At 43.5% G+C, this 115,343-nt stretch carries 101 protein-coding genes, 1 other RNA gene and 1 riboswitch (2 of these 103 only partly in view); of the genes, 37 read left to right on the top strand and 65 right to left on the bottom strand.

What is annotated here, in order from left to right; translation table 11 throughout:
* The 6 genes from rodA to lipA form a co-directional block, all read left to right on the top strand.
* Positions 1–640, top strand: partial view of a rod shape-determining protein RodA gene (gene rodA / locus Q5H80_RS03300; protein ID WP_009848472.1) — the 3' portion only. The gene continues 482 nt to the left of window position 1, outside the view; 640 of the gene's 1,122 nt are visible here — the last part of the coding sequence; its start codon lies beyond the left edge, outside the window; it ends in the stop codon at positions 638–640.
* 3 nt (positions 641–643) lie between these two features.
* Positions 644–1,483 (top strand): septal ring lytic transglycosylase RlpA family protein, encoded by an 840-nt coding sequence (locus Q5H80_RS03295; protein WP_304568731.1) that lies wholly within the window; start codon positions 644–646, stop codon positions 1,481–1,483.
* 93 nt (positions 1,484–1,576) lie between these two features.
* Positions 1,577–2,758: a serine hydrolase gene (locus Q5H80_RS03290; protein ID WP_017101910.1), complete on the top strand. Its 1,182-nt coding sequence runs from the start codon at positions 1,577–1,579 to the stop codon at positions 2,756–2,758.
* A 232-nt stretch (positions 2,759–2,990) separates the two neighbouring features.
* Positions 2,991–3,269 (top strand): DUF493 family protein YbeD, encoded by a 279-nt coding sequence (gene ybeD / locus Q5H80_RS03285; protein ID WP_029223108.1) that lies wholly within the window; start codon positions 2,991–2,993, stop codon positions 3,267–3,269.
* Positions 3,270–3,464: 195 nt separating this feature from the next.
* Entirely contained in the window at positions 3,465–4,124 is a 660-nt protein-coding gene (gene lipB / locus Q5H80_RS03280; protein WP_012603371.1) for a lipoyl(octanoyl) transferase LipB, read from the top strand.
* Between the two features lie 4 nt (positions 4,125–4,128).
* Positions 4,129–5,094, top strand: a complete 966-nt coding sequence (gene lipA, locus Q5H80_RS03275; protein WP_017096213.1) for a lipoyl synthase — start codon at positions 4,129–4,131, stop codon at positions 5,092–5,094.
* A 225-nt stretch (positions 5,095–5,319) separates the two neighbouring features.
* Here lipA and Q5H80_RS03270 read toward each other — a convergent pair whose 3' ends face one another.
* The 3 genes from Q5H80_RS03270 to Q5H80_RS03260 form a co-directional block, all read right to left on the bottom strand.
* Positions 5,320–6,681: a sodium-dependent transporter gene (locus tag Q5H80_RS03270; protein WP_304568720.1), complete on the bottom strand. Its 1,362-nt coding sequence runs from the start codon at positions 6,679–6,681 to the stop codon at positions 5,320–5,322.
* 306 nt (positions 6,682–6,987) lie between these two features.
* The gene (locus tag Q5H80_RS03265; RefSeq protein ID WP_304568719.1) at positions 6,988–7,782 is read right to left on the bottom strand and encodes a YggN family protein; all 795 of its coding nucleotides are present in this window, start codon (positions 7,780–7,782) and stop codon (positions 6,988–6,990) included.
* A gap of 86 nt (positions 7,783–7,868) precedes the next feature.
* The gene (locus Q5H80_RS03260) at positions 7,869–8,342 is read right to left on the bottom strand and encodes a GreA/GreB family elongation factor (RefSeq protein WP_304568717.1); all 474 of its coding nucleotides are present in this window, start codon (positions 8,340–8,342) and stop codon (positions 7,869–7,871) included.
* Between the two features lie 145 nt (positions 8,343–8,487).
* On the opposite strand from Q5H80_RS03260, the gene Q5H80_RS03255 reads away from it, so the two are divergent.
* Entirely contained in the window at positions 8,488–10,422 is a 1,935-nt protein-coding gene (locus tag Q5H80_RS03255) for an ATP-dependent DNA helicase RecQ (RefSeq protein ID WP_304568715.1), read from the top strand.
* 109 nt (positions 10,423–10,531) lie between these two features.
* Here the strand turns inward: Q5H80_RS03255 and dinB are convergent, their stop codons facing one another.
* Positions 10,532–11,608 carry a DNA polymerase IV gene (dinB, locus tag Q5H80_RS03250; RefSeq protein ID WP_304568713.1) on the bottom strand — a complete coding sequence of 359 codons (1,077 nt, stop codon included), beginning with the start codon at positions 11,606–11,608 and terminating at the stop codon, positions 10,532–10,534.
* A 163-nt stretch (positions 11,609–11,771) separates the two neighbouring features.
* Between dinB and Q5H80_RS03245 the strand changes: the two genes are divergently transcribed.
* Positions 11,772–13,010: a response regulator gene (locus Q5H80_RS03245; protein ID WP_304568711.1), complete on the top strand. Its 1,239-nt coding sequence runs from the start codon at positions 11,772–11,774 to the stop codon at positions 13,008–13,010.
* 132 nt (positions 13,011–13,142) lie between these two features.
* Here the strand turns inward: Q5H80_RS03245 and nqrM are convergent, their stop codons facing one another.
* From nqrM to bolA, 9 genes are all read right to left on the bottom strand, one after another.
* Positions 13,143–13,397 (bottom strand): (Na+)-NQR maturation NqrM, encoded by a 255-nt coding sequence (nqrM, locus tag Q5H80_RS03240; RefSeq protein WP_009848378.1) that lies wholly within the window; start codon positions 13,395–13,397, stop codon positions 13,143–13,145.
* A gap of 16 nt (positions 13,398–13,413) precedes the next feature.
* A complete protein-coding gene (locus Q5H80_RS03235) occupies positions 13,414–14,418 on the bottom strand; it encodes an FAD:protein FMN transferase (RefSeq protein WP_065678549.1) in 1,005 nt (334 codons plus the stop codon).
* A 174-nt stretch (positions 14,419–14,592) separates the two neighbouring features.
* On the bottom strand, positions 14,593–15,819 hold the full coding sequence (gene nqrF / locus Q5H80_RS03230; protein ID WP_017631923.1) for an NADH:ubiquinone reductase (Na(+)-transporting) subunit F: 1,227 nt from the start codon (positions 15,817–15,819) through the stop codon (positions 14,593–14,595).
* 29 nt (positions 15,820–15,848) lie between these two features.
* Positions 15,849–16,445 (bottom strand): NADH:ubiquinone reductase (Na(+)-transporting) subunit E, encoded by a 597-nt coding sequence (gene nqrE, locus Q5H80_RS03225; RefSeq protein WP_009848375.1) that lies wholly within the window; start codon positions 16,443–16,445, stop codon positions 15,849–15,851.
* 7 nt (positions 16,446–16,452) lie between these two features.
* On the bottom strand, positions 16,453–17,085 hold the full coding sequence (locus Q5H80_RS03220) for an NADH:ubiquinone reductase (Na(+)-transporting) subunit D (protein WP_004735210.1): 633 nt from the start codon (positions 17,083–17,085) through the stop codon (positions 16,453–16,455).
* Positions 17,085–17,852, bottom strand: coding sequence for a Na(+)-translocating NADH-quinone reductase subunit C (locus Q5H80_RS03215; RefSeq protein ID WP_304568691.1), 768 nt, complete (start codon positions 17,850–17,852; stop codon positions 17,085–17,087). Before Q5H80_RS03215 ends, Q5H80_RS03220 begins: the two co-directional genes overlap by 1 nt.
* On the bottom strand, positions 17,842–19,086 hold the full coding sequence (locus tag Q5H80_RS03210; RefSeq protein ID WP_304568690.1) for an NADH:ubiquinone reductase (Na(+)-transporting) subunit B: 1,245 nt from the start codon (positions 19,084–19,086) through the stop codon (positions 17,842–17,844). The genes Q5H80_RS03215 and Q5H80_RS03210 overlap by 11 nt, the downstream gene beginning before the upstream one ends.
* A 5-nt stretch (positions 19,087–19,091) precedes the next feature.
* Entirely contained in the window at positions 19,092–20,432 is a 1,341-nt protein-coding gene (locus tag Q5H80_RS03205) for a Na(+)-translocating NADH-quinone reductase subunit A (RefSeq protein WP_019823845.1), read from the bottom strand.
* 519 nt (positions 20,433–20,951) lie between these two features.
* Positions 20,952–21,260, bottom strand: coding sequence for a transcriptional regulator BolA (gene bolA / locus Q5H80_RS03200; RefSeq protein WP_009848370.1), 309 nt, complete (start codon positions 21,258–21,260; stop codon positions 20,952–20,954).
* 174 nt (positions 21,261–21,434) lie between these two features.
* Here bolA and Q5H80_RS03195 point away from each other — a divergent pair, with 174 nt between their 5' ends.
* The 7 genes from Q5H80_RS03195 (at position 21,435) to csdA (ending at position 28,841) form a co-directional block, all read left to right on the top strand.
* Complete coding sequence (locus Q5H80_RS03195) at positions 21,435–22,586, top strand: class I SAM-dependent methyltransferase (protein ID WP_012603366.1); 1,152 nt, start codon at positions 21,435–21,437, stop codon at positions 22,584–22,586.
* Positions 22,587–22,652: 66 nt separating this feature from the next.
* Complete coding sequence (locus tag Q5H80_RS03190) at positions 22,653–23,222, top strand: YajG family lipoprotein (RefSeq protein WP_009848368.1); 570 nt, start codon at positions 22,653–22,655, stop codon at positions 23,220–23,222.
* Complete coding sequence (locus Q5H80_RS03185; RefSeq protein WP_009848367.1) at positions 23,222–23,770, top strand: peptidylprolyl isomerase; 549 nt, start codon at positions 23,222–23,224, stop codon at positions 23,768–23,770. The genes Q5H80_RS03190 and Q5H80_RS03185 overlap by 1 nt, the downstream gene beginning before the upstream one ends.
* A gap of 51 nt (positions 23,771–23,821) precedes the next feature.
* Positions 23,822–25,180 carry an MFS transporter gene (locus Q5H80_RS03180; protein WP_304568683.1) on the top strand — a complete coding sequence of 453 codons (1,359 nt, stop codon included), beginning with the start codon at positions 23,822–23,824 and terminating at the stop codon, positions 25,178–25,180.
* Positions 25,181–25,755: 575 nt separating this feature from the next.
* Positions 25,756–26,538 (top strand): outer membrane protein OmpK, encoded by a 783-nt coding sequence (locus tag Q5H80_RS03175; RefSeq protein WP_304568681.1) that lies wholly within the window; start codon positions 25,756–25,758, stop codon positions 26,536–26,538.
* Between the two features lie 110 nt (positions 26,539–26,648).
* Positions 26,649–27,542 (top strand): 2-dehydropantoate 2-reductase, encoded by an 894-nt coding sequence (panE, locus tag Q5H80_RS03170; protein WP_304568679.1) that lies wholly within the window; start codon positions 26,649–26,651, stop codon positions 27,540–27,542.
* A gap of 87 nt (positions 27,543–27,629) precedes the next feature.
* Complete coding sequence (gene csdA / locus Q5H80_RS03165) at positions 27,630–28,841, top strand: cysteine desulfurase CsdA (RefSeq protein ID WP_304568678.1); 1,212 nt, start codon at positions 27,630–27,632, stop codon at positions 28,839–28,841.
* 66 nt (positions 28,842–28,907) lie between these two features.
* On the opposite strand, the gene csdE is transcribed toward csdA, so the two are convergent.
* The 4 genes from csdE to Q5H80_RS03145 all read right to left on the bottom strand — a co-directional run bounded on the left by csdE (position 28,908) and on the right by Q5H80_RS03145 (position 32,029).
* Positions 28,908–29,336 (bottom strand): cysteine desulfurase sulfur acceptor subunit CsdE, encoded by a 429-nt coding sequence (csdE, locus tag Q5H80_RS03160; RefSeq protein WP_304568676.1) that lies wholly within the window; start codon positions 29,334–29,336, stop codon positions 28,908–28,910.
* A 103-nt stretch (positions 29,337–29,439) separates the two neighbouring features.
* Positions 29,440–30,249: a tRNA cyclic N6-threonylcarbamoyladenosine(37) synthase TcdA gene (gene tcdA, locus Q5H80_RS03155; RefSeq protein WP_304568674.1), complete on the bottom strand. Its 810-nt coding sequence runs from the start codon at positions 30,247–30,249 to the stop codon at positions 29,440–29,442.
* Positions 30,250–30,361: 112 nt separating this feature from the next.
* Complete coding sequence (mltA, locus tag Q5H80_RS03150) at positions 30,362–31,474, bottom strand: murein transglycosylase A (protein WP_009848359.1); 1,113 nt, start codon at positions 31,472–31,474, stop codon at positions 30,362–30,364.
* Between the two features lie 81 nt (positions 31,475–31,555).
* Positions 31,556–32,029 carry a DUF2850 domain-containing protein gene (locus tag Q5H80_RS03145; RefSeq protein WP_009848358.1) on the bottom strand — a complete coding sequence of 158 codons (474 nt, stop codon included), beginning with the start codon at positions 32,027–32,029 and terminating at the stop codon, positions 31,556–31,558.
* A gap of 161 nt (positions 32,030–32,190) precedes the next feature.
* Here Q5H80_RS03145 and argA point away from each other — a divergent pair, with 161 nt between their 5' ends.
* Complete coding sequence (gene argA / locus Q5H80_RS03140) at positions 32,191–33,528, top strand: amino-acid N-acetyltransferase (protein ID WP_304568669.1); 1,338 nt, start codon at positions 32,191–32,193, stop codon at positions 33,526–33,528.
* A 278-nt stretch (positions 33,529–33,806) separates the two neighbouring features.
* Positions 33,807–33,998 (top strand): hypothetical protein, encoded by a 192-nt coding sequence (locus Q5H80_RS03135; RefSeq protein ID WP_304568668.1) that lies wholly within the window; start codon positions 33,807–33,809, stop codon positions 33,996–33,998.
* A gap of 101 nt (positions 33,999–34,099) precedes the next feature.
* On the opposite strand, the gene recD is transcribed toward Q5H80_RS03135, so the two are convergent.
* The 4 genes from recD to recC all read right to left on the bottom strand — a co-directional run bounded on the left by recD (position 34,100) and on the right by recC (position 43,858).
* A complete protein-coding gene (gene recD / locus Q5H80_RS03130; protein ID WP_369809706.1) occupies positions 34,100–36,298 on the bottom strand; it encodes an exodeoxyribonuclease V subunit alpha in 2,199 nt (732 codons plus the stop codon).
* Positions 36,298–39,972 carry an exodeoxyribonuclease V subunit beta gene (gene recB, locus Q5H80_RS03125; RefSeq protein ID WP_304568667.1) on the bottom strand — a complete coding sequence of 1,225 codons (3,675 nt, stop codon included), beginning with the start codon at positions 39,970–39,972 and terminating at the stop codon, positions 36,298–36,300. The genes recD and recB overlap by 1 nt, the downstream gene beginning before the upstream one ends.
* Before the next feature lie 241 nt (positions 39,973–40,213).
* On the bottom strand, positions 40,214–40,375 hold the full coding sequence (locus Q5H80_RS03120) for a hypothetical protein (RefSeq protein ID WP_304569427.1): 162 nt from the start codon (positions 40,373–40,375) through the stop codon (positions 40,214–40,216).
* A gap of 6 nt (positions 40,376–40,381) precedes the next feature.
* A complete protein-coding gene (recC, locus tag Q5H80_RS03115; protein ID WP_304568665.1) occupies positions 40,382–43,858 on the bottom strand; it encodes an exodeoxyribonuclease V subunit gamma in 3,477 nt (1,158 codons plus the stop codon).
* A gap of 354 nt (positions 43,859–44,212) precedes the next feature.
* On the opposite strand from recC, the gene Q5H80_RS03110 reads away from it, so the two are divergent.
* On the top strand, positions 44,213–45,199 hold the full coding sequence (locus Q5H80_RS03110; protein ID WP_304568663.1) for an HNH endonuclease: 987 nt from the start codon (positions 44,213–44,215) through the stop codon (positions 45,197–45,199).
* Positions 45,200–45,429: 230 nt separating this feature from the next.
* Here the strand turns inward: Q5H80_RS03110 and Q5H80_RS03105 are convergent, their stop codons facing one another.
* The 3 genes from Q5H80_RS03105 to Q5H80_RS03095 all read right to left on the bottom strand — a co-directional run bounded on the left by Q5H80_RS03105 (position 45,430) and on the right by Q5H80_RS03095 (position 48,908).
* Positions 45,430–46,638, bottom strand: a complete 1,209-nt coding sequence (locus Q5H80_RS03105) for a DNA cytosine methyltransferase (RefSeq protein ID WP_304568661.1) — start codon at positions 46,636–46,638, stop codon at positions 45,430–45,432.
* On the bottom strand, positions 46,638–47,696 hold the full coding sequence (locus Q5H80_RS03100; RefSeq protein WP_304568659.1) for a DNA cytosine methyltransferase: 1,059 nt from the start codon (positions 47,694–47,696) through the stop codon (positions 46,638–46,640). The genes Q5H80_RS03105 and Q5H80_RS03100 overlap by 1 nt, the downstream gene beginning before the upstream one ends.
* Positions 47,697–47,912: 216 nt before the next feature.
* The gene (locus Q5H80_RS03095; protein WP_304568658.1) at positions 47,913–48,908 is read right to left on the bottom strand and encodes a TDT family transporter; all 996 of its coding nucleotides are present in this window, start codon (positions 48,906–48,908) and stop codon (positions 47,913–47,915) included.
* Positions 48,909–49,069: 161 nt separating this feature from the next.
* Here Q5H80_RS03095 and Q5H80_RS03090 point away from each other — a divergent pair, with 161 nt between their 5' ends.
* Positions 49,070–49,966 carry a LysR family transcriptional regulator gene (locus Q5H80_RS03090; protein WP_304568656.1) on the top strand — a complete coding sequence of 299 codons (897 nt, stop codon included), beginning with the start codon at positions 49,070–49,072 and terminating at the stop codon, positions 49,964–49,966.
* 74 nt (positions 49,967–50,040) lie between these two features.
* Here the strand turns inward: Q5H80_RS03090 and Q5H80_RS03085 are convergent, their stop codons facing one another.
* From Q5H80_RS03085 to Q5H80_RS03020, 14 genes are all read right to left on the bottom strand, one after another.
* The gene (locus Q5H80_RS03085; protein WP_304568654.1) at positions 50,041–50,601 is read right to left on the bottom strand and encodes a hypothetical protein; all 561 of its coding nucleotides are present in this window, start codon (positions 50,599–50,601) and stop codon (positions 50,041–50,043) included.
* A gap of 844 nt (positions 50,602–51,445) precedes the next feature.
* Positions 51,446–51,676 carry a hypothetical protein gene (locus tag Q5H80_RS03080; RefSeq protein WP_304568652.1) on the bottom strand — a complete coding sequence of 77 codons (231 nt, stop codon included), beginning with the start codon at positions 51,674–51,676 and terminating at the stop codon, positions 51,446–51,448.
* 9 nt (positions 51,677–51,685) lie between these two features.
* Positions 51,686–53,578: a hypothetical protein gene (locus tag Q5H80_RS03075; RefSeq protein ID WP_304568650.1), complete on the bottom strand. Its 1,893-nt coding sequence runs from the start codon at positions 53,576–53,578 to the stop codon at positions 51,686–51,688.
* A 104-nt stretch (positions 53,579–53,682) separates the two neighbouring features.
* Positions 53,683–54,537, bottom strand: a complete 855-nt coding sequence (locus tag Q5H80_RS03070) for a phage major capsid protein (protein WP_304568648.1) — start codon at positions 54,535–54,537, stop codon at positions 53,683–53,685.
* Between the two features lie 10 nt (positions 54,538–54,547).
* Entirely contained in the window at positions 54,548–55,759 is a 1,212-nt protein-coding gene (locus Q5H80_RS03065; RefSeq protein ID WP_304568646.1) for a phage major capsid protein, read from the bottom strand.
* Positions 55,760–56,210: 451 nt separating this feature from the next.
* Positions 56,211–56,408, bottom strand: a complete 198-nt coding sequence (locus tag Q5H80_RS03060; protein WP_304568644.1) for a hypothetical protein — start codon at positions 56,406–56,408, stop codon at positions 56,211–56,213.
* Positions 56,401–56,730 carry a hypothetical protein gene (locus Q5H80_RS03055; protein ID WP_304568643.1) on the bottom strand — a complete coding sequence of 110 codons (330 nt, stop codon included), beginning with the start codon at positions 56,728–56,730 and terminating at the stop codon, positions 56,401–56,403. The genes Q5H80_RS03060 and Q5H80_RS03055 overlap by 8 nt, the downstream gene beginning before the upstream one ends.
* 322 nt (positions 56,731–57,052) lie before the next feature.
* Positions 57,053–57,361 (bottom strand): hypothetical protein, encoded by a 309-nt coding sequence (locus Q5H80_RS03050; RefSeq protein ID WP_304568641.1) that lies wholly within the window; start codon positions 57,359–57,361, stop codon positions 57,053–57,055.
* On the bottom strand, positions 57,358–57,558 hold the full coding sequence (locus Q5H80_RS03045; protein WP_304568639.1) for a hypothetical protein: 201 nt from the start codon (positions 57,556–57,558) through the stop codon (positions 57,358–57,360). The genes Q5H80_RS03050 and Q5H80_RS03045 overlap by 4 nt, the downstream gene beginning before the upstream one ends.
* Positions 57,559–57,632: 74 nt before the next feature.
* A complete protein-coding gene (locus tag Q5H80_RS03040) occupies positions 57,633–57,767 on the bottom strand; it encodes a hypothetical protein (protein WP_304568638.1) in 135 nt (44 codons plus the stop codon).
* 170 nt (positions 57,768–57,937) lie between these two features.
* On the bottom strand, positions 57,938–59,500 hold the full coding sequence (locus Q5H80_RS03035) for a hypothetical protein (protein ID WP_304568637.1): 1,563 nt from the start codon (positions 59,498–59,500) through the stop codon (positions 57,938–57,940).
* Complete coding sequence (locus Q5H80_RS03030) at positions 59,500–59,688, bottom strand: hypothetical protein (RefSeq protein ID WP_304568635.1); 189 nt, start codon at positions 59,686–59,688, stop codon at positions 59,500–59,502. Before Q5H80_RS03030 ends, Q5H80_RS03035 begins: the two co-directional genes overlap by 1 nt.
* 95 nt (positions 59,689–59,783) lie before the next feature.
* Positions 59,784–60,086, bottom strand: a complete 303-nt coding sequence (locus Q5H80_RS03025) for a hypothetical protein (protein ID WP_304568633.1) — start codon at positions 60,084–60,086, stop codon at positions 59,784–59,786.
* Positions 60,087–60,261: 175 nt separating this feature from the next.
* Complete coding sequence (locus Q5H80_RS03020; RefSeq protein WP_304568632.1) at positions 60,262–61,869, bottom strand: recombinase family protein; 1,608 nt, start codon at positions 61,867–61,869, stop codon at positions 60,262–60,264.
* Between the two features lie 56 nt (positions 61,870–61,925).
* Between Q5H80_RS03020 and Q5H80_RS03015 the strand changes: the two genes are divergently transcribed.
* The 5 genes from Q5H80_RS03015 to dapD all read left to right on the top strand — a co-directional run bounded on the left by Q5H80_RS03015 (position 61,926) and on the right by dapD (position 66,517).
* Positions 61,926–62,219: a YebG family protein gene (locus Q5H80_RS03015; protein ID WP_304568631.1), complete on the top strand. Its 294-nt coding sequence runs from the start codon at positions 61,926–61,928 to the stop codon at positions 62,217–62,219.
* A gap of 157 nt (positions 62,220–62,376) precedes the next feature.
* A riboswitch (Fluoride riboswitch) is annotated at positions 62,377–62,460 on the top strand.
* 195 nt (positions 62,461–62,655) lie between these two features.
* Positions 62,656–63,348 carry an iron-sulfur cluster assembly scaffold protein gene (locus Q5H80_RS03010; RefSeq protein ID WP_076654648.1) on the top strand — a complete coding sequence of 231 codons (693 nt, stop codon included), beginning with the start codon at positions 62,656–62,658 and terminating at the stop codon, positions 63,346–63,348.
* Positions 63,349–63,372: 24 nt separating this feature from the next.
* A complete protein-coding gene (locus Q5H80_RS03005; protein ID WP_304568625.1) occupies positions 63,373–64,362 on the top strand; it encodes a GGGtGRT protein in 990 nt (329 codons plus the stop codon).
* Positions 64,363–64,584: 222 nt separating this feature from the next.
* Positions 64,585–65,226 carry a MarC family protein gene (locus Q5H80_RS03000; protein WP_304568624.1) on the top strand — a complete coding sequence of 214 codons (642 nt, stop codon included), beginning with the start codon at positions 64,585–64,587 and terminating at the stop codon, positions 65,224–65,226.
* A gap of 259 nt (positions 65,227–65,485) precedes the next feature.
* Entirely contained in the window at positions 65,486–66,517 is a 1,032-nt protein-coding gene (gene dapD, locus Q5H80_RS02995; RefSeq protein WP_304568623.1) for a 2,3,4,5-tetrahydropyridine-2,6-dicarboxylate N-succinyltransferase, read from the top strand.
* A gap of 137 nt (positions 66,518–66,654) precedes the next feature.
* On the opposite strand, the gene Q5H80_RS02990 is transcribed toward dapD, so the two are convergent.
* Both Q5H80_RS02990 and purL read right to left on the bottom strand, forming a co-directional pair.
* Entirely contained in the window at positions 66,655–67,245 is a 591-nt protein-coding gene (locus Q5H80_RS02990; RefSeq protein ID WP_304568621.1) for an ester cyclase, read from the bottom strand.
* Between the two features lie 346 nt (positions 67,246–67,591).
* A complete protein-coding gene (gene purL / locus Q5H80_RS02985) occupies positions 67,592–71,506 on the bottom strand; it encodes a phosphoribosylformylglycinamidine synthase (RefSeq protein WP_304568620.1) in 3,915 nt (1,304 codons plus the stop codon).
* Between the two features lie 329 nt (positions 71,507–71,835).
* Between purL and mltF the strand changes: the two genes are divergently transcribed.
* Both mltF and Q5H80_RS02975 read left to right on the top strand, forming a co-directional pair.
* Entirely contained in the window at positions 71,836–73,404 is a 1,569-nt protein-coding gene (gene mltF, locus Q5H80_RS02980; RefSeq protein ID WP_304568618.1) for a membrane-bound lytic murein transglycosylase MltF, read from the top strand.
* Positions 73,405–73,696: 292 nt separating this feature from the next.
* Positions 73,697–73,831 carry a hypothetical protein gene (locus Q5H80_RS02975; RefSeq protein WP_010438952.1) on the top strand — a complete coding sequence of 45 codons (135 nt, stop codon included), beginning with the start codon at positions 73,697–73,699 and terminating at the stop codon, positions 73,829–73,831.
* A 61-nt stretch (positions 73,832–73,892) separates the two neighbouring features.
* Here Q5H80_RS02975 and tadA read toward each other — a convergent pair whose 3' ends face one another.
* The 7 genes from tadA to Q5H80_RS02940 all read right to left on the bottom strand — a co-directional run bounded on the left by tadA (position 73,893) and on the right by Q5H80_RS02940 (position 80,857).
* Positions 73,893–74,531: a tRNA adenosine(34) deaminase TadA gene (gene tadA / locus Q5H80_RS02970; RefSeq protein WP_304568615.1), complete on the bottom strand. Its 639-nt coding sequence runs from the start codon at positions 74,529–74,531 to the stop codon at positions 73,893–73,895.
* 76 nt (positions 74,532–74,607) lie between these two features.
* Entirely contained in the window at positions 74,608–75,897 is a 1,290-nt protein-coding gene (locus Q5H80_RS02965) for a hemolysin family protein (protein WP_304568614.1), read from the bottom strand.
* A 234-nt stretch (positions 75,898–76,131) separates the two neighbouring features.
* Complete coding sequence (locus Q5H80_RS02960; RefSeq protein ID WP_304568612.1) at positions 76,132–77,694, bottom strand: AbgT family transporter; 1,563 nt, start codon at positions 77,692–77,694, stop codon at positions 76,132–76,134.
* A 297-nt stretch (positions 77,695–77,991) separates the two neighbouring features.
* Positions 77,992–78,441, bottom strand: a complete 450-nt coding sequence (locus Q5H80_RS02955) for a prepilin-type N-terminal cleavage/methylation domain-containing protein (protein ID WP_304568610.1) — start codon at positions 78,439–78,441, stop codon at positions 77,992–77,994.
* Positions 78,431–79,741 carry a hypothetical protein gene (locus tag Q5H80_RS02950; RefSeq protein ID WP_304568608.1) on the bottom strand — a complete coding sequence of 437 codons (1,311 nt, stop codon included), beginning with the start codon at positions 79,739–79,741 and terminating at the stop codon, positions 78,431–78,433. Before Q5H80_RS02950 ends, Q5H80_RS02955 begins: the two co-directional genes overlap by 11 nt.
* A complete protein-coding gene (locus Q5H80_RS02945) occupies positions 79,738–80,370 on the bottom strand; it encodes a PilW family protein (RefSeq protein ID WP_304568606.1) in 633 nt (210 codons plus the stop codon). Before Q5H80_RS02945 ends, Q5H80_RS02950 begins: the two co-directional genes overlap by 4 nt.
* Positions 80,351–80,857, bottom strand: coding sequence for a GspH/FimT family pseudopilin (locus tag Q5H80_RS02940; protein ID WP_304568605.1), 507 nt, complete (start codon positions 80,855–80,857; stop codon positions 80,351–80,353). The genes Q5H80_RS02945 and Q5H80_RS02940 overlap by 20 nt, the downstream gene beginning before the upstream one ends.
* A 51-nt stretch (positions 80,858–80,908) precedes the next feature.
* Here Q5H80_RS02940 and Q5H80_RS02935 point away from each other — a divergent pair, with 51 nt between their 5' ends.
* Positions 80,909–81,391, top strand: a complete 483-nt coding sequence (locus tag Q5H80_RS02935; RefSeq protein ID WP_304568603.1) for a type IV pilin protein — start codon at positions 80,909–80,911, stop codon at positions 81,389–81,391.
* A gap of 144 nt (positions 81,392–81,535) precedes the next feature.
* On the opposite strand, the gene dnaJ is transcribed toward Q5H80_RS02935, so the two are convergent.
* The 4 genes from dnaJ to grpE all read right to left on the bottom strand — a co-directional run bounded on the left by dnaJ (position 81,536) and on the right by grpE (position 87,462).
* Positions 81,536–82,681, bottom strand: coding sequence for a molecular chaperone DnaJ (gene dnaJ, locus Q5H80_RS02930; protein ID WP_304568602.1), 1,146 nt, complete (start codon positions 82,679–82,681; stop codon positions 81,536–81,538).
* A 283-nt stretch (positions 82,682–82,964) separates the two neighbouring features.
* Entirely contained in the window at positions 82,965–84,878 is a 1,914-nt protein-coding gene (gene dnaK, locus Q5H80_RS02925) for a molecular chaperone DnaK (RefSeq protein ID WP_304568600.1), read from the bottom strand.
* Positions 84,879–85,217: 339 nt separating this feature from the next.
* Positions 85,218–86,492 carry a dicarboxylate/amino acid:cation symporter gene (locus Q5H80_RS02920; RefSeq protein WP_304568598.1) on the bottom strand — a complete coding sequence of 425 codons (1,275 nt, stop codon included), beginning with the start codon at positions 86,490–86,492 and terminating at the stop codon, positions 85,218–85,220.
* Positions 86,493–86,880: 388 nt separating this feature from the next.
* Positions 86,881–87,462, bottom strand: a complete 582-nt coding sequence (grpE, locus tag Q5H80_RS02915) for a nucleotide exchange factor GrpE (RefSeq protein WP_304568597.1) — start codon at positions 87,460–87,462, stop codon at positions 86,881–86,883.
* A gap of 143 nt (positions 87,463–87,605) precedes the next feature.
* Between grpE and nadK the strand changes: the two genes are divergently transcribed.
* The 3 genes from nadK to bamE all read left to right on the top strand — a co-directional run bounded on the left by nadK (position 87,606) and on the right by bamE (position 90,976).
* A complete protein-coding gene (gene nadK / locus Q5H80_RS02910; protein WP_009848328.1) occupies positions 87,606–88,490 on the top strand; it encodes an NAD(+) kinase in 885 nt (294 codons plus the stop codon).
* Between the two features lie 294 nt (positions 88,491–88,784).
* Positions 88,785–90,449 (top strand): DNA repair protein RecN, encoded by a 1,665-nt coding sequence (recN, locus tag Q5H80_RS02905; protein WP_304568594.1) that lies wholly within the window; start codon positions 88,785–88,787, stop codon positions 90,447–90,449.
* Positions 90,450–90,616: 167 nt separating this feature from the next.
* Positions 90,617–90,976, top strand: coding sequence for an outer membrane protein assembly factor BamE (gene bamE, locus Q5H80_RS02900; protein WP_009848326.1), 360 nt, complete (start codon positions 90,617–90,619; stop codon positions 90,974–90,976).
* A gap of 188 nt (positions 90,977–91,164) precedes the next feature.
* On the opposite strand, the gene Q5H80_RS02895 is transcribed toward bamE, so the two are convergent.
* Both Q5H80_RS02895 and Q5H80_RS02890 read right to left on the bottom strand, forming a co-directional pair.
* Positions 91,165–91,476, bottom strand: a complete 312-nt coding sequence (locus tag Q5H80_RS02895) for an RnfH family protein (RefSeq protein WP_304568592.1) — start codon at positions 91,474–91,476, stop codon at positions 91,165–91,167.
* A 3-nt stretch (positions 91,477–91,479) separates the two neighbouring features.
* Positions 91,480–91,908: an SRPBCC family protein gene (locus tag Q5H80_RS02890; RefSeq protein ID WP_017106599.1), complete on the bottom strand. Its 429-nt coding sequence runs from the start codon at positions 91,906–91,908 to the stop codon at positions 91,480–91,482.
* 119 nt (positions 91,909–92,027) lie between these two features.
* Between Q5H80_RS02890 and smpB the strand changes: the two genes are divergently transcribed.
* Both smpB and ssrA read left to right on the top strand, forming a co-directional pair.
* A complete protein-coding gene (smpB, locus tag Q5H80_RS02885; RefSeq protein ID WP_004735156.1) occupies positions 92,028–92,513 on the top strand; it encodes an SsrA-binding protein SmpB in 486 nt (161 codons plus the stop codon).
* A gap of 66 nt (positions 92,514–92,579) precedes the next feature.
* Positions 92,580–92,946, top strand: a transfer-messenger RNA (tmRNA) gene (ssrA, locus tag Q5H80_RS02880).
* Between the two features lie 195 nt (positions 92,947–93,141).
* Here ssrA and Q5H80_RS02875 read toward each other — a convergent pair.
* From Q5H80_RS02875 to Q5H80_RS02860, 4 genes are all read right to left on the bottom strand, one after another.
* Positions 93,142–95,022, bottom strand: a complete 1,881-nt coding sequence (locus tag Q5H80_RS02875; protein ID WP_304568576.1) for a RimK/LysX family protein — start codon at positions 95,020–95,022, stop codon at positions 93,142–93,144.
* A gap of 305 nt (positions 95,023–95,327) precedes the next feature.
* Positions 95,328–96,155, bottom strand: a complete 828-nt coding sequence (locus Q5H80_RS02870) for a M15 family metallopeptidase (RefSeq protein ID WP_304568574.1) — start codon at positions 96,153–96,155, stop codon at positions 95,328–95,330.
* A 99-nt stretch (positions 96,156–96,254) separates the two neighbouring features.
* Positions 96,255–96,983, bottom strand: a complete 729-nt coding sequence (locus Q5H80_RS02865) for a DUF429 domain-containing protein (protein WP_304568572.1) — start codon at positions 96,981–96,983, stop codon at positions 96,255–96,257.
* Positions 96,984–97,037: 54 nt separating this feature from the next.
* Positions 97,038–98,750: a bifunctional 2-polyprenyl-6-hydroxyphenol methylase/3-demethylubiquinol 3-O-methyltransferase UbiG gene (locus Q5H80_RS02860; protein ID WP_304568570.1), complete on the bottom strand. Its 1,713-nt coding sequence runs from the start codon at positions 98,748–98,750 to the stop codon at positions 97,038–97,040.
* A 270-nt stretch (positions 98,751–99,020) separates the two neighbouring features.
* Between Q5H80_RS02860 and Q5H80_RS02855 the strand changes: the two genes are divergently transcribed.
* The 4 genes from Q5H80_RS02855 (at position 99,021) to Q5H80_RS02840 (ending at position 104,474) form a co-directional block, all read left to right on the top strand.
* Positions 99,021–99,959 carry a hypothetical protein gene (locus tag Q5H80_RS02855; RefSeq protein ID WP_304568569.1) on the top strand — a complete coding sequence of 313 codons (939 nt, stop codon included), beginning with the start codon at positions 99,021–99,023 and terminating at the stop codon, positions 99,957–99,959.
* A gap of 197 nt (positions 99,960–100,156) precedes the next feature.
* Positions 100,157–100,924, top strand: a complete 768-nt coding sequence (locus Q5H80_RS02850) for a 1-acylglycerol-3-phosphate O-acyltransferase (protein WP_304568567.1) — start codon at positions 100,157–100,159, stop codon at positions 100,922–100,924.
* 178 nt (positions 100,925–101,102) lie between these two features.
* Positions 101,103–102,473 (top strand): MBL fold metallo-hydrolase, encoded by a 1,371-nt coding sequence (locus Q5H80_RS02845; protein WP_304568565.1) that lies wholly within the window; start codon positions 101,103–101,105, stop codon positions 102,471–102,473.
* A 453-nt stretch (positions 102,474–102,926) separates the two neighbouring features.
* Positions 102,927–104,474 carry a sodium:alanine symporter family protein gene (locus tag Q5H80_RS02840; protein ID WP_304568563.1) on the top strand — a complete coding sequence of 516 codons (1,548 nt, stop codon included), beginning with the start codon at positions 102,927–102,929 and terminating at the stop codon, positions 104,472–104,474.
* Between the two features lie 195 nt (positions 104,475–104,669).
* Here Q5H80_RS02840 and Q5H80_RS02835 read toward each other — a convergent pair whose 3' ends face one another.
* The 5 genes from Q5H80_RS02835 to guaB form a co-directional block, all read right to left on the bottom strand.
* Entirely contained in the window at positions 104,670–105,263 is a 594-nt protein-coding gene (locus Q5H80_RS02835; RefSeq protein ID WP_009848306.1) for a GPR1/FUN34/YaaH family transporter, read from the bottom strand.
* An 87-nt stretch (positions 105,264–105,350) separates the two neighbouring features.
* Positions 105,351–106,145: a hypothetical protein gene (locus Q5H80_RS02830; protein ID WP_304568560.1), complete on the bottom strand. Its 795-nt coding sequence runs from the start codon at positions 106,143–106,145 to the stop codon at positions 105,351–105,353.
* Between the two features lie 300 nt (positions 106,146–106,445).
* Positions 106,446–108,134: a chitinase gene (locus Q5H80_RS02825; RefSeq protein ID WP_304568558.1), complete on the bottom strand. Its 1,689-nt coding sequence runs from the start codon at positions 108,132–108,134 to the stop codon at positions 106,446–106,448.
* A gap of 449 nt (positions 108,135–108,583) precedes the next feature.
* The gene (gene guaA / locus Q5H80_RS02820) at positions 108,584–110,137 is read right to left on the bottom strand and encodes a glutamine-hydrolyzing GMP synthase (RefSeq protein WP_248384737.1); all 1,554 of its coding nucleotides are present in this window, start codon (positions 110,135–110,137) and stop codon (positions 108,584–108,586) included.
* A 365-nt stretch (positions 110,138–110,502) separates the two neighbouring features.
* Complete coding sequence (gene guaB, locus Q5H80_RS02815; protein ID WP_017062496.1) at positions 110,503–111,966, bottom strand: IMP dehydrogenase; 1,464 nt, start codon at positions 111,964–111,966, stop codon at positions 110,503–110,505.
* Positions 111,967–112,237: 271 nt separating this feature from the next.
* On the opposite strand from guaB, the gene xseA reads away from it, so the two are divergent.
* A complete protein-coding gene (gene xseA, locus Q5H80_RS02810; RefSeq protein ID WP_304568538.1) occupies positions 112,238–113,584 on the top strand; it encodes an exodeoxyribonuclease VII large subunit in 1,347 nt (448 codons plus the stop codon).
* A 96-nt stretch (positions 113,585–113,680) separates the two neighbouring features.
* On the opposite strand, the gene Q5H80_RS02805 is transcribed toward xseA, so the two are convergent.
* The 3 genes from Q5H80_RS02805 to Q5H80_RS02795 form a co-directional block, all read right to left on the bottom strand.
* A complete protein-coding gene (locus tag Q5H80_RS02805; protein WP_304568536.1) occupies positions 113,681–113,908 on the bottom strand; it encodes a zinc ribbon domain-containing protein in 228 nt (75 codons plus the stop codon).
* A 36-nt stretch (positions 113,909–113,944) separates the two neighbouring features.
* On the bottom strand, positions 113,945–114,946 hold the full coding sequence (locus Q5H80_RS02800; protein WP_304568535.1) for a sensor domain-containing diguanylate cyclase: 1,002 nt from the start codon (positions 114,944–114,946) through the stop codon (positions 113,945–113,947).
* A 290-nt stretch (positions 114,947–115,236) separates the two neighbouring features.
* Positions 115,237–115,343, bottom strand: partial view of an alanyl-tRNA editing protein gene (locus Q5H80_RS02795; protein ID WP_304568534.1) — the 3' portion only. It continues 814 nt past the right edge of the window; the window shows 107 of its 921 coding nt (coding positions 815–921); its start codon lies beyond the right edge, outside the window; it ends in the stop codon at positions 115,237–115,239.

The raw sequence follows: 115,343 nt of genomic DNA, 5'->3' as shown, positions 1-115,343 counted from the left end.
AGATTTAGGCACGTCGATACTCATCGCTGCATCAGGTATCTTTGTGATATTTCTGGCTGGTATTAGTTGGAAGATCATTGCCAGCGCCGCGATTGCACTGGGTGGGTTTATTCCAATTTTATGGTTCTTCTTAATGCGTGAATATCAAAAGGTTCGTGTCAGAACCCTTTTTGATCCTGAATCAGATCCATTAGGTGCGGGCTACCACATCATCCAAAGTAAAATTGCAATTGGCTCTGGTGGTATATCAGGAAAAGGGTGGCTTCAAGGTACCCAATCTCAACTAGAGTTCATTCCAGAGCGCCATACCGATTTTATTTTTGCAGTCATCGCCGAAGAATGGGGCATGATTGGTATTTTGTTTTTACTCGCTATCTACCTGTTCATTATTGGCCGCGGCTTAGTGCTTGCAAGCCAAGCTCAAACTGCCTTTGGTCGAATGATGGGCGGCAGTATCGTACTGAGTTTCTTCGTCTATATTTTTGTAAACATTGGTATGGTAAGTGGCATTCTACCTGTAGTTGGTGTCCCTCTACCTCTGGTCAGCTATGGTGGTACCTCTATGGTCACCCTTATGGCCGGTTTCGGTATTTTAATGTCAATCCATACACACAGAAAAGCATTCTCGAAGGCGACCTAATTGATGTCTGTTAAAGTATTTCCTGTAAAAACATCTTTGGTTAATGAGTTACCAATAAAAAAACTAATATCTATTGTGGGTCTAGCCGTTGCTATTAACGGTTGTTCTTCGACTGAACCAACAGGTCGCTACGATATTGATTCAGATATTGCACCGGATGCACCGATCTCGGTCGAGCATTTAGAGGACGCCCACCCTCAGTATGAGCCTTATAGCTTAGGTGGTAACAGTGACTACACCCTACGTGGTAAAGACTATCAAATTGTAAAACAGACAGAAGGATTTACCGAGAAAGGCAAGGCCTCTTGGTACGGTAAAAAATTTCATGGTCATTTAACGTCGAATGGCGAGATCTACGACATGTATTCGATGTCTGCGGCACACAAAACATTGCCGATTCCGAGCTATGTAAAAGTGACGAATACCGATAATGACAAAACGACGATTGTGCGCATCAATGACCGAGGCCCATTTCATGAAGGGCGAATCATTGACCTTAGTTATGCCGCGGCATACAAACTCGATGTATTGAGAACAGGCACGGCAAATGTTGAGATAGAAGTCATCACAGTGGCTATGCCAACCGACGCAAATAAAAAGGCGGCTTTACCTCAATTTATTATTCAAGTAGCCACTTCTCCACATGAAGATAGAACCGAGGAGTTAGCCAAAGATCTAGGCGAAAAGTTAGCTGTAGCAACGTTCTTGCAGCCAAATGATGATAACTACCGCCTGATGCTTGGCCCATTTCATGACTATGCTCTGACTCAAGAAAAATTAGAACAAGTTAAGCTAATGGGTTACCCGTCAGCTTATATAAAAAAACACACGCTAACTCGCTAATTTATCTAACAGTTACTTCTGGTAATCAGCGCTCTGGTGTGACAGAGTGATTCTGTTAATATATGAATAGTTCACCTAATAATTGCATTCAAAATGATTAAATCTAATAAACTTGTTAAATCGATTTTTGCTACTTCAGTTGCACTTTCTGCAACGATAGCTACATCGTCATTCGCCGCTCCTATTATTGTTCCTGATGCACCTCAAATCGCTGCTAAGGGTTTTGTTCTGATGGATTACCATTCAGGCAAAGTACTCGCAGAGAAAGAGATGAATACTCAACTTTCTCCAGCAAGTTTAACTAAGATGATGACAAGCTACGTGGTCGGCCAAGAGCTAGAACGTGGCAACATCAACCTAAATGATGATGTTGTTATCAGTGAAAATGCTTGGGCTAAAAACTTCCCTGATTCATCAAAGATGTTCATTGAAGTTGGCACAACCGTTAAGGTTGAAGAGCTGAACCGCGGTATCATTATTCAGTCAGGTAACGATGCTTGTGTTGCGATGGCAGAACATATTGCCGGCTCTGAAGATGCATTTGTTGACCTAATGAACGCATGGGCAAGCTCTATCGGAATGAAAGACACGCACTTTGCTAACGTGCACGGTCTAGACAACCCTAACCTGTACTCAACACCTTACGATATGGCGCTACTTGGTCAGGCGCTGATTCGCGACGTACCAGACGAGTACCGTATCTACTCACAAAAGAAATTCACTTACAACGGCATCACCCAGTACAACCGTAATGGTCTGTTATGGGATAAGAGCATGAACGTTGATGGCATCAAAACGGGCCACACAAGCAATGCAGGTTATAGCCTAGTAAGCTCAGCAACCGAAGGTAAAATGCGCCTAGTTGCTGTTGTTATGGGCACTAAAAATGCTAACGCTCGTAAAACAGAAAGTAAAAAACTGCTTAGCTACGGTTTCCGCTTCTTCGAAACAGTAGCACCACACACCGCTGGTGAAACCTTCGTAGAAGAAAAGATCTGGATGGGTAGCAAGGACACGGTTGCACTAGGTGTAGACGAAGATACGTTCGTTACTTTACCTCGTGGCCAAGCTAAGAACCTGAAGGCGAGCTTCGTACTTGAAAAAGAGCTAGAAGCACCAATCAGCAAAGGTGACGTTGTCGGTAAACTATTCTACCAAGTCGACGGTGAAGATGTTGCTGAATACCCACTACTTGCACTTGAAAATGTAGAGCAAGGCAGCCTATTTAGCCGTCTATGGGACTACCTAGTACTGCTGTTCAAAGGCTTATTCTAAACGAGTCAAAGGTTTGTTCTAAGCAATACATAAGCTCAGTACAAAGCTAACTCAATGAGTAAGTTCATAATTTACTCATTAGCGAAACAAAAGCCGCCATGTGCGGCTTTTGTTGATCTTGAGTTCGGTGATATTTACACGTAATATTCCGCCTTATTACTCGTGTCTGTTGACCGAACACGCTTTTTATCGACATTTCGCCAATTTGCGAGAGTCTAGCCTTTTGGAGCTAATCATGAACATCAATTCTGATGCAAAACTAAAAGACCTCTTAGAGTTCCCTTGTTCATTCACTTACAAAGTTATGGGCTACGCTAAGCCAGAACTTACTGAACTAGTGCTAGAAGTGATCCAGCGTCATGCTCCTGGTGACTACAGCCCAACTCTAAAACCGAGTGCGAAAGGTAACTACCACTCTGTTTCTATTAATATTACTGCGACTTCAATTGAGCAAGTAGAAACGTTATATAAAGAACTGGGCGAAATCGAAATCGTTCGTATGGTTCTGTAACTTTCGATTACGAATGAAAAACAGCGGCTTATTGCCGCTGTTTTTGTTTAAAACCCTCGCTTTCCTTCCAAAGCATTCAACTTAATTTTCAATAAATACAAAGAAAGTTGAAAAACCTTGCTGTCCGTCTGTAGTTAGAAACCTGTTTCGCGTTTATAATGCGCTCACTTTATTAATCCTTGAGGAAGTGCCGCTTTGCAAAATAAGCTAATCGTAAAAAAATTAGGTCGTCAGGATTACGAACCTGTATGGAAAGCCATGCATAAGTTCACAGACGAACGCACGGATGAAGACGTAGACCAAATTTGGTTGGTTGAACACAACCCTGTCTTCACTCAAGGACAAGCAGGTAAAGCTGAGCATGTATTAAATGCCGGTGATATCCCTGTGATACAAAGCGATCGCGGTGGCCAAGTAACGTATCACGGCCCAGGCCAATTAGTTGCTTACTTTCTGATTAACATCCGCCGCAAGAAATTCGGAGTGCGTGATTTGGTTACTCATATTGAGAACCTCGTAATCAATACTCTGAAAGCTTACAATATAGATTCAACTGCCCGACCTGACGCTCCTGGTGTTTATGTCGATGGCAAGAAAATCTGTTCACTCGGATTACGAATTCGACGCGGCTGCTCGTTCCACGGGCTAGCACTCAACGTCGATATGGACTTGTCTCCATTCCAACGTATTAACCCATGTGGTTACCAAGGGATGGAAATGGCACAGGTAAGCCAACTCGGCGGTCCAAGTGAACTAGAAAACGTTGAGCAACAGTTAATACAAGAGCTCGTAGAACTACTAGGCTATGACCAAGTAGACATTCAAGCCACCAGTAACATTACAGCAGAAGCATAAAATCATGAGCAAACCAATCCAAATGGAAAAAGGCGTTAAATATCGTGACGCTGACAAAATGGCATTAATTCCCGTAAAGAATATGCCTGCTGAACAGAAAGAAGTTTTACGTAAGCCTGCATGGATGAAGATTAAACTTCCTTCAGACAGCCATCGTATTCAAGAAATCAAATCTGCAATGCGCAAAAACAACCTGCACTCAGTTTGTGAAGAAGCGTCTTGCCCTAACCTAGCTGAGTGTTTTAACCACGGCACGGCAACGTTTATGATTCTTGGCGCTATCTGTACTCGTCGCTGCCCGTTCTGTGATGTTGCCCATGGTCGACCGAATGCTCCAGAAGCCGAAGAGCCGAAGAAACTGGCTAAGACGATTAAAGACATGAAACTGAAGTACGTTGTAATCACTTCAGTGGACCGTGATGACTTACGTGATGGCGGTGCTCAACACTTTGCTGATTGTAACCGTGAAATTCGCGAGCAAAACCCAAACATTCGTATCGAAACACTGGTTCCAGACTTCCGTGGTCGTATGGACGTTGCGCTTGAACTAATGAAAGACAACCCACCAGATGTATTCAACCACAACCTAGAGACAGCACCGCGCCTATACCGTAAAGCGCGTCCAGGTGCGAACTACAAATGGTCTCTTGATCTGTTAAGAAAATTCAAAGAGCAGCATCCAAGCATCCCAACCAAATCGGGTGTGATGATGGGCCTTGGTGAGACAAAAGAAGAGATCGTTCAAGTATTGAAAGATCTTCGAGAACATGGCGTAACAATGCTGACTCTAGGCCAATACCTAGCACCAAGCCGTCACCACTTGCCAGTTGAACGTTACGTGCCGCCTTCTGAGTTTGATGAGCTGAAAGAGATTGCTCTAGAGCTAGGCTTCACTCACGCAGCTTGTGGCCCATTTGTACGTTCTTCTTACCATGCAGACTTGCAAGCTCAAGGCATGGAAATTAAGTAATCACGATCGCTTAACGAACAATACAAAGGCGCTGAATATTATGTTCAGCGCCTTTTTTCTATCTTGTTCGTGCCGCTAAAGCTATATATTCCGTGCCACTAAGCTTTATATAAAAACAACAAAGCCACTCCTTATGAGTGGCTTTGTGCTTAACATTTCAAGTTCTGAGGGTTTGGTTTAGGTTCAGAGTGTTTAGGTTTCAGAGACTCCAGATAGGGATCAGCGTTAACCGAAAGATGCCCAGATAACCGTTGCGACCAAAATTGGGCACACAAACTTCACATATATTGGCCAAACCTTACCAAACCAACCCAATTGGAAATCAGGACAACCTTGCTCAAGCTCTTTCACTTTTGAAGCACGGCTCCATACCCAACCACCAAACACACAGAACATCAGTGCAGCGACTGGTTGAAGGTACTGAGTCGCAATCATCGCTACCATTCCAAACATCGCAGCAAAGTTGTAAACAATCACCACACTGAACAATGCGATAGCACCACCAATTACCCAACTTGTTGGCGTTCGTCTGGTCTTGAAACGCTCACTAACAAGAGCGACAGGGGCTTCCAACATGGAAATCGATGAAGTAAGTGCAGCAATCGTTAGCAATAAGAAGAACACAATTGCGAAGACCTGGCCCAGCATACCTAAGCTATCAAACATCAAAGGCAGAACCGTAAACACGAGGGTATCAGAGCTCAGTAATGAGCCATCTTCAGCATAGATTTGAACACCTTTTTGCATCGCAACAAACATAGCAGGCATCACGACTAAGCCCGCAATAAAAGCAACCGCGGTATCAACTAAGGTAACGTTCATTGCCATTTTGGGCAGGTTCTCTTTCTTACTTAAGTAAGAGCCATAAACCAACATAGAACAACCGCCAATAGTGAGCGAGAAGAAGCCCTGTCCCATTGCCGCCAGAATCAGTTTTCTATCCCACACTTTCTCAAAGTCTGGAACAAGGTAATGTTTTAGGCCTTCCATCGCGCCAGATTGCGTCATGATGTACACAAACAATAAGCCAAATAAAACAAATAGCGCAGGCATCAAACGGGTCGACCATTTCTCGATCCCCTGCTTAACACCGCCCTGCACAATCAAAATAGTCAATACATAAAATACGACGGTCCCAAAAACATTGCGCTCAACACTGAAGCCTTTAAACCAATCAGCAGCAGCCTCTAGACCAATCAGGTCAGCGACAGCACCAATTAGGAAGCAGATCAACCAACCACCGACAATGCTATAAAACGCTAGCACTGCACTTGGAACACTCAACCCAATCCAACCGACAAATTCACCGACTTTCTTGCCTAACGGGTTTGTAGTCAAAGAACGCATGCTATCGACAGGGTTTGCTTGGCCATGTCGACCAATAGCCATCTCAACCACCAGCATCGGGAAAGCGACCACGAAAATCATAATTAGGTAAACAAGCAGAAAAGCACCACCGCCGTTACTGGCGACTTGGGTTGGGAAACCCCAAATATTACCTAAGCCAACAGCAGCACCCGCCGCTGCTAAAATAAAACCCAAACGAGAGCTAAAGTGCTCTCTTGAAGAGGAAGATTGTTGGTCCATATTGCCCGCATCAAGAATCAGTGAACTAGTTTGGAAGTACAGTAATCAAAAGCAATGATAGGCACAACTAATAAATGAGCTATCCTCTACCTTTTACAATAAATACGACATTTAGAACCATTAAATTAACAAATAACTGGTCTTATCGTTTACTTTAAAGCAGTGAAGTAAGGTTAAGCACTAGAGGGACAATAGATTGAATTGAGATGAATACTCGTCGTATTGCTCAATTTATACGAACAAAAAGAGCACCAACTGGTGCTCTTGTTACTTATAGTTATAGTTATAGTTATAGTTAGATTCAGATTAGATCGTGAAGACTTGATAGTCTTTTAGGTTCGGAATGATTTCATGCAGCTGTTGCTCTTGTTCTGCCATCTCATCAAGAGAATCACAGAACTCATTCGCTTCTTCTTGAACTTGTTGAGAGTGTTCTTTCATGCGCTCTTCAACTTTAAGCTTTAATGCAGTCATGCTGTCAGCTAATTCAGTAAGGTTTAAGCCACCATCTTGTTTCATTTTTTCTGACATCGCATTAAAAGCGCTAGAGATAAATTCTTGGTTAAAGATCTCCTTAGCCTTCTCGAAATCTTCAGACCAACCATTGGCCATCGAATCAAAACTATCTGCTGGTAACACTAACTCGCCATCTTTGTAGTAACGAGCTTCCAGTTCAGCAAAGTAGGTTTTCATTGACTCTTTTACATTATCAAATGATTCCGGTGAATCTAGGCTAACGGCAATGTCATCAATAACGTCATTCGCTAACGCTAAACCATCGTTAGCCATTTGTTTCGCTCGTGGTAAGTACTCACTCATTTTTTCGCGGTATTTCTCAATCGCCGCTTGTTGGTCGGCATCTAGCTCAACCTTCTCACCATGGATATATAAGTCGTTGTTACCATCAAAAACGGCAGTATCACCATTCACTTGATGGATTTCGACTTTCTGGTCATCGATTCGCAATTCATTTTTCAAATCAACTCGACACTGAGCGGCAAAAGTTGGCAAGCTCACAACAGCGATTACCGCTGTTAACGATGCGATTAATACATTGTTTTTCATAAACATTTTGTTTTTCATAAATACATTGTTTTTCATAACATCCTCTCATCAATCTGACAGATTACTATACCCTTGGTATATGCTTCTTTGTCAGAGAAACGTTTTATATATCCGTTACTCAGTTAGTCGATAGATATTACTTCATAGCAAAACTGTTTATCTGCGACCTTAAACTCAATCTCATCACCGACTTCTTTCCCCATTAGAGCCTGACCAAAAGGTGCATTTTCCGTCACGATAGCAACTTCATTGTTATTCCACGTGACAGACAGTCCCCCGACTCTCGGCCCCATAAAAAAGTGTTTGTATTGATCATGTTCGTCAATGACCACAACATAACTGCTCACTGTAATCTTCTCACTATCACGCAGCACTAAGTTACGATAACACTGAATGTCATCTTCACACTCTTGCACTCTTACCGCTTGACCGTGGGCAAGGTACGAGGCTTCTAGAGCCAGAGTGTCGTACTTGTGTTCTGGCACTGTCTCTTCATCGGTTGCGGCATCAATGGCACGCTGTGTAGCGGACTGTGCGATACGTAATCGGGTTTCGAGTTGCTCTATGATTATTTGGCGAAGCTCAGACTTATTCATACTATTGGGGTGCTTTTCTATAGGAGCTACAGAATAGAATTAGGTACAATCAGGTGCAAGACATTTGATTCATCAAGCGACGCTATAATGAATACGCGCCCGCTTTAGCATCAATACAACACTTAATAACTCAGGTAGAGCATAAATGATTGAGCAGAAGCTAAAACAAGTATTCGGATTCGACTCACTGCGTAATGGGCAAAAGCAAGTCATTGATAACGTTCTATCTGGTCACTCGACTGCGGCCATATTCCCAACAGGCTCAGGTAAGTCGCTGTGCTATCAATTGCCAGCATTAGAGTTACCGCACCTAACCTTGGTGATATCACCACTGTTAGCCTTAATGAAAGACCAGCTTAGCTTCTTACACAGTAAGGGAATAAGCGCGGCTGCAATCGAATCAAGCCAGGATAGGCAAACGACACAACAGGTGATGCAATCCGTGCGTAACGGGGATACCAAAATCCTAATGATCTCAGTTGAGCGCTTGAAGAATGAACGCTTTCGTCAGTTTATCTCCCAAGTTCCCATATCTATGCTCGTAGTTGATGAAGCGCACTGTATATCAGAATGGGGACACAACTTCAGACCAGACTACCTGAAGCTTCCCCAATACCAAAAGCAGCTCAATATTCCACAAGTACTGCTACTGACAGCCACTGCGACGACATCGGTTATCCAAGATATGAAGTCGAAGTTTGAAATTGATGAGGAACGCGTTGTGGTTACGGGTTTCTATCGTCAAAACCTCGACCTGTCGATTCAACCTTGCGAACAAACCAGCAAACTAGAAACCTTGTGCAATGTCGTTAACCAAGCTTCTCTCGCTCCGACTATTGTTTATGTCACCCTTCAACAAACAGCAGAGATGGTGGCTCAGCAACTCCGTAATGCAGGCATTAATGCCGTGGCTTATCATGCGGGCCTTAAGCCTGAAAACAGAGATACTATTCAACATCAATTCATGAATGATGACGTGAACTGCATCGTGGCAACCATCGCGTTTGGTATGGGCGTGGATAAGTCCAACATTCGCCGAGTGATTCACTTTGACTTACCGAAATCGATCGAAAACTACTCGCAAGAGATAGGCAGAGCAGGCCGAGATGGGCAAGCGTCTGAATGTATTTTACTGGCTAACAAACATGGTTTGAGCACACTCGAGAACTTCGTTTTTGGCGATACGCCAGACAACATATCAATTCAAACGGTCTTAAAAGAAATATACGAAAACCAAAACATTGCAGCTTCTGGCGCAAACCAATGGGAAATCATGCTCAACCAACTATCGCGTGAGTCCAACATTCGTCAGTTGCCGCTAAAGACGCTACTGGTGTACCTCGAAATTGAAGGCGTGATTGAGCCAAAGTACAGCTACTTCGCTGACTACAAATTTAAGTTCATTCGTCCGAAACAGCAGATCACCGAACAGTTCCAAGGTGAACGTCGTCATTTTGTAGAAGCTATTTTTCAATGCTCTCCTCAAGCAAGAGTCTGGTGCCAAGTCGATTTCGATGCGCTTTGGACTCACTTCCAAACCGATCGTCAGCGTGTGATTGCGGCTATCGATTACTTCAATGAACAAGGTTGGATTGAACTGGAAAGTAAGCAGATCACAGATGTGTATGCGATCCACAACACCTCTGAAGACATGATGCAGTTATCGGAACGTCTAACTGAATTGTTTAAGGCAAAAGAGAATAGTGAGATCAACCGCCTTAACCAAATGCTGAGCTTCTTTGAGGCAGACACCTGCCTAAGCTCACGCCTAGCGAGCTACTTTGCCGATGATAAGGCGCCAGCAAACTGTGGTCATTGCTCGGTATGCCGTGGTGAGGTCGCAATATTACCAACCGTCGATGTTGACCCCGTTGACGACGAAACTGTAATGACATGGATTCATGAATTTGTATCTAAGAGTCAACAATTGATCACCGACGAAGCCATTACTCGTTTTCTATGCGGAATCGCAACTCCACTTTCAACCAAGCTTAAAGCTAGCAAAATGGTTGGTTACGGCAAGCTAGAGCAGCAACCATTCAGTGATACCTTAGCGCGAGTTAAACAACTTCCTAGATAAGGCATCTCACGTATTGATATAGAAACTGGCTAGGCTTTGAAGTCTAGTCGGTATTCAAACACCAATACTTCCAGCAACACCTCTAAATCTAAACTCTCAGCACTTTTCCCTAAAAGAAACTCAGCTGACGCATTTGGTCTTTGGGTTGTAGCATTACGCTTAAACCAAGCAGACGTATTTCTCGCCCCTGTTGTCTTTTCAGTATTTCACTTAGCAGTTCTTTGAAGTGCTCTCGATCAAGAGAGGCGTGTATGTGTTCAATCGTGGTTTGCTGGAAATCAGCGAACTTGAGCTTAATGCCCTGCTTGATGATAGATTTACTTGGGCTAGCTTTCTCTAGACGTGTTTCAAGCTCAGGAAAAAGCTTGTCTTCTATTACCTGCCAACATTCTGCGTAAGTAGAAATATTCTGAGTAAAAGTTCGCTCCACGCCTACCGATTTTCGTTCACGCTCAATAATAACTTCTCTGTCATCAATACCATGGCTGCGCTTCCAGAGTGATGCGCCTTGACGGCCAAACCTGAGCAATAGATCTCGATAGTCAGACTCCTTAATGTCCTTACAAGTAAAGAAGCCAGCTTGATGGAGCTTTTCAATACTGACCTTGCCAACGCCTGGGATTTTTTCGAGTGGAAGCTCGTCGATCACCGCTTGAACGTCTTGTGGAGGTATTACAAACTGACCATTGGGCTTATTCAGATCCGAGGCCACCTTCGCCAAAAATTTAATCGGCGCAATACCAGCAGAAGCGGTCAGATTAAGTTCACTCCAGATATCGCGACGAATTGATTCGGCAATAAGTGTTGCCGAACCACGACACAGCGTCGAATCCGTGACATCAAGAAAAGCTTCATCCAGAGAAAGAGGTTCAATGATGGATGTATATCGAGAAAAAATCTCGCGAATCTTTTTCGATATCTCGACGTAGACCGACATCCTCCCAGGAACAACCAACAGATTGGGACAAAGCTGTAGCGCCTTTCCGGTCGGCATTGCAGAACGAATACCAAACTTGCGAGCTTCGTAATTACAGGTACTCAAAACGCCACGCTGCTTTTCATGCCCCCCGACTGCGAGTGGTCGATTTCTATAAGATGGGTTATCTCGCATTTCTACAGCTGCGTAAAAACAATCCATATCAACATGGATTATTTTTCTAACTTTCTCTTCGCCCGAACTACACATTTAGGAATAACTCAATCTCACAACTGTATCTATAAACAGTATAATCAATTATTCTCAGATTTAAAATGATCTGGAGCCCAGCTAAATAGCTTTAACTTCATTAGTCACTTACTATTCTGATAGAATTGTTAGAGAGTATTTAACCTATAAGTAGGGATAACTTTTGAGTGATAAAATACTAGTAGTCGAAGATAGTCGTGCATTCAGAAACTACCTATACCAGCAATTAAAAAATGATGGCTATGAGGTTGCACTGGCTGAATCAGTGGCTGAAGCTAAAGCTATCTTAGAACAAGATACGGATTTCTTGTGCGCTGTGCTCGATTACTGCTTACCCGATGGTCAAGATGGCGAGATCATTGATTTGGTACTCGGCTATCAACAAAAAATCATAGTCCTAACCGGCATGTTCAACAACACACTTCGAGAACAAGTACTCGCGAAGGGTGTGATTGATTACATCCTCAAAGACAGCATGTCATCAGTCAGTTATTTGCTTCCTCTGGTTAATCGAATCTCAAATAACCGATATCATAAAGCCTTGGTTGTTGATGATTCTGCTGTGGTTCGTCGATATGTAGTGCAACTTCTTGAGCACCAATATATTCAAACGATTCAAGCGGAAGATGGCGAACAAGCACTAGAGCTTCTCCAAAACGACCCCGACATCACTTTCGTCGTTACCGATCATGACATGCCAAACAAAGATGGCATTTCGATGACCCGTGACATTCGAGTACACCATGATCGCAATCAACTCGCGATTCTTGGGCTATCTGGCAGTGACGACCGAACCATGACAGCTCGTTTCCTTAAGGCAGGCGCCAACGACTTCCTTTACAAGCCATTTAACCAAGAAGAGTTTTTCTGCCGTATTCATCAGCTACTCGATATGAAAGAAGCGACCAATGAACTATTTCGTCATGCAAATGAGGATGCTCTGACCGGACTTTGGAACCGTCGTTATCTATTCAACCAAGCATGTAAAGGCTGCGAACATCGCAGCATCGCCATGATGGATATCGACTTCTTTAAAAAGGTGAATGATACCTACGGTCATGATGGTGGCGATGCGGTACTCATTGAAGTCGGAAAGATCATCAAAAATCATTTTAAAGATGATGTAGCCGTTCGTTTCGGCGGTGAAGAGTTCTGCATTCAATCATGCAGACCATTTGAAGAATTTGTCGACACGCTAGAGTCAATGAGGATTGCGATACAAAACCAAGAAGTTATTCATGACTCACAACGGATTAAAGTTAGCATGAGTATCGGGTTGAGCGATTTAGTTGGCAGTTTGGATGAGCAAATAAAAGCCGCGGACGAGCTACTTTATACTGCAAAAGAACAAGGTAGGAACCAACTGGTCTTTGCGCGCAACAACATGCAAGTCGACCAATAGTAATTCGTTTTTGTTTCGGTTTTTGATCTGCCAAGATAAATAAGCCTCAAAACCAAAAAAGCTCAAGACGATAATCTTGAGCTTTTCATTTTAAGGGCATAGATAACTCTATCCCCCTATGACTGTCACCAATTAAGCGATACGGTCTTTACTCCAAGCCGCTTCTTTTTGTTGACGTTCTGCCAGTTTCTCTTCACGGTATGCTTCACGTGCTTCACGTTTTTTACGCGCATCACAAGGTTCAGGGCAGTTACATACTTTATCAATACCAACAGCACCTAAGCCACCACAGCTACCTTTCACAACTTTCTTTTGGATAATATAGCCAATTGACATCGCTGCGATTACTGCAAGAAAAACACCAAATGTAATCAGAAATGTATTCATAATTATCTCGCTTACCTTATTTACCTAAGTATGGCTTAAATGCTTCAGAAGCAATTTCTTTAAAGCCATCAGCTGTTTTTACCACCATGAACACTGGGATGTTATGTTGGTTTGCGACTTCCAGTCCTTTTTCTTCACCTAAGACCATAAGGCCAGTAGATAAACCGTCTGCAGTCATTGAAGACGGATTTAAAACGGTTACAGAAACCACTTTATGATGAAGCGGCTTGCCTGTTTCTGGGTTGATGATGTGTGAGTAACGAACACCATCACGCTCAAAATAGTTTCGGTAGTCGCCAGACGTTGCGATCGCCATATCACCAGGCTCGATGATCTCTTGAATATTGCGCTCGTCAACACTTGGCTTCTCGATGGCGATACGCCAACCCACACTTTCACGGTTTAAGCCCTTCAAACGGATTTCACCGCCCACTTCTACCATGTAATTGTGGATACCAATTGAATCGAGGTAGTCAGCAACGACATCCACGCCCCAACCTTTTGCAATGGTCGAAAGATCAACATACAAGTTAGGTAAATCTTTGCTTAGCTTATTACCTTCAACGCTTAAGTGGTGAATACCAACCTTAGCCTTACGAGCCGCAAGCTCTTCGTCTGATGGAACCACTTCAGGACGCGCTTCTGGGCCAAAACCCCACAAGTTAACTAATGGACCAACCGTCACATCCAACGCACCTTCAGTAAGACCGTTCAAACGAATCGCTTCTTTCACAACGATAGCGGTTTGTTCAGATACTTCGAATGCGTCCGCACCTTTGTGTTGGTTGAAACGGCTCAGCTCTGAATCTTCACGGTAAGTCGACATTTGATCATTCACTTCTTCAAGTAGACGATCGATCTCGGTATGAACTTCTTTAGACTCAGGAAATTCATCGCCATTGATGTACTTAATGTTATAACTGGTCCCCATTGTTGGGCCACTTAAATGTACTTGCTCTCTTGCCTGCTCACAGCCCGCAAGAAAAATCAAAGAAGTTAATGCAACAAGCCAAATTCTCACTTGCTTACTCCTGTCTAATGTTGAGGATTTATATAAGGAAAAATAAGAGTGAAAAATAGGTATCTTAAATGCCTTACTCTTTCTTATATAAGCCAGTTTGTTGTCACGAGTAGTCTTAGAAAAACAAATGGCTGACTCGTAAGAGTCAGCCATAATATCAATCACTTAAATGGATTAACCACCGAAGTCATCTAGTAGGATGTTTTCATCTTCTACACCAAGATCTTTCAGCATGCCGATCACAGCAGCGTTCATCATTGGTGGACCACACATGTAGTACTCACAGTCTTCAGGAGCTTCGTGATCCTTCAGGTAGTTTTCGTACAATACGTTGTGGATGAAACCAGTGTAACCGTCCCAGTTGTCCTCAGGTTGAGGATCAGACAGAGCACAATGCCACACGAAGTTTTCGTTCGCAGCCGCTAGGCCGTCGAAGTCTTCAATGTAGAACATCTCACGCTTAGAACGTGCACCGTACCAGTAAGACATCTTACGAGTAGAGTTAAGACGCTTAAGTTGGTCGAAGATATGTGAGCGCATTGGCGCCATACCTGCACCACCACCGATGAATACCATTTCATTGTCTGTGTCTTTAGCAAAGAACTCACCAAATGGACCAGAAATAGTACATTTGTCGCCTTCTTTAAGAGACCAGATGTATGAAGACATCACACCAGGAGCTACGTCAGGGTTGTTCGGCGGCGGAGTTGCGATACGCACGTTAAGCTTGATGATGCCTTTCTCTTCTGGGTATGACGCCATAGAGTAAGCACGGATCGAATGCTCTTTAACGATAGACTCGTAACGGAACAAGTTGAACTTATCCCAGTCACCACGGTATTCCTCTGGAATATCGTAATCTGCGTATTTCACGTGATGTGGTTCAGCTTCAATCTGAATGTAACCGCCCGCGCGGAACGGAACTTCTTCACCTTCAGGGATAGCTAGAGCCAATTCTTTGATGAAAGTAGCTTCGTTGTTATTCGAGATAACAGTACATTCCCACTTTTTAACACCAAAGATATCTTCGTCTAGTTCAATCTCCATGTCAGTTTTCATAGCAACTTGACATGCAAGACGTTCGCCTTCGCGAGCTTCACCTTTTGTGATGTGATCAAGTTCAGTTGGAAGGATGTCGCCACCACCAGACTTAACTTTTACACGACACTGACCACAAGAGCCACCGCCACCACAAGCAGAAGATACGAAGATACCAGCGCCAGCTAGGGCACCAAGTAGCTTGCTACCAGGCTGAGTAACGATCGCCTTTTCAGGGTCGCCGTTTACAGCAATAGTGATGTCACCTGATGGTACTAGCTTAGACTTAGCGAAAAGAATCACTAGTACTAGAGCCAATACAATAATGGTAAACATCGCTACGCCAAGAATAATGCTTTGCATTTGTTATTCCTTATTACTGGGTGCTTACCCTACAGTTGAACACCAGAGAAAGACATAAAGCCTAACGCCATCAGACCAACAGTAATGAACGTGATACCAAGGCCACGAAGACCTGGAGGTACGTCAGAGTACTTCATCTTCTCACGGATACCCGCAAGAGCAACGATAGCTAACATCCAACCCACACCAGAACCGAAGCCGTAAACAACAGATTCAGCAAAGTTGTAGTCACGAGTTACCATGAAAGATACACCACCAAAGATTGCACAGTTAACTGTGATCAGTGGAAGGAAGATACCTAGTGCGTTGTACAAAGGTGGGAAGAAACGGTCTAAAACCATCTCTAGGATTTGTACAAGTGCCGCGATAACACCGATGAATGCGATGAAGTTAAGGAAACTTAAATCGACACCTTCAACAAGCGCGTTTTCTTTCAGGATGTGTGTGTAAACAAGGTTGTTTACAGGAACAGCGATTGTAAGTACTACAACTACCGCAACACCAAGACCAAAAGAAGTTTTAACTTTCTTAGATACCGCTAGGAACGTACACATACCCAGGAAGAAAGAAAGCGCCATGTTTTCGATGAAAATCGATTTAACTAGCAGACTAATATAATGTTCCATGACTACCTTACCCCTTCGCTTCTACTTGTTCTGGTTTGAACACACGAATTGCCCAAATCAAGAAACCAATCAGGAAGAATGCTGAAGGTGCTAGAAGCATCAAGCCGTTTGGCTGATACCAACCACCGTTGCTCACTAGAGGTAGTACTTCCATACCAAATAGTTTGCCAGAGCCTAGAAGCTCACGGAAGAAACCAACAGTGATAAGAACGAAACCGTAACCAAGACCGTTACCAAGACCGTCGATAAACGATGGGATTGGAGCAGACTTCATTGCGAATGCTTCAGCACGACCCATTACAATACAGTTAGTAATGATTAGGCCAACGAATACAGATAACTGCTTAGAGATATCGTATAGGTATGCTTTAAGCACTTGGTCTACCACGATTACTAATGATGCGATAATTGCCATCTGAACGATGATACGCACACTGTTAGGAATGTGATTACGGATTAAAGAAACGAAGAAGTTAGACAGAGCAGTAACGAACATTACCGCGATAGTCATAACAAATGCAGTTTCTAGCTTAGTGGTTACCGCAAGAGCAGAACACACACCAAGAACCTGTAGCGCGATTGGGTTGTTATCCAACACAGGCGCTAAGATGCTCTTTTTAATTTCTTTTGCACTAGACATTAGTTCAGACCTCCGTCACGAACTTTTGCTAGGAACGGACCAAAGCCCATATCACCTAACCAGAAGTCAAATGTATGTTGAACACCAACGCTAGTAAGTGTTGCACCAGAAAGGCCATCTACACCGTGCTCAGAACCTTGAGGAGCGCCACCTTTAACAACCTGAATAGCAGGTTTGTGGTTTTCGTCGAATAATTTCTTACCAACGAATTGAGCGCGCCAAGTTGGGTTCTCAACTTCACCACCAAGTCCAGGAGTTTCACCTTGCTCGTAGTAAGTGATACCAGAAACTGTGTTGCCATCAGTTTCTACCGCAACGAATGCATACATCATTGACCATAGACCGTTACCGTGAACAGGGATGATAACTTTAGAAGTTTCAACGCCATCTTTCACTAGGTATACAGTACCCGTGTTAGCACGACGAATGATCTTAGCGATGTCATCTTCAGCTGAAAGCTTGATTGACTGAGCTGGATCTTTTGCCGCTTTACGTTGGTCGTATGCAGCAGCATCGCCGTCAACGAAATCGCCAGTAGCGAAATCAACTAGACGAGGTTCGATGTTCTCTGCGTAGAGTGCTGGGATATCACCTGCAAGCTCAATACCCGCAACTTCAAGGATCTTAGTTTGCTGATCCAGAACTGCGTTAGCTTGCTGCTTAGGTTTAAGAACAACTGCAGCTGTTGAAACGATGATTGAGCACACTAGGCTCAATGCGATAACAACAAACAGCGTCTTTTTAATGCTATCGTTATTACTTGCCATAGCGCGCTAGTCTCCGCTTAATGTTCTTCTCGATTACAACGTGGTCAAACAGAGGAGCAAATAGGTTTGCGAATAGAATCGCAAGCATCATGCCTTCTGGGTATGCAGGGTTAACTACACGAATCATTACACACATTGCGCCGATTAGGATGCCGTACCACCACTTACCTTTGTTGGTAAATGAAGCTGATACTGGGTCAGTCGCCATGAAGAACATACCGAATGCGAAGCCACCTAGAACTAGGTGCCAATGCCAAGGCATGCTAAACATTGCGTTAGTATCAGAACCGATCACGTTGAACAGCGTAGACACAGCAATCATACCGATCATTACACCAGCAATGATGCGCCATGAAGCGATACGCATGTAAACGATCATCGCAGCACCAATCATAAGCGCTAGAGTCGATACTTCACCGATAGAACCTGGGATGTTACCAATGAATGCGTCCATCCAAGTGATTGCTTCACCAGATGTTACGTTCATTAGTGCGCTACCGCCGCCTTGAGCCCATTGGCTAAGAGCAGTTGCACCAGAGAAACCATCTGCAGCAGTCCAAACTACATCACCTGAAATCTGTGCAGGGTATGCAAAGAAAAGGAACGCACGACCAGCAAGTGCAGGGTTAAGGAAGTTACGACCCGTACCACCGAAGATCTCTTTCGCAACAACAACACCGAAGGTAATACCTAGTGCTGCTTGCCATAGAGGAAGCGTTGGCGGAACGATAAGCGCAAATAAGATAGAAGTAACAAAGAAGCCTTCGTTTACTTCGTGCTTACGCACCATACAGAACAGAACTTCCCAGAAACCACCAACGATGAATACCGTTGCGTAGATAGGTAGGAAGTATGTCGCACCAAGTAGCATCTTGCTGCCAACACCTGCATCGGCTCCTAAGGAGGCTCCAAGCATTTCGGTTAGCCAGTAGTGCCAGTTACCACTGATAACAGATGCTAGTTCAGCGCCTGCGTACATATGGTTAAGTGCTGAGATAGCTTGGCCACCCGCGTTATACATACCCCAAAACATTGCTGGGAATACCGCGAACCAAACCATGATCATGATACGTTTTAAATCAACGCTATCACGAACGTGTGAGCTTTTCTTTGTGATAAGACCTGGCGTGTAAAACACTGTCGCTGCTGCTTCGTAAAGCGCAAACCACTTCTCGTGTTTACCACCTGGCTCAAAATGATGCTCGATGTCTTCAAGAAACTTTTTAAGGCCCATGAAAATTACCCTTCCTTCTCAATCGTATCTAGGCATTCACGAAGTAGTTGACCGTACTCGTACTTACCTGGACATACAAAGGTACACAATGCTACATCTTCTTCGTCTAGCTCTAGCGCACCAAGTGCTTGAGCACTATCAATGTCGCCTGCACATAGATCACGAAGCAGCAATGTAGGTTCCATATCTAGAGGCATTACGCGCTCGTAGTTACCAATTGGAACCATTGAGCGGTCACTACCGTTTGTCGTCGTTGTCATGTTGAACAACTGACCTTTAAACAGGTGACCAAGGAATGAACGAGTAACAGAGAACTTGTTCTTACCAGGCATAGCCCAGCCGAATAGCTCTTTATCACGACCTTCACGTAGAACAGAAACTTGCTGATGGTAACGACCAAGGAAAGCATGTGGACCTGTTGCTTCAGTACCCGTAAGTACAGAACCAGAAATCACACGAACTTCGCCTGGCATTAACTCGCTGTCTGTCAACTCTTCAAGGCTAGCACCAATTTGAGTACGAACTAGACGTGGGTTATTCACCACTGGACCAGCCAAAGAAACAACACGCTCAGAGTAAATCTCACCAGTAAGGAAAAGCTTACCGAATGCGATAACATCTTGGTAGTTAATGCTCCACGCTACATTTTGTGCATTTACCGGATATAGGTAATGCATATGCGTGCCTGCAAGACCTGCAGGGTGTGGGCCATCAAAAACATGTTCTTCAACGTTAGACTGAGCTGAACGAGGTAAGCTAGTACCTTTTTTACAAACGTACACTTTACCGTTAGTCAGAGTTGAAAGAAGATCTAAACCAGCAACGAAAGCATCAGACTGCTCGTTAATGATTAATTCTGGCTCAGCTGCTAGCGGATTAGTATCCATAGCAGTAACGAAAATAGCCTGAGTTTCAGAATCAACTGCTGGAACCTTGCTGAACGGACGAGTTCGCAAAGCGGTCCATGCGCCAGACTCAACTAACTGAGCTTTAACCGTTTCACGGTCAAGGCCTACTAGTTGGTTAGCTTCATAGCTATTGAACGTGATTTGCTCATTGCCTGCTACTTCAATCACTACTGATTGAAGAACACGCTTAGCACCACGGTTCACTTCAATAACTTTACCGCTTGCTGGAGAAGTAAATACAACACCTGGGTTCTTTTTATCTGCAAAAAGAACTTGGCCTTTCTTCACTTCATCACCAACGCGAGCATGCATCGTAGGACGCATACCAACGTACTCTTCGCCAAGCAAGGCGACTTTAGTGATGGACTTACCATCATTAATCACCTGGGATGGAGTTCCTGCGATAGGAAGATCCAAACCCTTCTTTATTGTAATCATACGCACTTGCACTACTTTATCGGGAAAAAGATTCTTTTAATTGCGTAAATTCGGGACGTTTTAAAATCGCCCTTAGACACGACATTACAGTGTCCGGTTTTGGTAAATTTGAGATACCAAAATCGCAACATTACATTAATAAACTCATCACAAAGATTATGTGAGATTTATCAGGTGCCGTATTCTAGCATTTTTTGACAACTTGATGCCATGACCAATAACTTGAATACGGCCTTAATTTGGTGAGATTTGAAGCATATGGACTCTCAAATATGTATAAATTTGACGAGCCGCACAGATAAAATGGCTTTTGAATCGTGTTTTAAACAAGAGATTAATACTCTGTCACAAACTAATATTTTACGAGTTATGTTGAAACACTGTTAATAAAAACATTACTCATTGTAGGTATTTAAAGACGCCTAATTTGACATCAATTTGAGTGATATAAACCCTAAAAACAGATCAGCCTGGCGATAAAAAAGGCAGCATCGCCACCTCTTCTATCAGTTAGTTTTATTACTTACCACCGCCCATACACATAGGGCTGTCTGGCACGTTATCGAGTTGCTTCATCCATTCATCTTTTGTATAAGTGTGAATAGATAGTGCGTGAATATTATTCGCTAGCTCTTCTGAAAGTGCTTTATTTACCGCTCGATGACGACCAATAAGGCGCAAACCTTCAAACGCATCGCTGACAACAATCACTTTAAAATGACTCTCAGAACCAGCCGGAACATTGTGCATGTAGCTCTCATTGACCACGTTTAAATGACTCGGTGAAAACTCATTGTGCAATTTTGTTTCGATAACTTCTTGGATCATTATGATTCCTTAATAACGTATTGGCATTATCTGTGGGGGAAGTATAAACCCTAACTGGTCGACTGTCTGAGTATTTCATAACGAACGACTTAGGTTTGGTTGAGTTTTTTCTATCTTGTTCAGGCTGCATTTGAGACAATATCGTTGTTATTTCTTACATAAGTATCTCAAGCTATGAAAACCGAACTTACTCTTCTCGATAGAACTTTGACCTTACATCGTTTCCCCAACCGTTCAAATGAAACCCTTCAAGCTTGGGATGCGGGCGACGAATACATTATTAGTCACGTTGAAGAGATGAATCTTGAACCTGGCAAACACATCCTGATCATGAACGATAGCTTTGGTGCCCTGTCGGCATGGTTCTCTAAAGATCATGATGTCACCATGATGAGCGACTCGTTTATCTCTCATCGCGGTGCGCTAAAAAACTTGCAGCGCAATCAAAGTAACCGTGTGAACTTCCTGAATACGATGGATGATATCCCACACGGTATCGATCTTGTGATCATGCAACTACCGAAAACAAACCGTCATCTAGTATGGCAATTGAGCCAACTACGCCAAGCGTTGCCAGAAGGCTGCCAAGTCATCGGTGTCAACAAAGTAAAAGATATCCACACATCTACACTTAATATTTTCGAAAAGTACCTAGGTGAAACCAAAACTTCTCTAGCGAAGAAGAAACATCGCTTGGTTTTCTCTTCACCAAATTGTCAGCCGATTCAAACGGTCGAACCTTTTGTTGAATGGGATGTAGACGGTGAAGATATTCGCCTGAAAAATTTACCGAACGTTTACTCAGGCGAGGCACTCGATCAAGGCGCTCGCTATATGCTAGAGCACATCCCTCAAGATCCTGAACTGCGTCATATTATCGACCTAGGTTGTGGCAACGGTGTATTGAGTGTAAAAGCTGGGCAATTAAACCCACAAGCGCGTATCACCTGTGTTGATGAAAGCTTTATGGCAGTGGAATCAGCGCGCCAAAATATTAAAGATAACCTTGGCGAAGAAGGTAATTTCCAGTTCATCGCCAATAACTGTTTAGATGGTTTTAAGAAAAACAGCACTTACTTAGTTATGTGTAACCCTCCATTCCACCAACAACAAGCGATTACAGATCACATTGCATGGCAAATGTTCTGTGATGCAAAGCATGTTCTTAGCAACGGAGGCAAATTAATTGTTATTGGTAACCGACACCTCGGATACGATGTCAAACTAGCAAGACTATTTGGTGAAGCAAACGTTGAAACGCTTGAACTAAACCAGAAATTTGAGATATTACAAGCAACAAGAGAACCTGCGAATTTTAATAAATAAGCAGAAACGACGTCACAAGAATTTAAGATACCGAGCTCCTGGTGTGAATTTAGAAAGGATAAAGGAATGAAAAAACTGATTTTGGCTGCTTCTATTTTGGCTTTGACAGCATGTTCAGCCCCTCAGCAAGAACAGATCAACGTAATGCCAGAAGCTTCACTAAGCTCAAGCAACCTTGTACAAGGCAAAACATACACACTAACCAGTAAAGATGTTCGCGCCGCTCAATATGTTGCATTGGTTGATAGTGGCCGTTCAAACATTCAGCCAATTCACGCTAAGCAAAACATGCGTATTTCTCTAGAAAACGCTATTGCTCAACAATTGGAGTCTCAAGGTTTTCGTGCAAGCGTAAACAGTGAAAACTCAATTGTTTTAGAGATTCAAGAAGCTCTCGTTACCGTCAAGCACACCATCATGGAAAACCAAATGGATGGTAAAGTAACACTTGAAGTAACCGCTGAAACGCCTGAAGGCAAGCTAGTTAAGACATTCAATGGTACAGCAACTCGCACAGGTGCATTAAGTGCATCAAATGACGATATCGCAATGGTACTAAACGATGTTATCGACTTAGTTCTTAAAGAGATTGCCAATGACCAAGAGCTGCAAACTTACATGAAGGAACGTTTCTAATGGGACGCATTCTATCTTCTATTGCATTGATGCTGGTGAGCGTGAGCGTTTGGGCTGGTCCTAAAGTGAACGTAGAAACGACATTAGGCGGCTTCACTATCGAGCTAAACCAAGAGCAAGCTCCGGTTAGTGTTGATAACTTTCTGAAATATGTTGCTGACGGTAGCTACGAAGGCACTCAGTTTCACCGTGTGATCCCGGGCTTTATGGCTCAGGGTGGTGGCTTCGATCAAGATATGAAGCAATTAGCAACTTATGCGCCTATCAAAAATGAAGGCAGCAATGGCCTTAAGAATGATACTGCAACGATCGCAATGGCTCGCACCAATGCACCAGATTCTGCAACTCGCCAGTTCTTCATTAACTTTGCAGACAACGATTTCTTAAACGCGAAAGGCGGTAATCCTGGTTACGCTGTGTTTGGTAAAGTAACAGATGGTTTTGACGTTGTTCAGAAGATGGCAACAATTCCAACCAAACGAATGGGCCGCATGTCAGACATTCCTGTCGACCCAATCGTCATCACTAAAGTGACCCTTCTTAAGTAATCCAATGTAACGCCCTTATTCTTAAGGGCGTTTTCTATACAAGGACGCCCCATGTCATCAGGCACCCCCTCTCTTTCTTGGATGCAAACTTTCCGCAGCTACCTAGATAAACGTCTACTTTGGGTGTTTATGCTCGGTTGTTCGAGTGGCTTCCCATGGGTTCTAATTGGATCCAACATGTCTGGTTGGCTAAAAGATGCCGGTTTAACTCGTGCTGCGATCGGTTATTTCGGCAGTGTGTTTGCTGTCTATGCTATTAACTTTCTATGGGCACCGTTGGTAGACCGAGTCAAACTGCCAGTTTTACACGCGATATTAGGCCAACGACGCAGTTGGATATTCTTGTGCCAAAGCTTGGTATTGATCTGTACCCTGTTCATTGCTGGAGTAAACCCAGCCAATGACTTGATGTTCACCTCTATGCTTGCTCTCGGAATAGCTATCGCCTCTGCAACTCAAGATGTCGCCATTGATGCCTTCCGTATTGATTCATTTCCAAAATCGGAAGCATCAAAGTTGCCACAAGCATCCGCAATGGCCGTGATGGGATGGTGGACGGGCTATTCTCTTCCAGGTTATCTCGCTTTTATCAATGCTGACTCAATCGGTTGGAATGGTGTGTATTACGGCATGGCTGGTGTGGTTATCGTGTTAATGCTGTTTACTCTTTTTGTCGGAGAACCCAATACACAACGTGAAGCATTACAAGAGCAAGCACAACAACGTCACAACAGAGTTGTGGGTTCAAAAGTCGTCGCTTGGTTCAGCGTTACAGTGCTAGAACCGTTTTATGATTTCTTCAAACGAAACGGAGTTCAAGTTGCCATCACCCTTCTACTGTTTGTGTTCCTATTTAAGATAGGTGAAGCCTTCTTAGGTAGAATGTCTATCACCTTCTATAAAGAGATAGGCTTTAGCAATGAACAGATTGGCCACTACTCTAAGTTAATCGGTTGGGGCGCGACGATATTCTTCACCTTGCTAGGCAGTGTCTTCAATGTGAAATTCGGTATAGTTCGCGGACTGATGATTGGCGGCATAGCGATGGCAGCCAGCAACCTAATGTTTGCGTGGATAGCTCAGGCTGGCCCTAGTGAAACTCTGTTCTTGGCAACTATCATTGTCGACAACTTCACAACCGCCTTTTCGACGGTAGCATTTGTCTCTTTCTTAACCTTACTGACTGGTCAGGCTTTCTCAGCGACGCAATATGCCTTATTAGCATCCTTAGGTAATTTCGGTAGAACAACACTGGCTTCATTCAGTGGCGAGCTCGTCGATTACCTCAATGATTGGTCAACCTTCTTTATACTGACGTCATTAATGGTGATTCCGAGTTTGATTATGCTCTATTCGCTACGCCACTTTTTCACTGATTTATTAGAAAAAGCGAAAAACAACCACGAATAAAAAAGAAAGCAAAACAGAAGAGGGTAGCACTGAGCTACCCTCTTTTACTTTAGGCCTCAAAATGTAATAGAACGAGTCGGTTACACCACTCACAATTAAGTTCAAGTTATTCCCCTCCGTGCGACAAAAACCATCCACACAATCTTTAAGTTTCAGACTATAGTCATTCATTAATAGATTCCAACATCAGTACGAAGTCGGCCTAAAGTGGATCAAAGACAGGATTGAATGAGTCATTTTTTGCGAGAAAATGCTTAGAAAGAAATACTGTTGATTTTGATATACATATCACAATTTTTGGTGGAATCGTTTGCTTAGAGCGGTATTTCACCAATTTATACACAAAATAATCGAATTTCACAAAATCAATAGAAGTGGGGATTCATCAAGATGCATAGCAACTTTAAAGTTCCATCATTTAGAACGTTAGTGTGATCGCACTCACCATAATAATCATAGTTTTCACTCTGTCTCACTTTTATTTGAGAACAAAATCGCTATTATGCTCGGCATTCGGACATCATAAACACGCACGGATTAGCGGGTTACTTATTTCAAACATAGAGAGTTCCATTATGCGTAAATCACTTTTAACTCTTGGCCTACTTGCAGCAGTATCTGCTCCTGTAATGGCAGCTGATTATTCTGACGGCGACATCCATAAGAACGATTACAAATGGATGCAATTCAACCTTATGGGTGCTATTGACGAACTTCCGGGCGAATCAACTCATGATTACCTAGAGATGGAATTTGGCGGTCGCTCTGGAATCTTCGATCTTTACGGTTACGTTGACGTATTCAACCTAACGTCAGACTCAAGCAGCGATAAAGCAAAGTCTGAAAAGATGTTCATGAAATTTGCGCCTCGCATGTCTATTGATGGACTAACAGGTAAAGATCTTTCTTTTGGTCCAGTTCAAGAGCTTTACGTATCTACACTTATGGAATGGGGTGGTAACTCTGGCGTTAACACTCAAAAAGTTGGTTTGGGTTCTGACGTAATGGTTCCGTGGTTAGGCAAAATTGGCCTAAACCTTTACGGTACATACGATTCAAACAAGAAAGATTGGAACGGTTACCAAGTTTCTGCAAACTGGTTTAAACCTTTCTACTTCTTCGAAAACGGTTCATTCATCTCTTACCAAGGTTACATCGATTACCAATTTGGTCTGGAAGACAAGTACTCTTCTGCAAGTAACGGTGGTGCAATGTACAATGGTATCTACTGGCACTCAGATCGTTTCGCTGTTGGTTATGGCCTAAAAGGTTACAAAGACATCTACGGTATTAAAGATACTGATGGATTCAAATCAACAGGCTTTGGTCACTACGTTGCAGTAACTTACAAGTTCTAATTGAACCTCTAAGAAAGTTTCCAAAATGGCACCCTCGGGTGCCATTTTTTATTGCTTTCATTTAATGCCTCGCTATCCTTGCAGCATCACTTTCTCATCTCGGTATTGCTGTGAACATCACGATTGTTGGGCCTGGGGCTATCGGCTCTTTATGGGCAATAAAACTACTTCAAGCTGGTCATAATGTCTCTTTGTGGAGTCGCTCCTCTGACAACTCGAGAGACCTATCACTTGATGAGCAAACCTCCCTTTCCTTCAGTAACAATAATATCGAAAAGCTATCAGCGAGTGACTTAGTGATCTTCACAGTCAAAGCTTGGCAAGTAGAAGAAGCTACCACTCCGTTACTTCAATATATCGACTCTGATACCATTCTCATGTTCATGCATAACGGAATGGGCGCAGTTGATCAGATAGCGGCTCAAATTAATGATCAGCCGGTAGTACTAGCCACCACCACCCAAGCCGCATTCAAGCCCGACAAGAATAACGTTTGTCACACAGGGTTAGGACAAACTCAATTGGGTGCTTTTAACCTCAAGGGTCAACAGTGCACTTTTTTAGTTGATGTGTTGGAACATGCCTTACCTGCCGTGAGTTGGAATCCTGAAATAAAAACGGCGCTATGGACTAAACTCGCCATCAATTGTGCGATCAACCCGCTAACCGGGCTAGAACAAATCAAGAATGGCGAGCTTGCAGATAAAAGGTTTGAGGATATTTTGAGTTCTATAGTTAAAGAGCTCAGGCAGGTTATGCAAGCCGAAGGGATCGCTTGTTCATACGATGAATTGGAAGCAAGCGTAAAACACGTTATCCAAGCCACGGCGCAGAACAACTCATCCATGAAGCAAGATATGTTTTACCAACGTAAGACAGAGATCGACTTCATAACAGGACACCTAATAAACACAGCACTCAAGCATAAGATAGAAGTTCCTGTTAACCAAAAGCTGTTTACGCAGGTTAAAGAACGAGAAAATAGCTGGAATCATCAAGATTAGTCAGCAACGATTAACAAGTCGCGATAAAATAACGATACCGCTCAGCATAACGCTAGCAACAATTTCCAAGATTTTAGGTAAGAATAGATGCTTGATATCAATCACATCCGAGAGCAGTTTCCTGCGCTATCACAAACCATCAATCAACAACCGTTGATTTATTTAGACAGCGCGGCAACGACACAAAAACCTCAGGTGGTTATTGATGCCATTAGCCAGTACTACTCCAAACAAAATGCCAATGTTCACCGTGGTAGTCATAGCTTAACAGCGAACGCGACCAGTCAATTTGAAGCCGCAAGAGATAAGGTCGCTCAGTTTATCGGCGCAAGTTCTTCAAAAGAGATCATTTGGACTCGCGGTGCCACTGAAGCACTCAACCTGATCGCTCAAACCTACGCAAGAAGCATCCTCCAGCCTGGCGATGAGATATTAGTCAGCGAAATGGAGCATCACGCTAATATTGTTCCTTGGCAAATTGTTGCAGAACAAACCGGAGCGAAAGTCGTAAAAGTACCGATGACGTCAGATTGCGAATTTGATCTTACTGCCTTTGACGCTCTTTTAAATGATCGAACCAAGATTGTTGCTCTGGCTCAGATAACTAATGTGACTGGTTCTCGTCAGCCCATTGAAGAAGTGATCGAGAAAGCGCACAAGATGAATGCGATTGTTGTGGTAGATGGAGCGCAAGGTATTGTGCATGAACCCGTTGATGTTGCGGCTTTAGGTGCGGATTTCTACGTTTTCTCAGGACACAAGCTTTACGCCCCTGCTGGCATTGGGGTGCTTTACGGCAAACTTGAATTGCTCGAAGCGATGCCCCCTTGGCATGGCGGTGGTAAAATGGTTGAGCGCGTCTCTTTCTCTGGCACCACATTTTCTGAACTTCCGGGGAAATTTGAAGCTGGCACGCCAAACGTGGCGGGAGCGATAGCATTAAGTACCGCAATTAAATGGTTAAGTGGTTTTGCACAGCAAGATGTCGAAAATCACATCCATCAGCTACAGCACGAGACCTACCTTGCACTCAGTCAACTGGATGATATTCAGGTTTTGGGGTATCAACCCAACGCAAGTGTGATAACTTTTGTGATGGACGGTGTTCACCATCAAGATATTGCAACTCTATTAGATCAACAAGGTATTGCAGTTCGCGCTGGCCACCATTGTGCGCACCCATTAATGGATGCACTCAATGTAAAAGGGACTGTACGGATCTCATTTGGTATTTACAACAACATGGATGATGTTGAAAAGCTCATAACTGCAATAGAAAAAGCCGTTGATATGCTTTAGGGTGTGACGAAATTATTTAGGGTTGGCGTTTAGCGTCAACCCTTTTTTCTGTGTACCTAAGAGATGTTAAGCACTTAGATCTTGGATTTGAGCAACAATCGCTTTTAATCCATTCCCACGAGATGGGCTAAGGTGGGTAATTAAACCGATTTGTTCAAAGTAACCATCAATATCGAACGCTTGAACCTGCTCTGATGTTTTTCCATCATACGCAGCCATCACTAATGCGATTAGACCGCGAACGATACGCGCATCAGAATCAGCACAAAAATGCCAAACACCATCGATATTCTGAGAAACTAACCACACTTGGCTTTCACAACCAGACACTACAACCTGCTCACTTTTCAGTTCATCAGGCATGTTAGGTAGTTTTTTTCCCCACTGAATCACCTGGCGATAACGGTCTTCCCAGCCGCTGAATGTCTGCATCTTCGCGACAATCTCATCACTGGTAATTTCTTTGCCGAATGGAGAGCTTGGGAATGTGGTCATTTTAGTATCCAGTAGGTTGTTAGGTGTAAATCGGTTGCTGTTTGGTCTCTAATAACTAATTATTTCGCTACTAATAAGCTGCTATTTCGCCACTAATAAGCGGCTATTTAGAATGCTTTTGAATCAGCTTTTCTACGATACGCGAAACAGCCACAAAACCAAAAGTCGCGGTTACCACTGTCGCGGCACCAAAACCCGTCGCACAATCCATACGTTTTGGACCTTCCGCTGTCGCTTTCGCAGCACATACACTGCCATCAGCTTGTGGGTACTTAAGTTGCTCAGTCGAGAACACACAATCGATACCAAACTTACGCGCAGGGTTCTTAGGGAAGTTATGATGACGACGAAGGGTATCTTTTAGCTTCTTTGCTAGCGGATCTTGAATCGTCTTGGTCAGATCGGCTACTTTGATTTGCGTCGGATCGATTTGACCACCCGCGCCACCAGTGGTGATTACTTTGATTTTGTTACTACGGCAATACGCCAACAAAGAAGCCTTAGCTTTCATGCTATCGATCGCATCCAGAACAAAATCGAACTCTTTCGACAGGTATTCAGCTTGGTTGTCAGGACCGATGAAATCGTCAATCAGGTTAACTTTACACTCAGGGTTAATCAGCTTAACGCGCTCAGCCATCACTTCGATTTTACTCTTACCGACAGTTCCTGACATTGCGTGGATCTGACGGTTAATGTTTGTTACGCACACGTCATCCATATCGATCAACGTCAGCTCACCTAAACCAGTACGAGCAAGCGCTTCAACAGCCCATGAACCGACACCGCCAATACCGATCACACACACGTGTGCAGCTCTAAGTATGTCGACTTCACTATTGCCATATAGGCGACGAGTGCCACCAAATCGTTGGTCATAGTTATCTGAAGCTGGAGTGGTCAATTCACGCATTGTTGCCGCCAATTTATTTCTGAGAAAAAGAAAAGAGTGCGTTTTATACGCACTCTTGAATTAAAAGTCTAGGGGATTAGCGATTCGCTTTCAATGCCCCATTTATTGTTGTTTACTCGACCTTTTCAGGAGGCAAAGCCCAAGGCGCTTCGGTTGCGCTGCCATCTAGACCCAGCTTCCACACCCGACCAAAATGCTTGTAATGACCCGCTTCAGTTCCTGCTCGTGGGCCCATACCATGGTAGAGGTCCAAATGGTTTTGCTTAACCGCACCACCGGTATCTAAAACCAATAGTAGTCTTAGTTGGTGCGCGCCGCTCCAAGTACCATCAGCATTCAGTAACGGAACCTCAGCCAAGATAGGTGTTCCCATTGGTAAGATAGAGCGATCGCCCGCTACCGCTGCCATCGGTAATAGAGGAATGCCAGCGCTACCCATTACGGATAGATCATCTCTCGCGCTAAAGAAGACGAAAGATGGGTTTTGCTCAAGCAGCTCTTTTACCACTTCAGGATCGTTCGCCAAGACCCACTCTTTGATTGCTTTCAATGACATTTTTTCGCGTGGCACTAAACCTCGCTCGATCAAAACACGGCCGATACTCACGTAAGCTTTGTTGTTCTTACCCGCGTATGCAAAATATTGCAGCGTGTCATCATCTCCGAAATGCACAAAGCCACTGCCCTGTACTTCCATCATAAATGGGTCGATACGGTTTGCTGAATAACCTAACTCAAGACCTTGGCCTTCTAATGCACCGTTGTAGATCTCTTCGCGTGTTGGGCACTCTTTATCACACTCTGGAAGCCCATAAACAGGGAATCGATATTCTTCGTTTGCTTCATGTCGCAACTCCATTACAGGAGAAAAATAGCCCGTGAACAAAACATTGCCTTGCTTATCGCCGCCACCTAATTGAGCAGTTTGAACGCCAAAATTCGCTAGCTCGCTTGGCTCTCCACTCAGCACCGCCCATTCATTGAGTTGCTGATAAAGCGGCTCATAGATTTTAGCCATCGAAGGGGATTTAGAAACCACCATCTCAGCTTGCTCTGCAAATGCGGTGAAGTCTCTTGGTTTATTAGATTCAACCAAATCGACCTTATTTAAGGTTCGGGGAAATTCACCATCAAGGTGTTGTTGGGCAAGATCAGTGGGTTGAGCACAGCCAAATAAGAAAGAGGCAGCAACAAGGGGAAGCCATTTTTTAATCACAAGAGTCATCCTAAATATTCTATGCATCGAGGATGACAAAAACGATCAGATAACACAATCTTAGTTTGTAAGAGTTTACAAGAAGATAACCTATCGAACTGAGTTATCAATATAACCTTTAAGGCGAAAGACTGGATTATAGTGATTATCCGATACAAGCATCATTTCTGTTTTATCAGAATTCGTTAGGCGAAAGTGATACGTTTTATTACCTGCCTTATATTCGAAGTACTTGCCATCAAAATCAAAATGAGTCGACACAACAGAGCCTCGCACTGACACACCATTTTCACTCAGTACAAACTCGTCCGCAGCATAACGAGCGACATCTTGCTCGACCCAAGTTCCATATATTTGACTATTAGGTGTTATCGCATCTTGCACTCTATAAAACACATCGGCGAACAAGGAAGCGACGGCAAACGAACCCACCAAAGCTAAAACCATTAAACTGCGTTCAATGAGCTTACGTCTCAATTTAGGTTTGTTGCGTTGCTCTGCTCCACTGTAGAGACCTTTTGCGATCTCATCAATCTTACTTTTTCTTACTGGATTTTTTTGCATTCGTTTACGACTCATAAGGATGCTGTACGCATTGTACACTGAGACAGTTTATAAAACGAAGCCTAGATGAGAATAGTTTGCGCTTCATTCCAAAAAGTTGTTGTTCAGATTTGAATTTAAATGCTAAATTATCGAATAAATAAACAAGGAAGGCTTATTCTGTGAAATTAAGAAGCACGGCGCTAGTCAAAGGCTTTAGGCAATCGACCCCTTATGTAAATGCTCACCGTGGTAAAACCATGGTGATTATGTTGGGAGGTGAAGCCGTTGCCGATAGAAACTTTGGCAACATTATCAGTGATATAGCCCTGCTTCATAGCCTTGGGGTTAAGATTGTTCTCGTTCATGGGGCAAGACCACAGATCAACCAACTGTTAGAGAAACAAGACTGCCATACGCCTTACCATAAAAATATTAGAGTCACAGATGAATATTCTTTAGGTGTTGCAATGCAGGCGGCTGGACAACTGCAACTTGCGATCACCGCTCGCCTTTCAATGAGTTTGAACAACACCCCAATGGCAGGAACTCAACTCAATGTGATGAGTGGTAACTTCATTACCGCTCAACCCTTAGGCGTCGATGATGGTACGGATTACTGCCACAGCGGACGTATTCGTCGAATAGACATCGAAGGGATCAATCGCACCCTTGACCAAGGTTCCATCGTCCTTCTTGGGCCTATTGCCAGTTCAGTCACTGGCGAAAGCTTTAACCTGCTTTCGGAAGAGGTCGCGACACAAGTTGCTATCCGTTTAAAAGCCGACAAACTGATTGGCTTTTGTTCTGAGCAAGGGGTGACTGACGAAAGCGGAAATGTACTCGCCGAACTCTTCCCTAAAGACGCCAAGCAAATTCTTGAACGCTTAACGGAGTCCCAGAACCCCGCCGAAGACATGAGCACCGGAACACTGCGCTTCTTGAAAGGAGCGATCTCCGCTTGCCGAGCAGGCGTGCCTCGTTGTCACTTAATCAGCTACAAAGTCGATGGCGCATTGATCCAAGAATTGTTCTCTTTTGATGGTATTGGAACCCAAGTGGTCATGGCGAGTGCCGAACAAGTCAGACAAGCTCAGATTGATGACATCGGTGGTATCTTTGACCTAATTCGCCCTCTTGAAGAACAAGGTATTCTCGTTCGTCGCTCAAGAGAGCAGTTAGAGCAAGAAGTCCATCGTTTTACCATCATCGAAAAAGACGGTCTGATCATTGGTTGCGCTGCGCTATACGCTTATCCAGAAGATCACATGGCAGAGATGGCCTGCGTGGCAATTCACCCAGACTACCGAGATGGAAACCGTGGGCAATTACTGCTGGATTACATGCGTCATCAGTCCAAATCTCGTGATATCGACCAGATCTTTGTTCTTACCACACACAGCCTTCATTGGTTCCGTGAACAGGGTTTTTATGAGATTGCTGTTGATGAATTACCAATGGAAAAGCAAGGTCTGTACAACTATCAAAGGAATTCCAAGATCTTAGCGTTAAATGTGTAAATTAAATTTGGAGTAAAATCTCACTTTAATAAGGGATCTGTTGCAAATGTAATCGTTTCTCATGTGAGATTTATTAAATATGCACTTTCATTCACAGCCATAATTGTATAGAATTTGTACGCTTTATTAATATCGACAAGCGTTTTTATTGGAATGCCGCCGAATGTTTAATCGATGACATTCAGGTGGTCACTGCACGGATTGCTATACCCGTTAACGATCAGCATGCTAGTAGTCAGTCTGCTCGTTAATATAAACAGCAAAAGAGCAACATTGATATGAGAACCATTGTTTGTAACTCGCTGCAAAGTTTTTGGGATATGGCTGATAACCAATTCTTAGAAGGGTTAGACGTACACTGCGTGTTCCCTGTGAGCGAAAATCTAAAAGAGTTTATTTTGAATTGCCAACAAAAATACAAGATAAACCATATATCGTTTACTCGAGCGTTTTTGGGGACTGGTTCCTGATAGCGTTCAGAGCAACCACGGATGGTTGCTTTGTGTATACGATTTACCCTGCTATTTCGTCGTTTTACTTCCAGCAACACCGCCACTAAAACCACTGACTGTCAGTTGGTCAATCGACTTCCTAAACCACTCACTCGCTCTGTTTTCACCTTAATCCCACGCTTCAACACATTGGTATCGCTGAACATCATCAGTCGTTTCTTAGCACGTGTAATACCCGTATAGATAAGTTCTCGCGTTAGAATCGGGCTGAAATCTGGCGGTAAGATCATTAAGGTCAGATCAAATTCACTACCTTGAGATTTGTGTATCGTCATCGCATAAGCGGTCTCATGATCGGGTACTCGGCTTGGTAGTACGGCTTTCACACTGCCATCGGGCAACTCAAAATACACCTTAAGTCGAGGTGCGGAAGTCGCACTATTTGACTCTAAAGTCGTTGAATCGGCTTCGAGCATACAGATACCAATATCACCGTTGTATAAACCTAAGCCATGATCATTGCGCGTTACCATTACTGGTCGCCCGTGATACCACAATTCATCATTGTGCGGATTCACCAAGCGTCTTGCGGCAAGTGCCCTTTCGATTCTGTGGTTGAGGCCTTTAACACCAAAGTCACCTTCACGAATAGAACACAACAGTCGGCATCGGCTGAACAGATCGAGCACCGATTTGGCTCTCGCGTCTTGAGTTTCTAATTCTTCTAACGGTACATTCATTCGATTGAGATACGCACCATACTCATTGACTAGCGTACGCAGCATCAAATTATAGCTGTCACTCGACAGAGGATGGTTTTCGATATCGCCAAAACCTTTGGTAAACACTTGGTCTACTTGATTCGCAGAGCCGTTGTTGATCGCTTTTGCCAACTGCCCGATACCTGAACGTGCATCGAAACGATAGCTTTTCTGCAGCATACACAAACTATCTCCAATCGCCGGCGGATTAATACCCCCAGCTTTTGCTTGTTGTGCATTAGCGATCGCATCAAAACCAGTCATTTCTGCAATCAAGTTACCTTGGGGTGTGCTGTAGCCTGTTGAGTTAAACGAGCAGATATCACCCAGCACAGCACCTGCCTCTACTGAAGCGAGCTGATCTTTATCCCCAAGCAGAATCAGCCTTGCGTGTTCAGGGAGTGCATCCACCAGCTTATACATCATGGATAAGTCAACCATCGATGCTTCATCCACCACCAAGATATCAAGGTGAAGTGGATTACGTCGGTTGTGTCTAAACTCAGCTCGATTAGGAATAGCGCCGAGCAGTCTGTGCAAGGTGCTCGATTCAGTTGGTATGTTGGCTTTTACTTCAGGTGCTAATGGCAGTTGTTCAATCGCTTTACCAATCGACTCAGTTAAACGCGCCGCCGCTTTACCTGTCGGAGCCACCAGCTTGATCGTCGGTGTTTTACCTTGGCTAAGTGATTGCTCGACCATAGCCGACAGCAACTTAGTTACCGTGGTTGTTTTACCGGTACCCGGTCCACCAGAAATCACTGCAAAACGACGACTCAGCGCCACCGCTGCCGCCACTTTTTGCCAGTTCAAACATGCTGATAACGGTATGAGACTATCCAGTACATCTAAATCAGTCACTTGCTTGGCTTGAACAATCGCTTGGTCGATTGCCCCCCAATTCAAAGATTGTTCATCGACGATATCAAGATGATCACACACCAGCTGTTGGCGTAATACCTGAGACGTTTGTTGGTTTGCTTCAGCCTTCGCTAAAGCGTTAAACAGAAAGTGATAGCTGCGTGCGAAGAGCTGATTGAGTGTTCCCGTCAGCGCCTTTTTCTGCTCAATATTGAACTCTACCGGCTTACTTAAACGGTTCAACGTGTCTGCCAGGACAACCTCGTAGTTCCAATAGCGCTGTAAGTAGACACGCTGCCCATCAAACATCAACGGCTTAACACAGTCATTGGTTGTACCTACTAGGTTTGACGATTGAAGTACCGTCGCCCAATCAATACCTAACAATTTTTGGTTCAGTTGCAGTGCCGTCTCACCATACAAACCAAGTAACTGAGCAAGATCTGTCGCTTGAACAAGCTGAGTACAGATATGCCCTTTGCCTAATTCATGACTCACCACCCCAGCAAGAAAACCGATCTCTTGAGAGTGACTAGTGGCTTGCTGGGCAATAAAACGGGCGAATTGATAATCCAGCTGACGAATTGAACCCTTATCCGCAAGAAACTTGAGTACATCCATAAGTTGCTCAGGAATAAGTGAAACTGGCTTTACTGTGTTCGCAGCTTCTATGCTGGTATTAGTGGTCGTTGTCATTATAAAAGCCCCATCTGTCCAGTTTCATCGTCATTCAATTGTGCTGAACGTCTGTCTATCACTTTACCGTCAATCAATTGATCCATTTCATCAAGTAACGCCAGTGTTGGTTTCGCCGAGAAAATACCTTGTTGAGATTGGCCGTCCATTCCTCGTAAGAACAAGTAATAAACACCACCAAAATGTTGCTCATAGCTGTAATCTGCTACGCGACTGCGTAAGAAACGGTGCAGTGCCAATGCATAGATTTGATATTGCAGATCGTAGCGGTGGTCTGCCATCGCCGATTTCAATGCTTCACCATGGTAGACGGCAACATCATCACCTAGGTGGTTCGATTTCCAGTCAAGCACATAGTATTTACCTTGATGCTCAAATACTAAATCGATAAAGCCTTTCAGCATGCCTTGCACGGTTTGAAAGCCAAGGTCACCGGCTTTTGCTGATAGCGGATCATGGTACTGAATGGTTTGATTCAATTCAGATGCCGCTAACACTTCGATCGGCAACAAGAACTCCATCTCAACCAATCGTTGCGTTGAGTCTTTCTCGCTTAACTTTAAGTTCTTACCATCCAACGCGGTGTTCAGCACCGTATCGACCAATTGTTGAAGCACAGGTAGCCACTCTAGTTCGTATTGCTCTGACTCTAATAAGTGAGTAATTACTTGCGTGTTATGTTCGTTGGTTGCTGGCTCAGTAAATTCAACATCCTCAAACAAGGTGTGCAAGAAAGTACCCGGGCGAGCACCACGAGGGAACGTAAAGATAGAGCGTTCAGGTTCAATTAACTCAGACTCATCCTGCTCATCAGCCGAGTCAATATCAAAGCCAGACACCTCAATGGTCGCATCATGACTAGCACCGTGACTGCCTTGCTTTACAAGCCCCGAGTAACTGGTGATTCGCCAAGCTCGATCAATTGAAGCCTTGAGTTCGTTAGCATGTAAGTCTTCACTCACTTGCTCTGTTTGCACAAACACTTGCTCATGCGCGGTTGGTGTTTCGGCTAACAACACACTGGAGTTCTTGCCCTCAATGGTTGCAAGAGCCTGATGCAATTCAGCAATACCTTGCTCTTGACCGTTTTGAACCAAATAACCCATCGCACTCAAATGCACGCCGGTCGGTTCTTTGGTTGAACGCCCTTTACGCAGTGGCGCCATGCCAATGAAACAGCCATAAACCGCACGAGTCAGCGCTACGTAAATCAAACGTAGATCTTCTGCTAATCGCTCCTTATCGGCCTGTGCCAATGCGCTATCGCTACCGGTAATATCAAGCACTGTGGTATCTGACTCGTGATCGTAGAACTTGCCTTCACTCGCTTCTCGGTAACTCGCGACAAACGGCAGGAATACTAAGTCATATTCCAAACCTTTCGACTTATGAATGGTAACGATTTGAACCAAGTTTCTTTCTGATTCAAGGCGTTGAATGTCGTCGTCACTACCGCCTAAACCATTTTGTGCATCTGATATCGCTTCTGCCAACCAACGTAACAAGCCATAGTCGCTGTCGAGATCCTGCCTAGCTTGTTGCAACAGTTCGCCAATGTGCATCAAATCTGTGAGTGAGCGCTCACCATTTTCTTCTTCTAATAAGCGTTCCGCGAGATGGCGTTTGCTAATAACGCTACGCAGCATTGGTAATACGCCACGTTGCAGCCACAACTTACGATATTCTCGGAATTCGTTAACGACGTTTTCCCAAACCACTTCATCGTTGTTGAGTTCATCCAATGATGCGGCATCCAAAGCAAACAACTCTGAGGCTAAACTAGCGCGCAACGCACGGTCGTTTTCAGGCGTCAACACCGCTTGCAGTAAGCGTTGAATATCTTGGGCGATCAAGCTGGTGAACACACTGTCTCGGTTCGACAAATACACACTGGCGATACCTTGTTCAGAGAGCGCGTTCTTAATCAAACGACCTTCACTGCCGGTTCTAACCAAGACAGCAATATCACCCGCATTCACGGCATGTTGCTTTTTGCCGTTATCAAAATAGGCTTGTTGATTTTGAGAAGCGGTCAGAATGGTTTGAATTTGACTCGCGGTCGCCTCAGCCATTGCCTTATGATATTCGCCTTTCGGTAATGGCTTGTCTTCAGCAGCTTGTAGCCAAAAAGTCAGTGCGTGTTGAGTTTCACCGTTCATCACCCATTGCCGTTTGTCAGCCGATGGGCTAGCAGCAACGGGTAAGAATGGAATGTCTTGATCGTAGATAAACGGACTATCCGAATTCATAAACACTTGGTTTACTGCACTGACCATATCGGCACTTGAACGCCAGTTGGTACCCAAAGTGTAGTGAGCACTAACTTGGTTTCTCGCCTTGATATAGGTAAAGATATCTGCGCCACGGAAGCCGTAAATAGCCTGCTTCGGGTCACCGATCATAAACAAGCCGCACTGCGGGTTATCGAGGTAGATTCGGCTAAAAATACTGTATTGCAGCGGATCAGTATCTTGGAATTCATCGATCATCGCCACTGGGTATAAGGTTCGAATTCTCTCCACCAGCAGTGATTGCTCATCGACATCAATCGACGCAGATAACTGAGTCAGCAAGTCATCAAACGATAACCACTGTTTCTGCTGTTTAGCTTTGGCTAACATGGTTCGACAATGGGTAATGGCATGTGCCAGTAATGGAGCTTTTAGATCTGCTGGAGAGTTTAAGAAGTTCTCAATCGCTTCAAACACCGCGTGCTGAGGTGCAGTGCCTTTCGGTGTTTTTTCAATCAGAGTAGCTTGAGAGAACTTCTCTAATTTATCTGGGAACTGGTAATCATGGGTGTCGCTCTGCGCCCATGCTGTTACCGCTTCTAACCAAGTCGGCAAAGACTTCTTGGTGTAGCTGCGCTTATTCACATCCGAGCCAGAGATCAAAGCCAAAAAGTCCGCTTCAGATTCACACCACAGCGCTTTAAGTTGCTTCACTTTATCTAGGTTTTGATTATGCAGTGTTTGTAAGTCACCCGACATTGCTTCCACGGTTAGCTTTAGCGGAGATCCTGTCAGGTAACGATTGACGTCAGCCAATAATGAAGCGGGAGAACCCCAAATATTTCGCACTTCGCCCGCGAGTTGAATTGGCAGCGGGTAGAACTGTTTACGCCAATAGTCAGCAACCACTTGTGCTTTTAGGTGGCTTTCATCAGTCACAAATTCATTATCAAAACGGCTTCCAGACTCAAAAGCATTTTGGGTCAACATTCGCTGACAGAAACCATGAATGGTGTAGACCGCAGCCTCATCCATTTGTCTTTCGGCATTAAGTAGGGTTTGAGCCGCGCCAGCATGATCATCGATGGCTTGTAACAGAGGAGCAATCACTGGATCGTCACTTTGCCCACGTGCAAACGCAATCCGTGCATCATGGATTCGAGCACGAATACGATCACGTAGCTCTGCCGTTGCCGCTTCAGTAAAGGTCACCACCAAGATTTGGTCTACGGTTAGCGGCTCATGGTGTCGAGTGGCTTCAGTCAGATCACCTTGTGGAGCGGCCGTGCCGTGCCCGAGCAGTAGACGCAAGTACAAGCCAGCAATGGTGAATGTTTTACCAGTACCCGCTGATGCTTCAATTAAACGCGCGCCATGAAGTGGAAACGTCATGGTATCGAGTGTCTGTGGAGCGATTACCTGAACACTGCTTGTGGTCGTCATGCCTTACTGCCTTCTGATAAATGTGTTGTTACAAATGTGACCTAGCGTGGAAAACGTCATTCAATTTACGTCCTACGCTAATTTGTTAATAGTTAGTGCGATCTCTCTCACGGATCAATTCAGATCGCCTCGCTACTATGCGCCCACGAGTTCAGGAGCGCGTACAAGTTTTGTACTTTACGGCGTTACTTTGAACCACAGAATAATGGTCCCTCTGACCTGTGGCCGTACAGCGAACGCCCTACACTAATAATGATTTACTGGCGGCCACTTTATTTCCTGTACCTTGCTTCTCTTCATCTTGATTCCCTTCACCTTGAAAGCAAGCGTCCCAAATGTTTACCAGCCACTCTCTTTGGTCTTTCATTAATTCAGCGCATCCACTATTGATCTTATCGCTCACAGCCACTTACTCCTGCTCTTCCAGATCGGCAGCCGCTAACCTTGCAGCCTGTAACACAAGTGTTGAATACATACGCGACTCAGCAGCCAGCTCATCATCCCATTTGGGCCAAATGCGCGAGATGTAGGTATCTCTCCCCTCTCCCGTAAAAGCGAAGCTGTCATTAAAAGTATCGGTCATTTTCTTGAGCGACTTCTCTTCATCATCGACCCACTTTCCACGGCTAAAGCCCGCTTCAACGCCAGCCAATGCGGTTTTCGGGAAGTAAGGCAGTGGTGCTGTCATGCCTTGATAAAACAGTCGTACTAACTCAGCCAGTAAACTCTTCGCCTGCTGCGCATCGCCTATAGGCTGTAGCATTTGGTGAACAACGCCCTCTTTTCTGTCATAACCAATAATATGGGTCGTCTTTCCGTGTCCCATCACTGCACAACATAGATGATCAATCCACGCTGCCAAATAATCTTGAGAGCGTATTTTACCGCTACGGAAACGAACTAGACCCGATTGATAGTTTTGAGTTAACCAGCCCATCAAGCGAACAGGTTTGCCTTCGCCTAACACATCAAATTCGATATTAACTTCAAGATCTTGTTGCGGTGATCCGCTCACAAATCGAATCTCTTTAGCTAAGTCTTCCGCTTGAACACGGTTGGTTTCAAATTCGATATCACCAAAGGCTCCGACCGGTAAACGACCTTGTGCTTTTTGCTCAGAGACAAACAAGCGAACCGCTTCGTCTTCGCCTTCAGGGTGGTCTAGCAACACTTGCAGCAGAGCATCCTTAAGCTGGAAACTCTCTAAACCATTAAGTACGAACGGCTCATCGTCTTCCATCACAGGAAGCGGTGGCTCAAACACCACTTTTAAACGGCGATTAAAGAAGTATTGCACCGGCAAGCGCCAGAAACGTTGCAGCTCAACCAGATCCAATTCCAACGGATACGTTGCACCCAACAAATAGTCATCCAATGCACGGTTAAATTCACCACTGCGCTCACCGGAACGGTTAGCCGCAGGTAGCCACTCTTTGGCGTAACTCAATACATGGCTTGCGTCACCTTGTGTAAAGGCTGCGGGACTGAACGGCGTCATGGTGTGCTCAAAGCTGATCGCTTGAGTCAGCTTGATACCAGAATCATCACTGGGTAGTGATTGGTCTTCACTTAAGCAATAGTTCTGCTGGCAGTACTCTATTAACTCTGAAACGAGTACCGATGGCACTCGCTCGGTATTATCTTGAATTGAACGGCCGACATAGCTGATGTACAAACACTCTTGCGCCGACAACATAGCCTCTAAGAATAGGTAGCGACTATCTTCTCTCCTAGATCTATCTCCGGGACGAGCTCTTCTCTCTAACAAGTTAAAGCTCTCGACAGGGTTTGATGGCGGATAAACCCCATCATTCATACCCAACAAACAAACCGTTTTGAACGGAATAGAACGCATCGGCATCAAGGTACAAAAGTTAACTTGGCCAGCTAAGAAACGCTGGCTAATACGCGCGCCAGATAACTTATTATTGAGGTACTGGTAGATGATGCTTGGCGATAACTCTTGTTCGTACAAGGCATCATCAAGCTGCTCATTCAGTTGAGAAAGCGCGTCGCGAATCGACTTAAGTACCACCTCGCCTTCTAGCTCAACCGCAAAGAAATCATCAATCATTGTCAGCAAGATTTCACGCCACATATCGATAGATTGTGTTTCAGTTAAGCGTTGACGGTAATGGGCAATACGATCGATAAAGTGAGCTAACTTACCTGCAAGTTCGGCGTTAATGCCTTGAACTTCGTTATAAGCGGCAATCGGAGAATGCTCGGTTTCAAACAACCCCGCAGAATCCGACATCGCATAGCCCAACAACATGCGCTGAATGCCGAATAGCCAAGTATTTTGCTCGGTCGCAGGTAGATCAAATTCTGTCGCTGTTGAAGCATCAACACCCCAACGGATACCCGCTTCTTCAACCCACTGCTTGGCTTGCTCGAATTGAAAATCGTCAATACCAAAGCGTGCCATCATCGCAGGAATTTCTAATAACTCTAGCAACTCAGAGGCTAAACAGCGCGTGTTCGGTAGCGCGACCAACTGCATGAAGGCGGTCAGAATTGGGCTTTCTTGGTCTGCGGTTCTATCAGAGATCGAGTAAGGGATATAACGCTCACCCGGAGCATTACCAAATACCGCCTGAATCGCAGGGCTATAAGCATTAATGTCAGATACCATTACGATGATATCGCGTGGTTTTAGTGTCGGATCGGCATCAAACATCGCCAGTAGCTGATCATGAAGGACTTCAACCTCACGCATTGGGCTGTGACAAGCGTGCACGGTCAGAGAGCGATCGCCAAGCTCAACCACCTGTTTATGGTGGCTGGAATCCAAGATGTGGTCGTCTTGGTGCTCTTCTAACTGGAGAATATCGGCTTGCAGTTGATGAAGTAGGTTATTCCTCTCAACATCAATAAAGAACTCATGCTCTTCGCTGTCTGATTGAGATAGTAAAAACAGGTTATCTCTGCCCAGCTTACCCATAGACGCAAGTAAACTATTACCCACGGCTTGGCTGGTGTGCAGTTCATCTTCAACGTTGGCTTCAATGCCATCTTTCAATGGTGATACTTCGCCTTCTAGTTGAGGTAAACCATCAACCAACGCAAACTGCTTACGACGCTGGGCTTCAACTCTTGCCAAATATTTACGGTCGCGAATATCGCCCCAGTAATGTTGGCAAGGATTGGTAAACATCAGATGAACATCAATCTGTTCGCCCAGCGCTTTCAACGCATCCATGTAACGAGGAGGCAACGAAGAAATACCAAACACAAATAAGCGTTTAGGCAGATGCTGCAATTGACCTTGTTGACTGGCTAGCGCTTCAATGAAGTCGTGATACAAGTTGCCACGGTGGTATTTTGATTGGCCTTGAGACAGGGTTTGCTCATAGAGTGCGTGCCACAAAATCGGTTGCCAAGGGTGCTCTTGCTGCCCTTCATCATCGACCAATTCAGCAACGGGCTCTCCCGCTTCCCACATCGCCATCCATTCAGGTCGATACACCAAGTAACCATCGAAGATATCGGCAATTTTCTCTGCCAATTGATACAGCTTCGAATCATCTTCGTCGTTTTCAAGATAGCGCTGTAAAGGAAGAAAATCAGGGTGGTCAAGCTTAGCGGGTAGCAAACTCATCAGCTTCCACGTCATCGCTTCTTTGTTAAAAGCACTACGTTTAGGTACATCAGGAAGCACTTGGGTAAACATATCCCAAATGAAGGTTGCAGGAAGAGGAAAGTCTATATTTGCTGCTACACCAAACTCTTTGGCGAGTTCCATCTTAAGCCATTGAGACATACCTGGGCTCTGAACCAAGATCTGCTCTTTTTCGAAAGGATTGGCTAAAGGATCACTTTTGATTAAGTGAACGAGGAGAATTTTTAAAGTATCAACTTTATTGGAATGGTAAACAGTAAACACAACGCATCCTAACTACCCTGATTACATTATTTTAAGAATATCATAAACACCTGTATTTTCAGACTAAAAAACTACGTAAATGACGTCTCCCACCAAGAAGTACCAGATCAATAACATCAAAGGTTATTAAAACTATCCTCAACTCTACTTCCTTAAAAAGTCATTTTAAAAAGTCATTACAAACACAATAAATTTTGATGCATAAATATCCCGCCACTTGAATAACATCCTTATTATATAAATGATTCACAGTTATCTTTCTACCTAGTTTTATTAAAAAACCTTACCAAAATAAATTGTATATGAAAATTTAAAACTATATGCTATGTGACGTATTTAAATTGAGTGGAAATTATGAACATATTTATAAAAAAACTGGGAAGCCAAGAGTCAGGCTATTCAGGAAACAAACCCGACCAACGAGGAAAATACATTCTTATTCCTACCAAAAGTTGGGAAGTATTTCCTCACTTATCCGAGACTCAACTCAACCATACTAAAATAATAAAACTATACACAAAAGAACAACACTCAATTGCGTTAAACATTGTCTTTCACAATGCTAAGTTTTTTCCTCACTTGGGGCTTACTCGCGCTCATAATGAAATTAGAATTTATAGAAACAACAGTATTGATGATGCATTATCGCTAGATCGAAATATTATTATTGTAATGATTAGACTAAGCAATGATGAGTATTATATTGATTCAATTCAAGAGAGTGACAATGACTACCAAGACTTTGAAGCACTACTCAAAGAATGCATAAAAAATGGAAAATTAGATGTAGAAAAGCTCAAAAATACAGAGAGATTCTTCGATTTATCTGATATAAAAAAATCAGATAAAGAGATTGAAAATATTGGTGAAATAATCAATAGCACTTCGAAATATGTAAAGAGTGGTAGTGCAGCAAGAAAACAACAAGAGCACCACCCTGATGATCCTAGTGGGATATTTAGTACACTAATTAAATCTCAAAGCGAATTTGCAAGCTTTGTTCGTGAAATATATGGCAACAAATGTGCAATTAGAGGAACATCGCTAATAGATAACCACCATACAGGTTTAGAGGCTGCCCATATTAAGGCTGCTCAACATGGAGGGCCACTATTACCGTCAAATGGGATTTTAATGTCAAGTGACTTACACAAGTGTTTTGACCAAGGTTTTTTCAGCCTCAATGATGACAATGAGATAATTATTAGCTCGAAGGTCCCTAACAAGTCTGAACTGTATCAATTCAAAGGAATTAAAATAGCGCCAAATAACCTAATTTGTTCTCCATTTCATGAATATAACAAACATCATAGAGATGAACATGAAATATCCGACAATTAATATCAGGGTTAAATAGATAATATGTTAATATAAAAACACTTTTAGAAGATTCCCCCGGGCATGCCCGGGGAACTTACCGTGACAACGCTAAAGCGTTAACCAAATTTACAAACAGCTTACGCTGTAATTTTGGAATTAGCATTCATCCACGGGTAAATCCGTATTTTTGCATTCACAGAATAAATTTCATTAATTTTAAGCCAACCATTTTTTACTATGTATTATCTTTGTCAATCTATCAATATTTTTGAAAGAGATAATGCAACATACTTCGCAAATAACGGTGGAACAGCATTTCCAATCATCTTGTAATTCGCACCTTGAGCTGCACAAAACTCAAAGTCATCAGCAAAAGTTTGTAGTCTTGCAGCCTCACGGACCGTGATACTTCTCGATTGTTCAGGGTCTGGATGAATATGTCTTAGACCATCTTTATATAAATGTGCAGGTATCGTATTACTCGGTAAATTAGGTCGTAGTACATGGTATTTATGTACAGAAGAAGATTTTCCTGTTTTTTCTGTATACAGTTTTTTAAGTGCATCACTGTGAACATACTCATTTTTCCCACTTCGTATGTCTTCAGCTAAAAGGGAAAATATTTCTATGTCACGTACGTTATGGAAACGAGGTTCATGATTTAATACCTTTTGTTTAGAATATTCCATTTTATGTGATGTTCGAGCTACTGCATTTTCTATTGGAAATATCTGAGGTAAATCACCTATAGCTTCATCAACTGTCGCTTTAATATCAACTTTATATGAGTTTAGCTTTTTATAGAATTGTTTAACTTTGTTCTCACAATCAGAAAAGGCATCTTTTCTTAGAGCTACAATAATCACACGCAACCTTTTTTGAGGGACTCCAAATTCAGAAGTATCAAATAGAGCATCACGCTTCAAGTTAGTTGAAATATAGTAACCCGCATCATTGAAAGCTTTTGTTACTCGCTCAACAATTGAAACACCGCCAGGAGCTGCACTCAACATTCCTTGAACATTCTCAAAAATACAAACTTGTGGTTTAAAATGAGAAACTACCTTCATATAGGATTCAAAGAGAAAATTTCGGTAGTCATCGTGCATACCATTTTCATCGCGAATACGACCCGCAATTGAGTATGCTTGGCATGGTGGACCACCAATAACAGCATCAACGTTGTTACTGCCAACTAGCTTATTTAACCCTGTTGAGTTTCCGTACTCTGGATCGTTGTCATAGCCAAAGAGCAACTCATCTGTTCTTTGGATATCAAAATGGAGCATTGAAGAGTTCGCTTCACTATAGTTCCAACGTGTAGATAGGCGTTGGCGTAAAGTATGGACTGCATGTTTATCCCACTCAACTCCTGCCAATAGCTTAAACTCCCCAGATTGTTTAAAGCCATCAGTTAAACCACCACAACCTGCAAACAGGTCTATAGAATTTAGCATCATTATTTTTCCAACTTAAGAATTTGATTACCGATCGCTAGGCCTAGTAACGGTGGGACCGCATTACCAATTTGTTTGTATTGCTGTGTCTTTGGACCAACAAACTGAAAATCATCAGGGAAAGATTGAAGGCGAGCATTTTCACGCGCACTTGGTACACGATCCCACTTATAGTGAAAGTGGTTACGATGGCCAGTATCGATGGTCTTAGAAGGTTTTTGGCTATGATAACGAGTCCAAGCTTCATTGAATTTACGAGAGTCACCGACACCCGGCGGTAAGTCTTTGTGATTACCACCTTCTGGTACTTGACGAATTACAGAAACAACAAGTTCCGTATGACGAGTTCCGACATGATTAAACAATTGAGTTGCATTCTTGCGCATCAGTGATTGATACTCACTTTGCGGAGCCATAATGTAATCAGACACTTCTTTGCCAAGTTCTGATTCTAAAGTAGGTAAATCTCCAATTGCCTGCTCACATGTAACATAGTTTTCTTGAGTGTGGCTAGGCTTAGGGAACTCAAAACGCTCACCGTTCAAGATCCCTACAAAAAACATACGTTTCCGAATTTGCGGAATGCCATAATCTGGTGCATACATGAGTTTTTCTGAATTAGAGTACCCAAGGCGAGCAAATTCAGCCAAGATTGCAGTTCGTGCTCTCCCTTCATACAAATTAGCTATTCCCGGCACGTTCTCGATCACAATATATTTAGGCTTGATACGTTCTGCCAACTGAAATACCGAATAGAATAGCTTGTTGCGCTTATCATCCTCATTACGAGTTCCGGTTAATGAAAAGCCCTGACACGGTGGGCCCGCAACAATAACCTCCACTTCACGACCATTTAGCTCTTCAACTATAGAGTCAATACTTTCAGGTGCGGATAAGTCTAACTGCATAGGCTTGGCGTGAGGGTGATTGTGCGCAAATGTTTTTAAAGCTGGAGCATCTATATCAACACCAATCACGCATTCAAAACCAGACTGTTCAAAGCCATGAGATATTCCTCCGCATCCGGAGAATAAGTCGACTAATAATCGTTGTTTTGACAAGGTAGAGCTCCAATTGAAAATAAAAAACACTGGATATTAGCACAGTTATAAGTTCAATTGAAATGCTTCAAATCAGCATTCTGGTCCGGTCTATTTCAGGTATATTGATGGGCTAAGTGATTTCAAAATTAAGGTAAGTGCCGAGTTTGGATTAGCAATATAAGCTGATGAAATACTGAAAACTTAAGGCCCGTTTATCTTTTGAACTATTGCTTCTTACAATCTACTGCCTACCGCACTTAGAACACGGTGAGGTTTGTAATTCATGTAATAACGAACCGCCACATAACCCACCACAAACGTTGCCACAATCAATTCTAGATACGCTAGGTTGAAGACTTGATCCACATAGTGAGTTTCCACACCAACAGTTTGCATCCAAGCTGCCAATTTGAATAGCGCCGTTGCACCAATCACGATTGGGAATGTAAACGCCGCATAGCCTGGGCTGAAAGGCAGACGAAGTAGTTTGAAAAACGCGATGTAGATAATAAACGTCATCAACACTGCAATACCAAAGAGTAACCCAATGATCACTGGCGAAGGATTTGCCGTCACCGTTAGGTAGCCTGCTAAAGATAAACTGGCTGGTGCCGCCATAATCGCAATGGTTGGTTTTGCTGCGTCTGGCACTTCATGAGAGAAGATCAAACGGTAGATCATGAGAGGTAACATTACGGCATAAACCAATAAGCCAAAGACTAAAGTCGCATGAGCTACGGGTTCTAAGATCGGGTTACCTGAAAAAGAAACGTCTGCCACGATAATACCGATTGGTGGCACAAACCAACTTGGCACCATGTGGTGAATCTCAAAGTTTTTAGCTCTGTGGTATAAGAAGCTCACCAAGAACACGACATGTAACGCTACCGAAGCGAGCCACATAGCTTCTTGTAAAAATTGAGAGATTGGAGCCAACGAAGCAGACACCACCATGCACCCCATCGCAAATGTAGGTACAACACTGCCGACAACAGGGTGAGCAAGATCTTCACGTAATAAGTGGCCGTGAATCAAAAATTTCACAGCTAAAACAAGAAGCAATATCGCCGCTATACCAGCACTGATCCACTGCACCAAACCCGGTGTGTGCAAAATACCTTGTGCGACTAAAACACCATCCCAACACCAGCCTAAACTTGCAATTGCGAGTGCTAACCCTGCCATGGGTGTTGGAGCTCCTGTTAATCTATATTTAATACGTTGAATCATGTCAGCCTCTCTTAAACTTAATTCACTAAACTTGTGAACTCATCAGCTTGTTGAAGCCATAATACGCTTGCGCTTCGTTAAACAATATCCAATTATATATAACAAGCGTTCATTAATGCTGAACGACACCTTTCCACTAGCAACGCAAAACCAGGAACCTGATGGCTAATATTTCAATCAAACAACTCAAAGTGTTTGTCACTATTACCCAGCACTCGACGCTTACGACTGCATCAGAAGCGCTATTTCTGTCTAAAGCAGCTGTCAGCATGGCGCTAGGAGAAATGGAGAAACAGTTAGGTCACTCTCTATTTGACCGGGTCAACAACCGATTAATTCTCAATCAAGAAGGTCAAAAATTACTTCCTTTGGCTGACGAGATTCTTCATAGAGCCGCAGGTATCGATGTTTTGTTCCGCGACGACCAACCGTTAAGTGGTAATCTAAAGGTTGGCGCGAGTGACACGATTGGTAATCAGGTCGCACCGTTTATTCTGTCTGGCTTTCGCGAGCTAACTCAACATCAAGATCAGAGCTTATTCATTTCAAACAGTGCGCTGATCTGCCAAAAGTTGGTTGATTATGAACTGGATATCGCGTTAATTGAAGGAAAAACACTCCATCCGGAGTTGATCTCTAGCCAGTTCAGTAGCGATGAAATGTGTATTATCGTTAGTAATCAACACCCTCTCAATTCAAAAGAAAAAGTGATTTTAAGCGATTTAGAAGATAGTCATTGGATTTTACGTGAGTCGGGGTCTGGCACTCGCGAGTTTTTTCTTCGTGCCGTCGCACCACGCATCGAACATTGGTATGAATCCTTTGAGCTCAACACGACTGAGGCGATCATCAATTCTGTTTCTGCCAATCTTGGATTCGCGTGTTTATCACGGTTAGCAGCGCAACGAGCAATTGACTCTGGCCGAGTGAAAGCACTCGATGTCCCACTCGACATGAAACGTCGATTCTGGATGCTGGTCCATAAAGACAAATATCAAAGCCCGCTGCTGAAATCTTTCATGAGTTATTGTGAAGACTGGGCTACACATCAAGATTGAGGCCGCATTGTTAGGGCTCCAACTGGACTTTTAACATCAGAAACTGTATAAAAAGCCAGTAAAATTTATCAAACTTAGAGGATTAACCATGGCTGTAACGGTAAACCGTTATTCCCCTCGTTCATTGCTCTCTGATAATCTAAAATTTCATCTAACAATTTCAATTGGTTATATGACTCTTCGTGCTCAAAATACGATTCATCGAACGTATTAACGCAATAACTAGTGAAGTCTTTCGCTTGTTCAGGTTCGCTTAAATCTGTCTTACCTTTGAGCACTGAGTCAGTAATAAACCTATGGAATACGTTCTTAACTTTCTCGCTTGCGTTCGTACATTCATCTAGTGATTTTTTCTTTAGTTCTTCTAGTTTTTCTAGATGTACGTAGAACAGATTAGCACCCTTGAAACCCATTTGATAAGCGACCGAAATAAGCCCGATATCTTCTAGTTTCTTGATTGCGCGTTGAATGGTTCGCTTGCAGTAACCTGCATTACCTGTTTTGTTGAAGTGTCTTTCTATTTGGCCGTTTGACTGTGAGAAACAGTCTAGGTTGTGTTTGGTCTTGAAGTGCGTATCTAGATAGCAAATTTGGTCTAGAACTTCGTTCTGTGCGGTAGTTAGTGCGGTTATCATGGCTGTATAGTCCCATAACGAAGAAAGGCACTACTAGGGGTATCTCAAAACGGGTTCTATACAAAACCCTGACCAGTCTCACGATACTGGCTCTCACCCTAGAATAGTGCCTTTCAGTAATTCAACTCTGTTGGATTGTTTAAGCCCAACAAAATAAGATTACTAGTTGTGTGCGCTAATGGTTGTTTAGTCCACTAGTGCGTGTATAGATTTGCTTGATGTGAAGTCTATCAAATGTGATCGTCATTACAACAAGTTTTTACCCTTAGAAAATCAAATGATCAAAAAATGATCTGTTACTATTAATAGTTATAGTTTGTACCTAATTTACTGTTTTTATTTGAATTTTCTTTAAGGGGTGACATTCAGTGACTACTTGTGATTTTACGTGATTTCATGTGAAGCACTAAGAAAGACTAACAGCAAACTAAGTGAGTTATACACGCCTGTGATTAATTTAACTGTGAGTAAGTTTTCGAAGTGAAAGCTCAGATAAAACAAAACCCGCCACAAGGACGGGTTTCTAGTTACATAAAGTGCTTAACGATGTCTAACATGGTAAGCACTAACTGTAACTGTACCAGTGTAAGAACTAGCGGACTTTGCATCCGTTATTCCTTTTACTGCGTAGCCTAGTAATGTTTTAAGTTGGCTACTATGTTGATGATTATACTGTAGGGCGAACCTATCAAAGTATGGTTTAGACATAAATGCCAAGTCCACCTGATTAAAAATCAGGTCATCATCATCACTCTTTCTCATCACTATTGAAGCAATGCTTCTATACAACATATAGTATCACTGTGATTATTATGGCGCAATATACGCACTGTTTTTATGAACATTATTCTGCTAGGTGCTCTTGTAGCTTCATAAGTGAATCACAACCCTGATAGAAACCATCCTGTAAGATTGCTTTCTGAATCACTTGCATAGCGTCTTGGTGCGTAACTCGTAGATGTTTAGCCAATAACGGTAACACTCTGTTAATCGCTTCAGGACTGTTAACACTATGAATCTTGTTTCCTACCTTGATGCTAACAAACACATTATCACTTTCAATTATGTAATCCATATCAATTCCTTACCTGCGCTTCTTGGTAGGTCTTTCACGTTCAGCTTTCTGTTGAGCCGCTAAGATTGTATTGCGTTGGTCAATAAGCATCTTGTTAAATGCTTTAGGATCAATGATTGCACCTGACGGGATATTCAAAGGGGCATTGATAACTGTCTGTTTTGGCATACCTGATTTGTTGCTATCTAAGAACTGAGATAAGTCCTTGTTGATATCGCTTTGTACAATTCGCTCGCCTCTGTGAGCCATAATCAAGCCGTCATCCTGTAGGTATTCAGTACCTACCTCGAATGATGCAACACCACCTAAACTAGTTGCTGCAATACCTGCTAATGAAGTGCCTAACGTAGTTGCCGCTTGTGCTTGTGCTACACCAAAATAGGCCGCACCACCAACACCAAGTGTTACAGCATCAATACTAGCTTTCGCCTGTGAAATGCTTGCTAGAGTCGCGTAGTAGCTAATTGTTGCTGTAGCTGCCGCGCTTGCCTGTTCAAGTAAGAATGCTTTCTTAATTGCGTCTGCTTCTTCATCAGTTGCGCCTTTAAGGTCATTTGCTACTTGTGAATAACCCGCTGCTGCTTGGTTTCCTAGTTGCGCGATTGCTTGGTAGTAAGCTTGTTGTTGCTCAAATGAAGTAATTGTATTTGCTAGTTCTGCCTGTTGTCGTTGTTGGTCATACTTTGCGTTAATAGCTGCTTCTTTCGTTCTGAATGCTTCTGTTTGCTGTAGCTTTTCATCGTACTGACTCTGTAGGTTAAGTAGGTCAAAGTTACGCTGCGCTTCAATACGTGATTTGTCTTCAGCAACATAACCAAGTGCAACGGCTTGTAAGTCTTGCTGTGCTGATTGCTCTAGTTGCTTTACTGCTGCATTAAACTGTTTTTGCTCTCCTAGGTACTTTTTACGCTCTGAAGCAATCAAAGCATTCTCTGCTTTAATTTCAGCTTCTGAAATACCTAAGCCTAAGCTATCAGATCCATATGTTACGCTTTCCAGTGCTGCTTTCTGGTCGTAGTAAGCATCGATTAGCGTACGTGTTGCTTGTATCTGTGCTTCTGTTGCGCCAATACCTAAGCGTTGCGTTGCTTCGTACTTTGATAGCTCTCTGTCATTCAAACCAAGTGTATTAATCTGGTCTGCGTACTGTTGGTTAAGTTCTGCGAATGCATCCCTTGAATTTGTAGTGTTACCGCTTAAATCATCGTAACTAGCTTGTAGTTTTTTAAGGTCTGCTTCTAGGTTTGCAACTAGGCGTTGATTCTCTAGTAAATCATCACTAGTAGCGTTTGTTGCTGCGTGAAACTTTTCAACTGCGTAAGATGTATTGAGCCATTGATTTTCAGCACGTTTTACTGCTTGTTCAGTACCTTTAATCTCGTTCTTGATTTTGGTCTGTTCTATATTAGCGTCTGCTAATTGTTCAGTGTAATCCTTGATTTTCTTCTCAATATCTAGCTTAGTGATTCTTTGCTGTTCATTGCTTAGATCACGCCATGCTGAAATATTAGATTCTATCTCATCTGTGCTTTGTGCTGTTGCTGTTGCTACTGAACCAACTGCTGCACCTACTGCGATTAACGCACCAATGATTGCACCACCTGCACCAAAAGCACCCGCGATTTGTGAGCCTTGCTGACCAAATACAACCCATGCATTTGTCCCTTGTTGCAGTTGTACCGCTACATCCTGCATTTGGTAGCCCATTTGCCCCGCCATATATCGAACGTTCTTAACTACACCTTTTGATTGCTGCTCTGTTGTTTTACCGAACTTAACAAAATCACCCTCTGCTTTTCCTAAGCTTTCTCTAGCTTGTTTTTCTATCTCTTTCATGCCTTTTCTAAAGTCTTCGTCTGACACTCCAAAAAATACATTTACATTACCTGCGTATGCCGCCATATTATTTCCCTATATACAAAAAAAGCCCCGCCCAAATAAGGGAAGGGCTTATATTATTTTTTAAACTTGCGTTTCTGTGTTCGCTTGCGTAACCAGAAATACATTTATAGTTCTGCTGTCATAGCAACTAGTGCAAAAGTATCTTTCTCTGTGAAGGCAAACTTATTAGTTTCTGTAATCTTCAAAACATCAGGTTTTGTAACTTCATCAATAGTCTGATTACCTGTCATTGCTACAACATCAAATGCATTCATCATTGAACCGAAATACATTGTGTTGTCGTCCAACTGATCACAGATAACAACCTCATAGCGACCTAGAAGTAGACCGTTTTGAATAAGCCAAACTTGCTCACCCTCTGCTGTAATAGAACTAGCAAAATCAACAAAGTTACTCTTATTACAAAACAGTTTGCTATCTGCGTCATATGCATCAGGAATCTGTTTTACTGCACTTGCTAGAAATTCATAAACTGTTCTAACATCACTACCCCATTCACCAACAAAACCTGATTTTAAGCGTAATACTTCTTCTGTTTGCGTTAGTGGTGTACGTGCATCTACAAAACGAGTTGCAATATTAGCTACTGCTTTGTTAGCAATTTCATTTGATAATACAGTTCCTACTAGCATTGCTGTGTTTGATTCAATATCAAACTTAGAAAACGATAGCACTTCATTAGTTAATTCTACGCTTGAAGCTACTTTTACAAAGTCAGCAACTGTTGTTGAATAACTCTGTACTGTAGAAGGTGGAATAACCGCACCTTCTGTAGCGTCCATAATAGAAGGATGTGTAACATATACATTTCGATAATTCGGATTATCTGTGTAATGTTGCCCCATGTTTGTAATTAGAGAACTAGTATTAAATGCTTGTTCTGTAATTGCTGCACTTAGTTCTGGTGCTGTTAATTTAGGGTCATAATTAAAAGCCTTAAGTGATTGTAATGTTTTCATATACAACCCCTTATGCTTGAACTACTAGTACAGCTAGTGCTTCGTGGTCAGCTACAATAGAACCAAATAGGGAATCCATATAGAAACCAACTGTATCAGGGATAGTAAACTGGTCTTGAATAAAGTGTGTTGCACCTGAATTTGGTTGTAATAGTTCATATGCTTCTGAGAAGTCACCAAATACAACGGGTGCGTTATTTGCTGCGATTACATCCATTGTTTCATTTAGAATGATTGGTGCGCCAAATAGAGATAGACGACGAACCCAAACACCATTAGATTGAATGTTATTAATCTTAATCAGTGAATGACCATCATTACCTTTTAGCGTTTGCATAAGGAATGAAAGTGTATCTGGATGCATTGCAAAGCTTGAGCTTGCTTGGCTGCGTTCTGGAACTGTAAGCATTAACTTATAAAGGTTTGCTTCTAGTTTTGCCGCGTCTGTACCAATATCTGAAGCTGCACCGCTTGCCACTGCTGCAAATACATCACGTGCGCGTGTTGCTGCGGGTTTAAGTGCTTCTGCATATGAATTAGCACGATCAATAGCCGCGTTTGTAATACCGCGTAACTGTTGCGGGTCTGCCTTTGTACCTGTGCCTGTACCGTCACCATGTAGTACTTGATCTTGCATTGTAATTTCAAACTGTTCAGCTAGTAGCTTAATAAGGTTTGATTCCACTTGTACGTCTGACTGTTCCATTACTTCATTAGTAAGGCGAGGGAACGAATACATTTTCGTGTACAGACCTGACAAAACATCATAGTCCTGTGCCGCTGTTTCTGCTACAGCTACAAACCCCGTGTTTTCTGCTGTTAGTTGTACTTCAGGGCGAACAGTCAAAACTGTACGGCGGTAATCTAAGTTATCTGTAGAACGTTTACCAACTGCTGATAGAATCGCGCTGTTTTGAATTGCTTGCTCAATAACGTTTGTATTAAGTTCTGATTCATATAGAGCTGTATTACCATCTAGCGGTAGACCTTTCTCACTTGCAAATTCAGTGTATGTAGGTGTGCCTGATTTAATGAACTGCTTAAGCTTTAGCTTATTAGTCTTTTTATGCTCTTTACCTGCTGCTGTTGCAACACGTACTTTATTCTTTGTATTTGCGTCTGAAGCAACACTAAGTGCTTCTTGTACTTCTTCATTGATATCATTTAGTACTGCTTTAATACCCGCTACTGATTGGATATTTTCAATTCGTTTGGAATCCATATTCTTTCCCTTAATAAATTAGGTTGTTTTTGAGGTGCGCTTAATTGCGCGTACAACTTATTTATCAGTTGGGAAAGTGGGGTATTTCAAAATACTAAATATATATAGTTATTGATCGATTGTTATAACAAAATTCTTTTTTATATATAAACCACCTATAGGTTTTTATGCTTGCTAGGCAAATACGGATTGAATCGTTTACCTGCAATTTCATCAGTAACTATTATTATTAAATGCATAGGCTATTTGGTTTACCTAATTAGTATCGATTTAGCAACGGGATGTTGTCAGATATGAAAAGTTAATAATAAATGTGCGACTTTTCCGATAGAGAGTTTCACAATAAACTAATTAAAATCCTGTATGTTAATCTGTCTCCACAAGTAACGTGACACATACAGGCATAAAAAAAGCCCCATACTTAATTGTATGGGGCTTTTTCGTATCTGTATTATTTGGTTTTGTTGAGGTCGTCTGGTGCAATATCATATGATTTACATAAAGCTTCAAAGTTGTAATCTTCCTGACAGAACTTAATAATAAAAGCTCTCACCTTTTCTGATTCATCTGTTTTCTTTTCTTTCGCTGCTAAATTATCAAGCTGTGCTTTCTGTTCTGCTGCTTGTTTAAGTGCTTCCTGTCTATTCATCTCGGTTTTCCTCATATACACGCGCAAAGTATTGTTTCTCTTTTGATAACTGGTATTTGTTCCACTTATCTAGATTACTTGTAAGTGTTGCCTGTGTGCGTTGTAGCGTTTCTAATAGGCCGTGTTTCTTTACAAGTGTATTTCCTTGCGGGTCTTCCTTCGTATATGTAAGGCCGTCTTTCTGTACCTGTTGCTTTAATATATCAACTTGAGCTGTCAGTATTGCAAGCTGTTCCATTTGCGCAATGTCACCCGTAGTAACATCTATTGCATCATTTAAAAGCTCTTTGTATACCTTGCGTTCCTTCGCTGTTAACTTCATTTCTTGTTCCTTATTTTATGCACTCTTTATGCACTATTTGAATAAAAACCTCTCACTAACTGGTCTGACCTGTTCACTTTCGTCACTAGCACAGGGCAGTGAACCACACGCGGTCTATGGTCGATATAGCCCCGCACCCTTGAAAACTCGTTGCAAAACAAGCACTTACTAGTCATCTAAAAATATATCAAGAGGGTGTACTATCTAGTGAGTACATAATGATTATGCTTATGATATTCACACGCATTGCATATCTATGCATGTTAGTGTGTGCTAATGCTGTATAGGTGGGGTGTATATGAGGGATGTATATGAGGGTGTGCTATAGGGCAACACCTGCAATTAGGTAATTCATTTCGTTTAGATGTTCCTGCATTACTTCTTGTTTCTTGCTCTCTGTATATAAGGGGTGCTCATTAGCTAAATCAATCAATTTATCTAATACATCTAACCTATCTGTAGTGCGTTGGTGTTCTTTGCGTAGTCCTTGCAACTCCATAATGTCATACTCATCTAGGTCGCGTGATAACTGCATTAGCTTGGTAAAGTCACACATAACACTATCTGAATAACCTAGGCTCTCTAGGCGTTTCTTAATGAATGGTAACGGTACATATAGTTCTTTTTTCATGGTTTGTTCCTTGTGAGTATTCCCATACTCTCTAATTCTTCTATGTTGTTATTGAAGCTATTAAATGCCTCATCTAGTGATAAGCTGTTCTTTCTTAATGCATGGCTGTTAGTGCCGTACCAGTTTGTTGAATTAAACAGGCAATCAATAATAACCGCGTGTAGTGCTTCTTCGTAATCAATTATTTCAAAATCCATTCGATAAACCTTATATAAATAGTTATGACATTTCAAAGTCACTTTCTTGGTTTACGAATTAGCCCTTTCTATTATTAGTTAGGGCTTTTTTGTGTCTGTAGGTTTTGTACTGCTTTCTGTAGTGCTAATACGTATTGCTCTTGTTGCTCTTTATTAAAGCACTGCTTGCTGATTAGCTCTGTAATATCTTTGGTTGCTTTGGCTTTCATTGTCATTTCTATATATTAAAATTGAGGTGAGTTTTTCCCCTATACCTATTTAATCGATAAGTGGGGATTCGCTTGGGCGTGATAAAACGAGGGGATTCGGGGAGGGGAAAAAGTTCCCCTTTCCTTATATATATATAAGAGAAGGGGAAGAAATTCCCACTTGAAACAAATCACTTACTTGGCATTACGTAATACTTGACCTTTCGGTTGATTACTTCCTTAATCCCAAATGTATCAATTTTAGCTATTACTTGACTGACTAGAGAATCATCCTTGATTTGCTTATCACTAACGCCTAGCTCTTTTAGGTGTGCTTTGATTAGGTCGCGTGTATCTTTTCCTTTTCTCTCCACATCCCACCCAACCAATCCAATCCAATCACCGACTACAGACATTGCGCACTTACTAACAATGTTAGCTGAACCTTTATATAGCTCCCCGCACAAGTCCTTGATAAAGCCGTCAGGTAAATCCTTGATGTAATCCTTACCATTACACAAGTGAAGCTCTCCAACCGTGTCTAGTTCTAGCAACCCTTTATCATAGATGTCTTTATTAACCACTAGAACGTGTTTCGCACCTTTACTGCGATATCCAGTATTTCGACCAATGGCTTGATTTACCTCATCACTAATAACGGTTTTCATTGCTTCAAACTCTGTACAGTTTGTTGCTGTCATGACTGGGGCGATTTTATACGGGTGTGGATGAGTAACAATTGTAAGGATATCTTTATCCATTAAATCATTACTTCCTTTTGCAGCTTCAAAGCTCATCGTTGCTTTATCGTTACCATCTGCAATAACCATGTACCCGTGTTTGGTCGCGTACTCGGCAATAGTTTCACCAAATGTATTACGTGTTGAACGCGTTACTAATACCTGTAGAGAATCATCAATAATAACAATCCCCTCACCTACGTTGTCACTTTTAACAACTGGCATATGTTGAGACTCAAAGGCGCGTAGTAGAGACTTTTCAGCACTGAATAACACAAACTTAGTGTTTGAATCCCAATTATCAAAGCTTTCGCTGAGGTGCTTCATATTGCTAGCAAACTGTTGGATTCGTTCATCTGCTGATACTTGAACATCCACACCATAAGCTTTTGCTTTACCCTCAACTGATAAAATGCGGTCTAAGCGCATTTCATCCATGAGAATATAGCGACCTTTGAACATGCGAACCAGTTTACCTACCTGAACCTTTGCAATAGTCATACTGATAAACGTAGAGTTTCGCATACGGTCGTAGTTATCACGACACTCTGCTTTGATATCGTATAGCTCACTCGCTGTAATGTAACCTTGATTAAACATGGTGGTAAGTGCTGTACCATACTGGTCTGGTTCTAGGTCTTTATATAACTCGTTCAAGGCCATTGATGCGCCTTTTCCTGCAACCTCTTCTACAATCTCGCCTGTACCTTTGATAACCACAAATTCAGGGTTATTCTTTGCGAACTCATCGCGGTTGTATCGGGTATTGGTACAAAATACAACCGGCGTTGATAGTGCGCTTGTGGGGAACTCATTCTGTAGATAACTAGCGATAGCACCCGCAACACGTGACTTACCATCACCCGCATTAGCTACGTATAACACCGCGTGATTGCAGTGTAACTTGTTCACAATCTCACTTGCTTTTTGGTCGTATTCATCCCAACTCTTACCCACTTCTTGCACTTGCTTCTGAACAACGTGCTCATTAATCAAATCTTTCCAACTCTTCATTACTTACTGTCCTTGTATCGCTTCAATGCGTTTTGTAAACCTCTTTCACTAAATCCAGTAGCTTCAGCTATCGAAGCCCACGTATAGTTTTCACGTAGGCAAATGACCTTATTAACTACGTCATCAGTGATTTCTCTTGGTCGGTGCGCTTTGTGTAGCGACTTATCTTTAAGCTTTTTAGTGTCCATTACTTTTCCTTGGTTTTTGCGGTACTTTGTGCGGTATGAAGCTATGAAAAAGGCGAGTTTGAAACTCGCCTTATCTCTTATTATAACATTTTTTACTAGTTCGTTTCTTGGCTAGAACTCGCTGAAACCTTCTTAAACTTATCGCGTACCGACTCCAATTTAACATCCAAATGATTACCCGCTAAACCTTGCTTATATAGGTTCACCACTTGGTCTTCGTTTAACGCGTCCGTAGTCGTGCTATGAACTAACTTGTTGCGTAACTTCACCGAAACTTTCACGCCTTGCTTAACTTGTTTGGTCGTAACTTTAGCTAAAGCTCTTAGTTCGTTGATGTTCATCTCAGTGACTTTGTTTGTCTTCTTCTCAAACTTCGCTAACTCTTCGAATAAATCCATGGTATTTCCTTTTCTTTAGGCAATAAAAAACCCGCACTGTTTAGGCGCGGGTATGTTCATTTTGCTATAACACTAGATTTCGGAGTTATTGCAGAATTGACGAAAACAGAGCTCAAAAGCGTGACTCAAATCACAAACAACCCTTAAGCAAGTTTAATAAGTATTCGACATTCACTTATTTCTCTAAAGAATGGTCTAGGTTCGACAAGTGCCAACCGTCCGTATGTTGGTTAGATAGGTACATTCTCCTAGCTCCATTCTTCAATTGAATCAGTATCATGTTGCTCTCACGTCCACTCTTAAACAGTTCTATTCTAGATACTAGTGAACCTAAAAGTGCGTTCATTCTCTGTCTTGATTCGGTGTTATCGTAGATTAAAGATTCATGCTTCAACCGTTCAACTTCTTCAAAATCCTGCTCTCGAACTTCAACAACGTTTAGCGATTTAAGCTTATCTATCTGTTCGTTCAGTTCCTTAGATACAAAACCCTTAGCTTTCAACCATTCGATGTTAGTACCGTCCGTTTCCAGTAACGTATCAAACTCTGATAGATTCGTTTCCAGAACACTTATACGCGAACGAATAACGTTTTCTTGGGTATCATCCCGCTCAACTTTGAAGTCTTCAATGCTCAACTTGTCAGAAATAAGTTCTAGTAGTGCGGGTTCGTACATTTTCCCCGTCATGTTGCTGTTCGTACATGGGTTATCTGAAGCCGCTAGACGGTTCTTACTAGCGCAACGAATGCGAATTTCGTGCATTACACCGTTCTTCTTTCTGATATCCGTATACATCTTGCTACCGCATTCAAAACAGTATGAAAGACCATCAAATATTGACGTTATCTTTCTAGTTCTCTGTCTCTTAGTTACCGTTCTAGTGCCAGTAACGCTCAAAACTTGGTTGAATAAGGTTTCACTTACTATTGGTGGATACAGCAACAAGGGCTTATCTAGGTTTGATGATGTCATATAACCCATTACACGGTTATCTTTGTACAGGTTAACCACTCGTGAACGACTCCATAGCTCTGTGCTCTCACTGATAACACCATCTATGCGTTTCTTGCTCGGTGTTGGGTATCCTTTCTCGTTCAACTTTGCCGCTACGTACTTTGGTGTTAAACCACTAGCTACTAGCTCAAGCGCATCAATAACAATATCAACCCACTTTTGCACAACCGTATACTGTTCTTTGGTTCTACTAAGCCAGAACGGATATGAACCAGACATATAAGGGGTTTTGTTAGTTACTGCGTTTGTAAGTGAGCGTTTACTGGCATCACCTATGCGCTTACTTAATTTCTTACTGTAGTCATGCGCCCCATACACTTTAAGTATTAGCAGTATCTTAGATCCAATATCTGAACCGTTACCCTTGCGTGAAAACACCTGATAACTCGTACCATTAGGTTCAACAACACATACATCAACATAACGCATAAGACGTAGTAAAAGTTCTTCACCATCATCTGGTTCTAGTCGTGTAAGTCGGTCAACTTCTTCAACTACTAGAAGCGGCAATGGTGCTTTATGTAGAACAAGTTCACCCTGCTCAAGCTTATAGATAAAGTTACCTAACGCTCCGTTCTCTAGCACGTTTTTACCTGTAAAAGCTGACTTACCTTTATCGTCCATAGCTAGGTCACGCCTAGGGTTAACACCCGTTGCAACTATGAACGACTCGAACACATCACCCTGCCTTTCTAGGCTCGAACCATCACTTTGTTGATCTGAGCTAAATCTTGCGTAAGGGATTGCATCCCTACCTGTAAATTCCATAAAATAAACCTTATACTGACCTTAGATAACCTTACCACTTAGGGGAATAAACTACGATGACTGTTATCGTCAAGTACGTGGTCGAACGCAACGGAGAAGAGAAAATGACTTTTACCTCTAAAGCCGAAGCTGACGCATACGACAAAATGCTGGATATGGCTGATGAGCTTTTTGAACTGTTAAGCAAAAGCGATTTAGTTGAAGATGAAGGCAAGCAAGAAGAGCTTGCAATGTACCTAGCGAAGAACAAAGAAGAAGTTCTTTACGCATTAGGTGCTAAGCGTAAACCAGCTCCGAAAAAAGAAAAGAAGCTTGAAGCTGTTGAAGACGCAGAAGAAGATGCCGCTTAATTAGCTTGATTTTTTTCTAAAAAACGTCAATTACTCTCTATAGACAGAGGTCGTAATTGGCGTTTTTTTATACTTGTCGAAATATAATGAACTCTGTTTATAGTCGAAATCGCTCTAAACATTCGCTTGCACAAAAGTGTGATAAAGATCTAACCTATAGCCATCAGGTGATGGGGTTCCACCTAAGCTTTCGCTTCAACCGCCCGTTCTTTTGAACCGTGCTAATGACTCCTACAGAATCGAAAACAGGTAATACTGTTGGATGTATCGCTATTCCTCCATTTTGAAATGGACTTAGTCTATCCAGACCGAGCTTCATGACACCTTTGGATTATCGATACTCAAGATCTGTAGTGAATTAGCCGCACCTCTTCCAACACGTCCTGTTTTCTCAACGCCCTAGGTCTTAAATGGCTCTAATAAGTGAGAAAACAATATGCACTACTCTTCAGAAATTCAATCAATGTGCCCTATTCAAAGGGGTGATCTTCACAATTCAGCTCCAATTCCAGTTGAAGGCGCAATGGTTAGCCCAAAAGATGTCATCGCTATTTCTGGTTTAAGCCATGGCGTGGGCACTTGTGCACCACAACAAGGTGCCGCAAAACTAACACTGAACGTAAAAAGCGGCATCATCGAAGAAGCGCTAATCGAGACTATCGGCTGCTCTGGCATGACGCAATCTGCCGCGATGGCTGCTGAAATCCTCACTGGAAAAACCATTCTCGAAGCACTCAATACAGACTTGGTCTGCGATGCGATCAACGTAGCCATGCGCGAAATCTTCCTGCAGTTTGTTTACGGTCGAACTCAATCCGCATTCTCTGAAGGCGGCCTAGAAATTGGCGCCGCATTAGAAGACCTAGGTCAAACACAACGTAGCCAAGTGGGTACCAGCTACTCAACCGCAGCGAAAGGCGTTCGTTACCTTGAGCTAGCCGAAGGTTACGTGACCAAGCTTGCACTTGATGACCACAGCGAAGTGATTGGTTACGAGTATCTCAACCTCGGAAAAATGATGAAAGCGATTAATCAAGGTGTGCCAGCCAATGAAGCGGCCGACCTTGCTACAGGGACTTATGGTCGCTTCGATGAAGCCGTTACCACCATTAACCCACGCCAACAATAATTTTTGCCAATTTAGAGGAAAGATATGATGAACACTCAATTTAATGAATCAGTAACTCGCGTATTGGCAGAAATGAACTTCGACTCTTTAGAGCAAGCGAACCAATACTGCAAAGCCCACAACGTTGATCCAAAAGCCTTGGTGATGGACACCCAACCAATCGCTTTTGAAAGTGCTGCCGACGCTTATATCCTTGGCTCAGCACTAGCAATATTTCGTAAAGCCACCAGCGCAGAACAAGCAGCGAATATCATTGGTGAAGGCCTTCAAGCATTTACTAAACCCGGCAGTGTTGCCGAACAACGCCAAGTCGGTATTGGCCATGGCGCGCTAGCTGCTCGTCTTCTCAATGAAGAAAGCCATTGTTTTGCTTTCCTTGCGGGCCATGAATCTTTTGCTGCTGCAGAAGGTGCAATAAAAATCGCACTCAACGTCAACAAATCACGTCACAACCCATTGAAGGTAATACTAAATGGTCTAGGTAAAGATGCGGCTTACTTAATTTCTCGCATCAATGGTTTTACCTATGTTCGTACTCAATACGATTACCAAACGGGTGAGCTTGTTGAAACAGAACGTCGCCGTTTCTCACAAGGCCCTCGCGGCGACATCTTGTGTTACGGCGCCGATGATGTTCGTGAAGGTGTCGCGATCATGCACCGAGAAGAGGTAGACGTAAGTATCACGGGGAACTCAACCAACCCAACACGCTTCCAACACCCAGTTGCGGGTATCTACAAAGCAGAGCGTACTCGTCAAGGCTTGCCATACTTTTCAGTTGCTTCAGGCGGTGGTACAGGTCGAACTTTACACCCAGATAACGTGGCAGCAGGCCCAGCGTCTTACGGCATGACAGATACCATGGGCAGAATGCACGCTGATGCTCAGTTCGCAGGTAGCTCTTCTGTCCCTGCTCACGTAGCAATGATGGGCTTCATCGGCATGGGTAACAACCCAATGGTCGGTGCGACGGTTGCATTGGCTGTGGCAGTGAGCGAATTTCAAAATGCATAAAGTTGAGCAGCACAATCTACCCATGGAATAGAGTCCGTAAACTGAGAAACAAGTAATAACGGACGACCAAAACTCTACACCTATCACTAAAACCAAACAGCCAGCCTTATGCTGGCTGTTTTTTATCCATACTTGCTCTACTATCTATTCCTAATAATTATTTGTATCTAAGATTAAATACACAACCATTTGTATTTAACCGTATCTTTTCAAAGGAATAATATGAAAGAGCTCATCATTCATACCATTACCGTGTTCATGGGCTTTTTTGCCATTATGAACCCTATCGCTAATACGCCAATTTTTCTTGGATTAACCGGTGACAATGACAGGGAAACAGTCAAATCGATCGCTTTCCGCTCGGTATTCATCGCCTTCATAATCGTCAGTACTTTTGCTGTGTCGGGTAAACTCATCTTCGACCTATTTGGTATCACACTTTACGCACTTCGCATCACTGGCGGGATCCTAGTGTTCTTGATTGGCTTCCACATGCTGCAAGGTGATTCAACACATGCCAAAGCAAAAGAGAAAGTGAACTCAGACGCCCAGAAAGACGCTGCGCTAAGTATCGCCGTCTCACCGCTGGCAATGCCAATTCTCGCAGGCCCCGGCACCATTGCCACTGCAATGAACTTTGCCAGTACCGAGGGGGTCTATGAAACCATCATAACCATCGTCGCTTTCGGCCTGCTATGTACCTTAACCTATATCTTGTTTGTATTCGGCGAGCGATTTGTTAAAGCTGTCGGACCAAGTGCATTAAACGTGATAACCCGAATGATGGGTTTGATACTCGCAGTCATCGGTATGCAGATGCTGATTGAAGGGATTGAACAGGCTTATAAGGCGCTGTTTGTTTAGAGAAGACGATTCAAACGAGAGTATTGATTAAATTACAAGCCAACTGGTGTTGATCTACAACACTTTCTCATTGCAGAAAACTATCTCCAGAAAGACAAGCAATATCATTTTACAGACTTTATCCTAATGCGCCCTTTCATAACGAGGGCGCTCTCTTTATGATGAACGGAATTAAATTAACTTTGCTAACGGCAGCGCTTGTTATTCGAGTCGCTCTTATGGAATAGCAAAATCAAGACTCAACACATGGAGATTCAACATGGCTTACTTTTCACTAGCCTTCGGTACGGCAACCAAAAACCGCGACAATAAAATCATTGAAGCGTTCTTCCCTAACCCACTTCTAAACCCAAGCGACGCTCTTGTTGCGGCTGTTGGTGAAGTTGCAGGTTACACTGAAGGTAATCAAGCTATCGAAATCTCTGCTGCACAAAGCGCAGAACTAGCGAAAGCATTCGCAGCAAACGACGATGCTGCAAACGCATCTTTCGCAGAAAAAGCAGCAGCATCTGAGCAGCCACTTGTTCTTGTTGTTCTTGCAACTGACGAGAAGCCAGCATCTGTTTCTGAAGGCTTCCTAAAGCTACAACTTATCTCTAACCGCCTAGTACAACCACACGGTACGGTACTAGACGGCATCTTCGGTCTACTGCACAACATCGCATGGACAAACGAAGGCCCTATCGATCTTCCAGAGCTAGCTGAGCGTCAAATCGAAGCTCGCCTTGCTGGTCGCGCTCTGTCTGTAGATTGCGTAGACAAGTTCCCTAAAATGGTGGATTACGTGGTACCAACAGGTATTCGTATTGCTGACACTTCTCGTGTTCGTCTTGGTGCACATGTGGGTGAAGGTACAACAGTAATGCACGAAGGTTTCATCAACTTCAATGCAGGTACTACCGGTGTGAGCATGGTTGAAGGTCGTATCTCTGCGGGTGTTGTTGTAGGTAACGGTTCTGATATCGGCGGCGGCGCTTCTATCATGGGTACGCTATCTGGTGGCGGTACTATGGTTATCTCTATCGGCGAAAACTGCCTACTAGGCGCAAACGCTGGTCTTGGTTTCCCAATGGGCGACCGTTGTACGGTTGAGTCTGGCCTTTACGTGACTGCGGGTACTAAGGTTCGCATGCTAGATAAAGAAGGCAACGAAGTAGAAATCATTAAAGCTCGCGACCTAGCTGGCGTTTCTGATCTTCTGTTCCGTCGCAACTCGATCACTGGTCAAATCGAATGTCTAGCGAACAAGTCCGCTGTTGAACTGAACAGCGAGCTACACAGCAACAACTAATTTCCGTTTAGCTAAAACATTAAACCGCCGAAGTAAACTTCGGCGGTTTTGTATGAAAACAGTAGTTTTTGACAGCTAAATCATATCACTGACTAGCGTTCTTGTTTAAAGCTCCTGCTAATCCGTAATGAACCTTATTATTTACCAATAATAGCTTCAAGTGCACCGATTTGTCCGTACCAATCCATGTTGTCCCACATAAGGTATTCTTCAGCAATCTGACCATCTTCCCAACGAACTAATGTAACGATATGTGTACTGAACGCTTTGCCGGTTGGCTTGAGTACTCGGCCATCTATCAATGGCATAGGTGTATCCCAAGTCCCCTTAATAACACTCATGCCAGCTGTCCAGTCACCGGATCCAAACTTGATCGGGTGCTCAGTGATCTTGACATCAGAATAAGTGCTAAAAAGCCATTCCATTTCCGCTTTATGATTATGTTCCCATCCTGAAGTAAGAGAACCATCAGGATTAATAACTTTGACATCAGCAGCATGAAGGTCACCTATCATATCCAGATCATGATTTGTAAAAGCGACTAAATCCATTTTGTCGTACCGAGCTACATTGGCCGCTTCGAGCGTCTTTTCAGCTTCATACATTGCGACCTTTTCTTCTAGCTGGTTAATCTTTGCTTTTAATACCTTAACATCATCATTTCCAGCAAAAGCAGATGCACTGCTTAAAGAGATAAGTAGAGTAAGTGGGAGTAAGAAATTTTTCATTGGATCTTCCTAGTATTGTAAGTATTTGCTTGACGAAAATCATTCTAATTCCATTACATTTAAAGAAAAACCATCACACTAAGAAATGATTATTCTCCATTTAAGAATAATCGTGAGACTTATGATTCGATAACTCAATTATCATGAACTTACAGAGCAAAGAATATAAATTGGTTAATGACTGACTAAATGAGTAATCATTCCGGCGAATCCCCTACAAATGAATTCGAACTTAACAGCTCCTATCATCTCGAAATAACGACTCTCACCACTAAACAAAAAAAAGCGCAAACCTTTCGGTCTGCGCTTTCGTTAGCTTTTAAAACGATTCGTTTAATGAATCAAATTAACCCACATTCTTACGTGCGTTTTGGAACATACGCATCCAAGCACCATTCTCGCCCCAACCTTCTGGAGACCAAGAGTTAGCAACCGTACGGAATACACGCTCTGGGTGAGGCATCATGATAGTCACACGGCCATCGGTCGTTGTTAGGCCAGTAATAGCATTTGGCGAACCATTCGGGTTGTTCGGGTATTGTTGCGTTTGGTTACCGTTGTTATCAACGTAACGTAGAGCAACCGTACCTGAATTTTCAATCGCGTTTAGGTGGTCGTTGTCACGCACTTCTACGCGGCCTTCACCGTGAGAAACTGCGATTGGCATACGAGAACCTTCCATACCGTTGAAGAACACAGAATCAGACTTCTGAACTTCAACTAGGCTGAAACGAGCTTCAAAACGCTCTGATTCGTTACGAACGAAACGTGGCCAGTACTCTGCACCCGGAATCAGTTCACGCAGGTTAGACAACATCTGACAACCGTTACACACACCTAGCGAGAAAGTATCTTCACGCTTGAAGAAGTTTTCAAATTGGTCACGAGTAGAATCGTTAAACAGAACTGATTTAGCCCAACCTTCACCAGCACCTAGTACGTCACCGTAAGAGAAGCCACCACAAGCCACAAGGCCGTTGTACTCTTCTAGTACCGCTTGACCCGTTAGGATATCGCTCATGTGAATATCAGTCGCTTCGAAGCCTGCGCGGTCGAATGCTGCTGCCATTTCAACGTGAGAGTTAACCCCCTGCTCACGTAGAATTGCCATCTTAGGCTTAGCGCCAGTGTTGATAAACGGTGCAGCGATGTCTTCGTTAACGTCGAAGCTTAGTTTCACGTTCAGACCTGGGTCTGAATTGTCTTTCTTCGCTTCGTGTTCTTGGTCTGCACAGATTGGGTTATCACGTAGACCTTGCATCTTGTGCGTCGTCTCAGCCCAGATAGTACGTAGTTCAGTACGGTTACGTTGGATTACAACGTCTGCACCAGACTTAATCACTAGCTCATCAGATGCTTCAACAGAGCCGATTACGTGTGAACACGCTTCTAGACCGTTTGCAGCAAGTGTAGAAAGAACAGCATCTAGGTCATCGTTACGAACTTGAATTACCGCACCTAGCTCTTCGTTGAAGAGTACTGCTAGCGTATCTTCGCTGTTCTCTGATGCAGATAAAAGCGCTGCAATATCAGCATTAACACCACAGTGACCTGCGAACGCCATTTCAGCTAGCGTTACGAATAGACCGCCATCGCCTTTATCGTGGTAAGCCACAACTTGATCGTTTGCTACTAGTGCTTGAACGCCTTCGTAGAAACCTTTTAGTTGCGCTGCGTTGTCTACGTCTGCTGGCTTATCACCAAGCTGCTTGTAAACTTGTGCAAGCGCTGTTGCACCTAGACGGTTTTGGCCGTTACCTAGGTCGATAAGAACTAGAGAAGAATTACCTTTGTCAGTGCGAAGCTGCGGCGTAATCGTCTTACGAACGTCTTCAACACGAGCAAACGCAGTGATAACAAGAGATAGCGGAGAAGTGACTTCTTTCTGTTCGCCGTTCTCTTCCCACTTGGTCTTCATCGACATTGAATCTTTACCCACTGGGATAGTTAGACCCAGTGCTGGACATAGCTCTTCACCGACAGCTTTCACCGCTTCGTAAAGACCTGCATCTTCACCAGGGTGACCCGCTGGAGACATCCAGTTAGCCGACAATTTAATGTGTTTGATATCGCCGATGTTCGTCGCTGCGATGTTAGTGATTGCTTCACCAACCGCTAGACGAGCTGATGCGCCAAAGTCTAGAAGTGCCACTGGCGTACGCTCACCAAGAGACATCGCCTCACCGTGGTAAGAGTCGTAACTTGCTGCCGTTACAGCACAGTTAGCTACAGGAACCTGCCATGGGCCAACCATTTGGTCACGAGCAACAAGGCCAGTTACCGAGCGGTCACCGATAGTGATAAGGAATGTTTTCTCTGCCACTGTTGGTAGGCGAAGAATACGGTCAACCGCTTCGTTTAGTTCGATACCAGAACGGTCAATCGCAGGATTGTTTGCTTTTAGCGTTTTCGCATCACGGTGCATCTTAGGTGTTTTACCTAACAGGATGTCCATTGGCATGTCGATCGGCGTGTTGTCGAAGTGTGAATCTTCTAATTTAAGATCACGTTCTTCTGTTGCTTTACCCACCACTGCGTAAGGTGCGCGTTCACGTTTACAAATCGCGTCGAATGTTGCCATGTCTTTATCAGCAACCGCCATTACGTAGCGCTCTTGAGATTCGTTACACCAGATCTCAAGTGGGCTCATGCCCGGCTCATCGTTTGGCACGTCACGTAGGTTGAAGATACCGCCACGCTCGCCGTCGTCTACTAGCTCAGGAAGGGCATTCGAGATACCGCCTGCGCCCACATCGTGGATGAATGCGATTGGGTTCGCATCACCAAGCTGCCAACAACGGTCAATCACTTCCTGACAACGACGTTCCATCTCTGGGTTTTCACGCTGTACAGAAGCAAAATCTAAATCTTCAGAAGAAGAACCAGAATCCATTGAAGATGCAGCACCGCCACCAAGGCCGATGTTCATTGCAGGACCGCCAAGAACGATTAGGCTCGCACCAACTGGGATCTCTTTCTTCTGAACATGATCATCACGAATGTTACCTAGACCACCAGCCAGCATGATTGGCTTGTGGTAACCACGTACTTCTTCACCTGCGTGAGAGTTTACTTTCTCTTCGTAAGTACGGAAGTAACCCAATAGGTTTGGACGACCAAATTCGTTGTTGAATGCTGCTCCACCAAGAGGACCTTCAAGCATGATATCCAAAGCAGTAACGATACGGCTTGGCTTACCAAAGTCAGTTTCCCAAGGTTGAACGAAGTTCGGGATCTTAAGGTTAGATACAGAGAAAGCAACCAGACCCGCTTTTGGTTTACCACCAATACCAGTCGCGCCTTCATCACGGATTTCACCGCCTGAACCTGTTGATGCGCCCGGCCATGGAGAGATTGCCGTTGGATGGTTGTGCGTTTCAACTTTCATCAAGATGTGTGTTTTCTCTTGGTGATAGTTGTACTGGCGAGTTTCTGGATCTGGGAAGAAACGACCGACTTCAGAACCTGTCATTACTGCTGCGTTATCTTTATAAGCAGACAGAACGTGTTCTGGTGTCGTTTCAAAGGTGTTCTTAATCATCTTGAACAATGATTTTTCTTGCTTAACGCCATCGATAGTCCAATCAGCGTTAAAGATCTTATGACGACAGTGCTCTGAGTTCGCTTGTGCAAACATCATTAGCTCGATATCAGTCGGGTTACGACCTAGCTTCTCGGTGAAGCTTTCAAGAAGGTAATCGATCTCATCTTCTGCAAGTGCAAGACCTAGGGTAACGTTTGCTTTTTCAAGCGCTTTACGTCCGCCAGTTAATAGGTCAACTTCCGCATAAGGAGCAGGCTCAGCCACGGTAAATAGTGCCGCCGCTGATTCGAAGTCAGTGAAAACCACTTCCATCATACGGTCGTGCAGGATTGCTTTCAGCTCAACAAGTTGAAGCTCAGAAAGTTCAGCAGAGGTTTCAATGTAGAAAGCAGTACCGCGCTCTAGACGTGACACTTTAGCCAGTCCACAGTTGTGTGCGATATCTGTTGATTTTGAAGACCAAGGCGAGATAGTGCCCGGGCGTGGCGTTGCAAGTAGCAGTAAACCTTCAGGTTCATGCTCTTCAATCGTTGGACCGTAAGTCAGTAGCTTTTCTAGCTTCTCAACTTCAGACTCATCTAAGTCTGCCGTTAGATCAGCAAAGTGAGCAAACTCAGCGTAAATACCTGTTACAGGTAAGCTTAATTCACGACAAAGCTCTAAAAGCTTGTTAACACGAAACTCAGATAGAGCTGGGGAGCCACGCAAAATTCTCATGTGCTTAGGTCTCTTATGCAGTTGATTAAGGTAGTATTGGAATAAATTCAGTGGGTTATAGGAACAACCTAACTGTTTTCTTCGAAGCTATTCCCGAAGGTTGCCAAACCTATGCCGATTCCACCTCTTCAATGCGAGCGCATTATAAAGCATTTCTTTTTGTGACGTAACACCAAAAGCAACCGTTTGCGTGATTTTTTTTATCTTTCTGCGTAAATGGTACTTTTGCTGCATTTATCAGCACTTTTACAACTGTTTAAATAAACCTGCTTTGCCAGCCTTGCGGGGTTTGGTATAAAGGGGCTTCCACTTTTCGAGATTTCATTTTGATGCCTAAATTTACGCTCATCTTTTCGTCTAAGTTCCTTCTGCTTGCCATTGCCCTAGTTGGGTTGGCTGGATGCCAGATTGAGTCAGAACCTAAAAGTGTCCTTGAGCAGATACGAGAGCGAGGCGTTCTTCGCGTCGGCACCCTAAATAACCAACTCTCTTATTACATTGGTCCCGATGGCCCTGCTGGTTTGGATTACGAGTTAGCTCGTGAATTTGCGCAGGAGCTTGGTGTACAGCTTGAGATTAAACCCGCTTATCGTTTATCCGGCCTATTCCCAGCCTTAAAGAAAGGCGAGATCGATCTTATCGCGACAGGGTTAACGCAAAACAATAACCTGACACGCGCTTATCGCGCCGCGCCCGCCTATTACTATGTAAGCCAACAAGTGGTGTATAAAAAAGGACAGTGGCGCCCAAGAAACCTTCAACAACTGATCAAGTTCGAGAATAAGCGTCAAGCTGATTTCGTAAAAGCACAAACTGAATCAGAAGAGCCTGCATCTACCGAAACATTGACGCCATCTTTGGTGGTAGTGAAGGACTCACACTTTGAGCCAACGCTAAAACAGATCCAGAACAAGCACGATGACTTTATCTATGATGCAATAGGTAATGCTGACATCAACGACCTGCTAAAGGAAGTCTCTACTGGTGAGCGCTTGTTTACTGTTGCGGACTCGATTGAGTTGTCGCTCGCACAACGTTTATACCCAGACGTAGCCTTAGCTTTTGAGCTGACAGAAGATCAACCTATCTCTTGGTATTTACAAAAGTCTGAAGATGAAAGCCTTTATGCATTACTGATTGAGTTCTTTGGTAACCTAAAACAGTCTGGTGAACTGGCTTCACTGGAAGAAAAATACATCGGCCATATCGGCACCTTTGATTACGTTGATACTCGTGCATTTATCCGCGCATTGGATAGCAAGCTGCCAAAATGGTCTCCGCTGTTTCAGAAGTACTCACAAGAATTTGACTGGCGCTTGATTGCAGCTTTGGCATACCAAGAGTCACACTGGAACCCGGTCGCGCGCTCTCCAACGGGTGTTAGAGGCATGATGATGTTGACACTGCCTACTGCGAAGAGCGTTGGTGTAACCAATCGTCTCGACCCGAAACAGTCGGTACAAGGCGGTGTTGAATACCTGCGACGTATCGTGAATCGAGTACCAGATTCAATCACTCAACACGAGAAGATCTGGTTTGCGCTTGCCTCATATAACGTAGGTTACGGGCACATGATGGATGCTCGTCGCTTAACCAAAGCACAAGGCGGAGATCCTGATGCTTGGGGTGATGTGAAAGACAGACTTCCTCTGCTAAGACAGAAGAAGTACTACAGCAAAACTCGTTACGGGTATGCGCGTGGTGATGAAGCAAGGAATTACGTCGAGAACATTCGCCGTTATTATCAGAGCATTATTGGCCATGTAAATAAGCGTAATAAAGAGGAAGAAGCGAGCCTTGAAGGTTTGGTAGTTATCCCACCGCTAGAGGTTTCAGATGCTGAATCAACAATCAGTGAGGCTGAATCCGCAGTGAACGACGCAGAGTCTTCCAAATAACAGAAAAAGAGCAATGCCATTTAGCATTGCTCTTTTTTATTGCATCACGATAAATGATCAAAACAAACAAAACGCCTGTGATATCCAGTGTGTCATATTGCAGTAACAATCGAACTTTATAACGTCACACCATAAGCGACATAATGCTCGGTGGCATTCAACTCTTAGCCATCACGATACTGGTTCAGAAAGCTAACGCTAAGTTCGTGGCAGAGCTTATAAACAAATAACTACTATAATTAAAACTGAAGTCATAATTACAAAGCCAGACGACAAATAGGAAATCGTTGAAATGATGAAGAACAAACTGAAATCGAAACGCCTTGATAAGACCGTTGCTGCCAACCGTCGTAAGCGTATGCTTTCAAATAATAAGAAGAAGATCATTTGGCGCAACCGTGCTTTCATGCAGATGATTGCTGAGTAAAAGTAATGACCAAGTAAGTTTACTTGGCACTCTTGCGATTGAGAGTGCCGAAAGCTTGCTGCTATTTGTTGTTACAGACCTTGTTCTTGTTACTGACGTTATTCTTGTTACTTGCCTTATCGGATTCTAAACGCTGCTCTTCCAACAGACGCTCTTGCTTTCGCTTCTCTTTGATCTCTTTTCTACGGCGCTTGAAAAACGCCTGTAACTGCTCGCGACACTCTGCTTCTAATAAGCCATGCTCAACATCGGCATAGTGGTATGAAGCTTGGCTTTCAAAGAGGTTTAACACCGTCCCCGCCGACCCGGCTTTTAAGTCAGGAGCCCCAAATACAATGCGCTTTACTCGGCTGTGTAGCAAGGCACCCGCGCACATTGGGCAAGGCTCTAGCGTGACGTATAAAGTGGTATCAAGTAAGCGATAGTTTTCCAAGGCTTGACCTGCTTTACGCAAGGTTTCGATTTCTGCATGTGCCGTCGCATCGTGGCTGCCAATCGAGCGATTCCATCCTTCTGAGATAATCTCTCCATCTTTCACTAGTACAGCACCAACGGGAACCTCTCCCTCTTTCTCTGCTTGCTTAGCTACCTCGATGGCGCGTCGCATGAAGATTTCATCTTGAGGGGTGAATTGATGATCTGACAAAGGTATCTCCAGAAAACAAAGGATAAAAACGAAAATAGGTATGCGGTGAAGCATACCTAATCTTCGTGATAATGAACAATAAAGAGATAAGAGACAATGAACAATAGCCGCTTACTGGTTAGGCGGATCGCTAGCTATTGGCACCTTCTATGTCATCGGCTATTCGCGTCGCTTTGATACTCACAATGCGATTATTCTCGACCGAGATAATTTCAAACTGCCACTGCTGGTATTGAACAACTTCGCCAGTATCCGGCAAGCGTCCAATTAGCCAAGTCACAAGGCCATTTAACGTTTGAAAACTCTCGGTTTCACCCTCAAAATCCGACAGCTCTAAACGATTTTTCAGCTCACTGATAGGGATTAATCCATCCACTAATAAACCGTCTTCCACTTGCTCTGTCCAAAGATCTTTAGGGTTGTTCGATAACTCACCAGCAATCGCCTTTAGGATATCGTAATGAGTCACAAGGCCTTGAACATCGCCATATTCATCAACAATGAATGCCATCTCTGTACCCGACTCTTTAAAATAGCCAAGCAGACGTAAAGCCTTCATCGATTCAGGAACATAAATCGGAGAGCGAGATAGCCCCATGATCACTTGAATATTTAAATTGCCCGCCTGATTCAATAAGGCTTTGGCTGACACCGTACCGACCACTTTATTGAGGTGATCTTGGCACAATGGAAATACACTATGCTTTGAACTGCGTAGTTTTTTTAATATCTGCTCAACCGGTTGGCTAATATCCAGAAAGTCGACGTCTCGACGTGGAGTCATTAAAGAGCTCACCAGACGGTCATCAAGCTGCAAGATATTACGAATCATCTCTTGCTCGCCACGTTCAATCACACCAGATTCCGAGCCTTCTTTCACGAGTGCATGAATATCATCTTCAGTCACACTGTCTTCTTCGCCACCACGTCCCATTAACTTGAGAATACCTTCCGTAGAAGCCGACAACGCAAACACAAACGGCGTCGCAATTTTAGATAACCAGAAGATAGGCAGCGCGACTAGCACAGCAATGTTTTCAGCTTGAGATTGAGCAAAACGTTTTGGTACCAACTCACCCACAACAATCGCGAAGTAAGTAATACCAACAACGACTACCGCGGTAGACAGGATATTCGCTTGTGTTGGATCGAGTCCCCACAGTTCAAGTTGAACCGCAAGTGGAGCTGATAACGTAGCCTCACCCACGATACCGCTGAGTAGGCCGATTACCGTGATACCGATTTGGATTGTAGAGAGGAAGCGGGTTGGGTTTTCTTTGAGTTCTAGAGCAACCTGAGCGGAGCGATGTTTTTCGGCTAAGCGTTTCAGCCGACTATTTTTTGCTGCTACCAGTGCAATCTCTGACATGGCAAACAGACCATTTAAAACAATTAACCCTACTAAAAGCAGAATTTTCATGTGGCTTGGATTTCCTAAATTTACCGGCCAACAATTAGCCGTAATCCGGAGTATAAGCTGAGTGCGTTTATTGTGGGTATAAAAAGTTTTGGATATAGAAAGTTTTGGATATAAAAAGTCTGGGATATAACAAAATAACGAAAAAAATAGTGAAAAAAAGCCCGCACATTTCGGTGCGGGCTTCGATGATTTTATCTTACTGATTTTTGCTTCTATTGCTTAGCTTTACTTATCTTACATTGTGTAAGTGTAAGGAGCTTGGATACCTAGCGGGATACCAAGAGCCCAGTAACCTAGCAAGAAGATAGACCAACCGATTAGCATAGCAATCGAGAATGGCATCATTAGAGAAGCTAGAGTACCGATACCTGTCGACTTAACGTAACGTTGACAGTAAACAACAACCAGTGGGAAGAACACCATTAGTGGAGAGATGATGTTAGACACTGAATCACCTACACGGTAAGCCGCTTGAGATAGCTCAGGAGAGATACCCACAACCATTAACATAGGAACTAAGATTGGACCAATAAGAGCCCACTTAGCTGAAGCAGAACCGACAAGAAGGTTAACTGAAGCCGTTAGTAGAATCATACCAACAACCGTTGCTTCACCTGGAAGGTCCATCGCTTTCAAGCCTTCTGCACCGTAAAGTGCCAGCATAGTACCGATGTTTGATTGAGCAAATGCTGATAAGAACTGAGCACAGAAGAACGACATTACAATGTATGCGCCCATCGTTGCCATCGTCTCAGACATTGCTTTGATAACATCATTACTATTCTTGAATGTACCCGCTACACGGCCGTAAACGATACCCGGAATAATAAACAGGATGAAGATCAGAGGAACGATAGACTTCATTACTGGTGCTGAGAACGCCGTTAACTCACCTTCAGGCGAACGAAGTGCTGAGTTTTCAGGCATTAGAGCCGCGATAAGCAGACCAATACCTGCAACCATTGCCCAACCTGCGAATTTGAATGCTTTAGATTCAATGGCTGTGAACGTACCTAGATCAGGTGCTTGTTCTGCATCTTCATCTACAGGCGTATTAGCAAGGCGAGGCTCGATGATTTTCTCTGTAACGTACCAACCAATTGCCACAATTAGAATTGAAGACAAACCAGTAAAGAAGATGTTCGCTAGAGGGTTAATCACATATGCAGGGTCAAGAACGTTTGCCGCTGTTTGAGTGAAACCGGCTAGTAGCGGATCAATACCAGAAGGAATGAAGTTCGCTGAGAAACCACCTGATACACCAGCAAACGCTGCTGCAATACCCGCTAGAGGGTGACGACCCGCTGCGTGGAAGATGATACCGCCAAGAGGGATTACTAGAACGTAACCTGCATCTGCTGCTGTGTGAGACACGATAGCAACAAGAATTAGCATTGGCGTTAGTAGCTTAGCTGGCGTGAAGTTAAGCATCTTCTTAAGGCCAGTCGTAATGAAGCCTGAAGAGTCAGCAACGCCAACACCTAGCATAGCAACAAGTACGATGCCTAGCGGTGCGAAGCCTGTGAACGTGGTAACCATATTCGCTAGGAAGCTAGCAAGCGCTTCACCAGTAAGTAGGTTGTTTACTTCAAGAGCAGCACCCGTTTGAGGGTTGATTAAGTCGAATGAAAGGTTCGATAAAAGTGCAGATGCTACCCATACAATAACTAGAGCCCAGAAGAACAGAATTGCTGGATCTGGAATTTTGTTGCCGGCGCGTTCAATGAAGTTTAGAAAGCGGTCCATACCACTGATCTTATCAGTCGATGGTGCTTTTTTTACGGCTTGGTTACTCATGGTAACTCCATATGTGATGTTGTTTGTTTAGGCCTAATATAAGTTTTGACCATGGCCTATTGGTACAGCACATATTCTATTAAAGTCGCTGTTAAAAAGCACAAGGTTCCACATCATTTTCCATAAATGGAGACATATTTTGCAAAAATACCGTACAACAGCAACAATATAAAAACACAAAAAACACCATTCCATATACAGGGTTTTAACTGGCACGTAAACAATGTCCGAGGAGTGAAAACTATCAGTAAGGGAGAAGCGTGGGGCTTGGCATACAGTAAACGTTTGCTTAATAGATCAATCAAACTCACTGTATTTGGAGAGCATAGTTTCGAGGCGAATACTTTGCGCACGGTTCATGCGATCTTGCCATGCAACAGTCACCGTAATGTTTTTCAAAGCGTGAGACAAGGCACCACTGGCATTTGTCACCTCACAGCTCATCGTATACCCAGAGCCCGACAAACCAGATAAAGGATCCGAACTTGTCGCATTGCGACAGTAATCCGCTTGATTGAGATCCGTAAAAAGGATTAACCCTACAGCTCCCCCCATATCCGATACACGAGTTCGATAATACTCCATCTGCCTTTCAGCAAAATGAAGCGCTTCTACACTGTGCAGCGCGTAATCCGATTTTTGTTCTGCATAAACCTGTAGCTTAACCAGCCCTAGCGAAGCGATACCGATCAATAGAAAAGAGATCAGGACCTCTATCAAGCTAAAGCCTGAATTTTTATAAGTCACTCCATGATCCTTTCTTCCATTTGGCTTTCAAAGGAACACTATGGGGGTTGTATTCCCCTGTGTAATCTAAGTTTATCGAACCTTGAATTGTCGATAGCCCGCCAACTGAATCAAAGAACATTCCTCCCTTGGGAAAAAAAGAAGCAAATCCAATATAAACCGAATTGCTCTGCACTAAGCCGGCGATAGGTATCGTATTTGGAACTTTGGTCCATAAGCCGCTCAACAGGTCCGTATCAACATCAGGGGAGGCTGGTTCGTCGTATATGCTCATATCATTTAGGTGATAAAAGGAGCCATCAAACACACTTGCATTACCGTTCGCAACGATGCCATCTTGAATCACTAATGAACGTGGAGTAATAACACCGGGGATAGGTTCTACCACATTAATTGGTGGGTGATAGACCACGCAATCACCTATCACCCATACCTTCTCTTTGCCACTAGCAAAGGCATTATTAATCGCTTGGCTACACTTATTGCCTTGATACTTTCCATTGACTAAATCAATGTGCTTGGGGGGAGATACAGTCCTGTCAATAAGGTCAATCACATGATAATCACGCTTAATCTGGTCAATATTTTCTGACGTTTTAGATACCCCAAAGTAATTAGAGAAAGTATCGATGGCTGGGTCAAATTTGAAATCTGATTGAAAAGCATTTGAAGGCAATGACCCAACTGAATCAATGGTTGCATTGCGGTTAATATCGGTTGTCGGTTGGCAAGACTCAAAGGTAGGAAAAGGAAGGGTACCGCCCGTAGGTGTGATTGTCTTTAAACGCCCGCCGCCTTGGTTTTTATAGATCACACTATCTAAGAACCGAACAGACACACATTCGTTAATACCACCGACCGCAGTAAGACTAATATCTGGGGTAATATCGATATTGTGATCAGAAATAAACTCCAAACTCGAATTGGTTTGCATCGCCCCTAGCCCCGACGAATTGTTAAAATTTATCTCTTTGTTCAGGGATAAATAGTGAGCACTCGACACCAATATATTCGGTGTTAGGTTATCTGATTTCAACGTAAGGACTTTCGACTGCTGACAGTGATTCATTAAATCATTGGGAATAGCCGTGAGATCATTTTCAGCTATATAGGTAAAACCACACTCCAAACCAGCCTCGGCGTTCCAATGAGCTTTGCGGACTTGAACTTCATTCTGCGCGACCTTAATTTGATGAAAAATACTGCGATAGGTGCCCAAAGTAACAATTAAAGCACTCAATACTAAAACAGATGTGATTAACAACGTAGCCACTCCAGCTTGCTGCTTTACCGAGGTCATTGCCAATTCCTTTGCTTAACGGTTATTGCGACACCTTTAGAGATCCCTGCACTCGGAATTGACGCAACAATATTCAAATCAGTGAGCGTAGTGTTCACCCCATTTTTGCTCAACACTTGTGAGGATATTGATAAATCGTCGACGGAGATAATGCTATCGTCGAAAAGTGAGTAGCATGAGGTAACTTGCTCATGGGCTAAAATGTTCCCTGGAGTAAGAACGCCCTTTTCACAAATTTTCAATCGAGTCCCCTCCTTTTTATACACGATATTCCTGTAGTTTTTTCCGTCAGTTGATCCCTCTTTGAAATAAACGAACCCCACCTCAACACCACCGCTAACATGAATCGTGTTAACGGCACCTAATAGCTTCAGAGATTCACCATTTGACCCATCGTAGCCTGCTCGTTGAATATCTTCTTTCATTACCTGCATCGTGCTCGTAAGATTTTGTAGCAGCAATAATTCAATGCCTTTATCTCTGGCTATTCTGTGTCCCGTCATAAATACGCTGCCGATAATAGAAATCGCGAACACACCAATAACTGAGGCCACCATCAACTCAATGAGTGATGCGCCCTTTTGCTTTCGCAAGCTTCTGGTTCTGGGCTTAGCAAGCATAATAGCCATGCAGAGCACCCGACTCGCCACACACTCTAATTCGCCCCGGAGGGCTTGATAATTTAATCAAGAGTCGGTCGGTTGAAGCTCTTTTAGGAGCCAAGTAAATCGTACCTCTGGCAGGCCTTCCTCTTACACTTTCAAAACTGATTTTTGCGCCGGTATAGTTATGAGAAAACGATAAGTCTCGAAACGGCTCTCCCGACAACATCAGCAATGTATCACCTGACAGATCTTCCGTAGGTTTCAACCATACAGCCCATTCCCCTGTAGATTGCTCTTCATTCTTAGCCATCGAGAAATGTACCCAAAGTTTTTGATTCCTTTTCACAGATTCAGACTTTGCCTGAACTAAGAAACCATTCAACTCCCCTGCAAGGCGCTGTATCTTGACTGTTTGGGTGACTGAACTAAAACTCGGAGCAGCCGTCGCTACCAATATCGACAGTATCGATATCGTTATTAACAGCTCTAATAAAGTAAACCCGCGAGTCATTTCCCAAATCCCTATGTAAACAGGTGCGTAAGCATATTTAATCTTGCATCGATGCTACCACCCGAGAAAAATGGACAGAGTTATGAAAGGAAACTACTCGTGAAGATTCGAATAAAAACATGTAACAACAACAATTTAAGTCTGAAAGGAATGACACTGCTCGAATTATTGATCGCTGTTGCCATTGTAGGGGTACTCAGTGCAATAGCTTACCCAAGCTACACAAGTCATGTTTTAAAATCGCATCGAATGACAGCGATTGCAGATATGGCAAAAATTCAACTTGAGCTTGAGAGCGCTTATGCCGGAAATTATGCCACGGCTGCAGGAAACATAGTTTCTGGAGGGACGTGTTCGTTTTGTGACACCGATACGAGCCGATACACACTAACAATTTCAGCGAGTAGTACCACATATTCCATTCAAGCAGAACCACACGCACCACAAACGAACGATGACTGCCTAGATTCAAAAAACGATGTATTAGAATTGCACCACTCAGGTGTTTCAGAGCCTCAAGCGTGTTGGAAGTAATGTAGAAATCAAGAGCCGCGTAAAAGCAGAAGCCAAAGGTTTAACATCACTTTGAAAACACTATCTTCAGACACAAAAAAACCTGCTACATGAGCAGGTTTTTATTTTTGATTAATAACTTAAGCTATCAAATCACTGAACTGATTACTTAGTTAGGTCATCAAAGAAGTTTTTCACGCCACTGAAGAAACCTTCAGATTTTGGCTTGTGCTTGCTTGCCGCTTCACCACAACATGTTTCTTCAAATTCACGCAGTAGTTCTTTTTGACGAGAGCTTAGCTTAACCGGAGTTTCAACCACTAGCTTAACGATTAGGTCACCTACACCGCCGCCACGAACGCCTTTCACGCCTTTGCCACGCATACGGAACATACGGCCCGTTTGTGTCTCTTCTGGCACTTTAAGGTTTACACGACCATCCAGTGTTGGAACTTCAACTTCACCACCTAAAGCGGCCATAGAGAAGCTTACTGGCACTTCACAGTAAAGGTTGTTGCCGTCACGCTCAAATATGTTGTGCTCTTTTACGTGTACTTGTACGTACAAGTCGCCAGCTGGAGCGCCGTGCTCCCCTGCTTCGCCTTCGCCAGATAGACGAATGCGATCACCAGTATCAACACCTGCTGGGATCTTAACGTTAAGCGTTTTCGTCTTCTGTTTGCGACCTTGACCATGACATGAGTTACATGGGTCTTTGATGAGCTTGCCTTTACCGTTACAAGTAGGACAAGTCTGTTGAACCGCAAAGAAACCTTGGCGCATTTGTACCTGGCCGTGGCCATGACAAGTACCACACGTTTGTGCAGAAGAACCCGTTTTAGCACCGCTACCATCACAAATGTCACATTCAACAAGTGTTGGTACTTCAATCTCTTTAGATACACCACGAACGGCTTCTTCTAAGGAAAGCTCCATGTTGTAACGCAAATCAGAACCACGTTGTGCACGCGCTTGACCACCACCACGACGACCGCCGCCGAAGATATCGCCAAACACATCACCGAAGATATCGCCGAAGTCACCTTGGCCACCGCCACCGTAACCGCCGCCACCCATGCCACCTTGTTCAAAAGCTGCGTGGCCGTATTGGTCGTAAGCTGCTTTCTTTTGAGAATCGGTTAGGATCTCGTACGCTACTTTTACTTCTTTAAATTTGTCTGCTGCGCTGTCATCACCCTGATTACGGTCCGGGTGGAATTTCATCGCTAAGCGTTTGTACGCTTTTTTAATATCGCGCTCTGATGCATCGCGGCTTACGCCTAATACTTCGTAAAAATCACGTTTTGACATGTTCTAGGTCACCAAATAATTGCTACTACCGAATGATCACTTCAGCAGTCTGTGTATCAATCTAGATAAAAGTTCTGCCGGCTGAAACGCCGAATAAAGCTATTATCTAGATCGACAAGTCTAAATACAAATTTACGGGCGTGAGAGTTACCTCTGACGCCCGTATTAATAAGTTTTCGAGACAAATTTCTAAGCAGATAGCTTGAGTTCTAGGAGGAAGCGCGGAGCCTACGCTAGTAGGTGAGCACTTCCGACAACGAAATCAGGCTACTCTGCGACGAAATTATTTTTTGTCGTCTTTAACTTCTTCAAACTCTGCGTCTACCACATCGTCATCTTGCTTAGGTTGTTCACCAGCGTCAGCACCAGCTTGTTCAGCTTGAGCTTTCTGTTGAGCAATTTCCATTAGCTTTTGAGCTGCTTGCATAAGTTCTTGAACTTTAGCGTCGATAGCTTCTTTGTCGTCACCAGACTTAACTGATTCTAGAGCTTCGATAGCTGCTTCGATTTTAGCTTTCTCGTCTGCAGGTAGAGCTTCACCAGCTTCTTCTACTTGCTTCTTAGTGCCGTGAATCATTTGGTCAGCTTGGTTACGTGCAGTTACTAGCTCTTCGAACTTCTTGTCAGCTTCTTTGTTAGCTTCTGCTTCTTGAACCATTGCTTCGATCTCTTCCTCAGACAAACCGCCTGATGCTTGGATAGTGATCTTCTGCTCTTTACCTGTCGCTTTATCTTTAGCAGATACGTTCAGGATACCATCAGCATCTAGGTCGAATGTTACTTCAACTTGTGGCATGCCACGTGGTGCTGGTTGAATACCTTCTAGGTTGAACTGACCAAGAGACTTGTTGTAAGTCGCTTGCTTACGCTCACCTTGAAGAACGTGGATAGTTACTGCGCTTTGGTTGTCTTCAGCTGTAGAGAACACTTGATCCGCTTTAGTAGGGATAGTTGTGTTTTTCTCGATAAGCTTAGTCATTACGCCGCCCATCGTTTCGATACCGAAAGATAGAGGAGTAACGTCTAGAAGAAGAACGTCTTTAACTTCACCAGCTAGTACACCACCTTGAACAGCAGCACCCATTGCAACAGCTTCGTCAGGGTTCACGTCTTTACGTGGCTCTTTACCGAAGAATTCAGTTACTTTAGCTTGAACCATAGGCATACGAGTCTGACCACCCACTAGGATAACGTCAGTGATTTCGCCTACAGATAGGTCAGCATCTGCTAGAGCAACTTTTAGTGGCTCAAGAGAACGTTGAACTAGGTCTTCAACTAGAGACTCAAGCTTCGCACGAGTCACTTTGATGTTCATGTGCTTAGGACCAGTCGCATCAGCAGTAACGTAAGGTAGGTTTACATCCGTTTGAGTAGTAGAAGAAAGCTCGATTTTCGCTTTTTCTGCTGCTTCTTTAACACGCTGCATTGCTAGTGGATCAGCTTTAAGGTCGATACCTTGCTCTTTCTTGAACTCATCTACTAGGTAGTTGATCATGCGGTTATCGAAATCTTCACCACCAAGGTGAGTATCACCGTTAGTTGAAAGAACTTCGAAAGTCTTCTCGCCTTCTACTTCATCGATTTCGATGATAGAGATATCGAATGTACCACCACCAAGGTCGTATACAGCGATAGTGCGATCACCACCTTGCTTGTCTAGGCCGTAAGCCAGAGCAGCAGCAGTAGGTTCGTTGATGATACGTTTAACATCTAGACCAGCGATACGGCCAGCATCTTTCGTTGCTTGACGTTGAGCATCGTTGAAGTAAGCAGGAACAGTTACTACTGCGCCAGTTACTTCTTCGCCTAGGAAGTCTTCAGCTGTTTTCTTCATTTTCTTAAGAACTTCAGCAGATACTTGAGGAGCAGCCATTTTTTGGCCTTGCGCTTCAACCCATGCATCACCGTTATCAGCTTTAACAATGTTAAAAGGCATGATTTCGATATCGCGTTGAACTTCTTCATCTTCAAAACGACGACCGATTAGACGCTTGATAGCGAATAGTGTGTTTTGAGGGTTAGTAACAGCTTGACGTTTTGCAGGTTGACCAACTAGCGTCTCGCCTTCAGTGTATGCGATTACCGATGCTGTTGTGCGTTCGCCTTCAGCATTTTCTAGTACGCGTGGTTTGTCGCCGTCAAGAACAGCAACACAAGAGTTAGTAGTACCTAAATCAATACCAATGATTTTACCCATCAGGCCATCTCCGAATATATATTATTTAGTTTTTTGCTATACCCACATATGTGGGGGTGGTAATCAGGGAATCAACCCTAATACACAAAATTAAAGTGCAAATGTAATTTGCTTTCGTATGCACCATAGATAAGGGCTCACGAAGCCTTTTCAAGGGGGAAAAGGGATTTTTTTATATTTATTTCAATAAAAGGAATGATTAGACACGAATAGATATCATTACTAGGCATACAAGCCCCATAGCTGGGCTTATCACCAATAAAAAACGGAGCCACTTAGGCTCCGTTTGTCTATTCAGGCTTTCCTCTTAGATTTCATCTATAGAGGAAAAATCTCTGATTACGCTTCTGCTTTCTTCAGCTCAGCTTCTTCGTTTGTTTCAACGCCGATTTCACCTTCAGACTTAGCAACGATAGTGTTAACCGCGGTATCACCTACTACGTTAGAAGAAGTACAGAACATATCGTTGATACGGTCTACCGCAGCAATGATAGCTAGACCTTCTGGTGGTAAACCTAGTTGGTGCAATAGAACACCGACCATTACAACACCACCACCTGGAACACCACCAGCACCGATAGACAGTAGCAAGATAGTTAGACCCAGAGTAAAGATGTCAGCCGTGTTGATTGGTTGACCGAATGCGTTTGCTACGAACATTGTCGCTAGTGCGATGTAGATAGAGACACCAGACATGTTCATTGTCGCACCCAGCGGAACACCGAAACCAGCCACAGATCTTGATACACCAAGCTTTTCAGTTAGAGTGCGCATTGTTACTGGGATAGTCGCGTTCGAACTTGCCGTCGATAGTGAGAAAAGGATTTGCTCACGAGTTGCACGTAGGAATTGCTTAGGCGTAATACCTGTCGCGATACCAACCATCATTGGATAGAAGAAGAAAATCCAGAACACTAGCATGGCAACAACCAGTGCTACATAACCTGCTACCGACATTAATGTGCCAGCATCAAGCGTTGCGCCCAGTTGAATCATCAGTGCGAATACACCAAATGGCGCCAAGCTCATTACTAGGCCGATAAGCTTCATCATAATTTCGTTAGCCATCTTGAACGTTTTGATCGCTGGACCGCCACGTGAATCAAGAGCCTGAATAGCAAGACCAGTCAAAATCGCCATGAAGATGATCTGTAGCATGTCACCGCTTGCAAACGCCTGAACTGGGTTGCTAGGAACGATGTTCACAACAAGAGAGAAGATATCTGGAGTTTCAGTTGTTGTTAGTTGAACTGTCTCAGAGATCGTTCCGGCTAAATCTGCGCCAGCACCCGGTTGGAAAATAAGGCCAACAGTTAGGGCTGCAGAAATCGCGATGATGGTGTTGATAATGTAAAGAGCAAAAGTTTTACCACCTAGGCGACCGAAAGAACGGATGTCTTTCAATTCAACAATTCCGCAAACGATAGATACGTATACCAGTGGAACAACCAATAGTTTGATCAAAGAGACAAACATACCACCGACACCTTCTGCTAGACCTAGCAGGTAAGTATCAAATACTGCAATACCGTTGAATAGGTACTGAATAGCAGTACCAATAAGTAGGCCGGCAAACAAGCCTACAAAAATCTTACTTGAGAGCGATTTATCCATCGTTCTTCTCCAGTTTGTTGTGTTTGAAAATTGTACTTTTATAGTTATATATGCGACTCAAATCGCTATATCGCAGTGGATTTTACATACAAAGATAACAATTAAAAGCATTTATTTACAAAAACATTACAAGTGTGACATCGAAACATTCCCTCATTAACAACCAGTTTCATAATATAAAACTCTAAATCATTGTTCTGAGTAATATAAAAAGAACAACATTCTTAATGCGGTTTTGATGACTATTTACGTGGGGTCTCAAGTTATAGGCACAAAAAAAGAGAGGCATATGCCTCTCTTTTCATTTTACGTAAACCAGTGATTTGTTTTGTCGCCGCGACTTACTCAGTCAATGCGCTACTCAATCACTTGACAACGTAACACGTCATTACTTAGCAACCATAACCATCGCAGGGCGAATCACACGACCGTTTAACTCGTAACCTTTTTGCATTACGAACATAACCGTGTTTGATTCGTGATCTGGACTTTCTTGGATAGACATCGCTTGGTGGAATTCAGGGTTGAACACTTCACCTTCAGGGTTGATCTCTTTAAGACCAAACTTAGCAACTGTGTCTACGAACGTTTTGTGTGTTAGCTCAACACCTTCAAACAGTGGCTTAACCACTTCGTTTTCAGCATCTGCCGCTTGCATTGCACGCTCTAGGTTGTCGATGACAGGAAGTAGACCTTCAGCAAACTTGTTCAAAGCGAATTTACGCGCTTTATCAATTTCTTGCTCGCTACGGCGACGCATGTTTTCAACTTCAGCTTTTGCGCGAAGAACAGAATCTTGCTGCTCTTTCACTTTAGATTCGCTAGAAAGTAGTGCAGCTTCTAGTTGAGCGATTTTTGCTTCTTGCTCATCAACAGACTCTTCATTTAGCTCTGCTTCTTCAACTTTCTCAGCTTCAGCAATGATTTGATCTAGCTCTTCTTCCGTTACTTTGTTTTCTTCGTTGCTCATGATCTCTCCAGAATTCGTTTTCAATGCAAGTGACAGGTGTGTTTGCACCCCAAATTGATATAAAACACTCGCATAGACGTTCAACTTGCCTTTATTATGGGGATGAAGAATTTTGATTCAAGCCTAATTCGTTTGGAAACGTTATGAAAAAGCCATTTGAAGTCATCGCCATTATTGGTAAACCTCGAGATCAGCAAGCAATTCAGACTCATAGAGAGCTCTATCAGTGGTTAAGTACTGAGGGTTATCAAGTGTTTGTGGATGACAGACTCGCTACAATTTTAGACGATATCCCACAAGAACATTTTTCTAGCCTAATTGAATTAGGTAAACGCGCCGATCTCGCCATTGTGGTGGGTGGTGATGGAAATATGCTCGGTGCCGCTAGAATCTTGTCACGTTTCGATATTTCAGTGATTGGCGTAAACCGAGGTAACCTAGGTTTCCTTACCGATCTTAATCCTGAAAACTTCCAGAGCGCGCTTACTGATGTACTTAAGGGTGAATTCATGGAAGAAGAGCGCTTCTTACTTGAAACTGAAATTCATCGTCATGGCCAAATAAAAAGCCACAACGCCGCACTCAACGAAGCAGTACTTCACCCCGGTCAAGTCGCACATATGATCGAGTTCGAAGTGTATATCGATGACAGCTTCGCCTTCTCACAGCGTTCTGATGGCTTGATCGTCTCAACACCGACAGGTTCAACCGCCTACTCACTTTCTGGTGGTGGTCCTATCCTGTCATCAAGCTTAAATGCAATTTCATTAGTACCGATGTTCCCGCACACCCTTTCAAGCCGCCCACTTGTGGTGGATGGAAAGCGTCGTATCAAGCTGATTGTATCGCCTGATAACCGCGGAACTCAGGAAGTCAGTTGTGATGGTCAAATCTCACTACCGGTCTCCCCTGGCGATGAGATCCACATTTACCAAAGCCCGAATGTGCTCAAGCTGATTCACCCTAAAGACTACAACTACTACCATGTTCTGCGTAACAAACTAGGCTGGTCGAGCAAGTTGTTCTAAAAGAATAAAAGCTCCAGAAGTAACCGAATTATGAAAGGCTGACGACGTTCGTCAGCCTTTTTTATTGCCCATAGAAAGCCCGTCGGCTCTCGCTTCTCGTCAATTTACTTATACCGTCATTCTCAAGAGGGAGGAACGACTGAGTTGGGAATCTATAGCGGTTTCAGTGATCTACGAACAACCTCAATTCTGAGATCTGTCGCAAAAAATTTTCACCTGCTGACTTTACTGTATAAAGAAACAGTATATACTGAGCTTATATACAGTATTGTTCAGTTATACAGGTAAATAAAAATGCTGGCTCATCTAAGTGTTAATAATTTCGCTATTGTTAAGTCTTTACAGCTAGAACTCTCTAAAGGCATGACAACAATCACCGGAGAAACGGGTGCGGGTAAATCTATCGCTATCGACGCTTTAGGCTTGTGTCTTGGAGGAAGATCCGATGCAGGAATGGTTCGACAAGGTGAAGAAAAAACCGAAGTCAGTGCCGCTTTTTTACTTGAGAACAATCTGCATGCTACCCGCTGGTTAGAAGACAATGAACTGCTTGATGGCGGTGAATGCATCCTACGCAGAACCATCTCTAAAGAAGGTCGTTCTCGCGCATTCATCAACGGTAGTCCCGTGCCTCTTTCACAATTAAAATCGCTTGGACAGCTGTTGATCAACATTCATGGTCAACACGCGCACCATCAGTTGATGAAAAGCGATTACCAAATGGCCATGCTTGATCAATACGCAGGTCACTTGAACCTATTGAAATCGACACGTAATGCCTACCAATCATGGCGACAAGCGGATAACCATTTAAAAGAGTTACGTGAAAATAGCCAGCAAAACCAAGCTCAAAAACAACTTCTTGAGTACCAAATCAAAGAGTTAAATGAGCTGTCTATTGGGGAGGAAGAATATGAAGACCTCGAACAAGAGCATAAGCGCCTCTCCAATAGCGGAGAACTGGCCACAACCTGCCAACAAGCTATCGAGCTTATTTATGAAGGCGAAGAAGTTAATGCGCTTGGTATTCTGCAATCGGCCAATAACTCCTTAATTCAGTTAGCAGAGCTAGACGAAAGATTGGCTGAGTTACCGAACTTATTGTCTGAAGCCATTATTCAGATTGAAGAAACCAACAACGAGTTAAGAACATACCTAGACGGTATTGATGTTGATCCTGGCCGTATGGCTTACGTTGAAGAGCGCTTCTCTAAAGTGATGTCGATGTCTCGTAAACACCACGTGTTACCTGAAGAGCTGTATAAACACCATCAAGACTTGCTACAACAAGTTGAAGCGCTGGATTGCTCTGATGAAAAATTGGAAGAATTAGCCAACGAGGTAGAAAACCAATACCAATCGTTCGTGGCTAAATCTGAGAAACTTCATAAATCTCGAACTCGTTACGCAAAAGAGCTCAATAAGCTGATCACGCAAAGCATGCATGAACTGAGCATGGAAAAAGCGCAGTTTGCCATTGAAGTGAACAACACCAACACACACCCTTCTCCATTGGGTATGGATAACGTGACCTTCATTGTTTCGACCAACCCAGGTCAACCAATGCAGCCGATTGCTAAAGTGGCTTCTGGTGGCGAGTTATCACGAATCTCATTAGCGATTCAGGTGATCACCGCACAAAAAGTGGATACACCAAGCCTGATTTTCGATGAAGTCGATGTGGGTATCAGTGGACCAACCGCTGCGGTTGTCGGAAAAATGCTACGTAAGCTAGGCGAATCTACGCAGGTAATGTGTGTGACGCATTTACCTCAAGTTGCCGGTTGCGGTCACCAACAGCTGTTTGTAGCGAAGAACACGAAATCAGGTAAAACCGAGACTCAAATGCACACGCTTGATGAACAACAACGCGTTTCAGAGCTTGCTCGACTGCTTGGTGGCAGCCAAATTACCGAATCGACGCTTGCCAATGCAAAAGAGTTATTAATCGCAGCATAGGTTACATATTCAGCAACTTTCTGATAATTTACCGAAAATTCTTGGCAATTTTGCAACTTAATTCAAAATTGCCAGTCATAACAAGCTCAAAGCGCAAGGAGCTTTTTACTTCTTGCTGGAGCTTGTTTATTATCAGGCAGTATTTTAGCGAAGAAAGATCTCAAACTATGCGAATTAAAAAGTGGTTAGTTGCAGTTCCACTTGCACTAACAATGTTGACCGGTTGCTCTCTACTAGAGAAGTTGGTTTATCGAATTGACATCAATCAGGGTAACTATGTTGAACAAGAAGCTGTCGATCAGCTCAAGTTTGGCATGACAAAAACACAAGTTCGTTACGTTATGGGCTCACCTATGCTTATCGAAAATGGCTACCCAGATACGTGGTACTACATTTACCACCACCAAAAAGGCCATAACGACCCTATCCAGAAAAACCTTGTCGTGAACTTTGATGCCACTGGCACTCTAGTAACGATCAATGGTGATTTTGAAGCCAGTGATGAGTTCTTCGAAAGCCTTCGCTAGCTTTCAAGTCAACAAAGCTATCAGCCGATAAAGCTATCAGTCGACAAAGCAAGAATCGCAAAAGCCTGCTCACTTCACACGAGCAGGCTTTTTAATATCTGCTAACAAATTATCTGCGTTGTCTAACCAACAGGCACAAAAAAGCTCGCCAACATAGCGAGCTCTCTTCTTAGTCGAATTTTTTAGCATTACGATTTAGCAGCGGCTACTTTTGCTTGCTCAGCACGCTTACGGCGAATCTCTTTTGGATCGGCCAATAGTGCTCGGTAGATTTCGATACGATCTTTATCGCGAACCGTCGCATCTAGCTTAACGTTGCGGCTGAATACACCGACCTTGTTTTTTGCTAAGTCGATTTCTGGATACAATTCCAAAACGCCAGACTGCGCAATGATATCTTCAACGGTCGCGTGCTTGTTTACTACTAAAGTAAACACACGCTGTTCATGCGGAAGTGCAAACACAACCTCTACGTGGATCATATCCGATTCAATAGTCATGGCTTAGTAGACCTGTTTCGCGCGTTGAGTAAAAGCACTGACCATATTGCTCGTCAGCTCATTGAAAATCTTACCAAATGCCATTTCAATCATTCGGCTAGAGAATTCAAACTCTAACTTAAGCTCAACCTTACACGCTTGCTCATCAAGCGGAGTAAAATACCAACCACCCTGCAGCTTTTTGAACGGGCCATCCACCAGCTCCATCAAGATCTCAGCGCCATCCGCTAAGCGGTTCGATGTGGTAAATGTTTTGCTGATACCCGCTTTAGAGACATCAACCGAAGCTACCATAGTTGAATCTGAAGATTCGATCACACGTGAACCAGAACACCCTGGCAAAAACTCGTGATAACGAGCAACATCATTGACCAAGCTGAACATCTGGTCGGCACTAAACGACACTAATGCTGAACGAGTAACCTTTGGCATATAGACTCCTGTTAAAGACAGCGTTACATTAACACAAACTGCAATTTTAATTGTATTGGGCCAGAGCGCAAATAAAAAGGATTCCCCAACTAGGGCGCAATCCGTATAATGAGGCCATTATGGCAAAGAATAAATCAAAATCAAAAGCCGGTAGCAATACCATTGCGCTTAATAAGAAAGCTCGCCACGAATATTTCATTGATGATGAGATAGAAGCGGGGCTTGAGCTACAAGGCTGGGAAGTAAAATCCCTACGTGAAGGCAAAACCAATATCGCAGAAAGCTACGTCTACATCCGAGACGGCGAAGCATTCATCAGTGGTATGACGATCACTCCGCTCACTCAAGCGAGTACTCATATCGTGGCGAACCCAACACGCATCCGTAAACTACTAATGTCGAGAAAAGAACTCGATAACCTTATCGGTCGTATTAACCGTGAAGGCATGACACTTGTCGCAACCGCACTTTACTGGTCTCGCTCTTGGGCGAAGATTAAAGTTGGCGTAGCGAAAGGTAAAAAGCTGCACGATAAACGTACAGATATGAAAGAAAAAGATTGGGCGAGAGATAAAGCACGAATTATGAAGAGTAATTTGCGTTAATTTTAAGCACTTAAACGCACAGTGCTAGACAGGCAAAGCTTTTCTGGTACTATGCAAATAACACTTGGGGCTGATTTAGGATTCGACAGGAATTTTGAAGTCTGAGGTGCATGCCGTGGGGCGGTTGGCCACGTTAAAAGCCGCAAAAAAATAGTCGCAAACGACGAAAACTACGCACTAGCAGCTTAATAACCTGCTCAGAGCTCTCTTACCCTAGCTTCCGCTCGTAAGACGGGGACCAATAAGAGATCAAACCCAAACTAGCTAGCGCGGATTCTCCCACCTGAGAGGAAAAGCGCGAATAACAATTCAGGTTAGCCTTTAACTAGCGTGTCGGTTCGCAGGTTGCTGGTGAAATTAAAGATCGACTAAGCATGTAGTACCAATGATGAATGATTTTTGGACGCGGGTTCAACTCCCGCCAGCTCCACCAAACGTTTGGAAAGGGCCAACTCGAAAGAGTTGGCCCTTTTTTTATCTGAAGATACAGAAGTTGATAGAGAGCAGTGACTTAGTTGCTAGTACATCAACTTCAAAAACAGATACTCAACAAAAAGCCACACATCCCATTGCTGAAATGTGTGGCTGTTTAGAACGATTCTATTACGAACTTAGATAAGTTTAGGTGTTAATCCATCTCGCCCAGCAAGTAATCTTCATCGCTACTCACTACCGCACCGTGCTTCAAGAAGTTCTTACCTAGGATCATGCTGTATTCGAAACGAGAGCGATCTTGGAGGTTTACCCTCACCTCTTTCTCTAGGTCTCCGAGCTTAACCTTCATTTCTACCACAGGGCGAATATTCACCTTCTCGCCTTTCTTGGCTTTAATGCGCATTACATCAATCACTGGCTTAGTGAACTCTTGCTTATCGCCTTGGTTGTTTTGATAGGTAAAGCTCACCATGTCTTGGCCGTCTTTCTTAAACCGTTTGATGTTGACTGCGTTCATTGAACTCACATCTGCGCCAGTATCCAACTTGGCCGGGAACGTCATGCCGTTCACTTCAACAACTTCGATGTGCCCTACTTTAAACAGCGGCTCAGCTTTCAAAAGATAGTCAGAGCGAGTGTTCACATACACACCGTCTTTTGCCATCTTCTTGCCTAAAATAAAGTACGCTTCTTTCTCATTCGTATTGAGCACATCGATAGCAAACTCTTGCGTACGAACATTTCCAGACACCGCAAACTCACCACTTACAACCGGGCGAGTATCATCACCGACTTTAAGCTTCTTAATAATTGGCTTGGTCACCTTCTGCTTCTCACCATTTACATCTGTAAGATAAAATTCAACAGAAGCCTCTTTTCCTTTACCTGTCATTTCAAAACTGTCGACCTTCAACAAAGGCGTGTTGACAGTGAAAGAAGCCACGGCCTTTAGCGGGAAGTCATCAAGGGTGATGTCCTCTTCTGGAGAAATAACCAAAAGTTCACTCTTTTTAGCGACATCGCTAAAGCTCTCTGAACCTTCAGAAAGAATATTTTCAGCGTTGGTATCAATCATGAAGAGCTCACTGGCTGTGCTGGTTCCAAATCTCAACTGCGACTCACTACTCGAGCGCTCACGTAGGTACACCAAAACGTCTTTAGTTGTGTTTTCATCGAGTTGAACCGGCACATACACCAAAGGTCTTTTCTTACCACTCACGCTTAACATACGAACTAATGGCAGTGTCATCTCTTTCTGTTTGCCATCGAAGTCGAACATATCAAACGTCACTTCACTGTTCTTTTTATCTACGTCGATGTCTTTTGCGTGAAGAATGCTGTATCGATTCTTTAATGAGAAGGTCGCGTTCATCGCCATTCCAGAGATAGACACCACCTCTTTACGGCCAACCACCGTTGCGTTCTCTTGCTCTTGCAAGTAATCATAACCCGCAAACACTAAAGCGTTATCTGCAAGGAAGGTTTTGCCGATCAATACTGGCGCAGAGAAGTGGCTTCTGTCGGTCAGGTTAACGTCTGTTTTTAATTCTTGATCTGCAATGGTGAGCGACATTTTTACTGTAGGTCGAAGCAAAGGTGTGCTGCTGGTACGGCTGCGTATTATGCTGACACGCTCTAAAGGCGCTTCAATTAATACCATGTCACCTGTGCGTGGATTTTGAACCTTAAAAGAGACCACAGCTTCATATTTCGCAAAGGTACTGCCATTCCAATCATCGTAATCAACATCGGAATTGTTCAACAGGTCTTCGGGTAACGCCGCCATCAACTCTTTATCTTTGAGGTTTTTGTAGTCGGCATTAGAGCTCTTCACATGAATGTCTTCTGCATGCATGGAAGTGGTTTCTGCACCGGTATCAATTTTACCAATGAAAGGAACGTCTTTTAGCCCTTGAACGCTAGAGAGGTACACATTCTCAGTACGGCCTAATACCGCCTTACCATCGAGTTCGTAAGTCGGGTTCTGTGTGGTGTGGGAAGTGTCTGTAGCCAAAGAATATTGTGAAAAAAGTAAAGTGCTTAAAAGAGTTAGAGCCAAAAGTATCTTTTTCATTAGTTGGTCCGTTGTGATCAGTTCACTAATAATACTGGCGAATAGGCAAGAAGTTCCCCAACCAGCCATGGTTCTCACATAACGTTAACGCTATGAGTTTTTCGATGACAAACCGATGACTTTGCGCTGCATTCGCTTATCGATTATTGACGAATAGATACCCAATAACCTTTTCAATATGTGGTGTTCTATTGGAGAAATGAATACAAAAAAGGCCAACGACAAGCGCTGACCTTAGCGATTCAAAACACACCTGAAGCGAGTTTAACTTGCTAAAACACAAACAGTTCTAGATAAACATAGCACTAAAAAGTGCCAACTGTTTTCTTTGCGCAGATAGCTCGAGCTTTTTCTGCGTCCTCACCTTTATTTTTTGAATCACTGTGGTTCTTATTAAAACATTGTCGATAAGATTCGACGTAGCGCTCAAATAACACCTTGGCTTCAGGTTGTGGTTTAGAAAGTAGTTGGTTAACGAACTTTCTTGAGCCGACCTCAAAATGTTGAGTGTCGATGGGGCTATTCCAATCCCCTCCCCAGATCATAAATCCGTGATGAGCAAACAGCTCAACCACATCTTCTGCCATGCCGCGGCGTTCTATTTCATCACGCGCACGAAAGCGAGTACGGTTCACATAGCTTGTCGCAGATTGTGAAGGTTTTACCGTTATTCTTCCGTTGCTATCGAACGCTAAGAAAGGGTTTTGAACTGGGTTGATGTCGATTGCCACACCGTATGCATGCTTCGACCAACCACCTCCGCCAGTGATTGGACGAGCGTTAAACGCACTGCTGTTATTGGCTTCCATTGAGGAGTTATCGTCACCTCTGAATTCACGCATTAAGCGAGCGGAATGCAGAGGGAAATTGCGCTGTTTAAGCTCTGAAAAGATTTGTTCAACAGCAGGCGCAATAACATCAAGCACGATCATATTGCCCTGTTGCGTTTCCCCGTTGAAGTTAATGAAGTCGAAATCCACCTTGGATAGTCGCTCACAACCAACGGGCGCACCATTACTCAAGACATTGTTCTTTTTCATCATGTCGCATTGCCATTGAGATATAGGGGCAACTTGGGCATAACTCGTAGCACTGAGCACAGTGGTCAGCCAGCCAACAATAAAACGCTTCATATCAAAGACTCAAAAATAGTAAGAGTGAAAAGTAGCAGAAATTGGGAAATAGCAGAAGTTGGAAAACAGCATATTAAGCCAAGTTGAGCGCACGCTTTATTAGCGTATTTTGTTCCAATAAACAATCTCTCGAACTCGACCATTCTGGTCGAAATCCGCTTCTCCACCAACATCAGAAGGCTCAGGTAAGGTCGATAATTGCGGAGCGTAATAGGCAACCAACATAAGTACAAAAGCATCGTAAATATCGTCTATCGCGACGTTTTTACGCTTGGTGTTTGAAATGGCCAACGCCAAGCTATCACGCAATTGAGGAGCTAGTTGCTGAATAATAGAAAGCCGTTCCTCTTTGCCTTCTTGCGTTCGTTTGGAAAACGTCAGCGGTTCGCCTTTTAAAGCTGCAAACACCACCTCAGGATGTGATTCCCTTATCGAAAGATTGGGATGAGATTCAATGAGCTCATCAAGCTCGCGGATCTTGGGAACTATGCCCCAAGTCTGTTTAGAGAACTTCTTATCAAGCTGCTCAACATTGGCACTGCACGCCGCAACGTAATCGGTTTGGTAAACCGCCTCGCGGCACGGAACAGGAAACACTGAGGAGCCACGCTTGTTGGTAAGAAAGCGCCTTGCCGCTTTGTCGCATAATCTATCTGGAGTAAGCGAATCGCTAAAGCCGATAGGCATATCGATTAACGTTGTTGCTCCCGTAAGATCATCAACCAACTCATCGAGCGTATTTACCACTTTGAACACTGGCTCCTGATTATCAGAGACAATCCAAGCGATCCAACCCGCCTTGCAGCCATCAATTCCGATGCATTTCATTGTTTGCCCCGATTAATTTCTTAGGAGAATACTATTAAATAGTTCGCTGAATGATCAGTGCCATTCATTAATCAACAGTCGGCTTTTTACACCACGGACCTGCAAACCCATTGCATCGAACACCTCTTCGAAATCTCGGCATTGTAGGGGAATATTAGGTAAAGAAAGCGCGGCTTCAGAGAAGAACTGCTGTTCAAAATGCGCTGAATCATTCCAAGCGAGTTGCCACCACTCTAGAATCCGAGACTTAGACGCCCGAAGTTTTTCAGCCGTAGGAACTTTGTCACTTTTACTTAAGTTCTCTTTGCTTGTAGTAGGAAAGAGATTCCACTTATCGTTGTTTGGCCAGTAAGCGAACGGCAAGCAGTGATCAACGTGATACTCATTTTTTAATGATTTTCCACTCCAAACGCTGACAATGTCGGCACGATCAGATCTAAGTTGCTCGACACGTTTACGCACATCGCGAGTATCGTGGTTTTGATCGATCCATACCAAGCAGTCGTGATACGTCTGTAGTGAGATACTTCGCTGTCGGTTCAACTCGAAACGCTGCATCTCCATGACCCATTGATTCACGACCAGCGGTTCAATCCAAGAGTGGTAGATTCTAAAGCACTCCCATAAGCTTTCATCGAGAGTGAAATAACCAAAGCTTTCTAAGAACTCACTATCAATGACCAATGATTCTCGTCTTTTCCGTCGTTTCAGAGGAGGGTATATATCGAATAGTCTGTTGTCTTTCGAGCCTTGATAAATAAAAGTCACAGGCCCTGATTTAATGGTGCTGATCGTTTGTGAAAACAGCTTCTGTAGTGCCTTGGCTTCATCGCCGAGAAACATAGCGCCTATCGCTAGATCATCAGCACTTAAGTGTTTGAGTTTATTCCACCCATCCTCTTTTACAAACCCAAGCCCCTTCGTTTTGTTGCTATTTTGCTGAATCCCGACGCCTTCTATTTCGATATCAATCAAACGCTTAAACTGTCTTACCCAATACAGAGCGACCAAGCCCACTGGTAGAGAAATTTTCCCATCAGTTCGATCAATCACAGCGCCTGAATGAGCATCCGCAATTCGCAGTAATGTTCTCAACAAAGCCAACTTGTATGTGGCCGACTTGTTGTCATTCACAATAATGTGGCGCACCTTGTTCAAGTCACCGGAGCCATCGTCTGGTAGTGTCATCACCACGGTTTGCCACCACACTTCACTGCGGTTCAATGTGTCTTGGCTATTATCGACATGACGAACCAATAAGGCGCTGTTTTTTGATAAACGCTCGAGCTCTTCAACCGAGACTTCATAGCCTTGTCGACTGTCTTGAAACTCCCCATGACGCAGAGTGATCACCAACTTGCCATTTGGAGCCAGCAAGTTAGACAACTTTCTAAATGCACGCTCTCGATGAGATGGAGCAAGATGCATCCAAACCGCGCTCACCAATATCAAGTCAAAACGCATTCCGAGGTTTTCAGTGCGGCTAAGCGAGGGAAGTGAATCATCAATCCAGGTAACACTTGGGCTTGTATATTTCGAGCCTTGTTCGCGTAATAAAGCACTTGGTTCTATCGCAATAACATCAGCTCCGGCTTTGTGCATCCATAGCGCATCACGACCACTTCCTGCACCAACATCTAGTACTTTATCGCCTTCTAAAGGCCAATAAGCTTGCCAGCTTTTATGCACCGTCTCGAACGTCACTGAGTTGTACTGTTCACAAAGTATGTGAGCATTTTTATCGTAAAAAGGAATCGATGAGGACATATGCACTATTGAAGTAAGGAAACTATCACCATAGTAATGGGGAGCTTAATAGATTACTAGCGGCACACATGAGTTCAACAACGCGAATCAACAATAACCGTTAGTGACTGTTTTATATCAATATCCACCTAATGATCTCATCAGGAGAGTCACACCCCGAATCAGTCTAGTCAGGAAATTAAAACAAACAAGGTGCAAGGTGACGTGCGAACAGAGATAATTGTTTTGAAGATAATTAACCAACCTCAAGCACCTAGCCGATAAAGACTAATGAACACATACTCGCACATAGATACCCCGTTCAACCTGCGCCACACCTGTTGGTTTTGTGGTGAACCTTCCAGTAACCTTGTTGAATTCCCTAAGACAATGCAGGCTGTTGCCAAGATTGGCCATTTTCCGATAGCACTGCCTGCTTGTAATGAGTGTGCAAGTATTAAGTATTCAAAGAATTTAACTTCAATTTTCTCTGTGCGCGATCAGATCAAACACGCACTCATCGATAAATACGCAAAGCATCTTGGCATCGGTGAGAATTGGACGGAGCAAGAGCTTATCGATAGTGATTTCTCTGGTTCAACACTCGGTGGGTTTGGGCGCAGCGCTTGGAAGATGTATCAAATAGCCAAGCAACGCATCGATTATAAAGGCTGGCCTTTGTCGGTTGATGACATCCCACTTGAGGTATACGACGAAACCAGTGGCTTTGAGTTTGACGGTACTCGTTATGCATCAATCAATTCGTGTATCGACTATTTCACCAAGGCTGCGGGCGTAGACAAAGAGCTGCTATCGCAACTTGTCGACATCGTTTCAACAGACCGTTTTAGCTACGCGCTTCGAATCGCTAAGCTGAACAAGAATGTCTCTAATACCAAACGCTCAGAGATCATCGAAGAGGTGTTACAGCAAGAGTCTGAACAAGAAGAGATACAGCTTGAGCAAGCCAACTCACTGTTCAACCCAAATGTCGAAGAGGTCAGCATTTCAGGTTCGACGGCTCCGGTTTTCGCTATTCAATGGGCAATGATGAATAACGTTAAAGATTTAACTCACCTTTGTTCACTCGAAGATGATTATTTTGACTATTTCGAACATCTTGGTGGCCCTGCTGCTTTCATCTCTTATAACGGCCTACAGCTCTACTTAGAATCACGCCAAGATCCTGAATGGGTAGAAAAGTCGGATCCAAATAAACAGTATTGGTGAACATGTCTATCTACTGGTGAACACGTGTAAGCTCGATAACTGCGTCAAACACCCATTGTTAGTCCTTGTTTTATATAAAGATCTAAAAATTGCCCCCTATCACAGTTAATTGTTGCAATTCGGTTAAATAGAGTGAAAACTTCAAGCATCTAAAACTATTTAATCACTGTAATCTTGCGGTGAGTAAGGAGTGAGTTGTGCTTGCTGTTCTTCGTATTATCTTGGCTACGGTGTTTATTATTTTCACCACTCTATGTGCTTTTGTTTACTGCTTGTTTAGCCCCAAAAATCCCAAGCATGTGTACGTTTTTTGTCGCTGGTTCAATCAACTACAAAAGCTCATCGGTGTTAAATTGGTGCAGCGTGGCCTAGACAATGCACCGACACCAGAAAAATGCGTGTATATCTCAAACCACCAAAGCGTGTTGGACTTTGTGACCGCTCCCGGAATGCTAAGGCCGCGCACTGTTTCTTTAGGCAAGCGCGATCTGTTATACGTGCCCTTCTTTGGTCTGCTGTATTGGATCACCGGTAACATTTTGATTAACCGCGAAGACAAGTCCAAAGCACGCGATACCATTAAGCAAGTGGCCGAAGCGATTCATCAACGAGATCTGTCTGTTTGGGTTTACCCTGAAGGAACCCGAAGCAAAGGCCGCGGATTACTGCCATTCAAAACGGGGGCTTTCCGAATGGCAATTGAAGCCGGCGTGCCTATCACCCCTATGTGTACCAGCACTACGCACAATAAAATTGCCCTCAACCGAGTTAATAATGGCATTGTGATCTCCGAGATGCTTAAACCTATCGATGTATCCGGATACAAGCTTTGTGATGCAAGGGAGTTGGCGAATCACTGTCACGCAATCATGGCAGAGAAAATAGCAGAGCTTGATGCCGAAGTGGCTCATTTAGAGGCGCAGCAAACCCCGAAGCTAGATTCAGATCGTTCTTCTGCGCGTTAAATAAGGTAGCCACAAAGGGAACAGGAGCTAACTCGCAACGAATACACTGAGTCATCGCTCAGTTACTTAAAAAGATACTCAACGATCGCAACTCTCGTTGTTCTTGTTTTACTTGCTGGCGCTTATCCGCAAAATAAAAACAGGCGTTAACGGCTTTAAAGAGCAATGGGAGTAAACGATGGAAGTGATTCACCATGGCGGCAAACATACTGTCACAGGATCTTGTCACGAGCTAAGAGATTCAGGCCAAGCGGTGCTCATCGATTGTGGCCTTTTTCAAGGTTTAGATCTTCAAGATAAAAAGTTTCAAGGTGAAGATGCACGCCCTCTTGATATTGAATTTGAAACGTCCCACCTTAACGCTCTGCTGCTGACTCATACTCACATTGATCATATCGGACGATTACCTTGGTTACTCGCCAGTGGCTTTAACCAACCAATTTATTGTACTCAGGCGACAGCTGAACTCGCCCCTTTAATGATTGAAGACGGCCTAAAACTGCAAGGGCTCAGTCATAAACAATCCAAACTCATCCTTAAAAAAATTCATTCGTTGATTGCTCCTAAACCTTATGAGGAATGGTTTCCAATTGTCTCTAAACAGCAAAACGACGGAAAGGATCATCATAGGCCAAATACTCTGTATGCTCGTTTTCAACCTGCAGGGCATATCTTAGGTTCGGCCTATATAGAGATTAAGTTACCCAACCAAGAGGTAGTGGTCTTTTCAGGCGACTTGGGCCCTAGTAACACGCCACTGCTGCCGGATCCGAAACCACCACAACAAGCCGACTATCTGTTTATCGAATCGACTTATGGCACCAGTACACATGATAATATTGCTACGCGATCTGAGCGTCTCAAAGCAATTATTGATCGTTCACTACTCGATGGCGGCGTTATTCTCATTCCGGCTTTTAGCATCGGTCGAACACAGGAACTACTATTTGATATCGAACACCTGATCTTTGAACATCAACTCAGCAGCGATATTCCTATCATCCTCGATTCGCCTATGGCAGAAAAAGTGACGCGATCCTACCGACGCTTTAAAGAGTTATGGGGGCAAGAAGCAAAGCAGCGCCTTGAACTGAAACGTCACCCACTCGCCTTTGATCAATGCATTACGGTTGATGGACATAGAATGCACAAGAAAATCGTTAATCGCCTCAAGTCGACAGGTGAGCCCGCGATTGTGGTTGCAGCTTCTGGAATGTGTCAGGGTGGCAGGATAATGAACTACTTATCGGCTTTGCTTCCCGATAAACGGACAGATGTGATTTTAGCAGGCTATCAAGCGCACGGAACACTAGGCCGAGAGCTGCAACAAGGCGAAATGCAGGTTTCGATAGATAATAAAGACGTTGAGGTTAACGCTCAGATCCATGGCATGTCTGGATATTCTGCCCATGCAGATAAAGAGGATCTCAATCGATTTATAGAGGGCATTGCGACTCCACCGAAAGAGGTGTATTTGATTCACGGCGAGCCGAATACTCAATCTGAGTTCGCTCGAGAATTACAGGAACAGGGGTTCGTGGTCGTTTGAAACAGGCATCAAATTAGCAATTTTTACTAGGTAAATATAATCCCCCAAATGATCACGCCTTAAAAAAACAGTTCTTTAGACCTGCGGGCTCACTCATACAGGTGATATACCCCAGGCCACTCCATCCCGATACTCATATTTCAGCCGTTAATGCTAAGCGGTGTTCACACCTATTTTTCTCTATTTTTTCTTTCTACATGCCTCTGGTTTTCCCTTTTGTATTAATCACTATTTATTCATTCTGCAAAATACCAGCAGGCACCAACCAGTTGCATATCGAGTTAAATAGGACGATTGTCGAATTAGCACTAAGCGTTAACAAACGCTCCCTGTAACATGCTTTATGTCACAAGAATCCTAATGCGCAGTTAAATAATTTAACACTCGGGTTACAAGTGAAGTATTGTGTTGTTCGAAAAACAATCATAAGCAAAACTAACAGGGAAAATACTCATGCAGTCGTTCGTTGATTTTTTGAATGGAATAATCTGGAGCCCAGTACTTATCTACCTATGTTTAGGTGCAGGTTTGTTCTACTCCATCATGACTCGATTTGTTCAAATCCGTCACTTCTTTGAAATGTGGCGCTTGCTACTATCGGGTAAAAGCTCATCAAAAGGCATCTCGTCTTTTCAAGCTCTAGCCGTTTCGCTATCTGGCCGTGTAGGTACAGGTAACATTGCAGGTGTTGCTGCCGCTATCGGTTTCGGTGGCCCAGGTGCTGTATTTTGGATGTGGGTTGTTGCCTTCTTTGGCGCCGCGACTGCTTATGCAGAATCTACGTTAGCGCAAATCTACAAAGAAGAAGATGAAGGCCAGTTCCGTGGTGGTCCGGCTTACTACATTGAAAAAGCAATGGGTCAGAAGTGGTACGCATGGATCTTCGCTATCGCGACTATTTTTGCATGTGGTATTTTGCTTCCAGGTGTTCAGTCAAACAGTATTGGTAATGCTGTAGAAGCTGCATTTGGCTCAGGTGATATGATTGAAACAGCTGTCGGTACATTCAGTTTCGCTAAAATTTTCACCGGTACTGTTGTTGCTATCATCCTTGCTTTCATCATCTTTGGTGGCGTTAAACGTATCGCGAACTTCACACAAATTGTTGTTCCATTCATGGCGTTGGCTTACATCATCATCGCATTCGTTATCATCCTACTAAACATCAGCCAAGTTCCTGTTGTTTTCGGAATGATCCTGGGTGATGCATTCACTCCTATGGCAGGCTTTGGTGCTGCAATTGGTTGGGGTGTTAAGCGTGGTGTTTACTCAAACGAAGCGGGTCAAGGTACTGGTCCTCACGCGGCAGCTGCTGCAAGTGTTGATCACCCAGCTCAGCAAGGTTTGGTACAAGCGTTCTCTATCTACATCGATACTCTTCTAGTATGTTCTGCTACAGCGTTCATGATCATCATCACTGGTGCTTACAACGTTCACGGCGGCGCTGAAGGTGTTTTCCTTGTTCAGAACCTAGCAGCAAACATCGGTGCGAATGGTCCTGTATTTACACAGCTTGCTATTGAAAGTGCACTACCAGGTATTGGTAAGCCATTCATCGCATTTGCTCTGTTCTTCTTCGCATTTACAACGATTCTTGCTTACTACTACATCGCAGAAACGAACATTGCTTACCTACGTCGTACCATCAAAATCCCAGGCATGATGTTCGTACTTAAGCTTGTTCTTATCACTGCGGTTTTCTATGGCACAGTTAAAACCGCTAACCTTGCATGGGCAATGGGTGATGTGGGTGTTGGCTTGATGGCATGGTTAAACATCGTTGGTATTCTGATCATCTTCTTCATGTCTAAGCCTGCGCTTAAGGCTTTAGCAGACTACGAAGAACAGCAGAAACAAGGTGTGACTGAGTACACATTCAACCCTGTAAAACTAGGCATTAAAGGTGCGACTTACTGGGAAGAGAAGTACAAACGTAAAACCGGTAAATCGCCTGAATCAGAAGCTGCTAGTACTAAACCTGTAGAGCAACCTTCTGCTTAAGCTTGCCTTAACAAGTAGATAGCTTTAACCAATAGATCGCTTTAACTCGCGGCTATTAATAACGCATAAAAAAGGGGTTAGCCATTTCGGCTAACCCCTTTTATTTTGTTCGTAACAAATCACTGTTTATAACGAGCTCATTACTTATAACGAACTCACGGCTTATAACAAACTAACTGTTCCCGAGTTAGAGTATTAAGCAGCGATCTCTTGAGCCGTCATTTGAGGTGCTTTTTTCTCACCGATTGGCAGTACTGTGCGGCCATATTCGTTGTTGATTACTTGTGCCATTGCAAAGTAGATAGCTGACGCACCACAGAAGATACCTTCAAAACCAGCGATAGTACCGATCAGTTCGCTGCCAGTGAAATCACGAGCGGCAAGTAGGAAGAACAAAATAGTAAGTGAACCGAATACTACTTGTTTCGCTACTGGGTAGCATAGAGAACCAATGAACATGAAGCCAGTGAAGATGCCCCATAGTAGTAGGTACCAACCCATAAACGCTGCTGGACTTGCTGGTAGACCCATGTAAGGCATTACGATTAAACCAACCAAAGATAACCAGAATAGACCGTAAGAAGTAAACGCAGTTGTACCGAACGTGTCACCACGTTTGAAACACATTGTGCCCACGATAACTTGGCTTAGACCACCGTAAAAAATACCCATAGCAAGAATCATTGAATCGATTGGAAAGAAACCTGCGTTGTGGATATTAAGAAGAATAGTGGTCATACCGAAACCCATTAGGCCAAGTGGTGCTGGGTTCGCCAGTTTTGTTGACATTTTGTGCGCCTTTAAAAAAAGTTAATAAAATTTATACGCAAATTTTAATCCGAACGGCATAAAAAGATAGATCGCTAAATCGCAATCTTAGATTGCATCGTTCGCCAGTTCGGCTTTCGTGATGATTTCAAGTATCTCGCCAACTCGTTTAGGGCTTTGTTCCATCAAGACCGCTTGAACCTCGGGCTTTACACACGCTAACCACTCTCCCGAAGGTTCTTGGTTAAACTTATCCATCGGGCCCATTACTGGGCTCCATGCACCACGAATATCAACCGTATCTTTATGACCATCGTTGGTCGTAAAGTATGAAAACTCAAAGGTTGTCGCATCTACAGATGTGATTTGGCCAGATGCCCCCCACGGCGCAGAGAGTTCGATCATAGGACCGATAGGATAGCTTTCACCTTCAATTTCTATAGAAGTTGCTTCACCAATGTAAATTTGAGCGTTATTGGCTGACTCTGAGACAGTGAAAGGTAATGATATTGAGACAGAATTAGGGCCTTGAGGTGCAGCTTGCTTTAATAAGAATTGAACGATTGACGGGTATGCATTAACAGCAGCATCAACCTCCCCTACAGACTCCATACAGCCTTCGTAATTCATAATGCCTGTACTATCGACACCTTTGACTAAAGCGCCTTCAAGCGTTTGAATAACATGGAGTTGATTACCTTGATCTTCTATAGACGTGATTTGGCCTACAGGACTTTTAAAGACTTGATAACGCTGAGCAACAATACCTTCAGAGCTCGTTTCAAAACTTAAGCTGCCATAATTACCCCAGCCCAAACTTTGCTCGTGACCTGACTGAGGCGTACCATTGCACCCAGACATTCCAGTTACCAATAACGCAAGAATAGATAGCTTTAACTTCATTTTAATTGCCCTGTAATCGAATTATTCACGAACACAGTTTATCGATAAATGGAAAGCACTACTGTAATAGAAAGTAAGAGGAATGTCGTATAACTGTCATTGGGATAGCAAGCCTCTAGGAGGCTTGCTTAATACCAATCGTAGTAAATAACTGGTCACCCTAGCTTGTTAAAAACCTCGATAACTTCGTTAGAATTTTTGATTGTAGAATAACTACTTATCGAAAAATCCTGCCTTGTTCTCAAGCTTTTTTTCTACGCTATTTTTGAACACTTACTTACTGTGATTGGTATAATTTAATTATTTACAGCTAATTTCATCCCAGAACCAATTCGATTGAACTGGGCTTTCCCATATACCTGGGCCATTTTTTGCAATGAAACACTTGCCATTATGTGTCACTTTATCGCCGTTGCTTACTTGGCTAATACCCGCTTCCCATTTGATAAAGACTGCAGGGTCGACGACAGGTGGCTCGGTAACCGGAGGCTCAACGGGGGTTGGTTCTACCGGAGCAGGATCGACAGGCGTTGGGTCTGTGACTACTGGCGGTGTTGGCTCACCAGCAACCAGTTCCCAAGGACCTCCATTCGCAGGATTATCCCCTTGAGTCCACCACTTAGCTTGATAAGTCGCGCCGTTGTGAGTCACTTGATCACCGGTGTTGTAAACCTTAGTTACGCTCCAAGCATTTCCCCCAGGAGCAGGGTCTACAGGATCGAGCTTATCGACCACTTTCACTTCAGGCCAACTTGCATGTGATCCATAAAAATTCGTCACACACTTTTCGTAATCTCCAGCCACCAACGCTGAATAAGCGGTTTGGAAACCCACAAGGTCACATTCAAAAGAGTAACCTTCTGGGCGATCCGCATAGTATTTCCAGTTGCCGTCCCAGTTGGTGTACAGCACATCAGTTGCACCATTCAAGTTCAAGCTTCCGTAAGGGGTTTGCTGCCAGCAAGTATTTTTCTCATCTACTTCTACAGGGATCTGATAATGTGCAGCTAACCCTTCCCAATAACGAATTCGGTTAACCGGTTGGCCTTTGTCTTTATTCTGCTCTCCGCACTCGATACCACCATTAATCACGTTGATTGTGGTACCAAATCCATAGCCAATTCCCGCATCTAATTCGCGTTGAGATGGCGTCCATGTTCGATCTATAACATGTAACATGGCTGGTTTCGGAGCTTGAGGCGTTAAGAAGAACCAAATAGCCGAAGCCAGATTCAGCCAAGAATCAGCGACTAAGGCCGGGTTATTAAGGAGAACCGTTGCGTCGCCATCAAACATGACTTCAGAAAACGCACCGTAGTTAAAATGATAAGAAAGTTGTTTAGCACCACGGCCAAAGTAGCCCTGCCCTGCGGCACATGGCCAGCGAGCATTCTGCCAGTCATTCTGACCACAACCTGTGGTGTAACCTTCTTGTCCTTCAGACCAGCCCATTTCACGTACATGTACGAGCGCTTGCTGCCATTCTTCTAGGGCTGATGGGTTATCAGAAGTGTTATCTATCGCGATGTGTCCGCCCGTCTCTTGAGCGAAATGAGCAAAAGCCGTGATGATGGATTTCTTACAGATGGCGTCGGAGTCGCGGCCATCTGTGTACTCTCCACAGAAGGCTGGGAATTTGCCAATCGCGCGTAAGAAGCGAGTATAAGTGTATTCTGGTGCTGCCATCTGAGTGAGGAAGTCCCACTCAGATTGAGGGAATACACGCTCTACGCGCTTTACGTTTTCGGGATTAGCAGCCGAGCCCGGCACAATGGCTTCAACGATTGTATTCGAGCGAGTCTGTAGTGCCTGAGACCAGATCGCATACATAGGATCGGATGTTTTTGCTTGCTCAGCCGCTTGCAGTGCAGACTTTTCAACAAGGTAGCCATTCGGGTTTTGTGGATCAGGTTGGATGTTCAAAGACGCGTAACTATGTGCTGCTAATGTGCAGCCAACGACTGTCGCCAAATATTTAATTTTTAGCATGATGGATTCTCTTATCTGTCCTTTATAAGACTAATCACTGTAAGTAAGTGATCGGAAATAACGCCTGAAAAAGGCTTGAGAACAAGGCGGAGCTTTCCGATAAGTAGCTATTCTACAATCAAAAATTCTAACACCAAGATCGAGCTTTTTAACAAGCTAGGGTGACCCGTTATTTACTACGATTGGTATAGGTCCATCAAAGAGTATGCGGCACATGTGAAATGGCCTAGTAGTTGCTGTATGAATTTATAAAAAGTGCGAGTGACATTTTTATGTATCGTTAAATACAACAAAGCGTCTCATTGTTTCTTGAGGTGATATCTAACTTCCAACGGATTTGGTTGCTCGTTGTAGATATAAATACTTAACCTCCTAAATAAAAAGAAAAAAGCCTCGAACAAAGTTCGAGGCTTAAGAGCTTAATCAACGCTGGTTAAATCTCTAAGAGATTATTCCCACTCGATAGTTGCTGGTGGCTTACCAGAAATATCGTAAACAACACGTGAGATGCCGTTAACTTCGTTGATAATACGGTTAGATACCTTACCCAGGAAGTCGTATGGTAGGTGTGCCCAGTGAGCAGTCATGAAGTCGATAGTTTCTACAGCACGTAGAGATACAACCCAATCGTACTTACGGCCATCGCCCATTACGCCAACTGAACGTACTGGTAGGAATACCGTGAATGCTTGAGATACTTTGTGGTAAAGGTCAGCAGCGTGAAGCTCTTCAATGAAGATAGCATCAGCACGACGCAGTAAATCACAGTACTCTTTCTTCACTTCGCCAAGTACACGAACACCTAGACCAGGACCTGGGAATGGGTGGCGATAAAGCATGTTGTATGGAAGACCAAGCTCTAGACCGATCTTACGTACTTCATCTTTAAACAGCTCACGTAGAGGCTCAACAAGGCCCATTTCCATATCATCAGGAAGGCCACCAACGTTGTGGTGAGATTTGATTACGTGTGCTTTACCAGTCTTAGATGCAGCAGACTCGATTACGTCTGGGTAGATAGTGCCCTGAGCAAGCCATTTAGCATTCTTCAGTTTCTTAGACTCTTCGTCGAAGATATCTACGAATACGTGACCGATGATCTTACGTTTCGCTTCTGGTTCAGCTTCGCCTTCCAGAGCGTCAAGGAAACGATCTTCCGCATCTACTTTGATGATGTTTAGGCCAAACTTGTTGCCAAACATCTCCATAACCTGCTCACCTTCGTTTAAACGAAGAAGGCCATTATCTACAAATACACATGTTAGTTTGTCGCCGATAGCGCGGTGAGCAAGCATTGCTACTACTGATGAATCAACACCACCAGAAAGACCAAGGATAACTTCGTCGTCACCTACTTGTTCTTTAATACGTGCAACTGCATCTTCAATGATAGACGCTGAAGTCCACAGACCTTCACAACCACACGCATTAAGAACGAAGTTCTCAAGCATTTTTAGGCCGTTTTTAGTGTGCGTTACTTCTGGGTGGAATTGAACACCGTAGTATTTCTTATCTTCGTTTGCCATTGCTGCGTATGGGCAAGTGTCTGTCTCTGCGATTTTTGTGAAATCAGCAGGGATTTCAACCACTTTGTCACCGTGGCTCATCCAAACGTCTTGAGTTGTCTCAAGGTCAGCGAAAAGTGCAGATTCACCCGTTACTTGTACCGCTGCGTAGCCGAACTCGCGCTCAGTAGACGTTGCTACTTTACCGCCAAGTTGCTCAGCCATAGTTTGCATGCCGTAGCAGATACCGAAGACAGGAACACCTGAATCAAATACGTACTGAGGTGCACGTGGAGAATTCTCTTCCGTTACACTTTCAGGGCCACCAGATAGGATAATGCCGTCTGGATTGAATTCACGAATATCCGCTTCTTCTACGTCCCAGCTCCAAAGTTCACAGTAAACACCGATCTCACGAATACGACGAGCTACTAGCTGCGTGTATTGAGAACCGAAGTCCAGAATTAGAATACGTTGGTCATGAATATTTTTAGTCATTGTAAGCAGTCTTATTGGCTATGTGATAAAACGGAGGCGAGTTTACTCACCTCTGATTAACTCTTCAAGAAATAAAGCAAACGTTTTCGTAGGTTATCTTTAACCTCGTGTTTTGATAAAATCAGACTTTCATCAAAACAGGCGGTAGATATAATACCAATCACAGTAAGTAAGTGTTCAGGAATAGCGTAGGAAAAAAGCTTGAGAACGAGGCAGAATTTTCTGATAAGTAGCTATTCTACAATCAAAAATTCTAACGAAGTTATCGAGGTTTTTAACAAGCTAGGATGATCAGTTATTTACTACGATTGGTATATTAATGTGCCGACTAAATCAGCACATTATTCAAACGTTTGGACGTATTATTAACCTAAACGGTAGTTAGGTGCTTCTTTCGTGATTTGAACATCGTGTACGTGAGATTCTTTCATGCCCGCACCAGAGATACGAACAAACTCAGCTTTAGTACGCATGTCTTCAACAGTTGCAGAACCCGTTAGGCCCATGCTTGAGCGTAGACCGCCCATCTGTTGGTGAACGATCTCTTTTAGACGACCTTTGTATGCGATACGACCTTCAATACCTTCTGGAACAAGCTTGTCTGCAGCGTTGTCAGATTGGAAGTAACGGTCAGAAGAACCTTGAGACATAGCGCCAAGAGAACCCATACCACGGTAAGACTTGTAAGAACGACCGTTGTAAAGGATAACTTCACCCGGTGCTTCTTCAGTACCAGCGAACATTGAACCAACCATCACACAAGATGCGCCAGCAACGATAGCTTTACAGATATCGCCAGAGAAGCGAATGCCGCCATCTGCGATTACTGGAATACCATATTCGTTAGCCACTTCAGCAGCGTCTGCGATTGCTGTTACTTGAGGAACACCAACACCAGTAACGATACGAGTCGTACAGATTGAACCCGGGCCGATACCTACTTTAACCGCACTAACACCTGCTTCGATAAGAGCACGAGCGCCAGCGCCAGTTGCTACGTTACCACCGATGATTTGTAGATCAGGGTATGCAGCGCGAGTTTCGCGGATACGGTTAAGTACGCCTTCAGAGTGACCGTGTGAAGAATCGATAAGTAGAACGTCTACGCCAGCTTCAACTAGGGCAGCAACGCGCTCTTCGTTACCAGCACCAGCGCCAACAGCTGCACCTACACGTAGGCTGCCGCGCTCATCTTTACAAGCATTTGGTTTACGTTCTGCTTTGTGGAAATCTTTTGCAGTGATCATTCCAGTAAGTTGGAAGTCATCATTTACAACAAGAACTTTTTCAACACGCGCTTCGTGCATTTTCTCTTGAACTTCTTCACGAGTTGCACCTTCTTTAACAGAAGCAAGGCGAGCTTTAGGCGTCATTACGACATCAACTTTCTTAGAAAGGTCAGTAACAAAGCGAACGTCACGGCCAGTAATAATACCAACAAGTTCGTTTGTTTCAGTAACAACAGGGAAACCGGCAAAACCGTGTTTTTGAGTAAGAGCTACAACATCAGCGATTGTCGCATCAGGGCTTACAGTAACAGGGTGAGAAACTACACCTGCTTCGTAAATTTTAACCTGGCGAACCATTTCAGCTTGTTGTTCAATAGACATGTTCTTATGAATGAAGCCTATTCCGCCTTCTTGTGCCAGTGCAATCGCTAGGCGAGCTTCTGTCACAGTATCCATCGATGCAGAGATCATTGGGATGTTTAGGGAAATATTCTTCGTCAACTGAGTGCGAAGATCAGCTGTATTAGGGAGAACGGTGGAGTGTGCTGGCACTAGCAGTACGTCGTCGAATGTCAGCGCTTCTTTGGCAATTCTTAGCATTTGCAATATCTCACAATAATAGGAGTAAAAAGAAACAATCCAATCTCATCGTTTCGCCTAATGAGGGCAGCCAATTAAGGAAAATCAAACTGCATTTGGATTAGATATTGCGGACGGATTATACGGCTAACGAAATCGCTTGGCTACACATTTTTATACTTTTAATTTGCATTTACCCCCTTGCTATGTATTATATTGCCGCTATCTTCCATACTCACGCCCAGTGATATTCTAAGAGAAAGACCTTCCTTCAAGGGTAGATAGCGCTTCTATGACCAATCCAAACATCTTTACTGTTTCTCGCCTCAATTCAGAGGTTCGTCTCCTATTAGAAAACGAAATGGGAATAGTCTGGCTCGTTGGTGAAATCTCTAATTTCTCTGCACCTGTCTCTGGTCACTGGTACCTCACGCTTAAAGACTCTCGCGCTCAAGTTAAGTGCGCTATGTTTCGTGGCAATAACCGTCGTGTGACTTTTAAGCCTAAAAACGGTAATCAAGTGCTAGTTAAAGCGCGTCTGTCTCTTTATGAGCCACGCGGTGATTATCAACTGATCATCGAAAGCATGCAGCCAGAAGGTGACGGCAAGCTTCAGCAAGAGTTTGAAAAACTTAAGATGAACTTGGCGGCGGAAGGTTTATTTGCTCAGTCCAATAAACAAATTCTTCCAGAACATCCTAAATGCGTTGGTGTCATCACCTCGAAAACCGGCGCTGCGTTGTTTGATATCCTTGATGTCCTGAAAAGACGCGATCCTTCACTGCCAGTTGTGGTTTACCCAACCATGGTTCAAGGTGAAGAGGCGGCAATTCAGATTGCTCAAGCGATTGGCCGTGCCAATGAACGCAATGAATGTGATGTGTTGATCGTGGGTCGTGGCGGCGGTTCATTAGAAGACCTATGGTGCTTCAATAACGAGATCGTAGCTCGCACAATCGCAGCAAGCCAAATTCCGATCATCAGTGCAGTTGGCCACGAAGTTGATGTCACTATCGCCGATTTCGTCGCAGATATGCGTGCTCCAACACCATCAGCCGCCGCTGAATTGGTTAGCCGTGATAACAGTCATAAAGAGCAAGCTTATGCGTCTAAACGTGCTCGTTTAGTGAGTGCGATTCGTCATGTACTAATCAAACAAGCGCAATCAACTCAAACGTTGAAATACCGCTTAGAGAAACAACACCCGAGCTACCAACTGCAAAAGCAGAGTCAACAGCTTGATGACCTAGATATGCGTTTGCGTCGTGGTATGACTCTGTATCTAAAACAGCATGTTCAGCGTGTTGAACGCAAACAACATCAGCTTCAGCTTAACTCACCAGTAAAACGCCTTGGTGAACAGAAACTGCATCTACAACGTTCAGAGCAAAAGCTATTGGATGCGATGGACAAGACATTACTGACTACTCGCCACCAGCTAGCTATGGCCGCCGAGAAGTTAGAAACCGTCAGCCCATTGGCAACCCTAAAGCGTGGCTACAGCATTACCCATTCAGCATCGAGTAATACCGTGTCATCAATTAACGACGTCGAAGTAGGTGAAGTGATCACCACCCAAGTTGAAGACGGTGTGATTGAATCGCAAGTGACAACAAGAGTGACTAAGAGCGAGCTTTAAGTTCGACTAGAGTGTTAAAAGTCATTTAAAACCAGAAAGCCCTATCGATAATCGACAGGGCTTTTTTGTATCTAACAAGAGCACTAAGTAAAAGAGTTATTCCGCAGATTGGAACTCGAATATAACTCTCGATTTAGATTTAAGCTCGTTACAGTCACCGTTACAAAAATAGCTGGCAGCACCACAAGCTTGAAGCTTCTCTAACTGGCTGTTGCACTCTGGGCAGAGCCCTACTTTGGTAAAGTGAGCCTGACAACTTTCACAGTGATACTTGCCATCCCAAGCTAGCTCTGACTGGCACTTAGGGCAGATATTTTCACTCATTAGCATTTCCTAATTCACTACTATTTTTACAATCTACTACTGCTGAGACTTAGCTTGCTTGATTTGGTACATGTTCTTATCAGCTTGTGCGATCAACTGATCTAACCCTTGAGGATCTTTCTCACAAGAAAGCCCAACACTCACAGAGAACTGCACATCATTGATATAAAGCGCTTGTTGTAATGTTTTCTCTAAACCGTGGTAGAAGCTAACTACGCTTTCTTGATCGTCAAAACAAGAGAACACCACAAACTCATCGCCCCCATAGCGCCCTATCTTGGCACAGGCAGTAGTTGCCTCATCCAGCACTTTTGCAACGGCTAACAACACATCATCACCAAAGCTGTGGCCAAACGTATCGTTTATTGACTTAAATTTATCGACATCAACAAATAGGCACGCCATCACTTTTTCAGTAAAACAGTGGTTAGTTAACACCTGCTCGGCTTCTCTCAGCAATGCTCGGCGGTTCAAACTATGTGTTAGGGAGTCTCGATTGGCAAAAAAGTTGAGTTGATTCTCTAACTCATACTTCTCTAGCGCGACTGAATACAGAGAAGCCAATAACTCTAAGATCTCAAGTTCAAACTCATGAGGTTCAGAGATGTACTGACTGTAAATTGCGAAGGTACCTAATACGTGACCATGTGAAGAGATGATTGGCACTGACCAACAGGCATGAAGATTAGCCTGATTGGTTAAGGCTAAGAAAGGAGTCCAATTCGGGTGTGTATTAATATTGGAGACCATGACAGCTTTCTTAAGTGCCGCCGCTTCGCCACAAGAACCAATTCCGGCACCAACCCCCACCCCTTCTATCTGCTGGTTATAAAAATCAGGCAAGTTTGGAGCATATTCTAAATGTAATGTATTCGATTCGGGGTTTAACAATAAAATAGAGGCCATCCTTTGACCAAAAATCTGCTCTGTGAGTTGAATGATCTTGCGATTTAATTCTTTGCGATCCAACCCAAGGGCAAGCCTTCGAAGCAAACTGTTTACTGCTCGGTGACCTTCTAATAAAAATTGTTGTTTCATTCACTAAAGCTTTCAATTATATGGTGGGAACAGCTTGTTCTTATGCAAGCCTGTATACTGGTCAATATTAACACACTAAATTACCACAACACACCACCGAAGATCACAGGTTGATCTTTTGCTTTATCTACTTTGATCAGCGATCTACCCCAAAAAGAATATTTATATCACCACACACCGAAAGCATAAGTTACATATGCTGCATTTCAATTCCATGCAGCACATTAAGCCAAAAGGCAGTAAGTAAAACCAAAAACCCAGAACAATCTATTTTCGATCTTTAGTTGAGATCATCGAGATACACACGTCTGCATTTCGATATGTTGGTCGTCTAATTGGGTTAACTTAACCGACAATGCCTTAAGTTCTGAAGTATTGTCGATGTGAGTACCACCAC

The sequence above is a fragment of the Vibrio sp. SNU_ST1 genome, assembly GCF_030563405.1.
Taxonomy (GTDB): Bacteria; Pseudomonadota; Gammaproteobacteria; order Enterobacterales; family Vibrionaceae; genus Vibrio.
This window is presented reverse-complemented; position numbering and strand designations above follow the sequence as displayed.

Excerpts from the sequence above, each read along its gene's own strand:
- Q5H80_RS03295 (WP_304568731.1), top strand. The coding sequence starts at position 644 with ATGTCTGTTAAAGTATTTCCTGTAAAAACATCTTTGGTTAATGAGTTA.
- Q5H80_RS03290 (WP_017101910.1), top strand. The coding sequence starts at position 1,577 with ATGATTAAATCTAATAAACTTGTTAAATCGATTTTTGCTACTTCAGTT.
- lipA (WP_017096213.1), top strand. The coding sequence starts at position 4,129 with ATGAGCAAACCAATCCAAATGGAAAAAGGCGTTAAATATCGTGACGCT.
- Q5H80_RS03270 (WP_304568720.1), bottom strand. The coding sequence starts at position 6,681 with ATGGACCAACAATCTTCCTCTTCAAGAGAGCACTTTAGCTCTCGTTTG.
- Q5H80_RS03265 (WP_304568719.1), bottom strand. The coding sequence starts at position 7,782 with ATGAAAAACAATGTATTTATGAAAAACAAAATGTTTATGAAAAACAAT.
- Q5H80_RS03260 (WP_304568717.1), bottom strand. The coding sequence starts at position 8,342 with ATGAATAAGTCTGAGCTTCGCCAAATAATCATAGAGCAACTCGAAACC.
- Q5H80_RS03255 (WP_304568715.1), top strand. The coding sequence starts at position 8,488 with ATGATTGAGCAGAAGCTAAAACAAGTATTCGGATTCGACTCACTGCGT.
- dinB (WP_304568713.1), bottom strand. The coding sequence starts at position 11,608 with ATGTGTAGTTCGGGCGAAGAGAAAGTTAGAAAAATAATCCATGTTGAT.
- nqrM (WP_009848378.1), bottom strand. The coding sequence starts at position 13,397 with ATGAATACATTTCTGATTACATTTGGTGTTTTTCTTGCAGTAATCGCA.
- nqrF (WP_017631923.1), bottom strand. The coding sequence starts at position 15,819 with ATGCAAAGCATTATTCTTGGCGTAGCGATGTTTACCATTATTGTATTG.
- nqrE (WP_009848375.1), bottom strand. The coding sequence starts at position 16,445 with ATGGAACATTATATTAGTCTGCTAGTTAAATCGATTTTCATCGAAAAC.
- Q5H80_RS03220 (WP_004735210.1), bottom strand. The coding sequence starts at position 17,085 with ATGTCTAGTGCAAAAGAAATTAAAAAGAGCATCTTAGCGCCTGTGTTG.
- Q5H80_RS03215 (WP_304568691.1), bottom strand. The coding sequence starts at position 17,852 with ATGGCAAGTAATAACGATAGCATTAAAAAGACGCTGTTTGTTGTTATC.
- Q5H80_RS03210 (WP_304568690.1), bottom strand. The coding sequence starts at position 19,086 with ATGGGCCTTAAAAAGTTTCTTGAAGACATCGAGCATCATTTTGAGCCA.
- Q5H80_RS03205 (WP_019823845.1), bottom strand. The coding sequence starts at position 20,432 with ATGATTACAATAAAGAAGGGTTTGGATCTTCCTATCGCAGGAACTCCA.
- bolA (WP_009848370.1), bottom strand. The coding sequence starts at position 21,260 with ATGATCCAAGAAGTTATCGAAACAAAATTGCACAATGAGTTTTCACCG.
- Q5H80_RS03195 (WP_012603366.1), top strand. The coding sequence starts at position 21,435 with ATGAAAACCGAACTTACTCTTCTCGATAGAACTTTGACCTTACATCGT.
- Q5H80_RS03190 (WP_009848368.1), top strand. The coding sequence starts at position 22,653 with ATGAAAAAACTGATTTTGGCTGCTTCTATTTTGGCTTTGACAGCATGT.
- Q5H80_RS03185 (WP_009848367.1), top strand. The coding sequence starts at position 23,222 with ATGGGACGCATTCTATCTTCTATTGCATTGATGCTGGTGAGCGTGAGC.
- Q5H80_RS03180 (WP_304568683.1), top strand. The coding sequence starts at position 23,822 with ATGTCATCAGGCACCCCCTCTCTTTCTTGGATGCAAACTTTCCGCAGC.
- Q5H80_RS03175 (WP_304568681.1), top strand. The coding sequence starts at position 25,756 with ATGCGTAAATCACTTTTAACTCTTGGCCTACTTGCAGCAGTATCTGCT.
- csdA (WP_304568678.1), top strand. The coding sequence starts at position 27,630 with ATGCTTGATATCAATCACATCCGAGAGCAGTTTCCTGCGCTATCACAA.
- csdE (WP_304568676.1), bottom strand. The coding sequence starts at position 29,336 with ATGACCACATTCCCAAGCTCTCCATTCGGCAAAGAAATTACCAGTGAT.
- tcdA (WP_304568674.1), bottom strand. The coding sequence starts at position 30,249 with ATGCGTGAATTGACCACTCCAGCTTCAGATAACTATGACCAACGATTT.
- mltA (WP_009848359.1), bottom strand. The coding sequence starts at position 31,474 with ATGACTCTTGTGATTAAAAAATGGCTTCCCCTTGTTGCTGCCTCTTTC.
- Q5H80_RS03145 (WP_009848358.1), bottom strand. The coding sequence starts at position 32,029 with ATGCAAAAAAATCCAGTAAGAAAAAGTAAGATTGATGAGATCGCAAAA.
- Q5H80_RS03135 (WP_304568668.1), top strand. The coding sequence starts at position 33,807 with ATGAGAACCATTGTTTGTAACTCGCTGCAAAGTTTTTGGGATATGGCT.
- recD (WP_369809706.1), bottom strand. The coding sequence starts at position 36,298 with ATGACAACGACCACTAATACCAGCATAGAAGCTGCGAACACAGTAAAG.
- recB (WP_304568667.1), bottom strand. The coding sequence starts at position 39,972 with ATGACGACCACAAGCAGTGTTCAGGTAATCGCTCCACAGACACTCGAT.
- Q5H80_RS03110 (WP_304568663.1), top strand. The coding sequence starts at position 44,213 with ATGAACATATTTATAAAAAAACTGGGAAGCCAAGAGTCAGGCTATTCA.
- Q5H80_RS03105 (WP_304568661.1), bottom strand. The coding sequence starts at position 46,638 with ATGATGCTAAATTCTATAGACCTGTTTGCAGGTTGTGGTGGTTTAACT.
- Q5H80_RS03095 (WP_304568658.1), bottom strand. The coding sequence starts at position 48,908 with ATGATTCAACGTATTAAATATAGATTAACAGGAGCTCCAACACCCATG.
- Q5H80_RS03090 (WP_304568656.1), top strand. The coding sequence starts at position 49,070 with ATGGCTAATATTTCAATCAAACAACTCAAAGTGTTTGTCACTATTACC.
- Q5H80_RS03085 (WP_304568654.1), bottom strand. The coding sequence starts at position 50,601 with ATGATAACCGCACTAACTACCGCACAGAACGAAGTTCTAGACCAAATT.
- Q5H80_RS03080 (WP_304568652.1), bottom strand. The coding sequence starts at position 51,676 with ATGGATTACATAATTGAAAGTGATAATGTGTTTGTTAGCATCAAGGTA.
- Q5H80_RS03075 (WP_304568650.1), bottom strand. The coding sequence starts at position 53,578 with ATGGCGGCATACGCAGGTAATGTAAATGTATTTTTTGGAGTGTCAGAC.
- Q5H80_RS03070 (WP_304568648.1), bottom strand. The coding sequence starts at position 54,537 with ATGAAAACATTACAATCACTTAAGGCTTTTAATTATGACCCTAAATTA.
- Q5H80_RS03065 (WP_304568646.1), bottom strand. The coding sequence starts at position 55,759 with ATGGATTCCAAACGAATTGAAAATATCCAATCAGTAGCGGGTATTAAA.
- Q5H80_RS03060 (WP_304568644.1), bottom strand. The coding sequence starts at position 56,408 with ATGAATAGACAGGAAGCACTTAAACAAGCAGCAGAACAGAAAGCACAG.
- Q5H80_RS03055 (WP_304568643.1), bottom strand. The coding sequence starts at position 56,730 with ATGAAGTTAACAGCGAAGGAACGCAAGGTATACAAAGAGCTTTTAAAT.
- Q5H80_RS03050 (WP_304568641.1), bottom strand. The coding sequence starts at position 57,361 with ATGAAAAAAGAACTATATGTACCGTTACCATTCATTAAGAAACGCCTA.
- Q5H80_RS03045 (WP_304568639.1), bottom strand. The coding sequence starts at position 57,558 with ATGGATTTTGAAATAATTGATTACGAAGAAGCACTACACGCGGTTATT.
- Q5H80_RS03040 (WP_304568638.1), bottom strand. The coding sequence starts at position 57,767 with ATGAAAGCCAAAGCAACCAAAGATATTACAGAGCTAATCAGCAAGCAG.
- Q5H80_RS03035 (WP_304568637.1), bottom strand. The coding sequence starts at position 59,500 with ATGAAGAGTTGGAAAGATTTGATTAATGAGCACGTTGTTCAGAAGCAA.
- Q5H80_RS03030 (WP_304568635.1), bottom strand. The coding sequence starts at position 59,688 with ATGGACACTAAAAAGCTTAAAGATAAGTCGCTACACAAAGCGCACCGA.
- Q5H80_RS03025 (WP_304568633.1), bottom strand. The coding sequence starts at position 60,086 with ATGGATTTATTCGAAGAGTTAGCGAAGTTTGAGAAGAAGACAAACAAA.
- Q5H80_RS03020 (WP_304568632.1), bottom strand. The coding sequence starts at position 61,869 with ATGGAATTTACAGGTAGGGATGCAATCCCTTACGCAAGATTTAGCTCA.
- Q5H80_RS03015 (WP_304568631.1), top strand. The coding sequence starts at position 61,926 with ATGACTGTTATCGTCAAGTACGTGGTCGAACGCAACGGAGAAGAGAAA.
- Q5H80_RS03010 (WP_076654648.1), top strand. The coding sequence starts at position 62,656 with ATGCACTACTCTTCAGAAATTCAATCAATGTGCCCTATTCAAAGGGGT.
- Q5H80_RS03005 (WP_304568625.1), top strand. The coding sequence starts at position 63,373 with ATGATGAACACTCAATTTAATGAATCAGTAACTCGCGTATTGGCAGAA.
- Q5H80_RS03000 (WP_304568624.1), top strand. The coding sequence starts at position 64,585 with ATGAAAGAGCTCATCATTCATACCATTACCGTGTTCATGGGCTTTTTT.
- dapD (WP_304568623.1), top strand. The coding sequence starts at position 65,486 with ATGGCTTACTTTTCACTAGCCTTCGGTACGGCAACCAAAAACCGCGAC.
- Q5H80_RS02990 (WP_304568621.1), bottom strand. The coding sequence starts at position 67,245 with ATGAAAAATTTCTTACTCCCACTTACTCTACTTATCTCTTTAAGCAGT.
- purL (WP_304568620.1), bottom strand. The coding sequence starts at position 71,506 with ATGAGAATTTTGCGTGGCTCCCCAGCTCTATCTGAGTTTCGTGTTAAC.
- mltF (WP_304568618.1), top strand. The coding sequence starts at position 71,836 with ATGCCTAAATTTACGCTCATCTTTTCGTCTAAGTTCCTTCTGCTTGCC.
- Q5H80_RS02975 (WP_010438952.1), top strand. The coding sequence starts at position 73,697 with ATGATGAAGAACAAACTGAAATCGAAACGCCTTGATAAGACCGTTGCT.
- tadA (WP_304568615.1), bottom strand. The coding sequence starts at position 74,531 with ATGCTTCACCGCATACCTATTTTCGTTTTTATCCTTTGTTTTCTGGAG.
- Q5H80_RS02965 (WP_304568614.1), bottom strand. The coding sequence starts at position 75,897 with ATGAAAATTCTGCTTTTAGTAGGGTTAATTGTTTTAAATGGTCTGTTT.
- Q5H80_RS02960 (WP_304568612.1), bottom strand. The coding sequence starts at position 77,694 with ATGAGTAACCAAGCCGTAAAAAAAGCACCATCGACTGATAAGATCAGT.
- Q5H80_RS02950 (WP_304568608.1), bottom strand. The coding sequence starts at position 79,741 with ATGACCTCGGTAAAGCAGCAAGCTGGAGTGGCTACGTTGTTAATCACA.
- Q5H80_RS02945 (WP_304568606.1), bottom strand. The coding sequence starts at position 80,370 with ATGGCTATTATGCTTGCTAAGCCCAGAACCAGAAGCTTGCGAAAGCAA.
- Q5H80_RS02940 (WP_304568605.1), bottom strand. The coding sequence starts at position 80,857 with ATGACTCGCGGGTTTACTTTATTAGAGCTGTTAATAACGATATCGATA.
- Q5H80_RS02935 (WP_304568603.1), top strand. The coding sequence starts at position 80,909 with ATGCTACCACCCGAGAAAAATGGACAGAGTTATGAAAGGAAACTACTC.
- dnaJ (WP_304568602.1), bottom strand. The coding sequence starts at position 82,681 with ATGTCAAAACGTGATTTTTACGAAGTATTAGGCGTAAGCCGCGATGCA.
- dnaK (WP_304568600.1), bottom strand. The coding sequence starts at position 84,878 with ATGGGTAAAATCATTGGTATTGATTTAGGTACTACTAACTCTTGTGTT.
- Q5H80_RS02920 (WP_304568598.1), bottom strand. The coding sequence starts at position 86,492 with ATGGATAAATCGCTCTCAAGTAAGATTTTTGTAGGCTTGTTTGCCGGC.
- grpE (WP_304568597.1), bottom strand. The coding sequence starts at position 87,462 with ATGAGCAACGAAGAAAACAAAGTAACGGAAGAAGAGCTAGATCAAATC.
- nadK (WP_009848328.1), top strand. The coding sequence starts at position 87,606 with ATGAAAAAGCCATTTGAAGTCATCGCCATTATTGGTAAACCTCGAGAT.
- recN (WP_304568594.1), top strand. The coding sequence starts at position 88,785 with ATGCTGGCTCATCTAAGTGTTAATAATTTCGCTATTGTTAAGTCTTTA.
- bamE (WP_009848326.1), top strand. The coding sequence starts at position 90,617 with ATGCGAATTAAAAAGTGGTTAGTTGCAGTTCCACTTGCACTAACAATG.
- Q5H80_RS02895 (WP_304568592.1), bottom strand. The coding sequence starts at position 91,476 with ATGACTATTGAATCGGATATGATCCACGTAGAGGTTGTGTTTGCACTT.
- Q5H80_RS02890 (WP_017106599.1), bottom strand. The coding sequence starts at position 91,908 with ATGCCAAAGGTTACTCGTTCAGCATTAGTGTCGTTTAGTGCCGACCAG.
- smpB (WP_004735156.1), top strand. The coding sequence starts at position 92,028 with ATGGCAAAGAATAAATCAAAATCAAAAGCCGGTAGCAATACCATTGCG.
- Q5H80_RS02875 (WP_304568576.1), bottom strand. The coding sequence starts at position 95,022 with ATGAAAAAGATACTTTTGGCTCTAACTCTTTTAAGCACTTTACTTTTT.
- Q5H80_RS02870 (WP_304568574.1), bottom strand. The coding sequence starts at position 96,155 with ATGAAGCGTTTTATTGTTGGCTGGCTGACCACTGTGCTCAGTGCTACG.
- Q5H80_RS02865 (WP_304568572.1), bottom strand. The coding sequence starts at position 96,983 with ATGAAATGCATCGGAATTGATGGCTGCAAGGCGGGTTGGATCGCTTGG.
- Q5H80_RS02860 (WP_304568570.1), bottom strand. The coding sequence starts at position 98,750 with ATGTCCTCATCGATTCCTTTTTACGATAAAAATGCTCACATACTTTGT.
- Q5H80_RS02855 (WP_304568569.1), top strand. The coding sequence starts at position 99,021 with ATGAACACATACTCGCACATAGATACCCCGTTCAACCTGCGCCACACC.
- Q5H80_RS02845 (WP_304568565.1), top strand. The coding sequence starts at position 101,103 with ATGGAAGTGATTCACCATGGCGGCAAACATACTGTCACAGGATCTTGT.
- Q5H80_RS02840 (WP_304568563.1), top strand. The coding sequence starts at position 102,927 with ATGCAGTCGTTCGTTGATTTTTTGAATGGAATAATCTGGAGCCCAGTA.
- Q5H80_RS02835 (WP_009848306.1), bottom strand. The coding sequence starts at position 105,263 with ATGTCAACAAAACTGGCGAACCCAGCACCACTTGGCCTAATGGGTTTC.
- Q5H80_RS02830 (WP_304568560.1), bottom strand. The coding sequence starts at position 106,145 with ATGAAGTTAAAGCTATCTATTCTTGCGTTATTGGTAACTGGAATGTCT.
- Q5H80_RS02825 (WP_304568558.1), bottom strand. The coding sequence starts at position 108,134 with ATGCTAAAAATTAAATATTTGGCGACAGTCGTTGGCTGCACATTAGCA.
- guaA (WP_248384737.1), bottom strand. The coding sequence starts at position 110,137 with ATGACTAAAAATATTCATGACCAACGTATTCTAATTCTGGACTTCGGT.
- guaB (WP_017062496.1), bottom strand. The coding sequence starts at position 111,966 with ATGCTAAGAATTGCCAAAGAAGCGCTGACATTCGACGACGTACTGCTA.
- xseA (WP_304568538.1), top strand. The coding sequence starts at position 112,238 with ATGACCAATCCAAACATCTTTACTGTTTCTCGCCTCAATTCAGAGGTT.
- Q5H80_RS02805 (WP_304568536.1), bottom strand. The coding sequence starts at position 113,908 with ATGAGTGAAAATATCTGCCCTAAGTGCCAGTCAGAGCTAGCTTGGGAT.
- Q5H80_RS02800 (WP_304568535.1), bottom strand. The coding sequence starts at position 114,946 with ATGAAACAACAATTTTTATTAGAAGGTCACCGAGCAGTAAACAGTTTG.